90 protein-coding genes and 1 tRNA gene (2 of these 91 cut by a window edge) are annotated in these 115,343 nt (G+C 65.5%); 46 read left to right on the forward strand and 45 right to left on the reverse strand.

Features of this window, described 5'->3' with window-relative positions; all coding sequences use genetic code 11:
- Positions 1–985 carry the 5' portion of an amidohydrolase gene (locus tag C4K40_RS18675; RefSeq protein WP_053130978.1) on the reverse strand. It extends 761 nt beyond the left edge of the window, so 985 of the gene's 1,746 nt are visible here — the first part of the coding sequence; its start codon is at positions 983–985; its stop codon lies off the left edge, out of view.
- A gap of 105 nt (positions 986–1,090) precedes the next feature.
- Between C4K40_RS18675 and C4K40_RS18680 the strand changes: the two genes are divergently transcribed.
- Positions 1,091–2,005, forward strand: a complete 915-nt coding sequence (locus C4K40_RS18680; protein WP_053130980.1) for a LysR family transcriptional regulator — start codon at positions 1,091–1,093, stop codon at positions 2,003–2,005.
- 12 nt (positions 2,006–2,017) lie between these two features.
- Here the strand turns inward: C4K40_RS18680 and C4K40_RS18685 are convergent, their stop codons facing one another.
- A complete protein-coding gene (locus C4K40_RS18685; protein ID WP_053130982.1) occupies positions 2,018–2,497 on the reverse strand; it encodes an Lrp/AsnC family transcriptional regulator in 480 nt (159 codons plus the stop codon).
- Positions 2,498–2,620: 123 nt separating this feature from the next.
- Here C4K40_RS18685 and C4K40_RS18690 point away from each other — a divergent pair, with 123 nt between their 5' ends.
- Complete coding sequence (locus tag C4K40_RS18690) at positions 2,621–3,859, forward strand: methionine gamma-lyase (RefSeq protein WP_022639307.1); 1,239 nt, start codon at positions 2,621–2,623, stop codon at positions 3,857–3,859.
- Positions 3,860–3,962: 103 nt separating this feature from the next.
- Positions 3,963–5,096, forward strand: coding sequence for a branched-chain amino acid ABC transporter substrate-binding protein (locus C4K40_RS18695; protein ID WP_022639308.1), 1,134 nt, complete (start codon positions 3,963–3,965; stop codon positions 5,094–5,096).
- Positions 5,097–5,356: 260 nt separating this feature from the next.
- Here the strand turns inward: C4K40_RS18695 and C4K40_RS18700 are convergent, their stop codons facing one another.
- The 7 genes from C4K40_RS18700 to C4K40_RS18730 form a co-directional block, all read right to left on the reverse strand.
- On the reverse strand, positions 5,357–6,757 hold the full coding sequence (locus C4K40_RS18700; protein ID WP_053130984.1) for an aspartate aminotransferase family protein: 1,401 nt from the start codon (positions 6,755–6,757) through the stop codon (positions 5,357–5,359).
- Complete coding sequence (locus C4K40_RS18705) at positions 6,754–8,199, reverse strand: APC family permease (RefSeq protein WP_022639309.1); 1,446 nt, start codon at positions 8,197–8,199, stop codon at positions 6,754–6,756. Before C4K40_RS18705 ends, C4K40_RS18700 begins: the two co-directional genes overlap by 4 nt.
- A 91-nt stretch (positions 8,200–8,290) precedes the next feature.
- Positions 8,291–9,781, reverse strand: a complete 1,491-nt coding sequence (locus C4K40_RS18710; protein WP_053130986.1) for an aldehyde dehydrogenase — start codon at positions 9,779–9,781, stop codon at positions 8,291–8,293.
- A 220-nt stretch (positions 9,782–10,001) separates the two neighbouring features.
- Positions 10,002–11,165, reverse strand: coding sequence for an acetylornithine deacetylase (argE, locus tag C4K40_RS18715; RefSeq protein WP_053130988.1), 1,164 nt, complete (start codon positions 11,163–11,165; stop codon positions 10,002–10,004).
- Positions 11,158–11,835 carry a DUF1028 domain-containing protein gene (locus C4K40_RS18720; RefSeq protein ID WP_022639312.1) on the reverse strand — a complete coding sequence of 226 codons (678 nt, stop codon included), beginning with the start codon at positions 11,833–11,835 and terminating at the stop codon, positions 11,158–11,160. Before C4K40_RS18720 ends, argE begins: the two co-directional genes overlap by 8 nt.
- 58 nt (positions 11,836–11,893) lie before the next feature.
- Positions 11,894–12,304, reverse strand: a complete 411-nt coding sequence (locus C4K40_RS18725; protein WP_053130991.1) for a RidA family protein — start codon at positions 12,302–12,304, stop codon at positions 11,894–11,896.
- Positions 12,304–13,602, reverse strand: coding sequence for an NAD(P)/FAD-dependent oxidoreductase (locus tag C4K40_RS18730; RefSeq protein ID WP_053130994.1), 1,299 nt, complete (start codon positions 13,600–13,602; stop codon positions 12,304–12,306). The genes C4K40_RS18725 and C4K40_RS18730 overlap by 1 nt, the downstream gene beginning before the upstream one ends.
- Positions 13,603–14,016: 414 nt before the next feature.
- Here C4K40_RS18730 and nspC point away from each other — a divergent pair, with 414 nt between their 5' ends.
- The 3 genes from nspC to C4K40_RS18745 all read left to right on the forward strand — a co-directional run bounded on the left by nspC (position 14,017) and on the right by C4K40_RS18745 (position 18,340).
- Positions 14,017–15,114, forward strand: coding sequence for a carboxynorspermidine decarboxylase (gene nspC, locus C4K40_RS18735; RefSeq protein ID WP_053130996.1), 1,098 nt, complete (start codon positions 14,017–14,019; stop codon positions 15,112–15,114).
- Between the two features lie 31 nt (positions 15,115–15,145).
- Entirely contained in the window at positions 15,146–16,390 is a 1,245-nt protein-coding gene (locus tag C4K40_RS18740; protein WP_031320027.1) for a saccharopine dehydrogenase family protein, read from the forward strand.
- A gap of 210 nt (positions 16,391–16,600) precedes the next feature.
- Complete coding sequence (locus tag C4K40_RS18745; protein ID WP_053130998.1) at positions 16,601–18,340, forward strand: dipeptidase; 1,740 nt, start codon at positions 16,601–16,603, stop codon at positions 18,338–18,340.
- Positions 18,341–18,381: 41 nt separating this feature from the next.
- Here C4K40_RS18745 and C4K40_RS18750 read toward each other — a convergent pair whose 3' ends face one another.
- From C4K40_RS18750 to C4K40_RS18780, 7 genes are all read right to left on the reverse strand, one after another.
- Complete coding sequence (locus tag C4K40_RS18750) at positions 18,382–19,347, reverse strand: fatty acid desaturase family protein (RefSeq protein ID WP_053130999.1); 966 nt, start codon at positions 19,345–19,347, stop codon at positions 18,382–18,384.
- Positions 19,334–19,954, reverse strand: coding sequence for a phosphatase PAP2 family protein (locus C4K40_RS18755; protein ID WP_022639318.1), 621 nt, complete (start codon positions 19,952–19,954; stop codon positions 19,334–19,336). The genes C4K40_RS18750 and C4K40_RS18755 overlap by 14 nt, the downstream gene beginning before the upstream one ends.
- A 51-nt stretch (positions 19,955–20,005) precedes the next feature.
- A complete protein-coding gene (locus C4K40_RS18760) occupies positions 20,006–21,097 on the reverse strand; it encodes a hypothetical protein (RefSeq protein WP_053131001.1) in 1,092 nt (363 codons plus the stop codon).
- Positions 21,094–21,828 carry a hypothetical protein gene (locus tag C4K40_RS18765; protein ID WP_053131003.1) on the reverse strand — a complete coding sequence of 245 codons (735 nt, stop codon included), beginning with the start codon at positions 21,826–21,828 and terminating at the stop codon, positions 21,094–21,096. Before C4K40_RS18765 ends, C4K40_RS18760 begins: the two co-directional genes overlap by 4 nt.
- Positions 21,825–22,856: a hypothetical protein gene (locus C4K40_RS18770; RefSeq protein ID WP_053131006.1), complete on the reverse strand. Its 1,032-nt coding sequence runs from the start codon at positions 22,854–22,856 to the stop codon at positions 21,825–21,827. Before C4K40_RS18770 ends, C4K40_RS18765 begins: the two co-directional genes overlap by 4 nt.
- Positions 22,857–22,894: 38 nt before the next feature.
- Entirely contained in the window at positions 22,895–23,950 is a 1,056-nt protein-coding gene (locus C4K40_RS18775; protein WP_022639322.1) for a glycosyltransferase family 2 protein, read from the reverse strand.
- A 96-nt stretch (positions 23,951–24,046) separates the two neighbouring features.
- Positions 24,047–24,943, reverse strand: coding sequence for a LysR family transcriptional regulator (locus tag C4K40_RS18780; RefSeq protein ID WP_053131008.1), 897 nt, complete (start codon positions 24,941–24,943; stop codon positions 24,047–24,049).
- A 164-nt stretch (positions 24,944–25,107) separates the two neighbouring features.
- On the opposite strand from C4K40_RS18780, the gene C4K40_RS18785 reads away from it, so the two are divergent.
- A complete protein-coding gene (locus C4K40_RS18785; protein WP_053131433.1) occupies positions 25,108–26,094 on the forward strand; it encodes an NAD(P)H-quinone oxidoreductase in 987 nt (328 codons plus the stop codon).
- Between the two features lie 62 nt (positions 26,095–26,156).
- On the opposite strand, the gene C4K40_RS18790 is transcribed toward C4K40_RS18785, so the two are convergent.
- The 8 genes from C4K40_RS18790 to C4K40_RS18825 form a co-directional block, all read right to left on the reverse strand.
- On the reverse strand, positions 26,157–26,885 hold the full coding sequence (locus C4K40_RS18790) for a PA1136 family autoinducer-binding transcriptional regulator (protein WP_053131011.1): 729 nt from the start codon (positions 26,883–26,885) through the stop codon (positions 26,157–26,159).
- Entirely contained in the window at positions 26,882–27,760 is an 879-nt protein-coding gene (hchA, locus tag C4K40_RS18795; RefSeq protein WP_053131014.1) for a glyoxalase III HchA, read from the reverse strand. The genes C4K40_RS18790 and hchA overlap by 4 nt, the downstream gene beginning before the upstream one ends.
- 181 nt (positions 27,761–27,941) lie before the next feature.
- Positions 27,942–28,391 carry a hypothetical protein gene (locus tag C4K40_RS18800; protein WP_053131017.1) on the reverse strand — a complete coding sequence of 150 codons (450 nt, stop codon included), beginning with the start codon at positions 28,389–28,391 and terminating at the stop codon, positions 27,942–27,944.
- A 513-nt stretch (positions 28,392–28,904) separates the two neighbouring features.
- A tRNA-Gly gene (locus C4K40_RS18805) sits at positions 28,905–28,980 on the reverse strand.
- Positions 28,981–29,045: 65 nt separating this feature from the next.
- A complete protein-coding gene (gene pgsA, locus C4K40_RS18810; RefSeq protein WP_031320034.1) occupies positions 29,046–29,606 on the reverse strand; it encodes a CDP-diacylglycerol--glycerol-3-phosphate 3-phosphatidyltransferase in 561 nt (186 codons plus the stop codon).
- 32 nt (positions 29,607–29,638) lie between these two features.
- Positions 29,639–31,462: an excinuclease ABC subunit UvrC gene (gene uvrC, locus C4K40_RS18815; RefSeq protein ID WP_031320035.1), complete on the reverse strand. Its 1,824-nt coding sequence runs from the start codon at positions 31,460–31,462 to the stop codon at positions 29,639–29,641.
- 3 nt (positions 31,463–31,465) lie between these two features.
- The gene (uvrY, locus tag C4K40_RS18820) at positions 31,466–32,107 is read right to left on the reverse strand and encodes a UvrY/SirA/GacA family response regulator transcription factor (protein ID WP_031320037.1); all 642 of its coding nucleotides are present in this window, start codon (positions 32,105–32,107) and stop codon (positions 31,466–31,468) included.
- A gap of 145 nt (positions 32,108–32,252) precedes the next feature.
- Positions 32,253–32,618: a helix-turn-helix domain-containing protein gene (locus C4K40_RS18825; RefSeq protein WP_053131436.1), complete on the reverse strand. Its 366-nt coding sequence runs from the start codon at positions 32,616–32,618 to the stop codon at positions 32,253–32,255.
- Positions 32,619–32,700: 82 nt separating this feature from the next.
- On the opposite strand from C4K40_RS18825, the gene C4K40_RS18830 reads away from it, so the two are divergent.
- Positions 32,701–32,931 carry a DNA-binding protein gene (locus C4K40_RS18830; protein ID WP_022639332.1) on the forward strand — a complete coding sequence of 77 codons (231 nt, stop codon included), beginning with the start codon at positions 32,701–32,703 and terminating at the stop codon, positions 32,929–32,931.
- A gap of 13 nt (positions 32,932–32,944) precedes the next feature.
- On the opposite strand, the gene C4K40_RS18835 is transcribed toward C4K40_RS18830, so the two are convergent.
- Both C4K40_RS18835 and C4K40_RS18840 read right to left on the reverse strand, forming a co-directional pair.
- On the reverse strand, positions 32,945–33,409 hold the full coding sequence (locus C4K40_RS18835; RefSeq protein WP_053131439.1) for a GNAT family N-acetyltransferase: 465 nt from the start codon (positions 33,407–33,409) through the stop codon (positions 32,945–32,947).
- On the reverse strand, positions 33,406–34,161 hold the full coding sequence (locus tag C4K40_RS18840; protein WP_053131020.1) for a carbon-nitrogen hydrolase family protein: 756 nt from the start codon (positions 34,159–34,161) through the stop codon (positions 33,406–33,408). Before C4K40_RS18840 ends, C4K40_RS18835 begins: the two co-directional genes overlap by 4 nt.
- Before the next feature lie 170 nt (positions 34,162–34,331).
- Between C4K40_RS18840 and C4K40_RS31965 the strand changes: the two genes are divergently transcribed.
- The 13 genes from C4K40_RS31965 (at position 34,332) to C4K40_RS18900 (ending at position 51,090) form a co-directional block, all read left to right on the forward strand.
- Positions 34,332–34,463, forward strand: a complete 132-nt coding sequence (locus C4K40_RS31965) for a hypothetical protein (RefSeq protein WP_256223916.1) — start codon at positions 34,332–34,334, stop codon at positions 34,461–34,463.
- A gap of 344 nt (positions 34,464–34,807) precedes the next feature.
- Positions 34,808–35,887: a 3-deoxy-7-phosphoheptulonate synthase gene (locus tag C4K40_RS18845; protein ID WP_053131023.1), complete on the forward strand. Its 1,080-nt coding sequence runs from the start codon at positions 34,808–34,810 to the stop codon at positions 35,885–35,887.
- 117 nt (positions 35,888–36,004) lie between these two features.
- On the forward strand, positions 36,005–36,286 hold the full coding sequence (locus C4K40_RS18850; RefSeq protein ID WP_022639338.1) for a peptidylprolyl isomerase: 282 nt from the start codon (positions 36,005–36,007) through the stop codon (positions 36,284–36,286).
- 153 nt (positions 36,287–36,439) lie between these two features.
- Complete coding sequence (locus C4K40_RS18855; RefSeq protein WP_053131026.1) at positions 36,440–38,302, forward strand: extracellular solute-binding protein; 1,863 nt, start codon at positions 36,440–36,442, stop codon at positions 38,300–38,302.
- Positions 38,302–39,363, forward strand: coding sequence for a microcin C ABC transporter permease YejB (locus tag C4K40_RS18860; RefSeq protein ID WP_022639340.1), 1,062 nt, complete (start codon positions 38,302–38,304; stop codon positions 39,361–39,363). Before C4K40_RS18855 ends, C4K40_RS18860 begins: the two co-directional genes overlap by 1 nt.
- Complete coding sequence (locus C4K40_RS18865; RefSeq protein ID WP_053131029.1) at positions 39,363–40,385, forward strand: ABC transporter permease; 1,023 nt, start codon at positions 39,363–39,365, stop codon at positions 40,383–40,385. The genes C4K40_RS18860 and C4K40_RS18865 overlap by 1 nt, the downstream gene beginning before the upstream one ends.
- A gap of 14 nt (positions 40,386–40,399) precedes the next feature.
- Positions 40,400–41,974 carry an ABC transporter ATP-binding protein gene (locus C4K40_RS18870; protein WP_053131032.1) on the forward strand — a complete coding sequence of 525 codons (1,575 nt, stop codon included), beginning with the start codon at positions 40,400–40,402 and terminating at the stop codon, positions 41,972–41,974.
- Positions 41,975–42,140: 166 nt separating this feature from the next.
- Complete coding sequence (locus C4K40_RS18875) at positions 42,141–43,559, forward strand: sigma-54-dependent Fis family transcriptional regulator (protein ID WP_053131036.1); 1,419 nt, start codon at positions 42,141–42,143, stop codon at positions 43,557–43,559.
- 284 nt (positions 43,560–43,843) lie between these two features.
- The gene (locus C4K40_RS18880) at positions 43,844–45,235 is read left to right on the forward strand and encodes a GntP family permease (RefSeq protein ID WP_022639344.1); all 1,392 of its coding nucleotides are present in this window, start codon (positions 43,844–43,846) and stop codon (positions 45,233–45,235) included.
- A gap of 7 nt (positions 45,236–45,242) precedes the next feature.
- Complete coding sequence (gene hbdH, locus C4K40_RS18885; RefSeq protein WP_022639345.1) at positions 45,243–46,016, forward strand: 3-hydroxybutyrate dehydrogenase; 774 nt, start codon at positions 45,243–45,245, stop codon at positions 46,014–46,016.
- 71 nt (positions 46,017–46,087) lie between these two features.
- Positions 46,088–48,043: an acetoacetate--CoA ligase gene (locus C4K40_RS18890; RefSeq protein WP_053131038.1), complete on the forward strand. Its 1,956-nt coding sequence runs from the start codon at positions 46,088–46,090 to the stop codon at positions 48,041–48,043.
- Between the two features lie 179 nt (positions 48,044–48,222).
- Positions 48,223–50,775 carry a PAS domain-containing sensor histidine kinase gene (locus C4K40_RS18895; RefSeq protein WP_053131040.1) on the forward strand — a complete coding sequence of 851 codons (2,553 nt, stop codon included), beginning with the start codon at positions 48,223–48,225 and terminating at the stop codon, positions 50,773–50,775.
- A 39-nt stretch (positions 50,776–50,814) separates the two neighbouring features.
- Positions 50,815–51,090: a peptidylprolyl isomerase gene (locus tag C4K40_RS18900; protein ID WP_053131042.1), complete on the forward strand. Its 276-nt coding sequence runs from the start codon at positions 50,815–50,817 to the stop codon at positions 51,088–51,090.
- A 62-nt stretch (positions 51,091–51,152) separates the two neighbouring features.
- On the opposite strand, the gene C4K40_RS18905 is transcribed toward C4K40_RS18900, so the two are convergent.
- From C4K40_RS18905 to C4K40_RS18930, 6 genes are all read right to left on the reverse strand, one after another.
- Positions 51,153–52,070 carry a sugar kinase gene (locus C4K40_RS18905; RefSeq protein WP_053131044.1) on the reverse strand — a complete coding sequence of 306 codons (918 nt, stop codon included), beginning with the start codon at positions 52,068–52,070 and terminating at the stop codon, positions 51,153–51,155.
- Positions 52,071–52,141: 71 nt separating this feature from the next.
- Positions 52,142–53,359, reverse strand: a complete 1,218-nt coding sequence (locus tag C4K40_RS18910; protein ID WP_053131046.1) for an amino acid deaminase — start codon at positions 53,357–53,359, stop codon at positions 52,142–52,144.
- Between the two features lie 47 nt (positions 53,360–53,406).
- Complete coding sequence (locus C4K40_RS18915) at positions 53,407–54,171, reverse strand: IclR family transcriptional regulator (RefSeq protein ID WP_022639350.1); 765 nt, start codon at positions 54,169–54,171, stop codon at positions 53,407–53,409.
- 76 nt (positions 54,172–54,247) lie between these two features.
- Positions 54,248–54,634, reverse strand: a complete 387-nt coding sequence (locus C4K40_RS18920) for a RidA family protein (protein WP_022639351.1) — start codon at positions 54,632–54,634, stop codon at positions 54,248–54,250.
- Positions 54,635–55,429: 795 nt separating this feature from the next.
- On the reverse strand, positions 55,430–56,863 hold the full coding sequence (locus C4K40_RS18925) for an RtcB family protein (RefSeq protein ID WP_053131051.1): 1,434 nt from the start codon (positions 56,861–56,863) through the stop codon (positions 55,430–55,432).
- 159 nt (positions 56,864–57,022) lie between these two features.
- Entirely contained in the window at positions 57,023–57,991 is a 969-nt protein-coding gene (locus C4K40_RS18930) for a hypothetical protein (protein ID WP_053131053.1), read from the reverse strand.
- Between the two features lie 231 nt (positions 57,992–58,222).
- Here C4K40_RS18930 and C4K40_RS18935 point away from each other — a divergent pair, with 231 nt between their 5' ends.
- Positions 58,223–58,795 (forward strand): type 1 glutamine amidotransferase family protein, encoded by a 573-nt coding sequence (locus tag C4K40_RS18935; RefSeq protein ID WP_022639354.1) that lies wholly within the window; start codon positions 58,223–58,225, stop codon positions 58,793–58,795.
- On the opposite strand, the gene C4K40_RS18940 is transcribed toward C4K40_RS18935, so the two are convergent.
- The 3 genes from C4K40_RS18940 to C4K40_RS18950 form a co-directional block, all read right to left on the reverse strand.
- Positions 58,792–59,187 carry a hypothetical protein gene (locus tag C4K40_RS18940; protein ID WP_022639355.1) on the reverse strand — a complete coding sequence of 132 codons (396 nt, stop codon included), beginning with the start codon at positions 59,185–59,187 and terminating at the stop codon, positions 58,792–58,794. The genes C4K40_RS18935 and C4K40_RS18940 overlap by 4 nt on opposite strands.
- Positions 59,188–59,256: 69 nt before the next feature.
- A complete protein-coding gene (locus C4K40_RS18945) occupies positions 59,257–60,090 on the reverse strand; it encodes a hypothetical protein (protein WP_124421338.1) in 834 nt (277 codons plus the stop codon).
- A gap of 89 nt (positions 60,091–60,179) precedes the next feature.
- A complete protein-coding gene (locus C4K40_RS18950) occupies positions 60,180–60,572 on the reverse strand; it encodes a hypothetical protein (protein ID WP_053131057.1) in 393 nt (130 codons plus the stop codon).
- Positions 60,573–60,749: 177 nt separating this feature from the next.
- Here C4K40_RS18950 and C4K40_RS18955 point away from each other — a divergent pair, with 177 nt between their 5' ends.
- The 8 genes from C4K40_RS18955 to C4K40_RS18990 all read left to right on the forward strand — a co-directional run bounded on the left by C4K40_RS18955 (position 60,750) and on the right by C4K40_RS18990 (position 72,289).
- The gene (locus C4K40_RS18955; RefSeq protein ID WP_053131059.1) at positions 60,750–61,298 is read left to right on the forward strand and encodes an adenylate kinase; all 549 of its coding nucleotides are present in this window, start codon (positions 60,750–60,752) and stop codon (positions 61,296–61,298) included.
- A 578-nt stretch (positions 61,299–61,876) separates the two neighbouring features.
- Positions 61,877–63,028 carry a non-hydrolyzing UDP-N-acetylglucosamine 2-epimerase gene (gene wecB, locus C4K40_RS18960; protein ID WP_053131062.1) on the forward strand — a complete coding sequence of 384 codons (1,152 nt, stop codon included), beginning with the start codon at positions 61,877–61,879 and terminating at the stop codon, positions 63,026–63,028.
- Complete coding sequence (nrfB, locus tag C4K40_RS18965; RefSeq protein WP_053131065.1) at positions 63,025–65,202, forward strand: cyclic di-3',5'-guanylate-activated glycosyltransferase NrfB; 2,178 nt, start codon at positions 63,025–63,027, stop codon at positions 65,200–65,202. The genes wecB and nrfB overlap by 4 nt, the downstream gene beginning before the upstream one ends.
- A complete protein-coding gene (locus tag C4K40_RS18970) occupies positions 65,199–68,357 on the forward strand; it encodes a hypothetical protein (protein WP_053131068.1) in 3,159 nt (1,052 codons plus the stop codon). The genes nrfB and C4K40_RS18970 overlap by 4 nt, the downstream gene beginning before the upstream one ends.
- The gene (locus tag C4K40_RS18975; RefSeq protein WP_022644412.1) at positions 68,357–69,202 is read left to right on the forward strand and encodes a DUF4434 family protein; all 846 of its coding nucleotides are present in this window, start codon (positions 68,357–68,359) and stop codon (positions 69,200–69,202) included. The genes C4K40_RS18970 and C4K40_RS18975 overlap by 1 nt, the downstream gene beginning before the upstream one ends.
- Positions 69,203–69,220: 18 nt before the next feature.
- Positions 69,221–70,297, forward strand: coding sequence for a GGDEF domain-containing protein (locus C4K40_RS18980; protein ID WP_053131071.1), 1,077 nt, complete (start codon positions 69,221–69,223; stop codon positions 70,295–70,297).
- 79 nt (positions 70,298–70,376) lie between these two features.
- Positions 70,377–71,351, forward strand: a complete 975-nt coding sequence (locus C4K40_RS18985; protein WP_053131074.1) for a response regulator transcription factor — start codon at positions 70,377–70,379, stop codon at positions 71,349–71,351.
- A gap of 20 nt (positions 71,352–71,371) precedes the next feature.
- The gene (locus C4K40_RS18990) at positions 71,372–72,289 is read left to right on the forward strand and encodes a LysR family transcriptional regulator (protein ID WP_022644409.1); all 918 of its coding nucleotides are present in this window, start codon (positions 71,372–71,374) and stop codon (positions 72,287–72,289) included.
- Here the strand turns inward: C4K40_RS18990 and C4K40_RS18995 are convergent.
- From C4K40_RS18995 to C4K40_RS19030, 8 genes are all read right to left on the reverse strand, one after another.
- The gene (locus C4K40_RS18995) at positions 72,286–75,876 is read right to left on the reverse strand and encodes a PAS domain-containing protein (RefSeq protein WP_053131076.1); all 3,591 of its coding nucleotides are present in this window, start codon (positions 75,874–75,876) and stop codon (positions 72,286–72,288) included. The genes C4K40_RS18990 and C4K40_RS18995 overlap by 4 nt on opposite strands.
- A gap of 91 nt (positions 75,877–75,967) precedes the next feature.
- The gene (locus C4K40_RS19000) at positions 75,968–77,395 is read right to left on the reverse strand and encodes a TolC family outer membrane protein (protein WP_053131441.1); all 1,428 of its coding nucleotides are present in this window, start codon (positions 77,393–77,395) and stop codon (positions 75,968–75,970) included.
- A 111-nt stretch (positions 77,396–77,506) separates the two neighbouring features.
- Positions 77,507–86,497: a TcdA/TcdB pore-forming domain-containing protein gene (locus tag C4K40_RS19005; protein WP_053131078.1), complete on the reverse strand. Its 8,991-nt coding sequence runs from the start codon at positions 86,495–86,497 to the stop codon at positions 77,507–77,509.
- 114 nt (positions 86,498–86,611) lie between these two features.
- Positions 86,612–88,753, reverse strand: coding sequence for a type I secretion system permease/ATPase (locus C4K40_RS19010; protein WP_053131081.1), 2,142 nt, complete (start codon positions 88,751–88,753; stop codon positions 86,612–86,614).
- A 2-nt stretch (positions 88,754–88,755) separates the two neighbouring features.
- Positions 88,756–90,141: an HlyD family type I secretion periplasmic adaptor subunit gene (locus C4K40_RS19015; protein ID WP_053131084.1), complete on the reverse strand. Its 1,386-nt coding sequence runs from the start codon at positions 90,139–90,141 to the stop codon at positions 88,756–88,758.
- The gene (locus C4K40_RS19020) at positions 90,138–92,249 is read right to left on the reverse strand and encodes a peptidase domain-containing ABC transporter (RefSeq protein WP_053131087.1); all 2,112 of its coding nucleotides are present in this window, start codon (positions 92,247–92,249) and stop codon (positions 90,138–90,140) included. Before C4K40_RS19020 ends, C4K40_RS19015 begins: the two co-directional genes overlap by 4 nt.
- 290 nt (positions 92,250–92,539) lie before the next feature.
- Positions 92,540–94,108, reverse strand: coding sequence for a TerC family protein (locus C4K40_RS19025; protein ID WP_022644398.1), 1,569 nt, complete (start codon positions 94,106–94,108; stop codon positions 92,540–92,542).
- Positions 94,109–94,603: 495 nt separating this feature from the next.
- Positions 94,604–95,479, reverse strand: coding sequence for a LysR family transcriptional regulator (locus C4K40_RS19030; RefSeq protein ID WP_022644397.1), 876 nt, complete (start codon positions 95,477–95,479; stop codon positions 94,604–94,606).
- Positions 95,480–95,582: 103 nt separating this feature from the next.
- Between C4K40_RS19030 and C4K40_RS19035 the strand changes: the two genes are divergently transcribed.
- The 4 genes from C4K40_RS19035 (at position 95,583) to C4K40_RS19050 (ending at position 99,032) form a co-directional block, all read left to right on the forward strand.
- Entirely contained in the window at positions 95,583–96,080 is a 498-nt protein-coding gene (locus C4K40_RS19035) for a heme-binding protein (RefSeq protein ID WP_022644396.1), read from the forward strand.
- Entirely contained in the window at positions 96,077–97,618 is a 1,542-nt protein-coding gene (locus C4K40_RS19040) for an MFS transporter (RefSeq protein ID WP_053131089.1), read from the forward strand. The genes C4K40_RS19035 and C4K40_RS19040 overlap by 4 nt, the downstream gene beginning before the upstream one ends.
- Before the next feature lie 147 nt (positions 97,619–97,765).
- Positions 97,766–97,963: a hypothetical protein gene (locus tag C4K40_RS19045; RefSeq protein WP_053131092.1), complete on the forward strand. Its 198-nt coding sequence runs from the start codon at positions 97,766–97,768 to the stop codon at positions 97,961–97,963.
- Between the two features lie 19 nt (positions 97,964–97,982).
- On the forward strand, positions 97,983–99,032 hold the full coding sequence (locus C4K40_RS19050) for an FAD-binding oxidoreductase (RefSeq protein ID WP_053131095.1): 1,050 nt from the start codon (positions 97,983–97,985) through the stop codon (positions 99,030–99,032).
- 30 nt (positions 99,033–99,062) lie between these two features.
- Here C4K40_RS19050 and C4K40_RS19055 read toward each other — a convergent pair whose 3' ends face one another.
- Together C4K40_RS19055 and C4K40_RS19060 are read right to left on the reverse strand one after the other, a co-directional pair.
- The gene (locus tag C4K40_RS19055; RefSeq protein ID WP_053131098.1) at positions 99,063–101,270 is read right to left on the reverse strand and encodes a TonB-dependent siderophore receptor; all 2,208 of its coding nucleotides are present in this window, start codon (positions 101,268–101,270) and stop codon (positions 99,063–99,065) included.
- Positions 101,271–101,411: 141 nt separating this feature from the next.
- Positions 101,412–102,362 (reverse strand): helix-turn-helix transcriptional regulator, encoded by a 951-nt coding sequence (locus tag C4K40_RS19060; RefSeq protein WP_053131101.1) that lies wholly within the window; start codon positions 102,360–102,362, stop codon positions 101,412–101,414.
- Positions 102,363–102,500: 138 nt separating this feature from the next.
- Between C4K40_RS19060 and poxB the strand changes: the two genes are divergently transcribed.
- The 12 genes from poxB to C4K40_RS19115 all read left to right on the forward strand — a co-directional run.
- Positions 102,501–104,246 (forward strand): ubiquinone-dependent pyruvate dehydrogenase, encoded by a 1,746-nt coding sequence (gene poxB / locus C4K40_RS19065; protein WP_022639368.1) that lies wholly within the window; start codon positions 102,501–102,503, stop codon positions 104,244–104,246.
- Positions 104,247–104,266: 20 nt separating this feature from the next.
- Entirely contained in the window at positions 104,267–104,416 is a 150-nt protein-coding gene (locus tag C4K40_RS31590) for a hypothetical protein (protein ID WP_022639369.1), read from the forward strand.
- Positions 104,417–104,935: 519 nt separating this feature from the next.
- A complete protein-coding gene (locus C4K40_RS19070; RefSeq protein ID WP_053131104.1) occupies positions 104,936–106,552 on the forward strand; it encodes a tryptophan halogenase family protein in 1,617 nt (538 codons plus the stop codon).
- Complete coding sequence (locus C4K40_RS19075; protein WP_053131106.1) at positions 106,552–107,637, forward strand: monodechloroaminopyrrolnitrin synthase PrnB family protein; 1,086 nt, start codon at positions 106,552–106,554, stop codon at positions 107,635–107,637. Before C4K40_RS19070 ends, C4K40_RS19075 begins: the two co-directional genes overlap by 1 nt.
- Before the next feature lie 42 nt (positions 107,638–107,679).
- Positions 107,680–109,383: an NAD(P)/FAD-dependent oxidoreductase gene (locus C4K40_RS19080; RefSeq protein ID WP_053131109.1), complete on the forward strand. Its 1,704-nt coding sequence runs from the start codon at positions 107,680–107,682 to the stop codon at positions 109,381–109,383.
- 23 nt (positions 109,384–109,406) lie between these two features.
- Positions 109,407–110,498 (forward strand): Rieske 2Fe-2S domain-containing protein, encoded by a 1,092-nt coding sequence (locus C4K40_RS19085; protein ID WP_053131112.1) that lies wholly within the window; start codon positions 109,407–109,409, stop codon positions 110,496–110,498.
- Complete coding sequence (locus C4K40_RS19090) at positions 110,498–110,629, forward strand: flavin reductase (RefSeq protein WP_124421339.1); 132 nt, start codon at positions 110,498–110,500, stop codon at positions 110,627–110,629. Before C4K40_RS19085 ends, C4K40_RS19090 begins: the two co-directional genes overlap by 1 nt.
- Positions 110,626–111,861, forward strand: a complete 1,236-nt coding sequence (locus C4K40_RS19095) for a cation:proton antiporter (RefSeq protein ID WP_053131115.1) — start codon at positions 110,626–110,628, stop codon at positions 111,859–111,861. The genes C4K40_RS19090 and C4K40_RS19095 overlap by 4 nt, the downstream gene beginning before the upstream one ends.
- 24 nt (positions 111,862–111,885) lie before the next feature.
- Complete coding sequence (locus tag C4K40_RS19100) at positions 111,886–112,431, forward strand: flavin reductase family protein (protein ID WP_022639375.1); 546 nt, start codon at positions 111,886–111,888, stop codon at positions 112,429–112,431.
- 342 nt (positions 112,432–112,773) lie between these two features.
- Positions 112,774–113,292 (forward strand): sigma-70 family RNA polymerase sigma factor, encoded by a 519-nt coding sequence (locus tag C4K40_RS19105; protein WP_022639376.1) that lies wholly within the window; start codon positions 112,774–112,776, stop codon positions 113,290–113,292.
- Entirely contained in the window at positions 113,285–114,289 is a 1,005-nt protein-coding gene (locus C4K40_RS19110) for a FecR domain-containing protein (protein WP_256223922.1), read from the forward strand. Before C4K40_RS19105 ends, C4K40_RS19110 begins: the two co-directional genes overlap by 8 nt.
- A gap of 197 nt (positions 114,290–114,486) precedes the next feature.
- Positions 114,487–115,343, forward strand: partial view of a TonB-dependent receptor gene (locus tag C4K40_RS19115; RefSeq protein ID WP_172681621.1) — the 5' portion only. Its footprint extends 1,861 nt past the window's final position; the window shows 857 of its 2,718 coding nt (coding positions 1–857); its start codon is at positions 114,487–114,489; its stop codon lies off the right edge, out of view.

Genomic DNA, 115,343 nt, shown 5'->3' on the forward strand with positions numbered 1-115,343 from the left:
TCCCCGGCAAGCTCAGGTTGGGCACATCGAGAAACTGCCGGCGCACCTGGTCCAGCACCGCAAGATCCGCTGGCCGGCTCTTGGGATTGGCCACCATCAGCGCAGCGACCCGCAGGTCCAGTTCGCCTTTCTCGGCCAGCGCCTTGTACACCGGCAAGACGCCCACGGTCTGGGCCGTGGGATGCATCGCGAACAGCGCGTCACTGGGTACCGCGTTGGCCGCCGGATCCATCAGCGCGGTGATGCCCAGGCTGTGGTTCAGGTCCCTGGCGGCACGCCCGGCCTCGAGCATCTGTTCGAAACTCGGCGCCGGTACCTGGGAGGTCAGGGCCGAGAGCCCGGCATCGGCGACGAAACCATTGGGCGTGCCATCGGGATAGTGACCGATGGTCGCCACCGCCTCGCCCGTCAGCGCCTTGACCCGCTGGGCGTCGATGCCGGCGCGCTTGAGCATGGCGCGGTTGGCCCAGCCGGTGTGGTAGTCCCAGCCGACGAACAGGATCGGTGTGTCCGCCCACTCGCCCTGGTTGAAGCGTTGCTCCAGCGCATCCACCTGGCTCCAGTAGGTGGAAGGAAAACCGCTGACGCTCAGGGTATCGCCATGACGCGCCTTGCCGTCGTCGCGCCAGCCGCGCAGGCGCCGCTCCAGTTCATCCAGCGGCAACTGCTGGCTTTCCAGGTCCGCGGCCTTGAGCTTGAGACCGCCGAAGATCGCGTGGCTGTGACTGTCTATGAAGCCGGGCATCAGCACCTTGCCCTGCAAGTCGACCACCTGGGTGCCGGCCGCCTTGAGCGCCAGCACCTGGGCGTCGCTGCCGACCTTGACGATCCGCCCCTGCTCCACCGCCACCGCCTGCTGCAGGGGCTGGCCCTGCTCGGCGGTAAACACCTTGCCGTTGTAAAGCAGCAGGTCCACCGCCGCCAGGCTCGACAGCGATGTGCCAGCCAGCGCCGAGGTCAGCATGATCTTCAGAGCGTTTTTCATTGTCGTTGGCACCCCTTGGTCAGAATGGCCACGAGACTAGCCAAGCCCGGGGGGATTTAAGAATACTGCGCCGAGCAACTCATTCTTTCCAAAGAGGCAAGACCCATGGACCAACTGGGCGCCATCAGCATGTTCGTCGCCACCGCCGACCAGGGCAGCTTCACCCGCGCCGCCGCCTGCCTGGGCAAGACCACCTCGGCCCTGACCAAGGCGGTGACGCACTTGGAGACCCAACTGGGCACGCGGCTGTTCGAACGCTCCACGCGCCGCATCGCCCTGACCGAGGCCGGGCATCTCTACCTGGCCAGTGCTCGCCAGGTGCTGTTCCAACTGCAACAGGCCCAGGAACACATCGACCAACTGCAACAGGAAATGTGCGGCACCTTGCGCCTGGTGGCACCGCCCTCCTTTGCCCCGGCCTTTCTCAACGCGGTGTGCTACCGCTTTCTCGAGCTCTACCCGCAGATGCGCCTGGAGGTGGAGCTGACCGACGAGTTCGTCGACCTGCTCGCTGGCGGCTACGACCTGGCGGTGCGCGACGGCCCGGTGGACCTGCCGGACCTGATCGCCCGGCCACTGACCGCCAATCGCATCCTGCTCTGTGCCAGCCCGCGCTACCTGCAACGCAAGCCGCTGGCGGTGACCCCGCAGACTTTCCACGAACACGACTGGCTGATCTTCCGCCACCCGGCGCTGAACCCGCACTTCTGGCGCTTCAGCTTCGGGGGCCAGCAGCATCGAGTGGCCCAGCCCGTGCCACGGCTGGCCAGCGACAACTACGATTTCCTGTTCGGCGCGCTGCTGGCCGGCCTGGGCCTGCAACTGTGCCCGCAGTGGAGCGCGGCGCCCTACCTGCAACGCGGCGAACTGGTGCAACTGCTACCGGAGGCAGTGCTCGATCCGGAGCAGTTCGGCCCGCGGATCCACGCGATCTATCCGGTGCACCGGCGGCAAACGCGCAAGCACCAGGCGTTCATCGAATGCCTGAAAGAGCACCTGGACCAGCAGCACTTGCACTGATCCGCGCTGCCGTCAGCCGCCTTGCTGCAGCACCGGGATCAACCGCGCCGGCTTGACCGACTTGAACGAGAAACTGGAGTAGATCTCCTTGACCGCCGGCAAGGTCTGCAGCACCTCACGGGCGAACTCGCCGAAGGACTCCAGGTCCCTGGCCAGCACTTCGAGGAGAAAGTCATAACGCCCGGAGACGTTGTGGCAGGCGATGATCTCGGGAATCTCCAGCAACCGTTGCTCGAAGGCCCGGGCGGTCTCGCGGGAGTGGGATTCCATCATCACGCTGACGAACGCGGTGACGCCATAACCCAGGGCCTTGGGCGAGAGGATCGCCTGGTAGCCGGTGATCACCCCGCTCTCTTCCAAGAGCTTGACCCGGCGCCAGCAGGGAGAGGTGGTGAGCGCGACACTGTCGGCCAGTTCGGCGGTGGTCAGCCGTGCGTTGTCTTGCAGCGCGACCAGCAGGGCTTTGTCGGTACGATCCAGGCCAGCGGGCATATTTTGCCTCTTAATCTTGTTTTTATGGTTTTTTATTCCAATCGAGCGCTTTTACAGGGGCCAGATTAGAAAATATTGCGCCGGATTTGAGCATAGCATTAGAGCAAATCAGGAGCGTCCACCATGAACAATAAAAACAGTGACCTTGGTTTTTCCACCCGCGCCATCCATCACGGCTACGACCCCCAGCAGCACCAGGGTGCGTTGATCCCGCCGATCTACCTGACGTCCACCTTCACCTTCGCCACCGCCGAATACGGCGCCGGCTGCTTTGCCGGCGAAGAGCCCGGCTATTTCTACACCCGTATCGGCAACCCGACCCTGGCCCTACTGGAGTCACGCATGGCCGACCTGGAACACGGCGAGGCCGCGGTGGCCTTCGGCTCCGGCATGGGGGCCATCGCCGCCACTCTCTGGACCTTGCTGCGTCCGGGGGACGAGATCCTGGTCAACCGTACCCTCTACGGCTGCACCTTCGCCCTGCTGCACCACGGCCTCGGTGAATTCGGGGTCAAGGTGCGCCATGTGGACATGGCCGAGCCAGGCCAGTTGCAGGCCGCCATCAGCCCCGATACGCGGGTGATCTACTTCGAATCGCCAGCCAACCCCAATATGCAATTGGTCGACATCGCCGCCGTGGCCGCGATCGCCCACCAGTACCGCGACCTCACCCTGGTGGTAGACAACACCTACTGCACGCCCTACCTGCAGCGCCCCCTGGAGCTGGGTGCCGACCTGGTGCTGCATTCGGCCACCAAGTACCTGAGCGGCCACGGCGACATCACCGCCGGCGTAGTCGTCACCCGCCAGGAACTGGCGCAGAAGATCCGCCTGCAAGGCCTGAAGGACCTGACCGGCGCCGTGCTGTCGCCCCAGGATGCCTTCCTGCTGATGCGTGGACTCAAGACCCTGGCCCTGCGTATGGACCGCCACTGCGCCAACGCCCTGGCCGTGGCTCGCTACCTGGAGGCGCATCCGCTGGTGCAATGGGTGGCTTACCCCGGCCTGCCGTCCTTCGCCCAGTACGCCCTGGCCCGGCAACAGATGAAATTGCCCGGCGGCATGATCGCCTTCGAACTCAAGGGTGGCCTGGCCACCGGCACCCGTTTCATGAATGCCCTGCAACTGTTCAGCCGGGCGGTGAGCCTGGGGGATGCCGAGTCCCTGGCCCAGCACCCGGCGAGCATGACCCATTCCACCTACAGCCCCGAGGAGCGCGCCGAGCACGGCATCGCCGAAGGCCTGGTACGCCTGTCGGTGGGCCTCGAGGACATCGACGACCTGCTGGCCGACCTCGACCAGGCCCTGCAAGCCTGCGCCGCCACCGCACCGCTGCTGGCCTTCGGCAAGGCGCTGCCCTGAACCGGACCAGTTGCAAACTACCATCTGGATGGCCGCCGAGCCGGCCATCCATGCAGCACCCGCAACACCCTTAGAACCGTTACCCACAGGAGTGGAACCAACAATGAGTCGTATCAATAACAAAGCCACCCAACTGCTCAGCGCCATGATCCTCGCCGGTCTCGCCTGCCATTCCCTGGCCGCCGACACCATCCGGATCGGTATCGCCGGGGCCAAGACCGGCCCGGTAGCGCAATACGGCGACATGCAGTTCAGCGGCGCGCGCATGGCCATCGAGCAGATCAACGCCAAGGGCGGCGTCGACGGCAAGAAGCTCGAAGCCGTTGAATACGACGACGCCTGCGACCCCAAGCAAGCGGTGGCCGTGGCCAACAAGGTGGTCAATGACGGCGTCAAGTACGTGGTCGGCCACCTGTGCTCCAGTTCCACCCAGCCAGCGTCGGACATCTATGAAGACGAAGGCATCGTGATGATCACCCCGGCCGCCACCAGCCCGGAGCTGACCTCCCGTGGCTACAAAATGGTATTCCGCACCATCGGCCTGGACAATGCCCAGGGTCCGGCGGCAGCGCGCTACATCGCCAAGCTCAAGCCCACCAACGTCGCCGTGCTCCACGACAAGCAGCAGTACGGCGAAGGCATCGCCAGCTCGGTCAAGGACATCCTTGGCAAGGAAGGCATCAAGGTGGCGATGTTCGAAGGCATCAACGTTGGCGAGCGCGACTACTCCTCGATCCTGGCCAAGATCAAGCAGGCCAATGTCGACTTCGTGTACTTCGGCGGCTACCACCCGGAAATGGGCCTGCTGCTGCGCCAGGCCAAGGAAAAGGGCCTGACCGCACGCTTCATGGGGCCTGAGGGCGTGGGCAACGACTCCATCTCGCAGATCGCCAAGGATGCCTCCGAAGGCATGTTGGTGACCCTGCCCAAGTCCTTCGACCAGGACCCGGCGAACAAGGAGCTGGTGGCAGCCTTCGAAGCCAAGAAGGAAAACCCCAGCGGCCCATTCGTGCTGCCCTCCTACTCGGCAGTAGAGGTGATTGCCGGCGCCATCGCCGCAGCCAAGAGTGAAGACCCGGAGAAGGTCGCCGAGGCGATCCACGCCGGTACCTTCAAGACCCCGACCGGGGACCTGAGCTTCGATGAAAAAGGCGACCTCAAGGACTTCAAGTTCGTGGTCTACGAGTGGCACTACGGCAAGCCGAAGACCGTTACCGGGGAGAGCGCCGGCCTCTGACCGGCACTGCGAGGTGCCCCGTGCACCTCGCTGCAACCAATGGTGCCGGCCGCACAGGCCGGCACCGTCCATGGGCCTGTCCTAGGGCCTGTTGCCGTTTCGGCGCAAACCGCGTTGCCGCGCAACCCGAAGGGACGGGCCGGTTTTAGCACGGCGCGGTGTTACTCGACGGCTCATTTGGACGGCCAAACTTCGCGTCTCGTGCCTAGCCCCGCGCTAAAACTGGCTCCGGCGCGGTCGCGGCGAAATGGCAACAGACCCTAGGCCCCGGGCAACTGCCCCGTCGCCAGTTCCTGCGCAGTGCGCTCCACCGCGCGACGGGTCTTGTCCACCAGCTCGTCGATATCCGCCCGGGTCGCCACCAAGGCTGGCGCCATGATCATCCGGCCCAGGGTCGAACGAATGATCACCCCCTCCTCGAAACCCAGGGTGCGACAGCGCCAGGCGATGTCGTTCTCGTTGGCGAAGCGCTGGCGGCTGGCCTTGTCCTTGGCCAATTGCAAGGCGGCCACCAGGCCGGTGCCCTGGATCTCGCCAATCAGCGGATGGTTGCCGAACACCTCCCGCAGGCACTGCTGCAAGTACGGGCCGGTATCGTCGCGGACCCGGTCCACCACGCCCTCGTCGCGCAGGGCCTTGAGGTTGGCGATGGCCACGGCCGCCGCCACCGGATGCCCGGAATAGGTCAGGCCGTGGGCGAACACGCCACCCTCCTCCACCAGCACCTGGGCGATGCGCTTGCCCAGCACCAGGCCACCCATGGGCACGTAGCCACTGGTCAGGCCCTTGGCGATGGACAGGGTGTCGGGCTCGAAACCGAAATGCTGGTGGGCGAACCACTGGCCGGTGCGCCCGAACCCGCCGATCACCTCGTCGGCGCACAGCAGCACGTCGTACTGGCGGCAGATGCGCTGGATCTCTGGCCAGTAGCTTTGCGGCGGGAAGATCATGCCCCCTGCGCCCTGGAAGGGTTCGGCGATGAACCCGGCGACGTTCTCGGCCCCCAGTTCGAGAATCTTTTCCTCCAACTGCCGGGCGCAACGCAGGCCGAACTCGGCCGGGCTCAAGTTGCCCTCATGGGCGAACCAGTAGGGTTCGTCGATATGCGCGACATCCGGAATCAGCCCGCCCATTTCATGCATGAACTTCATGCCGCCCAGGGCCGTGGCCGCGAGCGTCGAGCCGTGATAGCCGTTCCAGCGGCCGATCATCACCTTCTTCTGCGGCTGGCCGAGGATCTGCCAGTAGCGGCGCACAGTGCGGATCAGCACCTCATTGGCCTCGGAACCGGAATTGGTGTAGATGGCATGGCTGTAGTGCGCCGGCAACAGGCTGAACAACAGCTCGGACAACTCCACCACCGCCGGGTGGGTGGTGTGGAAGAACATGTTGTAGTACGGCAGCTGTTCGAGCTGGGCCGTGGCCGCGGCCGCCAGGTCCTTGCGGCCATAACCGAGGTTGGTGCACCACAGGCCGGACATGCCATCCAGGTAGCGCTTGCCGTCGTTGTCCCAGAGCTGCAGGCCCTGGCCACGCACGATCACTCGTGGGCCCTCGGCGTTGAGGGCCTTCTGGTCGAGGAAGGCGTGGATGTGGTGCGCCGCGTCCAGATCCTGGTAGTCCCGGGTGCTGCGCTGCGGCTGGGGATTGGAAGCACTCATGGTCGTTCTCCTGCACTGTAGGTGGATTGCTCGGAAGGGGTTGTCGGGGCGGCCGGCACCAGGGGTTCGGGGACGAACAGCGGCTTGTGCATCACCAGCTTGACCCAGAGCACGGCGATCAACGAGATGATCCCCAGCACCACCCCGGCGCTGCCGAAGATCCGCGCAGTCATCTCCGGCGCCGGCGAAGCGTGGTAGATCGCGAACAGCATGCCGCCGATACCCACCACCTGGGGCCAGGGATAGAACGGCGAGCGGAACGGCCGGGGCGCGTCCGGATAGCGCCGGCGCAGGGCGATCACGTCGATGTGCACGATGATGTAGGCCAAGAGCCAGGCCAGGGCAGCGGCCAGCAACAGCAGGCTGACCGAATCCGGGTCCTGGCCCAGCAACAGGATCGGCAGGCCGGTGATGGCGGCGATGAACAGCACCGCTACCCAGGGCGTGCGGGTGCCCGTGCTCAGGCGTTTGAACTGGGGAAAGGCCTGGCCGTTCTGGGCCATGCCGTAGAGCATGCGGGGCAGCGCCGCCAGTGACGAGTTGACCGTGCTGCAGGTGGCGGTGAGCACCGCGCCCACCAGGAACGCCTTGCCGGTCTCGCCGAACACCGTGGTGGCGAACAGGAAATGCGGCAGCGGATCGCTCGCCAGCTGGTCCCGGGGGATGCACAGCAAGGCGCCCAGGCAATACAGGGTGATCACCAGGAAAATCAGGCTCAGGCCGATGATCATCGAGCGCGGGATATTGCGCTCCGGACGCTTGGTCTCCTCCACCAGCGGGCAGACGAACTCGGCGCCGACGAAGCCCCAGATGGCCATTGCCGCCAGAGCCAGGGCCCCGAAGTGCAGCGGGTTCCAGCCCTGGTCCAGGGGCAGTTGCAGGTCGGCCTGGGGACTGCCGATGGCCCCCAGGCCCAGGGTCAGCAAGATCACCACCATCACCACCGCCAACACCGTCTGCAGCTTGGCGAACACGTCGATGCCCAGCAGGTTGAGCACGGTGAAGGTGCCCAGCACGCCATAGGCCACCACCATGGGCGGCAGCGCGCCGGGGTAGACCTTGCCGATGATCAGGTCCAGGAGCAGCAGCTCGGCGGACAGGGCGAACATCGCCACCACCATGTAGCCGGAGAAGGTCGCGAGGATCGCCGGGAAGTGCCCGATGGCCACCTCGGTGTAGCTGCTCAGGCTACCGGCCCGGGGCACCAGCAGCGCCAGTTCGGAAAACGACAAGGCATAGGTCAGGGCCAGCAGGTAGCCCAGCAGCAGCGGGATGAAGAACCCCATGCCGGCCATGCCTGCGCCTTGCAGCATCATCACCATCACTCCCTGGGAAACCACCAGGCCCACGGCCACCGAGATCAGCGAGCCCAGGCCCAGGACCCGGCGCAAACCACCCTTGGCGGCGGAACCCGTGGCCCCGTCCAAGACATTCGTCGTCATGCCACATACTCCGTTCTTATTGTTGTGAGCCTGCCGCCAGGGCGGCAGGCGCGACGGCACCCGCACGGCGCCGCAAGGCATCGAGCAGCATTCAGCGCAGCTGGAACCAGGTGGTCTTGAGCTGGGTGTATTTATCGAAGGCATGCAGCGACAGGTCGCGGCCGAAACCCGACTGCCGGGCACCGCCAAAGGGCACGGTGACGTCCAGGGCATCCACGGTGTTCACCGACACGGTGCCGACCCGCAGCTGCCGGGCCACGCGATGGGCCCGGTTGAGGTCGTCGGTCCACAGCGAGGCCGCCAGGCCGTAGACGCTGTCGTTGGCCAGGGCGATGGCCTGTTCCTCGCTGTCGAATGCGCTCACCGCCAGCACTGGGCCGAACACCTCTTCGCGGGCGATGCTCATCTGTGGCTGGACACCGGTGAAGATGGTCGGCTCGATGTAGTTGTCGCTGTCATCGATCCGCAGGCGCCGGCCACCACAGGCCAACTGCGCGCCTTGTTCCCGGGCCCGCTCGATATGGGCCATGACACTGGCAGCCTGGCGTGCATCGACCATGGCCCCGGCGCGGCTGGCCGGGTCCAGGGGATTGCCGGGGCGCCAGTCCCGGGCCTTGGCCAGCAGGCGCTCGACGAATTCATCGTGGATGCTGCGCTGCACCAGCAACCGCGAGTTGGCCGAGCACACCTCGCCCTGGTTGTAGAAGATGCCGAATGCGGCCTTCTCGGCGGCCAGGTCCAGGTCCTGGCAATCGGCGAACACCAGGTTCGGGCTCTTGCCGCCACACTCCAGCCAGACCTGCTTGAGGTTGGACTGCGCCGAATACTGCATGAAGTACTTGCCCACCTCGGTGGACCCGGTGAATACCAGACAGTCCACATCCGGGTGCAAGCCCAGGGCGCGCCCGGCCTCGGGCCCCAGGCCCGGCACCACGTTGAGCACGCCTTCGGGCAGACCGGCCTCCAGGGCCAGCTCGGCCAGGCGCAGGGCCGAGAACGGCGATTGCTCGGCGGGCTTGAGCACCACCGAGTTGCCGGCCACCAGGGCCGGTGCCAACTTCCAGGCGGCCATGTCCAGGGGATAGTTCCAGGGCACCACCGCAGCGACCACCCCCAGTGGCTCGCGGCGGATGCTGACATGGCTGTCGGCCGTGCCGGGGGCTACCTGGTCGTAGAGTTTGTCGATGCTCTCGGCGTACCAGGCGAAGACGTTGGCGGCGCCAGGCACATCGACATTCCAAGCTTCCATCACCGGCTTGCCCATGTTCAGCGAATCCAGCAAGGCCAGCTCCTCGCGGTGCTCGAGCAGCAACTGGGCCAGGCGCAGCAGTACCCGCTTGCGCTGTACGGGGGCCATGCGCGCCCAGGGCCCCTGTTCATAGGCTTGGCGGGCGTTGGCCACTGCCAGCTCGACATCGTCGGCATTGCAGGCACTGACCTGGGCCAGCACCTGGCCGGTGGCGGGGTTGATGGCGTCGAAGGTCGCGCCTGACCGCGCCGGCTGGCGGCGTCCGCCGATCAGCGCCTGGTCTATGAATGTCTGTTGGGCAGCCCGTTGCTGCCAGTAACGAAGATCGAACACGCTGCATGCCCTCGTCGGCCGTTGCGACGGCCTGGTTGTTATAGGAGTTCAAGGCGATGGTGCGTCACTGGGGAGCGGAGGAAAAATACTAAAAATATGCTCCAGTCCCATGAAAAAGCTCTGTAGCAAGATAAGCCTCGACAGCCCGTCGCAGAGCCCTAGCGAGCCGCAGCCCGGGCTGGCGCGCGGGGCTGTGCCAGGGTCGGCGGACGAGATCGATTCAGGCCGGTTGCGCCAGCCAGTCCGCCAGGCGCAGCAGCAGCGCATCGCAGGCCGCGAGCTGCTCCAGGCTGATGAACTCATCCGGCTTGTGCCCCTGGTCCATGCTGCCCGGCCCACACACCACCGTGGGGATGCCGGCCTCATGGAACAAGCCGCCCTCGGTGCCGAAGGCCACGGTGCCAAACTCCCGGGAACCACTGAGCAGCGCCAGCAGTTCGGCAGCCTCGCTGTCGGGCGCGGTGGCCAGCCCCGGATAGGCGCTCAAGGGCTGCAGGTCGATGGCGGTATCGGCGTGCACGGCGCGCATCCCGGGCAGCAACTGCTGCTGGGCATAGGCTTGCAACTCGTCCACCACCTGCCGGGGGTCGAAGCCCGGCAGGGTGCGCACCTCGAAATCGAACTGGCAATCCTGCGGCACGATGTTCAATGCCCGGCCGCCACGGATGATGCCGGTCTGCAGCGTGGTGAAAGGCGGATCGAACCGTCGGTCATGGTGCTGCGGCTGCGCCAGGCGGGTGCCGATGTCCCCGAGCTTGCCGATCAACCGCGCCGCGTACTCGATGGCGTTGACCCCCTGGGGCGCATAGGCCGAATGACAAGCGGCGCCCCGCACCTGGCAGCGCATGGCCAGCTTGCCCTTGTGCCCCAGCACTGGCCGCAGCTCGGTGGGCTCGCCGATCAGGCACAGCAACGGCCGGTGCGTTCGGGCCTGCAAGCGGGCGAGCATCGGCCTTACGCCGAGGCAACCCACCTCCTCGTCATAAGAGAACGCCAGGTGCACGGGTAGCCGCAACGGCCGCCGGAGCAAGGCCGGTACCGCCGCCAGCACCGCGGCGATGAACCCCTTCATGTCTGCCGTGCCACGCCCGTACAGGCGCCCTTCATGCTCGCTCAGCACGAAAGGCTCCACCGTCCAGGCCTGGCCATCCACTGGGACCACATCGGTGTGGCCGGAGAGCACGATGCCGCCACGGTCGTCGGGACCGATGCTGGCGAACAGGTTGGCCTTGGTGCGTTCGGGGTTGTAGATCAGCTCGCTGTCGACCCCAAGGCCCGCCAGGTAATCGCGGATGAAGGCGATCAGCTCCAGGTTGGAATCACGACTGACCGTGGCGAAGCCCACCAACCTTGCCAGCAGTTCACGGCTCGACGGCTCATTCATTACCCGGCACTCCATAGCTGGGGGCCGCCGTGGGGTCCAGGGCCCGGGTCAGGTAGTCCTGCATCTGCGGGCGATAGGCTTGCCACAGGTCATTGAGCTGGCCGATGGGGTTCTCTTCGGCCCAGTCCACCCGCAGGTCGACCACGGGCCAGGTCAGGTCATCCACCACCATCAGCGCCGCCGAATGCACCGGCCCGGCCTCGCCGCCGGCGCGCATCGCGGCGTGCATGGCCGCCAGCAAGCGTTCGGCGAGCATCCCCGGGGTGCCCTCGAAGGCTTGGACCATGGCCTCGATAACCTCGGTCCCGGCCAGCAGGTTGCCGGCCGCTACGCACTGCTCGCCAGCCACGGCGTTGTGAGTGCCCAGGGCCTGCTGGCCGCTGAACAGCGCGGTGCGCCCCTGGTCGTCGATTACCGTGACCTGGCGGTACTGGCTCCAGCCATTGCGCCCCAGGGCCTGTTGCAGCGCCTGCTGCGGTTCCAGCTTGTGGCTCTCCAGCAGGTCGAGGATCTGCGGCCCCAGGGCCGGCAGGGTGACGTTCTGGGTGGCTACCGCCCCGACCCCGGCCCGGACCCAGGGACAGCGCGCGCCCACGGCGATGCTCGAGGAACTGATGGCAATGCCCAGCTGGCCGGTTTCGGCGCAGCGCCCAACGATGGAAAAAGTCATGGCAACGATAGCTCCTGGGGCGGGCCAAGCGGCGCCGCCGAACTCCACAGTACGGCACTCACTCGGGAATCACCGCGATCACGTCGATCTCCATCAGCCACTGGGGCTGGCCCAGGGCCGCGACCACCAGGCCGGTGGAGATCGGGAACACGCCCTTGAGCCACTTGCCCACCTCCTGGTAGACCGGCTCGCGGTAGCGCGGATCGGTGAGATAGGTGGTGGTCTTGACGATATGGGCCAGCTCGCTGCCGGCCTCTTCCAACAGTTGCTTGACGTTCTTCATCGCCTGTTCGGCCTGGGCTCGTGGATCGCCGAGCCCCACCAGGTTGCCGGCGAAATCGGTGCCCACCTGGCCCCGGACATACACCGTGTTGCCGGCGCGCACCGCCTGGCAGAGGTCGTTGTCCAGGCTCTGGTTGGGATAGGTGTCCTTGGTGTTGAACATGCGGATACGGGTATGGACTGGCATCAACGGGCTCCCACGGAACTGAAGGTATGGACGCTGGACTCGGCCGGCTCGCTGCCATAGGCCTGGTACTTGCGCTGGGTGGCGATGTGATCGGCGATGTGCTTGGCGTCGTGCCAGACACCCCAGATGAACGACGAGCCGCGCCGTGACAGCCACGGCAGGCCGAGGAAGTAGATCCCCGGCTCGCGGGACACGCCGCGCTGGTGCAAGGGCTTGCCCTGTTCGCTGAAGGTGTCGACCTGCAACCAGGAAAAATCCACGGCATAACCGGTGGCCCAGATGATCGAGGTGATGCCCGCGGCCCGCAGGTCCAGCTCGAGGATCGGTCGCGTCACGCACTCTGGGTCCGGCAGGCGTCGCCGGGCTTCGGGTTCGGCCGGCAGGTCGAGGCCGTTGCGGACGATGTAGGCGTCGGCGGCATCCAGCAGGGCCAGGTAGTTCTCGTCGCCCCGGGCGAGGTTGTCCACCAGGTCGGCCTGGAAGCTCACCCGGTCGCCGTCGAAGGCCTTGGTCAACCCCACCAGGGTGATTCCCTGGTGGGCCAGGGCACGGAAATCGATGGTCCGGCCGCCACGGGCACCACTGACGGCGATAGTCACGTGCTCGCGGCCGGGCTTGGCGATCTCGGCGTCCCACTCCCCCAGGACCCCGAGCCACCAACAGAAATCACGGCCGCGGTAGGCGCGTGGCGGCCGGTCGTGGGCGCCCACCGACAGGTACACCTGGCGGCCGGCACGTTGCAGCTCATCGGCGATCTGCACCCCGGACGATCCGGCGCCCACCACCAGCACCGCGCCTGCCGGGAGTTGTTGCGGGTTACGGTAGTCGGCGGAGTGGATCTGCAGGAGCCGGGTATCGACAGGAGCGATGGGCGGGATCACCGGGCGCTGGAACGGCCCGGTGGCCGCTACCACCCGATTGGCCTGGATTGGCCCCATGGACGTCTCGACCGTGAAGCCGGGACGGCCGACGTTGCGCTGCACCTGGCGCACTTCGACACCGGTACGGATCGGCGCGTCGACCTGGCGGGCATAGGCTTCGAAGTAGTCCGCCACCTGGTCCTTGGTGGCGAAGGCGTCGGGGCCCAGGTCGAATTCCAGCCCCGGGAAACGGTCGTGCCAGGCCGGGCCGTTGGCCACCAGCGAATCCCAGCGGCCACTGCGCCAGGCCTCGGCGATGCGCTTGCGCTCCAGCACCAGGTGCGGCACGCCCAGCTTGCCCAGGTGCTCGCTCATGGCCACGCCGGCCTGGCCCGCACCCACCACCAGGGTATCCACGTGTATTTGTTCAACGCTCATGTCTGTGTCCTTCTGCGAGACGGCAGGCACCGGCGGAAGGCTCGGCGCCTTGTTTCAGAACCCGGGTTGTCAAGTCGGATGCGCAGATGGTGCGACAGGCGTTGGCGCAGGAAAATTACTAAATATGTGCTCGCTGGAGAGCAAAAAACGAGGCAGCTTGCGTGGGACATTCAGTGCTTGACCGGCGGCCGCTGCGCGCCCGTGCGCAGCCTGCGGCAGTGGCTACAGGGCCTGCCTCGATGATCGGGTCCACGCCTGTGGTCGCTGCCGCGCCAGGGCCCGCAAGGCCTTCGACCACCGCCCTGCCCCGTGCAAGCGAGGCCGTCCGGCGAAAATCCATTTCCGTGCTTTCGATCTGTGGGCACTGAAGGCACAATGCGTACCTTTTTGGCTGGCCCTGCCGGAGATCGCCCAATGATCAAGACGCCTTACTACCTCATCGACAAACAGAAGCTGCTGGTCAACATGCAGAAGATCGCCTATGTGCGCGAGCAATCCGGCGCCAAGGCCCTGCTGGCCCTCAAATGCTTCGCTACCTGGTCGGTGTTCGACCTGATGCAGCAGTACATGGACGGCACCACTTCCTCGTCGCTGTACGAGCTCAAGCTGGGCCGGCAGAAGTTCGCGGGCGAGACCCATGCCTACAGCGTGGCCTGGGCCGACGATGAGATCGAGGAAATGCTCGATAACTGCGACAAGATCATCTTCAACTCCATCGGCCAGCTGCAGCGCTTCGCCGAACAGTCCGCCGGCAAGGTCCGCGGCCTGCGGGTTAACCCCCAGGTAAGCAGCTCCGACTACCTGCTGGCCGACCCGGCTCGTCCATTCAGCCGCCTGGGCGAATGGGACCCGGCGAAGATCGAGCAAGTGATCGAGCAGATCAGCGGCTTCATGTTCCACAATAATTGCGAGAACGGCGACTTCGGCCTGTTCGACCAGATGCTGAACCACATCGAGGAGCGCTTCGGCCACCTGCTGCACAAGGTCGAATGGGTCAGCCTGGGCGGCGGCATCCACTTCACCGGCGAAGACTATGCCCTGGATGCGTTCTGCGCCCGGCTCAAGGCCTTCTCCGAAAAGTACGGCGTGCAGGTGTACCTGGAGCCCGGCGAAGCGGCGATCACCCAGAGCGCCTCGCTGGAAACCACCGTGCTCGACACCCTGTACAACGGCAAGCACCTGGCGGTGGTGGACAGCTCCATCGAAGCGCACATGCTCGACCTGCTGATCTATCGCCTCAATGCCAAGATGGCCCCCAACGACGGCGAGCACACCTACATGGTCTGCGGCAAGTCGTGCCTGGCCGGCGACATCTTCGGCGAGTACCAATTCGAGCGTCCGCTGGCCATCGGCGATCGACTGTCGTTCGTTGACGCGGCGGGTTACACCATGGTCAAGAAAAACTGGTTCAACGGTCTGAAAATGCCGTCCATCGTCGTGAAACAACTCGACGGTAGTGTCGAAGTGGTTCGCGAGTTTGGTTTCGAAGACTACCTGTCCAGCCTTTCCTGAACGGGCAGGTAATTAAGGAGAAGTAAGTAAATTGAAGAAGAATGTTCTTATCATTGGTGCAGGAGGTGTCGCCAAGGTGGTGGCCCACAAGTGCGCGCAGCACAACGACGAACTCGGTCGTATTGCTATCGCGTCGCGCAACATCTCCAAATGCCAGGCCATCATCGAAAGCGTAAAGGCCAAGGGCAGCCTCAAGGTGCCCGCCGATATCCAGGCCTTCTCGCTTGACGCTCTGGATGTCGAGGCGACCAAGGCGCTGATCCGCGAGACCGAATCGCAGATCGTCATCAACGTCGGTTCCGCCTTCCTCAACATGTCGGTGCTGCGTGCCTGCATCGATACCGGCGTGGCCTACCTGGACACCGCGATCCACGAAGAGCCGGGCAAGATCTGCGAGACCCCACCGTGGTACGGCAACTACGAGTGGAAACATCTCGAGGAGTGCCAGCAGAAGAACGTCACCGCCATCCTCGGCGTGGGCTTCGATCCGGGCGTGGTCAACGCCTACGCTGCCCTGGCCAAGCAACAGCATTTCGACCGCATCGACTCGATCGACATTCTCGACGTCAATGCCGGTTCCCATGGCAAGTATTTCGCCACCAATTTCGACCCGGAAATCAACTTCCGCGAATTCACCGGACAGGTGTGGAGCTGGCAGGACAGCCAGTGGACCAGCAACACCATGTTCGAAGTCAAGCGTACCGACGACCTGCCAGTGGTGGGCTCGCAAAATCTGTACCTGACCGGCCACGATGAAGTGCACTCGCTGTCCAAGAACCTGCAAGTGCCCAACGTGCGCTTCTGGATGAGCTTCGGCGAGCATTACATCAACGTGTTCACCGTGTTGAAGAACCTGGGCCTGCTCTCCGAGCAGCCGGTCAAGACCGCTGAAGGCCTGGAAGTGGTGCCGCTCAAAGTGGTCAAGGCCGTACTGCCCGACCCGGCCTCCCTGGCCCCGGGCTACACCGGCAAGACCTGCATCGGCGACCTGGTCAAGGGCACCAAGGACGGCCAGCCGCGCGAGGTGTTCATCTACAACGTGGCCGACCACGAGGAAGCCTACGCCGAGACCGACAGCCAGGGCATTTCCTACACCGCAGGCGTGCCGCCAGTCGCCGCCGCCCTGCTGGTGGCCCGTGGCGAGTGGGATGTGCAGCGCATGGTCAACGTCGAGGAGCTGGCGGCCGAGCCGTTCCTCAAGGCGCTGGACGTGATGGGCCTGCCGACCCGCATCAAGGACGAGCATGGCGACCGTCCGTGGGACGCCGCCATCTAAGGTAGTCCCGAACGCAGGGGGCGCCCGCCGCGGCGCCCCCTGCCCCGCCGGCGACACATCTTTCGTTTGTGCGCCGCTTTTGCATTTCTGTGCGACAGTTCCCCTTTCCGGGGCTCCCGCAGCCCTCCTGCGCAGTGTTAGCTTGGCAAGGTTTCTGTCTGGCCTATCAGACATTCCCTACCCACCTCCTGCAAAGGAATGCCCTGCGTAATGGACTTTTCCCTCAAGCACCTGGCCACCGCCACCCTGATGCTCGCCAGCCTGTCGGCGTTCGCCAACGTCGCCCAGGCCAACATCACGCCGCAACAGAGCGCGGCCATCCTCAAGAACTTCAACGACGCCTCGGTCAAGGACTTCCGCCAGTTCATCGGAGAGGTCGCCAAGAGCCAGCCGGGCAAGAGCGCCCACCTGACCCCGGCCATCGATGGCTTCCTGGCCGGCAAGACGCTCTCGGCCGAGCAGCAGAACGAGATCCACCGTCTGCTTGGGCTCTATGCCCGGGTCAAGTACGGCAAGGCCGCCACTGAAACCCTGCGCGAACTGGTGGCCATCCCCACCTTCCGCGTGGACGGCGTGCCCCAGCACGAGAACCCGGAATTCCTCAAGATCGCCGACAAGATCAAGGGCCTGGCCCAGGACTTCGGCCTGGCGTTTCGCAATGTCGACAACCGCGTCTACGAGATCTCCCTGCCCGGCAGTGGCGACGAAGTAGTGGGCATCCACGCCCACGCCGACGTGGTGCCGGTCACCCCGGAGAACTGGGTGCTGCAGGACGGTACCCGGCTCGACCCGTTCAAGGTCACGCTGATCGGCGACCGGATGTACGGGCGCGGCACCGAGGATGACAAGAACGGCATCGTGGTGGCGCTCTACGCCATGAAGATCGTCAAGGAAGAGCAGTTGCCCCTGGCCCGCAACTTCAAGCTGCTGGTGGACACCACCGAGGAAACCAGCGGCGATGCCATCCCCTACTACTTCGAACACAACCCGGTGCCCAACTACAACCTGGCGCTCGATGGCGGCTACCCGGTGGTGATCGCCGAGAAAGGCTACGGCACCGTGATGGCGACCTTCCCCCAGCGCGCCGCCGAGGGCAAGGGCGCGCAGATCACCCACTTGACCGGCGGCCTGGCCACCAACCAGATCCCCTCCACCTCGGTGGCGACCCTGGTGACCGAGCAGCCAGCCGAACTGGTGGCCAGCCTGCAGAAGGCCGGGGCCGAGTACGTCAAGCGCCACGGCGGCAACTTCAAGATCGACGCCCGGGTGCAAGGCAAGGACGTGCTGCTGACCGTCACCGGCGTGTCCGCCCACTCCTCCGAGCCCGAATCCGGGATCAACCCGGTGGCGCGGATGCTGGACTTCGTCCACGGCCTGGAGGGCAAGGTGGCGCTCAAGCACAACTCGTTCACCGACGCAGCGCACTACCTCGCCGACAACTGGGGCCTGGACTACGAAGGCAAGAAGCTGGGCGTGGGCTTCTCGGACGCCTTCATGGGCCCGCTGACCACCTCGCCGACCCTGGTCAGCGTGGATGACAAGGCGCTGAAGGTCGCGGTGAACCTGCGCGTGCCCAAGGGCAAGGCGCCAGAGGCGCTGAAGGCGCAGATCAGCGACAAGCTGGAGGCCTGGAGCAAGCAGAACCAGGTGGCGGTGCAGTTCAATACCTCGGTCGCCGCGCCGATGTACCGCAATCCCGAGGGCGAATGGGTCAAGGCGCTGCTGGACGTGGCCAGCGAGAACCTGGGCATGGCCCACAAGTTCGGCACCTCCGCCGGGGCGACCTCGGTACATGAACTGCCCAACGGCGTGCAATTCGGCCTGGCGCGTCCGGAGGTGAAATACACCGGCCACACCGACAACGAGTTCAAGACCGTGGAGCAGTTCCTGCTGGACCTGCAGATCGTCACCGAGATGGTCGGCCGGGTCGGACAGCTGCCCAAGCTCTAGCCATCCCCTTGGCACTGGCCCCTGCGGCCAGTGCACCTGCCTCAGTCGCCCGCAGCGTCCTGCGCCGGGCGGCTGACATCCCGCAGCACCGCGATATAGCCCCGGTAAAGGTTCTCCACCGGCAGCAGCCCTCGGGCCGCCAGCTGGCGATGGGCGCTGCGCAGGTGATAGAAGGGTATGCGCACGTAGAGATGGTGTTCGATGTGGTAGTGGATCCCGTGGGGGCCGAAGACGAAGGTCTGCCAGTTGGGCGCCACGATGCTGCGGGCGTTCTGGCTCTGGTCGGCGTTGGCGGGCAAACCCGCATGCTCGAGGATCGCCCGCACGCGCCCCATCAGCGGCAGCAAGGTAATGGCCGGCAGCAACCACAACCCCAGGTAGAGCCATGGGTGTCCGGACCAGGCCAGCAGTCCCAGCAGCAAGCCATTGCCCACCAGCATCGACAGGACTTCGCCGAACACTTGGCGCGGCGACTTGTCGACCCTGGGCAGGCAGTGGCGGTAGTCGCCGCGAACCAACTTGAAGGCGCTGATGAAGTACCCCACCCCACACAGGTCCGCCGCCAGGCGCAAGGCCAGGCGCCGCCGAGGCAGTGGATAGTCCCCGATGCCGAACACCGCCACCACCGGATCGTCATGCAGCATGGGCTGGCGATGGTGCTTGAGGTGCCCGGCCCGATAGGTGCGCAGGGAAAGGAACAACGGACCGGCGGCCAGCCATTGGCCGACCAGGTCATTGGCCGACTGACGACGCAACAGCACGCCATGGGCGCTCTCGTGCATGATCACCGCCAGCGCCAGCTGGCTGCGGGCGATGACCAGCGCCGCCAGCAGGTATGTCAGGGGGTGCGGCCAATATGCGGCACAGGCGAATGCCACACCGATCAGGCCCCAGTCGGCCAGCAACGCCAACAGGCCGATCCACGGCTTGAGGACGAACCACTCGGCGGCAGGGGTAAAGGTGCGCAATGCCAGGTTGGCCCCGGCACGCGATTCAAGCTGGGACACGGCGAATGCTCCCTTGTCGGTGAGTGGCCAAGGCGCAGGCCAGGGCCAGTAGCAGGCCGCCAGCGACGTCGACCAGGGTGTGCTGCTTGAGGGTCAGGGTCGACAGGCAGATCAACAGGCCGCTGCCGGCGACCAGCCATTTGCCACGCCGGCCCCACAGTGCTCGGCAGGCCAGGCAAGTCACGGTTACATGCAGGCTGGGAAAACCGTTGCAGGCCAGGTCCAGTTGCCACATCCGGCTCAGTCGCTGCTGCAGGAAGCCGCTGCCGAGCACGCCGAGATCCGGCCGGGGCACCTGCTCGGGAAACAGCCAGAAGCACAACAGGCCCACGACGAAGGCGATGCCGGTAGCGTTGCGCAAGGCCTTGAAGCCCTGTTGGCTGGCGTAGGCCGCCGCCAACAGGACAAAGGGAAAGAACAGCACGTAGAGAAACCAGGACTGGGCCATGAAAGGAATCAGCTCATCCAGCGGCGTGACCCAGTGATAGTGCGGCGTGACCAGGCGCTGTAGGCCGATGAACGCGCCCAGCCCCAGCAGCAAGCCGAACGCCGCCGCCAGGGCCTGCCGAGGATTGGCAGCCCTGATACGCGGCCAGGAGCCGGTCATGGCTGTCGGCTCGACGCAGGCATGGGGACATGGCGACTCAAGGCGGCGCCCTCACAAGCCAAGCAGATGGTTGGCCCAGGCATCGATCCGTGCCTGGGCCCGCTGGTTGCCCGACATCACGTCAGGCGCTGGGGCGAGCGCGCTCAATTGCTGCGCCGCCGCACTCACCTGGCGCCGAAAGTCGGCAATGTCGCCGCGCCAGGTCACCACCCGGTGCAGCAGTTGCAACTGGCTGGCCCGGGCGGCATTGCTGGCCTGCTCCGGCTGGTCGCTCACCACCAGGATGATCGGCCGCTGGTAGACCCGGGCGATGGACAGCGCCGCCATGCCCGGTGCCGATACCAGCAGTTGCGCCCGGGCCGCGCGGCTGGCCCAGTGCGGGTCGACCCCGAGCCAGCCGTTGCGCCCGGCATAACCCTCGCCCACCAGGTGCCGATCCAGGCCGGCATCGCCCAGGCCGGCCTCCAGGGCATCGGCCAGCCCGGGTTCGCGAAAGTGCGGATTGAGGTACACCGCCGCACCCACCGCGGCCGGTTCCTGCACCACCTCGGCCAGCGCCACCGGGGTCGGCAGGCGATACAGCGCTCGGGCCACGGTATCGTCGATCTCGCAGGCAAAATCGTGCTCGATGCGCGCCCGCGCAGCGTTGATCTGGCGCCCGACGATCCAGGCGAACAACCGCCCGAACTGCCGTGGCCACATGCCGTCGAAGTTGTTCAGCAACGCCACCTTCAGGCTCGCGCCGTACACATGCACCACCTTGCGCCGCCAGCCCGGCAGCATGCCCATGTACAGCAACGCCGGGTGGAAGGAGTCGTTGACCACCAGCTCCACGCCGCGCAAACGGCGCCGCAGCTGGAGGATATCGCGCAGCATCCGCCCGGGACGGAACAGGTACTGGGCGACATTGCGATTGGTGGCCCGGCGCAGCATGTTCTGCTGGCTGTCGAATTGCACCGCATAGTGGCGGGAAAGGACCTCGGCCTGGACCCCGAAACTGTGCAGGAAGCGCTGGCCCTGGTCCGACGTGGTCAGCACCTCGACCTGGGCGCCGGCCGCGCGCAGCGCATGCACCAACAACTGCGCGCGCATCAGGTGGCCACGGGCATCAGCGGTGGCGAGATAGAGAATGCGTGGAGTCATCGAATGGCGCCGCGCCCACCGCCCAGCACCCAGCCAGCCAGGTACATCGCCAGGGCACCGGTCACGCCAAAGCTCGCATCGACCCGGCGGATATCCTTGAGCAGGCGCGCCAGGTGCACGGTTTCATGGGGGGCGACAATGCGTTGCAAGGTGCCCTGGCACAGGCGCACATGGGCTTTTTCATCGGCCAGGACCTGCGACAGCAACGGATACAGCCCATGCTCGGCGCCGATGACCGCGCAGTGGCGGCTCAGCACCCGTTGCGCCATCTGTTCGGCACACAGGCCGGTGGCATAGGCCGGCACCAGCAGGCCATGCTCGAAATGCCCCGCATAGCGACGGGCCAGGCGCTGCCAGCGCAGAATCTTGCGCCGGCTGAGCCAATCCGGTTCCAGGCGTGCCGTACCTTCGCCGCCACGTTCGCCCAGGGCCGCGGCGAACAGCGTCACGTGCCGTTGCTCATCGGCCAGGTGCCGCTCGACCTGGTGCTCGAGCCAGGGTGGCGACTGCGGCAGCAACTCATCCAGCAGCGCACGTTCGGTGGCATCCTCCCCAGCCAGGTAGATACGCAGCAGCAAGCGCTCCCCACGCACGCTGCGATGCAGGCGCTGCAGGGCGACGCGCTTGATGCGATCCACCAGGCGCGCCTGTACGGCTCCCAACCCACGGGGCCGGGGCATGTCCAGGCAACTGAAATCCGCTTGGCTTGCAAGCGCTTCGCCGGCACTCATGGCACGGACTGCGCGGTGTCCACGCCCTGGGTCGCAGTCGTGGCCGCCTGGGCGCTGCGATGCCAGGCCAGGATCAGGCCGATGAAGCTGTCACGCATGAAGGCCGTACCGCTGGCAGTGGCCCCGGGGAAACTCTGCTCCTGGCCGTTGTAACGCAGGTAGCCCTTGCCATTGACCGCGCCCAGTTCCAGGCGGTCGTGCTTGTGCAAGCCACGCTGGCGCACGTCCTCGAGCAAGGGGCTGTCCTCCAGGCCGAAGACGAACAGCTGGCGCTGGACCACCCACTGCGGAATCTGGCCACTCAAGGCTTGCAGGTCGAGGTTCCAGGTGCCCTGCTCCAGCACCTGGTCCAGCGGCAGGCTGCCTGGTTGCCTCGAGCTGAAGCGGGCACGCATCAGCGACTTCGAGACCCGCCCTACCCCCAGGCCGATGGTGATGTCATCGGCCGTCGGATTTTTCTCGTCGCTGGGACGCACCACCACCAAATAGCTGGCGACCCGGGCGGCGATCGATGGCTGCGCCAAGACCTTGCGCGCCAGCTCGGGATTGAGCAGCACGTGCTCGTCACGCCCCTGGTGGACGCTGATCTGGTAAGGGTCCAAGGCGATATCCTGGAAGGTGCCACGCACCGGCGCATGTACATAGGTGTCGGCCTTCCAGGTCTTGCCCGAGCGCCACACCAGTACCTGCAAGCTCAAGGGCACGCGCTGGCCGTCGCTGGCGATGCCGCTGCCATGCAGCAGCACGTCGCCGATCACGCCCTTGCCGGCATGCCGGGCCTCGACGCTGAACACTATGGTGCGCGCCTGCGGGTCAACGCTGGCCCGTGCGTCCGCCACGTCCAGGGCCAGGCGGTTGCAGTTTTGCGCGGCGCCGCCCTGGACCGTCGCACAGCCGCTGCCGGAGACGAAGTGCAGCACGCTGCGGCCGTTGATTTCGCTGGGGGCGGCGCTGGCCGGGGTGGCGCACGCCAACCATGCCAGGCACGCCAGGGAGGAGCCGAATGCGGCCAGGGGTTTCATGCTCATGGGAACTTCCTGTAGGAGCGCCAAGGGGGCGGCGCGAATCAATCCAGCTGGCGGTGATAGGACAGGGCTTGCCCCTGGCGCGCGCTGGCACGGCCGATGTTCAACCCCAGCCCGCGGACCAGCGCGCCGGCGCTATCGAGGGACGAGATACCGAGTATCGCCAGGATCGCACCCAGGCGCCGCCGCCCATGCACGGCGGGCAGGTCCTGGTGGTTGAGTGCGCGCAGGCTGTAGCCCAGGCGCCCGAGCATCACGCACAAGGGGCCGATAGGGCCACTGCGTCCGAGCCATTGCAACCAGCCCGGCATATAGGCACGCACCAGGTAGGGGGTCAGGTCGACACTGTCGCCACCACGCAACCAGCGCAGCTTGAACACTTCGCCACGGCTGTCGGGCAACCGGTGCTCGGTATGGGCCGCCGGAACGTAGCGTACCGCCACCCCCGCCGCCTGCAGGCGCAGGCCCATGACCTGGCAGTGGGCACGGTAGACGCCGTCCAGCGGCTGGTAGCGATACTGCTCGAAGGTGGCACAACGAAAGGCCACGTTGTTCGCGTAGAAATTGCGGGTCGCCCGGGCTCCGAGCGGGCTGGGGAAGTACATGAAGTCGATGGTGGTCAACGCGCTGCCGACCACGCTCGGGGCGTAGCTGGTGCGCCCGGCGACGGCCAGGGGCGCATCCGCCTCGGTGAAGGGCAAGAGCAACTGTTCCAGCCAGTGTCCGGCGGGAAGGCAGTCGGCATCGGCGAACACCACGTACTGGCAGCGCGCCTGGTCGACCGCCTCGAAACCGATATTCTTGGCCTCGTAGTAACCGGTGCGGGGATCGATCTCGACGAACTCCAGCACTCGCCCGGCCAGTGCGCACAGCGCCTCCCGGGCCTCTTGCCCGAGGCCATCGTGGGTGATGACCCATTGGCCGAGCGATTGCGGGCAGAGGCTCTGGCGAGCCAGGCGGGCTACCAGGTGCTTGAGGCTGTCCAGGGCCTGCGCCGCGTCCTTGCCGCCGCGCAGGTTGTTGGTTTCCAGCACCAGCGCGGTACTGCCGGCGATCGCTGCCAGGGGCCCGGTATCACAGGCGGGCTGTTGCGACATCCGGGTCGTCGATTGTTGGCTATCCATGGCGCGGTATCTCAGGAAAAGGCAGGGCTGCCGGGCTTCAGGGGCGCAATCACAGCATTATTCCGGGGATTATTCAAACGGCGGATTCGCCGGCCCGCCAGTATTGGCGAAGGACCGCGCCAGCTGCTCCATCACCAGGCGCATGCGCGTGGTATGCCGCAGGTCCTGGTGGGTGACCATCCACACCTCATATGGCTTGCCGGCCGTGCGCCCGGGCCAGATCCGCTCCAGGCCGTCACGCCGGCCCATCTCGATGGGGATCTCGCTGATGCCCAGGCCTTGGGCGATGGAGCGTCGCAGCAACATGTTGGAGTTCACCGCCATCACCACCCGGGCCTGGTCGATGGGCTCGTCGAGCAAGGTCGGCTGCGCACGATCCCGCCAGTACGGCTCGTACATCACCAGGTCATGGCCCTTGAAGCTAGTGCCTGGCTCGGGCTGGCCATGGCGCTCCAGGTATTCGCGCGCTGCGAACAGGCCCATCGGCCACTCGGCCAGCTTGCGCAGGATCAGGTCGGGATTGTCCGGACGTAGGTTCCTGATGGCGATGTCGGTTTCGCGCCGTGACAGGTTGACCACCTCGGAGGTGCTGTTGAGCACGATGCGGATATCCGGATGCGCAAGGTGCAGCGCCTTGAGTGCCGGCATCACGAAATCACAGGCCAGGGAGTCGGTGGTGGAAATCCGTACTTCGCCGGCCAGTTCGTTATCCATCCCCCCGGTACGCCGGATCAGCTCCAGGGCCATCTGCTCCATCTTCCCGGCCATCGCGAAGGCCATTTCGCCAACGCTGGTCAGCTGGTAGCCGGCCGGAGTGCGCAGGAACAGGGTCGATCCCAGGTCCGCCTCCATGGCCGCGATACGCCGCCCCACCGTGGCCTGGTCCACGTGCAGGACCCGCGCCGCACGGCGCAAGGTCAGCTCGCGCCCGAGGGCCAGCAGGACCCGTGCATCATCCCAGTTCATTCAAGATTTCCCCATGAAGAATCATTGCAACACAGCCTCGCAAAATCGCCGCGCGCCGGCACCGGCCCGCTTGCGTAACCTTTGCCCACCCCAGCCCGAACGGCCGGCATCCACCTTACCAGGACCCATTTATGAACCATTCCCATAGTGCGCCAGAGGCGCAGATGACCGTTATCGAGATCACCCGGCCGGGTGATCCACAGGTATTGAAACCTGCCCGCCGGGCGGTGCCTACCCCTGGCCCACGGGAGATCCTGATCCGGGTCCACGCCGCTGGCGTCAACGGCCCCGACCTGCTGCAGCGCAAGGGCCTCTACGATCCGCCAGCCGGCGCCTCGGACATCCCGGGCCTGGAGATCGCCGGGGAAGTCGCGGCCCTGGGCAGCGAGGTGACGCGCTTCAGCGTGGGTGACCCGGTGATCGCCCTGGTCACTGGCGGCGGCTACGCCCAGTACACGGTCGCCGACGAGCGCACCACCATGCACCTGCCCGGTGGCCTGTCGATGATCGAAGCTGCGGCGCTGCCCGAGACCTTCATGACCGTGTGGGTCAACCTGTTCCAGCGCGGCCAGTTCAAGGCCGGCGAATCGCTGCTGGTGCATGGCGGCGCCTCCGGCATCGGCACCACGGCGACCATGCTGGCCAAGGCCCTGGGCGCGTCGAAGATCTTCACCACGGTCGCCAATGCACAACAACAGGCGGCCAGCCTGGCCCTGGGTGCCGACGTGGCCATCGACTACAACCGCGAGGACTTCGTCGAGCAAGTGCTGCTCGGGACCGAGCAGCTTGGGGTCGACGTCATCGTCGATATCATTGCCGGCGACTATGTGGCGCGTAACTTCCAGGCCGCAGCGATGAACGCGCGGATCGTGCAGATCGGCGTGGTCAAGGGCCCGGCGACCCAGGTCGACCTGTTCCCGATGCTGGTCAAGCGCCTGACCCACCTGGGCTCGACCCTGCGCTCGCGCAGCCCAGAGGACAAGGCCGGGATCATCGCCGAGCTGGAATCCAAGGTCTGGCCCCACGTCCAGAGCGGCGCGGTCAAGCCATTGATCTTCAAGACCTTCGCCTTGACGGATGCCGACCAGGCCCACGCCCTGATGGAGTCCGGCCAGCACATCGGCAAGGTGGTGCTGACCGTCGCCCACTAGCCCCGGAGCCCAGGCCGAGGTTGTCCATGACGACCTCGGCCGTGCCCTGCCCGGCAACCCGGCTACGGCTCCTGGCGGCCAGGCACGGCGTCCAATTCGCCGTTGCGCACCGCCACCTTGATGGCTTGTGCGGTGGTACTGGCGCCCAGGCGTCGACGCGCCGCTCGCAGGTGGTTTTCCACGGTGCGCCCGGACAACCCCAGCGTCACGGCGATATCGGCCTGGCGCTTGCCGGCGGCGGTCCAGGCCAGGACTTCACGCTCCCGATCCGACAACTGCCTGGACGGGTCGCTGACGGCCACCTCCAGCAACCGCCGTGCGGCACAGAACGCCGCACTGGCGACGTTGCCCAACATCAGCCGAACCCTGGGGCTGCTGTCGATCCGCTCACCGCCCAAGCTCATGGCGCCCTCCAGGCCCAAGGGACCGAACACCGGTACCTGCAGGCCATGCAGGCCGGCGCCCTGGGGGCGGCGGACCACCTGGTAGCGGTCACCACGCTTGCTCCAGAAGAACGGCTCGCGTGCCTCCAGGATATGCCGGGTGACCGGACAGCGGCGCACGTAGGTCGCGGCGTCGACCACCTGGCCGTCGCCGAACCAGTCCCCCTCGACCCAGTAGATGCGCTCGAGCACTTCGTCCCTGGCCGATGAGGCGGAAAACAGCACGAAACGGTCATAACCGAAAGGGCCCGCCAGGCCCCGCACCAGCGCCTGGATCGCAGGCAGCGCCGTGGCGCGCTCCAATTCCAGGACGCTGTGCAGGGCCGCTTCAGCGCTGGTCGCAGTCACCCGGCCGCCACTGCTTGCAGCAACGCGGTGGCCGCCAGCTTGCCCAGGGCGTTGCCCGCCAGCGGGCTGTCGCCGGTGAGCAGCTTGCGGTCCTGGTGCACTGCCCCGGAAATGTCCTGGTTGAGGATCTCGACCCCCAGGGCGGACAGCTGCTCGCCGAACTTCCAGGTCAGGTGGCCGGGCATGTAGCCGATGTCCGGGGTCTGGGCGTCCAGGGCGTCGGGGAAGGCGCAGATGCGGTAACCGTTGAACAGGCAGGAGTCCCTGGTCTCGCCCAGCCCGGCAGCCAGCAATGCCGCGGGGCCGTGGCACAAGGAAATGACGAACTTGTCGTTGGCCATGGCCCATTGCAGGAGTTTTTTCACCTCGGCACTTTCGGGCAGGCCGATCAGCGCGCCATGGCCGCCGGGGATGAACACCCCGATGTAGTCGGAATCGGCGCCCAGGGCGTTGTCCAGGACCTCGGCCAGCTTCAAGGGTTGCTTGAACTGGTCGCGGTACTTGGCATACAGGCCTTTGACCTCGACATCTTCGGAGGGCATGGCCCAGAACTCGAACTTGACCGGGTTGCCCGACAAGGTGGCGATATCAAAACCGAACCCGGCCTTGTCCAGGTGGTACATGGGCAACAGGGTTTCCACCGGATGATTGCCGGTGGAGAACATCGTGCCGTTGTCGGTCAGCAGATAGCGCTCGTCCGCACCGATCACCAGCACCTTCCAGCGCCCACCGGTATAGGGCCGCTGGTAGTCGGCACCACTGAGATCGGAATGGGCGGAAGTGAATTGGCTTAGCGAGTACGGCGAGGGAAAAAACGCATTGTCCTCGGCCGGATCCGGAGTCGGGCGTTTGTCGTCGGTGGGGGTATGACTCATGGCTTGCTCCATTGTGCAGGGCGAATTCCATCATCATTGTAGGAAAGCGCGCAGGCAGCAATGAGGGTTTTCCCTCAAGTCGAGCATGGCCAGAAGAGGTTGCCGCTATCAGGAGGCTGTTCAATCACGCCGTCACAGCATCGGCACCTGAAACACGGGCCGGACGACTCCAGCACCTCAACTAGAGCCCAGCGGCCTTGAACTCATCAGCAAAGAAGTCATAAACCTCGACTACATCCTCGTTGCGGCTTTCCTTGCATTTGCTCACGAAAACAGCTTTCAGATCGAAGTAATCCAACTCCAGCAACAGTTCAGCGACCCTCATGTACACATAATAATCTTCGGCTTCGAGATACCCGCTCAAACTGGACGCGAGTTTTTCCTTGACCAGACCATTCTTCCTGAACTTATGCAGCACACTTCTGGCGAGAGGCACATTACCTATATCACCTTCTATCGCTGCATCAATAATTCCCGGAAGCAAATCATCAAGCTCATTATCCGCAAACACATCATCCCGGATAAACCTGAGAGCGGTTCCCTGCTCCAAACGGTCCGCGAGGGCCAACGACAACTCGCTGATAAAGCCCGCAGAATGCCTTAACTCATGGCACGCTGAAAACAGCTCCATCTCTGCTCCTGACAGGCGAAGCCATTCTTTTGAATATGTCCCTTCACTCGCCATTCTTCACTTCCACACCACTCCATTGAACATCACTAGATGAGCGCACCATGCCCGGTGAACGCTAAGTGCGTTCATGGGGCCATCCTCAAACCAAGACCATTGAATGATTGCACCCCCTGGCTTTATTTGAGGCCCTTGTTCAGGCGCCAAGGCCGGAACAGCATTCTATTGGATACTTGAGCTAGCTTGATTGGCGATATGGTCATGCCAGACCATCAGCATCGCCAACGACATATGCCTTGGCCTGCGGGAGTCCGGTGCATGTTGGGTATGGATGAATGGATGGCATCATCATGCCGGGAAATCCCGTAACCATGGCCGGTAGATGCTTTGCCGACAGGGATGATCATCGCCCGGCAGACCCACTGAGCGAGCGGCCTGGGAATGCCACGCTGCGGCAGAGCGGGCCTGTATTTCAGGCGAAAAAAAAGCCACTCGATTGAGTGGCTTTTTTGAATTTGGAGCGGGAAACGAGACTCGAACTCGCGACCCCGACCTTGGCAAGGTCGTGCTCTACCAACTGAGCTATTCCCGCAACGTCTTGGTGTTGCGCATTCTATAGAAATCAGAATGAACGTCAACCCCTTGATTCAAAAAAACTTATTTTTTCTCGCCGTCGATTTTCAGGTGTGGCCATGCGGCCCGCAGGTATTGCTGCATCGACCACAAGGTCAGGCCCGCCGCCACCAGCAGCAAGGCGTAGCCCAGCAACACCCAGAAGCTGAAGACCGAAGGATTGGCCAGCAGGATCACCAGCGCCAGCATCTGCGCCGCGGTTTTCCACTTGCCCATGTTGGACACCGCCACCTGCGCCCGGGCGCCGAGTTCGGCCATCCATTCGCGCAGGGCCGAGACCACGATCTCGCGCCCGATGATCACGGCCGCCGGCAGGGTCAGCCACAGGTTGGCGTGCTCCTGCACCAGCAGCACCAATGCCACCGCCACCATCAGCTTGTCGGCCACGGGGTCGAGGAACGCGCCGAAAGGCGTGCTCTGCTCCAGGCGTCGCGCCAGGTAGCCGTCCAGCCAATCGGTGGCGGCCGCGAAGGCAAAGACTGAACTGGCTGCCATATAGCTCCAGCTATAAGGCATATAGAACAGCAATATGAAGATCGGGATAAGCAGGACGCGTAGAACGGTGATCAGATTAGGGATATTCATCGGCACAACTGGCTACGAGGTGATTGGGCATTCTACTCGCTGTGCAGGTTTGCATAAATCAACTCTGCGAGCTTTTTACTGATTCCCGGTGCCTTGGCGATCTCATCGATGCTGGCCCGGGACAATTCCTGTAATCCACCAAAATGCTTGAGCAGGTCGCGCCGGCGTGTCGGGCCGACCCCCGCCACCCCTTCCAGGGTCGAGGTACGTCGAGCCTTGCCACGCCGGGCGCGGTGGCCGGTGATCGCGAAGCGGTGGGCCTCGTCGCGAATCTGCTGGATCAGGTGCAGCGCCGGCGAATCCCCCTTGAGGGTGAACTCGTGGGCCGCGTCGTTCAGGTATAGCGTTTCGAAACCGGCCTTGCGAGTCGTACCCTTGGCCACGCCGAGGAGGATCAGGTCCGGTACCGCCAGTTCGTTGAGCACATCGCGGGCCATGGCCATCTGGCCCTTGCCGCCGTCCACCAGGAGGATGTCCGGCAGCTTGCCCTCGCCGTCCTTGAGCTTGCTGAAGCGTCGGGTCAGGGCCTGGTGCATGGCCGCATAGTCGTCGCCGGCGGTGACGCCCTCGATGTTGTAACGACGATAGTCGGACTTCAGCGGCCCCTCAGGTCCAAACACCACGCAGGAAGCCACGGTGGCCTCGCCGCTGGAATGGCTGATGTCATAGCACTCCAGGCGCTGCGGTGGCTCGTCCAGGTTCAGCACCTCGGCCAGGGCTTCGAAACGCGCGGCCACGTGCTGACGGTTGGCCAGGCGCGCGCCCAGGGCCTGCTCGGCATTGGTCACCGCCAGCTGCTGCCAACGTGCCCGGGTGCCACGCACCCTGTGGCTGATGGTCAATTCGCGACCGCGCAACTCATCGATGGCGGCGATCAGTATCGGAAAGTCTTCATGGGTCACATTGACGATCAACTCGGCCGGCAGGTCGCGCTCAGGACTGCTGACGAAATACTGTCCCAGGAACGCCAGCATGACTTGCGCCACGTCTTCCTCGATGCCCACCTGGGGGAAGAAGTTCTTGCTCCCCAGCACTCGCCCGCCACGCACGCTGATCAGGTGCACACAAGCGCCGCCGGGGTTGACGAAAGCCGCCAGCACGTCGACATCGCCGGTACCGCCTTCCATGCTCTGCTGATCCTGGACCCGACGCAGCAGGCCGATCTGGTCGCGCAGCTCGGCGGCCTTCTCGAAGTCCAGGGTACTGGCGGCGGCTTCCATGGCACCGGACAACTCGTCGGTCAGGGCATTGCTGCGCCCCTCGAGGAACATCACCGAATGGCGCACGTCCTCGGCATAGACCTCGGGCTCCACCAGGCCGACGCACGGCCCCTTGCAACGCTTGATCTGGTACTGCAGGCAAGGCCGCGTACGGTTCTTGTAGTAGCTGTCCTCGCACTGGCGGACCAGGAAGGTCTTCTGCAACAGGCTCAGGCTCTCACGGATGGCGCCGGCACTGGGATAAGGCCCGAAATACTTGCCCTTCTGCTTCTTCGCCCCGCGATGGATGCTGAAGCGCGGAAAGGCGCCATCGGAGAGGAAGACGTAGGGATAGGACTTGTCGTCGCGCAGGAGGATGTTGTACGGCGGCCGCCACTCCTTGATCAGGGTCTGCTCCAGCAACAACGCCTCGGTCTCGTTGGCGGTGATGGTGGTCTCGATCTGGGCGATACGCGCCACCAGGGCGGCGGTCTTCGGTGCCTGGCCGGTCTTGCGGAAGTAGCTCGACAGGCGGTTCTTCAGGTTCTTGGCTTTACCGACGTAGAGCAGGCGCGCATCGCTGTCGAACATGCGATACACACCGGGGCGGCCACTGCAGGTAGAAAGAAAGGCGCTGGGATCAAACAGGTCGGTCATTTTTCAGAGGCTGGCATCGACCATGCCGTGGCGAACCGCAAGCAGCGTCAATTCCACATCGCTGCTGATCGAGAGTTTCTCGAAAATCCGATAACGGTAGGTGTTTACGGTTTTCGGCGACAGGCACAGCTTGTCGGAGATGATCTGCACCTTTTGGCAACCGACGATCATCAGGGCAATCTGGATTTCCCGCTCCGACAACGCATCGAACGGCGATTCACTGGAAGGCTGGAACGACTTGAAGACCAACTGCTGGGCGATTTGCGGGCTGATGTAGCGCTGGCCGGCGAAGACCAGGCGGATGGCCTGGACCATTTCATTGAGCCCCGCGCCCTTGGTCAGGTAACCCGCCGCACCCGCTTGCAGCAATCGGGTAGGGAATGGATCTTCCTCGCAGACCGTCACGGCCACGACCTTGATATCCGGATGACTGCGCAACAACTTGCGCGTGGCTTCAAGCCCACCGATCCCTGGCATCTTGACGTCCATCAGGACTACGTCGGGTTTCAACTCCCGCGCCTTGAGCAGGGATTCCTCTCCCGACTCCGCCTGCCCGACTACTTGCAGGCCATCGATGTCAGCCAGCATTCGTGTAATGCCCGTACGAACGAGATCGTGGTCATCGACTACTAGCACCCTAATCAAGCAGACACCTCGCGAAATGGTCTTTACAGGTTGCCCGACACCTTAGCAAAAAAGCACCGTACAAACCTAATCACATGCGCTATTAAAAACACATCAGCCGCGATAACAACGCACACCCGGCCCGCCTCCCCGGCAGGCCCTGGCTTCAGGGCTCGGCGGGCTGGGGCTTTTTCCTGGAGCCCTGGCCCTGCGACAGCTCGGCCAGGGTGGCAGTCAGACGGCAGATTGCATCCTGATCGCCCTTGAACAGCGCCCGATAGCAGTCAAGCACCTTTTCCTCGGTCCGGCTCAACCTGCCGGCCTGGACCGGCGTCCGGCTGCCGGTCAGCACATACAGCACATCCACTCCCCTGGCCGCCACCCGCGACAGATAATCTGCCTTGGGTGCTCGATCCCCACTCTCGTATTTACCCTGGGCGTTGGCTTCCACCCCGCCGATTTCACCAAAAACTTTTTGCGACAGTCCAAGGCGTTCCCGCTCCTGCCTCAACCGCGAACCGATTCCACTCATTTGGATGTATGATCCCATCAGATACACCCCAAGGGGGTGTCATACTCTTCAAGCTTTGAACAAAATTGAACGGTTTTGAACTATGCCCGGTATACGCACTGCCGCACAAGCCAAGGCCTGGCTGGAACACCAGGGAAAGTCGGTTCAACAGTTCGCGCGCGAACATGGGGTTGATCCGGCCACTACCTATCAGGTATTGGCCGGCCGCAAGAAGGGCAAGCGAGGGGAAGCACACAAGGTCGCGGTGCTGCTGGGCATGAAGGACGGCATTATCCTCGACGAAGTGCCGGTAGTGGATCCGGCACTGGGCTGAGTCCCCCCTACTATTATTCTTTTCTGCCTGGCGCAGCGCCAACCGCAGTAGTAGAGCACTCCATGCGCCAGAAGCAATCATCGGCTCCCACTACCTTAAGGCCCGTTCGCTCGTACAGGCGTTGTGCCGGGTTGTCCTTGAATACCGTCAAGCGCAACAAGCCCCGGCGCTCCTTTCGCGCCATCTCGAGAACCTGCTGCAAGGTCCAGCTCCCTGCGCCCTGCCCGCGCCAGGCCGGCAGCACATGCAGCTCGCGGATGTAGAGCGCCCGCGAGTCGCGGCTCAGGCTGACGAAACCCAGCACTTCAGTCCCCTGGCAGATCAGCAGGTTCTCCCGACCGGCCCAGGCCACGTCGAAGGCGTCGTCGAGCCACAGCAGGTCATGACGGATGTAGTAGCGCAGCATGCCGGAACAGGTCAGCTCCCGGGCGAAGGCCAGGTCGGCCTCCCGGGCCGGGCGCAGTTCGAAGTCGTTCACCGAGCCACCCACAGCACTTGGGCCTGCCACTGCCCGGCACCGCCTCGAACCAACAGCAACGCCTCACCGACCCCGCCCACCGCTGCCAACAGTTCTCCCTCGGGGCCCCAGGCCGCACTGCGCCCGGCGCAGGTCCAACCGCCACTGGGTCCGCCATGATTGGCCATCAGCACCAGCAATCCATGCTCCCGGGCATACCCTTGCAACAGCGTGCCGTCGACGGCATACCCGCCTTCGCTGATCAGCACACCGGCGGCATAGACATCGGCCCCGGCCTGTGCAGCCGCCTGCACATGGCTGGCATGGCTGAAGTCCGCACAAACCGCCAAGGCAACCTGGTGCTCGGCAAATGCCAAGGGCGCGCCGCCACTGCCCGCGGCAAAAGCGCGCTCCTCTCCGGGATGCAGATGCTGCTTGCTATAGACCGCCAGCGAACCATCGCCCCCCAGCACCAGCGCACCGATCAGTACCGGTCCGTCATCGACCAGGCGAATCGGCAGCCCCACCACCGTAGTCATCTGCAGCTCCCGCGCCAGGTCGCGCAGGGGTTGCAATACCGGCGAATCCGGAGCCAAGGCCAACTCGGCCGCCAGTTGTGGCTCGTAGCCGGTCAGCGACAGCTCGGGGAATACCAGCAACTGCACGCCCTGCTGCGCCGCCAGTCGCATCAAGCGCTGGTGTCCGGCGAGGTTGGTCGGCAGGTCTCCGGCAATGGACACCGATTGGGCAGCGGCAAGGGTCAACAAGGTCACGGGCAGTCCTTTTTGGGGCAACGATGGAAGTAAACAGGCAGGCGCCGCGAGTGTCGCACAACCCCCATTGGATTGATCCATAGTCGCGCCCCCGCCTGCGCCATAAAAATTACTGATTGAATCGCCGGCCCGCCCTCTAGTAAGCTCGCTGCACTTCACGGAGAAACCCCATGCTGTCCCAGACCCTTTCCCTGCATCGCCACACCACCAGCGCACTGCGCTCGGTTGCGGCTGCCTGGGTCAATGGCAGCGCGGCGGCGAGCTTTTATTTTGGGTATTGGTTTAGCCACTGGCGCGCCTGATACCCAACCGGCGCCCATAAAAACGGGTCGCCCACCAGAGAAATCTCAACCCCCGGTCGGCCTCCCGACCGGGGGTTTTGTTTTTCCGGGCCTGGATTTTCAACCACGATTTTTGCGACACACCGAACTTACCGAGGATTGCACCATGAACTACGCCACCTATTACCGTTACGACATGTTTTCCACCTGGCGATTTAGCAGCCTCCGCTCGGGACAGCCTGCCGCCTCCGATCGGTCACCTACCGGTGGCAATTGCACACTCATGGCCAGTACGGCCAATTGTCGAACACCCCAGTAGGGCCGCGCGCGGGACATCACCCGCCGCCCGCCCAGGAAGACCGCACATGAACTCGTCCGTATCCGCTCTGTCCCTGTCCGCTCAAGCCAGCGCCAACGAACCCCTGAGCCAGCGCCTGCCCAGCTCCCTGGAACTCAAGCAGCACCTGCCGCTATCCACGGCCCTGAGCCAGCAAGTCGCCACCCATCGCCAAGCCATCCGCGCCATCCTCCAAGGCCAGGACCCTCGCCTCTTGGTAGTGGTCGGCCCCTGCTCCATCCACGATCCGCAATCGGCCCTGGAATATGCCGCCAACCTGGCCCGGCTGTCCGCGCAAGTGAGCGACCAGATGCTCCTGGTGATGCGCGCCTACGTGGAAAAACCCCGTACCACCGTCGGCTGGAAAGGCTTGGCCTACGACCCGCACCTGGACGGCAGCGATGACATGGCCGGTGGCCTGGCCCTGTCCCGGGAACTGATGCGCGAGATGCTGCGCCTGGGCCTGCCGATCGCCACCGAATTGCTGCAACCCATGGCCGCCGGCTACTTCGACGACCTCTTGAGCTGGGTCGCCATCGGCGCGCGCACCACCGAATCGCAGATCCACCGGGAAATGGCCAGTGGCCTGGAGATCCCCGTGGGCTTCAAGAACGGTACCGACGGCGGCGTCGCCATCGCCTGCGACGCCATGCGCTCGGCGGCCCATCCGCACCGCCACTTCGGCGTCGACAGCCAGGGCCATCCGGCGATCATCCAGACCGCGGGCAATCCCGACACCCACCTGGTGCTGCGCGGCGGCCACCGAGGGCCGAACTACGACCGCCAGAGCGTGGCCCAGGTCCAGCGCGACCTGCACAAGCTGAAGATCCCGGCACGGATCATGGTCGATTGCAGCCACGCCAACAGCGGCAAGGACCCGGCGCGCCAGCCGGCAGTGTTCAACGAGGTGCTGGAGCAGCGCCTGCAAGGCGACGCCTCGCTGATGGGGGTGATGCTCGAAAGCCACCTGTTCGAAGGCTGCCAACCGCTGAACGGCAACCTGCGCTACGGCGTCTCGATCACCGACGGCTGCCTGGGCTGGGACACCACCGAGCACCTGCTGGGCAACGCCGCCCAGCGACTGCGGGCACTGGCGGCCAGCGCCTGAGCATCAGCCGTTACCGCCACGCCGGCAGTCGTGGCGGTAACGGCTTGAAGGAACTTTGACAAGAAATGGCCACCTGAATCCGGTAGGCTCTCCACTTTCTTGAAAGGAGCAACTCCCATGGCCAAAGCCACTGCCCGTCACATCCTGGTTGCCAGCGAAGCCAAGTGCAACGAACTCAAAGCCGAAATCGAAGCCGGCGCCGATTTCGCCGACGTAGCGAAGAAGAACTCCACCTGCCCCTCCAGCCGTGACGGCGGCAACCTGGGTTCCTTCGGCCCGGGCCAGATGGTCAAGGAGTTCGATACCGTGGTGTTCAGCGCCCCGATCAATGTGGTCCAGGGCCCGGTGAAGACCCAGTTCGGCTACCACCTGCTGGAAGTCACCAGCCGCCAGGACTGATCGCCCGGCGATCACGCCTGCCCCAACGGCCCGCCACTCGGTGGGCCGTTGCCTTTATGCCCCCAAGATGCGCGACAACGGATGCGGCTGGCCAGTCACGCGCGGCTAGCGTACAAATCGTGGTCATCGATCACCCGGCTTGCAAGGCTGACAATGCGACTGCTTTTCCCCTCCGTACTGCTCACCACCCTGTTGTTGGGCGCCACCAGTGCCCAGGCCGCTCCCGGACACGCCATGACCGTCTATGGCGAACCGGCCAAGTACTCCCAGGGTTTCAGCCACTTCGACTACGTCGACCCTCTGGCCCCCAAAGGCGGGACCCTGCGCCGCTCGGCCATCGAGATCGGCCGCTTCGACCATGTGCTGCCCTACATCGACAAGGGCATCGGCGTGTCCCAGCTGGATGGCCTGGTGTATGCCCCCCTGGCCCAGCGCTCCCTGGACGAACCCTATACCGTCTACGGCCTGGTGGCCGAGAAGATGGAGCGCGCCGAAGACGGCCTGTGGCTGCGTTTCTACCTCAACCCCAAGGCGCGCTTTGCCGACGACACCCCCATCACCGCCGAAGACGTGCGCTACAGCTACGACCTGCTGATGACCCAGGGCAGCATGCGTTATCGCACCCAGTTCGCCGATGTCAGCGGCGTCACCGTGGAGTCGCCACGGGTGATCCGCTTCGATTTCAAGAACAGCGAGAACCGCACCCTGCCCCTGGATATCGCGACCCTGCCGGTGTTCCCCGAACACTGGTGGAAGAGTCGCGACTTCGCCGGCGGTGGCGGCTATGAAGCGCCCCTGGGCAGCGGCCCCTACCGCGTGGGCAAGGTGGACTCGGGCAACAGTATCACCTTCATCCGCAACCCCGACTGGTGGGGCAAGGACCTGCCGGTCAGCCGTGGCCTGTACAACTTCGATCATTTCAGCGTCGAGTACTTCGGCGACATCGACGTTGCCCGCCAAGTGCTGCGCGGTGGGGCCTACGACTACAACCGCGAGTTCTCCGCCACCGGCTACTCCATCGGCTACGACAGCCCGGCCCTGAACGACGGGCGCCTGCAGAAGGCCCACCTGGCCCAGGCCGCACCGCAACCGGCCCAGGGCTATGTGTTCAACTTCGACCGCCCGGTGTTCCAGGACCGTCGCACCCGCCAGGCCCTGGCCATGCTCTGGGACTTCGAGTGGAGCAATCGGCAGATGATGCGCAACCTGTACATCCGCCAGCAGAGCTTCTTCTCCAACACCCCGCTGGCGGCCCGCAGCCTGCCGGACGCCGAGGAGTTGAAGATCCTGGAGCCATTGCGCGGGCAGATTCCCGACGAGGTCTTCACCCAGGTGTTCGAAGCGCCGAAGACCGACGGCAGCGGTGTGCTGCGCGATAAGCAATTGCAGGCCCTGGCCCTGCTGGAACAGGCAGGCTGGAAGCCTGAGGGCGACAAACTGGTCAATGCCCAAGGCGAGCCCCTGGCGTTCACCTTCCTGATCACCCAGGGCTCCATCGAGCGCCTGTTGCTGCCCTACAAGCGCAACCTGGCCCAGATCGGCATCACCCTGAACATCCGCCGCATCGATTCCGCGCAGTACGTCAATCGGCTGATGGCCCGCGACTACGACATGATCGTCACCGGCTACCCGGTGACCACCTCGCCCGGGCTGGAGCTGTACAACTACTTCGGTTCGGCCGCGGCCAACGACCCGGGTTCGAACAACCTCATGGTGCTCAAGAACCCGGCGGTGGACACCCTGGTCAACGGCCTGGTCAAGGCCACCAGCCAGCCGCAAATGCTGCGCTACGCCCATGCCCTGGACCGGGTGCTGCAATGGAACTACTACTGGATCGCCAACTACTACCCACCCGGCACCTCCACCGTCTGGTGGAACCGCTTTGGCAGGCCCAAGGTGCCGGCCAGCAACGACGAAGCCATCGAAACCTGGTGGGAAGTCAGCCCCACCCCACTGACCAATGACCAGATGGCCGCCGAACTCGCGCGCCGTGGCAAACCCGGAGGACGCCCCTGATGCCGGCCTACATCCTGCGGCGCTTGCTGCTGATCATCCCGACCCTGCTGATCATCCTTCTGGTGAACTTCGTCATCGTCCAGGCCGCTCCCGGCGGCCCGGTTGAGCAGGCCATCGCCCGCTTGCAGGGCATTGGCGGCGGTGGCGTCGGTGGCTCCGCCGACGCCATGACCAGTGGCGGTTCGCGCGCCAGCCGCGGCCTGGACCCCAAGCTGATCCAGGACATCGAGAAACAGTACGGTTTCGACAAGCCGGCCCATGAACGCCTGTGGCTGATGCTCAAGAACTACGCCCAACTGGACTTCGGCAAGAGTTTCTTTCGTGGCGCCACGGTCACCGACCTGATCCTGGAAAAGATGCCCGTGACCATTTCCCTGGGGCTGTGGGCGACCCTGATCACCTATCTGGTGTCGATCCCCTTGGGGATTCGCAAGGCGGTGCGCCATGGCAGCCACTTCGATGTCTGGAGCAGCACCGCGATCATCATCGGCTACGCCATGCCGGCCTTCCTGTTCGCCATGTTCCTGATCGTGCTGTTCGCCGGTGGCACCTCGCTGAACTGGTTCCCGGTACGCGGCCTGGTCTCGGACGACTTCGACCAGCTGAGCACCCTGGGCAAGATCGCCGACTACTTCTGGCACCTGGTGCTGCCGGTCAGCTCCCTGGTGATCGGCGGCTTCGCTACCCTGACCATCCTCACCAAGAACAGCTTCCTCAACGAAATCACCCGCCAGTACGTGGTCACCGCCCGGGCCAAGGGCCTGAGCGAACGCCGGGTGCTGTACGGCCATGTGTTTCGCAACGCCATGCTGCTGGTGGTCTCGGGCATTCCCCAGGCCTTCATCAGCGTGTTCTTCGCCGGCTCGTTGCTGATCGAGGTGATCTTCTCCCTCGATGGCCTGGGGCGCATGAGCTACGAGGCCGCGGTCTCCCGGGACTATCCGGTGGTGTTCGGCTCGCTGTTCATCTTCACCCTGTTCGGGCTCTTGATAAAACTCATCGGAGACCTGTGCTACACCCTGGTCGACCCGCGCATCGACTTCGCCGCGAGGAACGCCTGATGTTCAAGCTCTCCCCCCTGGCGCGCCGGCGCCTGGACCGTTTCAAGCAGAACCGCCGCGGCTGGTGGTCGCTGTGGCTGTTCATCGGCCTGTTCGTCCTGACCCTGGGCGGCGAGCTGATCGCCAACGACAAGCCGCTGGTGCTGAGCTACCAGGGCTCGCTGTACTTCCCGGTGTTCAAGCGCTACACCGAGCAGGAGTTCGGCGGCCAGCTGCCGTTCCAGGCCGACTACCGCAGCGACTACGTGCAGCAGCTGATCCGCAAGGACGGCGGCTGGCTGCTGTTCCCGCCCATCCCCTTCAGCGAAGACACGCCCAACTACGACCTGACCCGACCGGCCCCCAGCCCGCCCACGGCGACCAACTGGCTGGGCACCGACGACCAGGCCCGGGACGTCCTCGCGCGGGTGATCTACGGCGCCCGGGTGTCGATCCTGTTCGCCCTGGCCCTGACCGCCATCAGTGCCCTGGTCGGCATCGCTGCCGGCGCACTGCAGGGCTACTACGGCGGCTGGGTCGATCTCCTGGGCCAGCGCCTGCTGGAAGTCTGGTCGGGGCTGCCGGTGCTGTATCTCTTGATCATCCTGTCCGGTTTCGTCGAACCGAACTTCTGGTGGCTGCTGGGGATCATGGCGCTGTTCTCCTGGCTGGCCCTGGTGGACGTGGTGCGCGCCGAATTCCTGCGCGGGCGCAACCTGGAATACGTCAAGGCCGCCAGGGCCCTGGGCCTGAGCGATCGCAAGGTGATTCTGCGGCACATCCTGCCCAACGCCATGAACGCCACCCTGAGCTACCTGCCGTTCATCCTCACCGGCGCCATCTCGACCCTCACCGCCCTGGACTTCCTCGGTTTCGGCATGCCCGCCGGCAGCGCCTCCCTGGGCGAGTTGATCGGCCAGGGCAAGCAGAACCTGCAGGCGCCATGGCTGGGGCTGACGGCGTTCTTCGCCCTGGCGCTGATTCTCTCGCTGCTGGTGTTCATCGGCGAGGCGCTGCGCGATGCCTTTGATCCCCGATCTTGAAGCGGACTGTAGAAATGACTGAAAACCTGATCGAAATCCGCCAGCTCAGTGTGGCCTTCGGCGGCCGCCCGGCGGTCCGCGACCTGTGCCTGGACATCCGTCCCGGCGAGTGCCTGGCGCTGGTGGGCGAGTCCGGCTCGGGCAAATCGGTGACGGCCCACTCGATCCTGCAACTGCTGCCCCAGACCGGCTGCAGCAGTAGCGGCAGCGTGCGCTACCGCGGCCAGGAGCTGATCGGCGCCGACAGCACTACCCTGCAAAAGCTGCGGGGCAACCGCATCGCCATGATCTTCCAGGAACCCATGACCTCGCTGAACCCGCTGCACAGCATCGAGAAGCAGATCGGCGAAACCCTGCTGCTGCACCGCGGCCTGGGCGGCAAGGCGGCCCAGGCGCGCATCCTCGAACTGCTGGAGCTGGTGGGTATCCAGAAACCCCGTGAACGACTCAAGGCCTACCCGCACCAGTTGTCCGGCGGCCAGCGCCAACGGGTGATGATCGCCATGGCCCTGGCCTGTGAACCTGAGCTGCTGATCGCCGACGAACCCACCACCGCCCTGGACGTCACCGTGCAGCGCAAGATCCTGTTGTTGCTCAAATCCCTGCAGCAACGCTTGGGCATGTCGCTGCTGCTGATCAGCCACGACCTCAACCTGGTGCGGCGCATCGCCCAGCGCGTGTGCGTGATGAAGGCCGGGGAAATCGTCGAGCAGGCCGACTGCGACACCCTGTTCAACGCTCCGCAGCACCCCTATAGCTGCGAGCTGCTGCACGCCGAGCCCGAGGGCCTGCCACTGTGCCGCGACGCCCGCGACACCGTGCTCGAGGTGGACAACCTCTGCGTCGAGTTCCAGGTCGGCGGCGGCCTGCTGAGGCGCAAGCAGTACCTGCGGGCCGTGGACGGTATCAGCCTGCGCGTGCAGCAGGGCAAGACCCTGGGCATCGTCGGTGAATCCGGCTCGGGCAAGTCGACCCTGGGCCAGGCGATCCTGCGGCTGCTGGACTCCCAGGGCGGCATCCGCTTCCAGGGCCAGGCCCTGGACGGTCTCAACCAGAAACAACTGCGGCCCTGGCGCAAGCAGATGCAGGTGGTGTTCCAGGACCCCTTCGGCAGCCTCAGCCCACGCATGTCGGTGGCGCAGATCATCAGCGAAGGCCTGGAGGTGCATAGCCAGTACGATGCCCGCCAATGCGAGGAACAGGTGATCCGCGCCCTGGAGGAAGTAGGCCTCGACCCGGACAGCCGTCACCGCTACCCCCACGAGTTCTCCGGCGGCCAGCGCCAGCGCATCGCCATCGCCCGGGCCCTGGTGCTCAAGCCGGCGCTGATCCTGCTGGACGAACCCACTTCGGCCCTGGATCGCACCGTGCAGAAACAAGTGGTGACCCTGTTGCGCCAGCTCCAGGAGAAGTACGGCCTGACCTACTTGTTCATCAGCCACGACCTGGCGGTGGTCCGCGCCCTGGCCCACGACATGATCGTGATCAAGGACGGTCAGGTAGTGGAAAGCGGCGCCAGCCACCAGGTATTCGCAGCCCCGCAGCACCCCTACACCCGGGAACTGCTGGCCGCCGCCCAACCCGGCTGAACCTCCGGCGACCTGCGGCCCGCCCCGTTCGTGGCCGCTGCCGAGCCCGGGAGGCTGAGCCAAGGTCCGCAGGACCTTCCGGCAATCTCCAGCCACCCCTTCCCTGGTCGCGCCCGGGAGGGGATTGTCGGCATAATCGGCGCCGCCAGCCCCAGGACCCCAGCCCATGAACGACAGCGAAAACCTCAAGGACTACCAGCGTGTGCGCCAACTGGCGATCCGCTCGCTGTTCGAGATCATCGAGCAATCCAGCGAAGGCACGGTGATCGTCGACCGCGACGCCAATATCGTCTGGATGAACGAGCGCTATGCCCGGCGCTTCGGCCTGGAGTCGGCGGCGTTCGCCATCGGCAAGCCCTGCGAGAGCGTGATCCCCGGTAGCCTGCTGCGTGAAGTGGTGCGCACCGGCCGGCCTATCCTGCTGGACATGCAGGACACCCCCAAGGAACCGCTGGTGGTCATGCGCCTGCCGATCCACGACGCCGCGGGCCTGGTGATCGGCGCCATCGGTTTTGCCCTGTACGACGAGTTGCGCAGCCTCTCGCCGATGCTCAAGCGCTACCTGAGCATGCAGGAAGAACTGGCCTCCACCCGCTCGCTGCTGCGGGCCCGGCAGACCAAGTACAACTTCGCCCATTTCATCGGCACCAGCAGCGCCAGCCTGGAGGTCAAGCGTCGGGCCCGGCGCGGCGCCAGCACCGAATCGCCGGTGCTGCTGCAAGGCGAGACCGGCACCGGCAAGGAGTTGCTGGCCCAGGCCATCCACGCCGCCTCGCCACGGGCGCACAAACCCTTCGTCAGCATCAACAGCGCGGCGATTCCCGAAGCCCTGCTGGAAGCGGAGTTCTTCGGCACCGCCCCCGGCGCCTTCACCGGCGCCGACCGCAAGGGGCGCGCCGGCAAGCTACAGATCGCCCAGGGCGGCAGCCTGTTCCTCGACGAAATCGGCGACATGCCGTTGCCCCTGCAGAGCAAGCTGCTGCGGGTGCTGCAGGAAAAAGAGTTCGAGCCGGTGGGCTCCAACGAGGTGATCCACAGCGACGTGCGGATCATTGCCGCCACCTCCACCGACCTGGAGGCGGCGATCAAGCGCGGCGAGTTCCGCGCCGACCTGTATTACCGCCTCAATGTGTTGCCGATCCAGGTGCCGGCCCTGCGCGAGCGCCTGGACGACCTGCCGGCGCTGAGCGAAGGCATCCTGGAAGAACTGCGCAGCCAGCACGAGCTGACACCCGAGGCCCTGGCGCTGCTGGGCCAGCACGCCTGGCCGGGGAACATCCGCGAACTGCGCAACGTGTTGGAGCGGGCGGCCTTGCTCAGCGACGACTTGCTGCTCGGAGCCGGGGATATCCGCGCGGCCATCGGCAACTTCAGTGCGTTGCCGCGCGCGGTCCTCGCCGCGTCCACCGAGGCGTTGCCCCATGAAACCTTTGCCACGGCGCGCGAGCGTTTCGACCGTCAGTTGATCGAGGCGACCCTGGCGCAATGCGCCGGTAAAGTGGACCAGGCGGCCCGGCGCCTCGGCCTGGGCCGCTCGACGCTGTACAAGAAAATGGCAGCCCTGGGCATCGCCGAGTCCCAATAAAGAGACAAACATCTCAATATTGAGAAAAATCCATCATCTGCACCGATTACCGGCAATCGAGCCGCGACTATCTGCTACTGCATGCTTCTGCTGGAGCGAGACTTGCCCGCGATAACGCCCCGATGATCGAAAAAGTCTCAAAACAGAGACAAAATTCCTTATCGCCACTTAATAAATATAAAAACTCCTTATATTTCAATAGCTTGCAAAAATGGCACAAAACTCGCTATAGCCCCTCTCCACACGCAGTACCCACAACAAGAACAATCCTGGAGAGACACACCATGAGTGTGATCATTGCCCTGGCAGCCCTAGCGCTGCTGATGCTGGCCGCCTACCGAGGCTACAGCGTCATCCTCTTTGCCCCCATCGCCGCCCTCGGCGCCGTCCTGCTCACCGACCCATCCGCCGTAGCGCCTGCCTTCACCGGGGTGTTCATGGAAAAGATGGTGGGTTTCATCAAGCTGTATTTCCCGGTGTTCCTGCTGGGCGCGGTGTTTGGCAAGCTGATCGAGCTGTCGGGGTTCTCCCGCTCCATCGTCGCCGCCGCCATCCGCCTGCTGGGCACCCGCCAGGCGATGCTGGTGATCGTGCTGGTCTGCGCCCTGCTGACCTACGGCGGCGTGTCGTTGTTCGTGGTGGTGTTCGCGGTCTACCCGTTCGCCGCCGAGATGTTCCGCCAGAGCGACATCCCCAAGCGCCTGATCCCGGCGACCATCGCCCTGGGGGCGTTCTCCTTCACCATGGACGCCCTGCCCGGCACCCCGCAGATCCAGAACATCATCCCCAGCACCTTCTTCAACACCACCGCCTGGGCCGCGCCCTGGCTGGGGCTGATCGGCACCCTGTTCGTGTTCTGCGCCGGCATGCTGTTCCTCCAGCGCCAGCGCAGCAAGGCGCAAAAGGCCGGTGAAGGCTACGGCAGCGACCTGCGCAACGAACCGGAGACCGCCGCCGACCTCAAGCTGCCCAACCCCTGGGTGGCCCTGTCGCCGCTGTTGCTGGTAGGGGTCATGAACCTGCTGTTCACCCACTGGATCCCGCAGTGGTATGGCAAGACCCACAGCCTGGCCCTGCCGGGCATGGCGGCGCCGGTGACCACCGAGATCGCCAAGCTTACCGCCATCTGGGCGGTGCAGGCCGCCTTGCTGGTGGGCATCCTGATGGTGCTGGCATGTGGCTTCGGCGCCATTCGCAGCAAGCTCGCCGAAGGCAGCAAGAGCGCAGTCAGCGGCGCCTTGCTGGCGGCCATGAACACGGCCTCGGAGTATGGCTTCGGCGCAGTGATAGCTTCCCTGCCGGGGTTCCTGGTACTGGCCGACTGGCTCAAGAGCATCCCCAACCCGCTGGTCAACGAGGCCATCACCGTGACCCTGCTAGCCGGTATCACCGGCTCCGCCTCGGGCGGCATGAGCATCGCCCTGGCGGCCATGTCCGAGACCTTCATCAGCGCCGCCCACGCCGCCAACATTCCCCTGGAAGTGCTGCACCGGGTGGCCGCCATGGCCAGCGGCGGCATGGATACCCTGCCCCACAACGGCGCGGTGATCACCCTGCTGGCGGTCACCGGGCTGACCCACCGCGAGGCCTACAAGGACATTTTCTGCATTACCCTGATCAAGACCCTGGCGGTCTTCGTCGTCATCGCCACTTTCTACGCCACTGGCATCGTGTGAGGTATTCATGACCACTCTTTCTGGCAAGACCGCCCTGGTCACCGGCTCCACCAGCGGTATCGGCCTGGGCATCGCCCAGGTCCTGGCCCGGGCCGGGGCCAACCTGATTCTCAATGGCTTCGGCGACGCCTCCCAGGCTATCGCCGAGGTCCGGCAGCACGGCGTCAAGGTTGGCCACCACCCGGCGGACGTCAGCGATCCGGCGCAGATCGCCGAGATGTTCGCCTATGCCGAACGCGAATTCGGTGGCATCGACATCCTGGTGAACAACGCCGGCATCCAGCACGTGGCCACCGTCGAGGAGTTCCCGGTGGAGCGCTGGGACGCGATCATCGCCATCAACCTGTCGGCGGTGTTCCACAGCACCCGCCTGGGGCTGGCGGGTATGCGCGCCAAGGGCTGGGGGCGGATCGTCAACGTCGCCTCGGTGCACGGCCAGGTGGGGTCGGTGGGCAAGGCCGCCTATGTCGCGGCCAAGCACGGGGTGATCGGCCTGACCAAGGTGGTGGGCCTGGAGACCGCCACCAGCAACGTCACCTGCAACGCCATCTGCCCGGGCTGGGTGCTGACCCCGCTGGTGCAGAAGCAGATCGACGACCGCGCGGCCAGCGGCATCGACCCGCAACAGGCGCGCCACGACCTGCTGGCGGAAAAACAACCCTCCCTGGAGTTCGTCACCCCGGCGCAGCTGGGCGAGCTGGTGCTATTTTTGTGCAGTGATGCCGCAGCCCAGGTCCGCGGCGCGGCCTGGAACATCGATGGCGGCTGGCTGGCGCAATAACGGCAGCGGCAAGCTGTAAGCGGTGAGCCGCAAGCAACAGCAGATCAGAAGAACAACAAGAGAGCCCTTGCATGTCCGACATACTCTGGCAACCCAGCGCCGAGCGCATTGGCAAGACGCGCATCGACGCCTTCCGCCGCTTCGTGAACCAGCGCCACGGCCTGGACATCGGCGACTACCCCGGCCTGCATCAGTGGAGCATCGACCAGCGCGAAGCCTTCTGGCAGGCCATCGTCGACTTCTTCGAGGTCAGCTTCCACCAAGACGCTGAATGTGTGCTGCGCGAAGGGTCGCAAATGCCCAGCGCCCATTGGTTTCCCGGGGCCACCCTGAACTTCGCCGAACACCTGCTCAAGCGCCGCGACGACAGTGTGGCGGTGGTAGCGATCGCCGAAGACGGCCAGCGCCAGCAACTGACCTACACCGAGCTGGCGGCCCAGGTCGCCGGCCTGCAAGCCAGCCTGCGGGCCATCGGGGTCGGCCTGGGCGACCGGGTGGCGGCCTGCATGCCCAATACCTGGCAGACCCTGGTGGGCATGCTCGCCACCACCAGCCTGGGTGCGGTGTGGTCCAGTTGCTCGCCGGACTTCGGCACCCAGGGCGTGATCGACCGTTTCGGCCAGATCGAGCCCAAGGTGCTGATCACCTGTGCCGGCTACCGCTACGCCGGCAAGGATGTGGACCAGGGTGAAAAGATCGACCAGATCCTCCAGCGCCTGCCCTCCCTGGAACAACTGCTGATCGTGCCCGGCACCCGCCCCCAGGCCCGCGCCGAGGACTACCGGACCCAGGCCCGGGTCAGCCTCTGGCAGGACTTCTACCGGAGCGGCGGTGACCCCGTGTTCGTCGCGGTGCCCTTCGCCCACCCGCTGTATATCCTCTACTCCAGCGGCACCACCGGGGTGCCCAAGTGCATTGTCCATGGCACCGGCGGAGTGCTGTTGCAGCACCTCAAGGAACACGGTCTGCACGCCGACCTCGGCCCCGACCAGCGGCTGTTCTACTACACCACCTGCGGCTGGATGATGTGGAACTGGCTGGTCTCGACCCTGGCCACCGGCGCCAGCCTGGTGCTCTACGACGGCTCGCCGTTCCACCCCCATAACGAGCGCCTGGTCGACCTCATCGACAGCGAGGCGATCAACGCCTTCGGCACCAGCCCCAAGTACCTGGCCGCACTGGAGAAAGCCGGTAGCCGGCCACGCCTGAGCCACCGCCTCGACAGCCTCAAGACCCTGCTGTGCACTGGCTCGCCACTGTCGCCCCAGAGCTACGACTACGTGTATCGGCAGATCAAGGCCGACCTGTGCCTGGCCTCGATGTCCGGCGGCACCGATATCGTCGCCTGCTTCGTCGCCGGCAACCCGGTGCAAGCGGTGCGCCGTGGCGAGATGCAGGGCAAGGGCCTGGGCATGGCCATCGAAGTCTGGAACGACCAGGGCCAGCCGGTGCTCGGCGAGAAAGGCGAGCTGGTCTGCACCCGGCACTTTCCGAGCATTCCGGTGGGGTTGTGGAACGACCCGGACCAAAGCCGGCTGCGCGACTCCTACTTCAAGCTGTTTCCCGGGGTCTGGGCCCAGGGCGACTACGCCGAACAACTGGCCGATGGCGGCTGGCTGATCCACGGTCGTTCGGATGCGGTGCTCAACCCCGGCGGCGTGCGCATCGGCACTGCGGAGATCTACCGCCAGGTGGAGAAGCTCGAGCAAGTGCTGGAGAGCCTGGCCATCGGCCAAAGCTGGGAACAGGACGTGCGGGTGGTGCTGTTCGTGCGCCTGCAAGAGAGCGTGGTCCTGGACGACGTCCTGCGCGAGCGCATACGCCAGGTGATTCGCAGCAACACCACGCCACGTCATGTACCCGCCAGGATCCTTGCGGTGACCGACATCCCCCGGACCATCAGCGGCAAGATCGTCGAGCTCGCGGTGCGCAACGTGGTCCACGGCCTGCCGGTGAAGAATACCGACGCCCTGGCCAACCCCGAGGCCCTGGAACAGTTCCGCGACCGCGAGGAACTGCGCAGCTGATACACCCCGCCGGCCGCTCCTGCGGGCGCTGCGCGATACCCGGCGCTGGTCATCCAGCGCCAAAGCGGGTGAAAATGACCATGCCAGAACCGCCTACACTCCATCCGTTTGCATAGGCAGCACGACTTCACAGGCTGTCGGTCATTGCGCAATACCGCTGCACCCAGGACTCCCCCGATATGAATGGTTCCCACCACGGCAGCGAAGCCGCCACCCTGATTGCCCGCCTGGACTGGACGACCACGGCCCTGGGCGACTCCCGGCAATGGCCGCAGAGCCTGCGTACCGCGGTGGACATCGTGATCCATTCCCCCATGCCGATGCTGCTGCTCTGGGGCGACGAGCTGACGCAGATCTACAACGACGGTTTCGCCCTGCTGGCCGGCAACAAGCATCCCAAGGCCTTCGGCTTGCCAGCGCACCTGACCTGGCCAGAGCTGAAGGACTTCACCGACCCGATCTACCGCGCCGTGCTCAACGGCCAGGTACGCAGCTTCAGCGAGCAGCGCTTCAACCTGCAGCGCACCAACGGCACGGCCCATGACGTCTGGCTGGACCTGACCTACAGCCCGATCCGCAACGAACACGGGGCCGTGGCCGGGATCCTGGTCACCGCCATCGAGACCAACGAGCGCCGGCGCATCGCCCTGGAGCTCAAGCAGCGCTCCGACGACAGCCTGCGCGCCCAGCACGAGACCGAGGAACGCCTGCAACTGGCCCTGGCCGCCACCGACGCGGTGGGCACCTGGGACTGGGATATCGGCGAGGATCGCTTCATCGCCGATGCGCATTTCGCCCAACTGCACAGCGTCGATCCGCAACGCTCACGGCAACTGCCCATCAGCGAGTACCTCAAGGGCGTGCATCCCGAGGACCGGGGCATGGTGGCCCGCAGCATCAAGCACTGCATCACCCACGGCAGCGAATACGCCGAGGAATACCGCCTGCAACTGGCCGACGGCCAGGTACGCTGGGTCTTCGCCCGGGGCCGCTGCTACAAGGATCACCACGGTCGGCCGACGCGTTTTCTCGGCGCCGCCCTGGACCTCACCGAACGCAAGCAGATGGAACAGGCGCTGCGCCAGGGCCAGACCGAGCTGCAGTTGATCATCAACGCCATGCCGGCGCTGATCGGCTACGTCGACCACGAGGAACGCTTTCGCCTGAACAATAGCGCCTACCTGGACTGGTACGGCTTCACGCCCCAGGAGCTGTACGGCAAGACCATCCGCGAAGTGGTGGGCGAAGAGATCTACGCCACCCGCGCCGAGCAGATCGCCGCCGCCCTGGCGGGCAAACCGTGCAGCTTCGAGGCCGACTCGCCCCATCGCGACGGCCGAGCGCGCCACGCCTTGACCCGCTTCCTGCCCCGCCACGGCGCCGATGGGGCAGTCAACGGTTTCTATATCTTCGTCTACGACGAGACCGAGCGCCGGCAGACCGAGGAAGCCCTGCGCAACCTCAACGAAACCCTGGAAGAACGGGTCAATCGCCGTACCGAGGCCCTGGCCACGGCCAACCAGCGCCTGCAAAACGAGATGTTCGAGCGTGAGCGCGCCGAAGACGCCCTGCGCCACGCACAGAAGATGGAGGCCGTGGGCCAGCTCACCGGCGGCATCGCCCACGACTTCAACAACATGCTCACCGGCATCATCGGCAGCCTGGACCTGATGCAGCGCTACATCGACAACGGCCGCAGCAACGAGATCGGCCGCTTCACCGAGGCCGCCATGTCCTCGGCCAAGCGCGCCGCGTCCCTGACCCATCGCCTGCTGGCCTTCTCCCGTCGCCAGTCCCTGGATCGCCGGCCCCTGGACCCCAACCAGCTGGTGCGTTCGCTGCAGGACCTGTTCAACCACACCAAGGGCGAGCACATCGAGTTGCAGCTGCAACTGGCCGACGGCATCTGGCCGGTGAGCACCGACGCCAGCCAGCTGGAAAACGCCCTGCTCAACCTGGTGATCAACGCCCGCGACGCCATGCCCGGTGGCGGCCGGCTGCTGATCGAGACCGCCAACAGCTACCTGGACGGCAGCGACATCAGCACCCTGGAACCGGTCAAGGCCGGCGACTACGTCATGCTCGGCGTCAGTGACAACGGCGCGGGCATGAGCCCGCGGATCCTGGCCAAGGCCTTCGATCCGTTCTTCACCACCAAGCCCATAGGCCAGGGCACGGGCCTGGGCCTGTCGATGATCTATGGTTTCGCCCAGCAGTCCGGCGGCCACGTGACCATCAACAGCGAACCGGACCACGGCACCTGCGTGCGCCTGTACCTGCCGCGCCTGTATGCCGCGCCCCTGGAGCACGCCGAATCCGGGACCCTGGGCGAGCCGCCCCAGGCCATCGCCGGGGAATGCGTGGTGGTGGTCGAGGATGATCCGGCGGTGCGCATGCTGGTGCTCGATGTGCTGAGCGAACTGGGCTACCGCGCCTTCGAGGCCGAGGACGCCCGCAGTGCCCTGCCCTTCCTGGAGTCGCCCATGCGGGTCGACCTCTTGGTGACCGATGTCGGCCTGCCGGGGATGAACGGCCGGCAACTGGCGGAGATCGCCCGCCAGCATCGCCCGGGGCTCAAGGTGCTGTTCATGACCGGCTACGCGGAAAAGGCCGCCGAGCGCCAGGGTTTCCTGGAGCCGGGCATGGACTTGATGGCCAAGCCGTTTTCCATCGAGGAACTGGCGCAGAAGATTCGTCAGATGATCGGTCGCGAAGATGGAATTCAGGCATAATCCGCGGCCGCCGTATTCCCGCTACAAGGTCACCCGCCCATGAAAGCCCAAGCCCGCCATATCCTGGTGAAAACCGCCGAAGAAGCCGAACAGCTCAAGCAGCGCATCGCCAAGGGCGAAGCCTTCGACGTGCTGGCCAAGAAATACTCCATCTGCCCCTCCGGCAAGCGCGGCGGCGACCTGGGCGAAGTGCGCCCGGGACAGATGGTCGGCGCCATCGACCAGGTGATTTTCAAGAAACCCCTGCGCACCGTGCACGGCCCGATCAAGAGCAAGTTCGGCTACCACCTGGTGCAAGTGTTCTTCCGCGACTGACCGGTAGCCGCTGCCGAACCCGCGAGACTGGGCCAAGGCCCGTACGCCGCCTGCAGCAGCGGCTACACCGAGTGGCGAGGGATCAGGGCACCTGGATGCTGGATCACCCGTGACGCCAGGCGATGCCCGGCTTCGGCTGCTGACACCGGCTCCTGGCCCGACAAACGCGCGGCCAGGTAGGCGGCGCTGAACGAATCCCCCGCCGCCGTGGTATCCACCACCTTTTCCACCCGCTGCGCCGCTAGCTGGTACAGACCCTCGCCACAACGCACCCAGCACGGCTGGGCGCCGCACTTGACCACCACTTCGGCCTGCCCCGGATAGGCCGCCAGCACCGCTTCAGCATCGGCATGGCCGAACAGCGCCTGTTCGTCATCCAGGGTCAGCAGCGCCAGGTCGACCTGCTCCAGCACCTGCTGGTAGGTCTTCCGCGTCTGTTCCACGGATGCCCAGAGCCTGGGCCGGTAGTTGTTGTCGAACACCACCCGGGCCCCGCGCCGGCGGGCCTCGGGCAACAGCTCCAGCAGCCGGGCACGACCTGCCTCGCCCAGCACCGCCAGGGTGATGCCGCTGAAATACAGCACGTCGTAATCGCGCAACTGCTCCAGGATCGCCCCGGCCGCCGGAGTGGTGAAGCAATCACGCACCGCCGCCTCGTTGCGCCAGTACAAAAAGCGCCGCTCGCCACGCTCATCGGTCTGGATGCAATACAACCCCGGCAAGCGCCCGGGCAGGCGCTGGACCTTGTCCAGGCCGATCCCCTCGGCGGCCCAGGCCTGGCACATGGCTTCGCTGAAACTGTCGTCGCCCAGGGCGGTGACGTAATCGACCCGGGCGCCTTCGCCCAGCTCGCGGGCCAGGTACACCGCAGTGTTCAAGGTGTCGCCGCCGAAGCTCTGTTGCAGGCTGCCGTCGGCGCGGTGTTGCAGTTCGATCATGCATTCGCCGATCAAGGCGATGCGCGGGTTGGCGGTGTTCATGATGAAGGCATCTCTGGCGAGTACTTGTGTTGTCGGGGAGGACATCATCACCTGCGCAGCAGGTGCCAGAATCAGAAACAGGTCTCGAGGTTTTCCAAGACCCGCAACTGCTCGTCCACCAACAACCCGGTGCGCCACTTGTCGAACGTCAGGCATGGGTGGGACGTGCCGAAGGAGAGGATGTCCCCCACCCGCAGCTGTACCCCAGGGGCGACGGTGAGGAACGCATGCTGGTCCATGACCGCGGTGACCTTGCAGCCACTGACGTCATCCCCGGCGCCCGCCTCGGCCCCGGCCCGGTAGCGTCGCAACGGCAGCGGCAGGCCGGCGTCATAGGCCACGTCGCGCTTGCCCAGGGCCACCACCGCGAAGCCCGGCTCCGGCAGCGACTGCACATGGGCCCAGACCTCCATCGCCGGGCGCAGGCCTTCGTCCAGGTCGCTGCGCCGGTCCAGCACGCAGCACTGGGCCTCTTTGTAGATCCCATGGTCATGGGCCACATAGCTGCCAGGGCGCAGCACGCTGAGGAACCGGCCCTTGGCGTTATGGGTCTCGAAAGACTCGGCGATCAGGTCGTACCAGGCCGAACCCGAAGCGGTGATGATCGGCTGCTCGATGGCGAACAGGCCGTCGTCTTGCAGGTCCACTGCCAGGCGCACCAGGGAGTCGGCGAACCGGCGAATGCCCGCCACCGCCTGGTCGCCATGGATCACCCCCTCGTAGCCTTCGATCCCGCACAGGGCCAGCGCCGGCTGGGCCTTGATCGCCCGAGCCAGTTCCACGACCTCCTGCTCGCTGCGGCAGCCGCAGCGCCCGCCCACCACGCCGTACTCGATCATCACCTTGAGGGTGACGCCGCGCTGGACGAAAAACGCCCCCAGGTCGGCCACGTTGTCCGGGTGATCGACCATACAGTAGAAGTCGAAATCCCCAGCGGCCAGCAACTCGGCCACCAGCGCCATGTTCGGCGCACCCACCAGTTGGTTGGCCATCAACACCCGGCGCACGCCATGGGCATAGGCCGCCCGCGCCTGCACGGCGGTGGCCAGGGTGATGCCCCAGGCGCCGGCGTCCAGCTGTCGCTGGAACAGCCCCGGCATCATGCTGGTCTTGCCATGGGGGGCCAGCTCGGCGCCGCTGGCGCTGACGAATGCCTGCATCCAGCGGATGTTGTGTTCCAGGGCCTCACGATGCAGGACCAGGGCCGGCAGGCTGACGTCCTTGAGCAAGCTGGCGCCAGTGGCGGCCGTGCCCTTTTGCACCAGCGGCAGATTCGAAACAGAAGACATGTGGCTACTCCTTGGCAAAGCGGCCAGCGACGGCCGCGGGGTACACGTTAGTCGTTGATCCGCCGGGCCAGGCGATCGGCGCTGTCGAGCAGCACCTGGCGATAGTGGCGATAGTTGGCCTGTGCATCGGCCCGGGGCGCGACGATGCACAGGGTACAGACACACACCCCGTGTTCGTCGCGCACCGGCGCGGCAAAACAATGGGTGAAGGTGTCGGCGACGCTGTCGAAAGAGAAGAAACCTTCCTCGCTGGCCTGGCGGATTTCCCCAAGGAAGCGCGCCAGCGGCAGGCGTTCGCCGCCAGGCAGGATGAAATCGCCCTCGTCGATCAACTCGACGATCTGCTCATCGCTCAAGTGCCCCAGCAGCAAGCGCCCGGACGCGGTCCAGGGAATGGGCGCGTTCTCGCCGATGTCCGAGGAAATGCGAAAGTGCCGCTCGCCCTCCTTCATCAGCGCCACCGTGTACTTGCGCCCATTGAGCAGGCACATCTGCGCGGTTTCGCCGGTCTGGGCGACGATGTCCTGCAGGGCCTGGTCGGCTTCGCGGCTCAGGTCGAAATGCCGCAAGTGCGCCTGGCCGAGAAAGTACAGCTGGCGCCCCAGGTACACATGCCCGTCGCGCCCCACCGGCTCCAGGATGCGCCGCTCCAGCAGGGATTCCACCAGCTCGTAGACCGTGGACTTGGGGCTGCCCACGCCCTTGGCGATATCGTTGGGGCGCAGCGGCTGGCCGACCTCCTTGAGGAAATCGAGGATATCGAACGCCCGGTCCAGGCCCCTGGCCCGGCGCTTGATGTTGTCTTCGCTCATCTTCGTACCATTCCCCAAAGCACTCCCATTCACGCCTCGACTTGCCGCTTGCAGCTAGCCGCTTACCGCTTACCGCTTACCGCTGCTTGTAAGCCACGCAATCGATCTCGACCTTGCAGTCCACCATCATGCTAGCCTGCACACAGGCCCGGGCCGGCGCATGCTCGGGCTTGAAGTACTCGCCGAAGACCTTGTTGAAACTCCAGAAATCCCGCGGGTCCTCCAGCCACACGCCAACCCGCACCACATCCTCCAGGCCATAACCGGCCTCCTCGAGAATCGCCACCAGGTTGCGCATGGTTTGATGGGTCTGCTCGACGATCCCGCCATGGATGATCTCGCCATCCAGCGCCGGCACTTGGCCGGACACATGCAACCAGCCATCGGCCTCCACGGCGCGGGCGAAAGGACGCGGCTGGCCACCGCCTGCGGTGCTACCGGTGCCGTAACGGGTAATGCTCATGGGGTTTCTCCTGGTTGAAGGTGGCCATCCACGACCACGCCTGAGAGCTCCGAAGCCCATCGCAGCAGCGACGGGCTTCGAACAGTATTTCCGCTATAACGGAATTTAAATCGTAATAACGGAATATTTCCGAAGTCTGCCACACAAACTAACGGCGACAACAGAGAAAAATCGAACGCGCCCTCTCAGCCCCTGTAGCCGCTGTCGAGCCCGAGCGAGGCTGCGACAAGGGCCGCAGGACCTGCGGCGGATTGACGATCCCAGCGACCGCTGCGCACCCGTGCGCAGCCTGCGGCAGCGGCTACACAAGGCGATGCCAGGGCTTTCGCTCTGCTTAGATTTGCTTTGGCTGCTGATCCTGAAGACCCCGTTGACCACGATGGCCGAACGCAGGCATTGAACCGTGGCTGACCCGGCAGGACGCCGGGTCAGCCGCATTGGGCCATGGATCGATGCCGGAGAGAGAGCATGTCGAGCCTAGGCGAGGCACCGAGTGGAGGGGCAAGCACGGCAAGCAGTTCGGCAAGGGGCTGCTTGTCGACGACGAACTCGCTGGCACCTGTCAAAGGCGCTCCCGCCTCGTGCTTCAGGTTCTGATCTTGGCTCATGCTGGATACCCGACTTTCAACGCAAACAGGCAATCGCCCTGGCGGCTAACGCGTCTCGGGCGTTGGCGGCCGCCGATGACTGCAAGGGCAACGCTCAGAACGAACAGGCCAGAGGGGGCGACAATGTAGCGGCCGCCTAGCTGAACGGTAAATCCGCAAACCATCGCGCCCCAAGCGCCCATCGCTTTTACGCCTTGAAGGTCAACACCGGCGAAAACCGCGCAATCACCGAGACCGTCTCCTCCTCCACCTGGGAACGAATCACCTGCCCGATCTCCTTGTACGCCCCCGGCGCCTCCTCGATCATTCGCTCCTCCTTGGTGGTGATGCACTCCACCCCCTGTAACCCCAGGAACGCCTTGTCCCGCTTGGCCCGCACTATCACGTCGCCGCGCGACATCGAACGCCCGGCGCCGTGGCTGGCCGAACGTACCCAGCGTTCGTTGCCCAGGCCGGTCAACAGGTAGGAATCGTGGCCCATGCTCCCGGGAATCAGCAACGGCTGCCCGGCATAGGCCGGGGTCGCGCCCTTGCGGTGCACGTTGCCCACCTCCTCACGCAACACGATGTTGTGCGGCACATCGACGATCAGCGGCGCCTCGATCCCCGCGCCGAACACCTGCCGGGTGCGCTGGCGCACCATCTCGGCGATCAGCGCGCGGTTGGCATCGGCATAGTGCGCGGCGCTGTGCATCGCCAGCAGGTACTCGTCGGCCATCGCGCCGAACAGGGCGAAGATCTTCGATTGCGGATGCTTCAGCCCCGCCGGCCACAAGGCCTTGGCCTTGTCCATCCAGCGCCGGCCGACATAGAACCCGACATCCCGCGAGCCGGTGTGGATCATCATCACCACCTGCCCCACCGCCAGGCCGTGGGTAAAGCAGGCCTGGCGATCCACCAGCTCGGTAACCACCTGGATCTCGACGAAGTGATTGCCGCCGCCCAGGGAGCCCAGGCCCGGATCACGAAGAACCTGCCGCGACCGGTCCTGCAAGGCTTCCGGGCCATAGGCGGCGCGACCTCGGGCAAAGGACGAGCCATGCAGGCCGGCCAGCTCACGCTGCAACTGGGCGAAATCCGCTCCGGCGAACAAGCCCACCGGAGCCTGCTGCCGGACCTGGGCCCAGAAATCTCCCAGGCCCGCCTCGAACAACGCGCTCATGGCTTGCGGGCTGGTGGGAATGTTGCGCGTGCCTTCCAGCAGGTCGCCACGCACCAGGGCGGTCCACTTGGCCTTCTGCGCCATGAACTGCTCATAGTCCAGGCCCAGCTTGTGCAGGCGCATGCCGCAATTGATATCGGTGCCGATGGCCTGGGGCACCACCAGGTCGTGGCTGGTGACGATCACGCTGCCCACCGGAATCGAGCTGCCGGTGTGGAAGTCCGGCGTGGCGCAAGCGCACTTCACCTCGCCGCCATGGGGGTGGGCGACGCGAGCGAAATCCATGAGCTGGGTGATGGCCTTCTCTTCGATGGCAAAACCTTCGGGCAGCAGCAAATCAGCCTTGAGCCCGGCGTCATTGATCGAGGAGATGGAAAGGGAATTGGAATTCAGGCGTTCGATGGCCACCCCGGAACGGGCGAGCTTGTGCTGAATTCTCTTGAACGGTACTTGGGTCATATTCGACTGCTTTTCTTGGACGCAACAAAACAACCACCCTTTTGGTGGCTGGAATTGTCTGGTCAGCAGCGAAACTTAGACGGCGCATATAGTGATGAGCCCGAGGCTTCATGTAAATACCCGCCGGCGATTTTTTTGTCGCCCAGCCCCGAACTGGTCCTACCAACGCTTGGCCTGGAAAGCACTCAGCCCCGGCGTCGCGGGCTCCATGGCCAGTTTGCTGCAGTCGTCGGTCACGTCCCGGGTCACCTTGGCTTCCTCCAGCGAACAGGCCTTGCCGACCGCGTCGGTGGTCTCTTTCTGCCAGGTGGCGAATACATCGACCGCACTGGAGGTTTCCTTGAAGATCGCCTCGTCGAGCTTCTTGAAGACCACGTCGGAGCAGTAGGTGTAGATATTCTTGAGGGCCGTGGTGTTGTATTTTTCCTGGCGGAAACGGTACTGCTTCAAGGTATTGCCGACCTTGCAATCACGCTCCCGTTTCAAGCGGTACAGGCTCAACTGCGGGTCCTGCCGCAACCTATCGGGCCAGATAGCCTGGTCCCAATCATTTCTCACCGAATAGGCGGCCGTCAGCGCAAGGTCGTGGACCACCGTGACATCCCGGAGCTTCTCGATGGTGTTGCGGAAGGTTTCCTTGCTATCCAGGCCGGCCGGCACCACCACCCGCCCCAGATAGTCCCGGGCGTCGGGGAAGATCTCATTGGTCTTCAGGAACACCGCGTCGTAACTGCGCTTGCGCTCATTGACCATTTCAGTGGTGAAGCCCCAACTCAACGCGGACCCCAGCATGCTGCCCTGCAGCAGGCGCGCTCGATGGGCCTGCTTGTACTTGAGATAGACGCCGATGTTCTCGGCATGGCGCAACTCGCGCTTTTGCTGGTCATCCTGGATCCGGGAGACCGTGAAGGATGCGAAGAAGGAAAAGGCCCCGGCAATCAGCGTACCCACCGCGACCGGCCCCAGCAGGTACTTGAACAACTGGTCCCGGTATCGCTCCTTCCTGACTGGAAAAGAGCGCAGCGCAGCCTCCTTTATGGAGTCCAGGGCAATCTGTTCGACGGCGCGATTGACATAGCGCTCGAGTTTTTCGTCGCCGACCGGCTCATTTGCAGACCCCTCGCCCATTGAACACCTTCCTTGGCAGGAGCAACCCCGCCAGCGACCATCCTGATCGGCTTGCAGCCTCTGGCCATGGGTTCACAAGCGCCTGGCCAGGGATCGATGGCGATGCGCCACCTCATGTTCTGAAGCCTAGACCAAGCACCGGGACATGCAGGCACCTCGCAGCCGCGATGTAACATGCAGCGAGCTGCGCTGATGCACCTCAACCTCCATTTATTCCAGCAAGGATTGCCCATGCCCCGCGCCATCACCCTGCTTACCGAAGACTTCGCCGACTGGGAAACCTCCCTGATCAACGCCACTGCCCGGGCCTACTACGGTTTCGACTGCCGCTACGCCAGCCCCGGCGGCACGCTCGTCACATCCATGGGCGGCTTGCGAGTGACGCCCGACCTGGCACTGGAGGACATCGACCTGGAGCAACTCGACCTCTTGATGATCTGCGGCGCAACCTTCTGGCAGAGCGGCCAGCCCCTGGAGATCGGTGCCCTGCTGCGTGACGCCCAGGCACGCGGCATCGTGCTCGCAGGAATCTGCGACGGCACCCGGGTCCTGGCCCAGGCCGGGGTTCTCGATCGCCTGCAGCACACCTCGAATTCGGCGGCCAACCTGCTCTCGGTGAACTACGGCGGCGCCGCGCATTACCAGGATGTAGCCCACGCCGTGGCCGACCAGCGCGTGATCACCGCGCCGGGCAGCGCCCCGGTGAGCTTCATGGAACAGATCCTGCGTACCTTGGGTATCGACGATCAGAACCTGCAGGACTACATCGCCCTGCACGCTGCGCAACACCGCCGGCAAGGCTAGTCGGCCAGCGGGTTATCCACCGCCAGCACCGCTTCGTAGTGCCCGCTGTCAGGCGCGAAGGAGACAAAGTCCTCGAGGCCGGGCTTTTGCAACCACAACCGCCCGCAGCGGCTGCACTCGTAGGCCGTGGAGGTGCAGGCCAGGTAGACGCTGGACAAGCGATCCTCGAAATACTCGGTGGGCTGGGGCCGCCAAGGGCCCTTGGCGTACTCCCGGTCCAGCAGTTCGTCGACCTTGCCGGCGCTGGCGGCGACCAGCAGGTCGTTGGCCAACTGCGCCGCCCCGGTGAAGAACTCCTGCTCCTGCCCATCGGGCAAGATCGCCGCCTTGTAAGGCAGGTCGTCAGTTTGGTCGACGATGACATGTCCGCAGCGGCAGGCCAGTTTGCTCACAGGGGTTAACCTCGATGTGGGTTGCACAAAAGATCGAGGGCATCGCTGCTGCGCTACCCTCCCGAGCGGTTACGGCAGCGGCGCCGCTCCGGAGTCTTGCCCCTGGCCTGGTCGATACGAGTCGACCTTCCATGGGGAGTATTCCAACTCCACCCGAAACTGCTCCTGCGTGGGCCGCAATACAAGGAAAACCGACATTCGCTGCGGGTCCAGGGTCATGCAGCGCGCCTCCAGGCGTTGTCGCAGGCCAGGGTCCTGCCTGAAATCTTCCTCTCGCCCATCAATGGCCACCAGCTCGACCTGGCAATCGACCACTTGCCCCTGCTCATTGGCTCGGGCGCGAATACGGGCGGTACCGATGCTGTCCAGGGACTCCTGGGCGAACAGCCGATGCCAGAGGTACTGCTCTTGCAGCGCGTACCCGCGGACCGTTGCGCGAATCTTCTGTTCCTCCATCGGCCGCGACTTCGGCTGCGGGAAGACCACCGGCAGCACTACTTGCAGATCGTCCCCGGGAGCACTGGCGAACAGCTGCGCCCCGGCCCTGGGAAATACCATGTTCCAGCAGATGCTCTCCAGCAACGGTGCAAGCCTGCGGTTGTCCGGGAAACGCTGCAGGGGATAGTCGGGCAATGCCTCGGCGGAACAACCGACTACCGCGTTGCGACGATCGATCACCGCATGCAGGGTCAGGCCGCCGACCCAGTCATCGACGTTGTAGCGGTTCACGCCCTGGTTCAACACCCGCTCGAAGCTCGAAACAAAGCCGGCCATCTGTTTAGCGGCCTGCTGCTCGGGAGTGGGCGCCGAGGTACCTTGGCAACCGGCGCCGAGCAGCAGGCCAGCCAGCAGCAAGCCCCCTGCGACAAGCCGCGGCAGGCATTCAAAAGATCGGTAGTGCACGGTTCGCTCCATGGGCCTGCCCAGGGGCCGGGAGCATATAGGCTGGCGCGAAGACACACAAAAGCTTGTTGCGCCCCGGCGACTCCGCCTCAGGGACGGCTGCCCTTGACCCCCAGCACCTGCTCCAGGTGCCGGGCCTCGGCGTCCGACAGCGGCGGTGCGGGAAGCGCTGCGCCCTGCTGCTCGGATGCCCGTCGCGCCGACACCGCAGGCTTGATCCTGGTCACCCGACTACGATTCGAGCTGCTCGCAGGATACAGCGCCTCATCCAGGCACTTATCGCGCATGCCCTGGCTGGACAAGCCCTGGCAGCCCTTGCCATTGGACAATGCACGAGCACCGCAGGTGGCCTTGCTGTCCGGGTCTTGCAGGTCGATGCAGCTCAAGGAACCGAAGCCATGCCCCAATACAGAGGCCGCATCCTCCCCATGGGCAATACCGGCGCACAGCAGCAATGGAGCTAAAAACAGTAAGACGCGCATATGACAGGAGCCTCCCTGGCGGCCGGACGCTCCAATGGAGCCTGCGGCCTGGCTGAGTAAAAGCCCCGTTCTAGCAGGCGAAGATGAACATTTTCCGTTCCCTGGACACAAATAGCGGCCCAACGGCCTGCGCGATGGCATGCTGTCGCCCCTTGCCTGGCTCTGGAGGAGCAGCCCTTGAATCAACGCATCTACCTGATCGGCGCCTCGGGAGCCGGCGTCAGCACCCTGGGTACTGCCCTGGCCCGGCACCTGGGCTTGCCCCATGTCGATGTCGACGATCACTACTGGCAACCCAGCGACCCGCCTTTCGTGCAAGCCTGGCCCCCGGAGCGACGTGTGCAGAACCTTAGCCGCGCACTGGGGCGCGAGCCCTGGGTGGTGTCCGGGTCCATGGATGGCTGGGGCGATACCCTCATCGCCCAGGCGGACTGGGTGCTGTACATCGATACGCCGACGCCGCTGCGCCTGGAACGCATCCGTGCCCGGGAACGCCAACGCTTCGGCCCGCGTATCTTGCCCGGCGGCGACATGTATGCCCGGCACCTGGCCTTCCTCGAATGGGCGGCAGCCTACGACAGCGGCACCCGGGAAGGGCGCAACCGCCCACGACACCAGGCGTGGCTGGCACGGCTCAAGCGGCCCCAGGGGCATATCGACGGTTCGGTATCGGTACCACAGATGCTGGAGCAAGCCCTGGCGATCATGGCCAGGAGCACTTGCTGATTGCCGTCACGGACCAGGGCATCGGCCCTGGATGACTGAAGCGCCCACCGATCGGCGAGCGCCAGAATTGGATGCGCCACAAGGGCGTCTCAATGGAACAGGGAAGACGCCGCCCAAGCGAAGCACGTCAAGACCAACGCCATTCCCATTACATACACCGCCAACGCACGACCCACGGAACCACCCCACGCAACAGACTCTTGACTTGCAGCCGCTCGACGAACGACCAATAGCGCGCATTCTAGCAGCCAGCGCCGTCATATTGACACGCAACCCATCGCCGTTTTCAGTCATCCCGATAAATGGCAATAAGCGTCATTTTTATGACGAAAATGTAATGAAAGATTGACTCTCAGCCCTGGAACCGGGGACTTGCCGACACATCCTTTTGCATTTTCCGAACGATTTATCCCAGGCCAGCGGAACTTCGATTTCGCCCCACTGCCAGACACCCTCTTTTCTTCTGCAACCTCGCCCTTGAGCGCTCCCCAAGGTTCCGCCCCCTGGTTGGACAAGAGTGGTTCCCACTGCTTTCATTCAGGGTCAGGCCCGGTTGCATTACTACCCAGGAGGGGTCAATGCCTTTCAAAGTCATGATGGTTTTCGGAACACGCCCAGAGGCAATCAAGATGGCGCCCCTGGCGCGAGTCCTGCGTCAATGGCCAGGAATCGAACTGCACATCTGCTCCACCGGACAGCACCGGGAGATGCTCAAGCAGGTGCTCGATTCGTTCGAGCTGGAAGTCGACGAAGACCTGCAGGTCATGACCCAGGGCCAGTCCCTGAATGGCCTCTCGCAGCAATTGCTGATCAACCTCGACGCCACTTATCAACGCCTGCGCCCGGACATGGTGCTGGTGCATGGCGACACCACCACCAGTTTCATCGCCGCCCTGGCCGCGTTCAACCGCCAGCTCCCCATCGGCCACGTCGAGGCCGGCCTGCGTACCGGCAACCTCAGGGCCCCCTGGCCCGAAGAGGCCAACCGCCGCCTGACCGGGGTGATCGCCGACCTGCATTTCGCCCCCACCGCCAAGTGCGAGGCCAACCTGCTGCGCGAAGGCGTGCCGGAAGCCAACATCGAGATCACCGGTAACACCGTGATCGACGCCCTGCTGTGGATGCGCAGCCACCAGGAAGAACTGCACTGGCGGCCGAGCGCCCATTCACCGCTGGCGATCCTCGATGACAGCCGGCGCATGGTATTGATCACCGGCCACCGCCGGGAAAACTTCGGCGATGGGTTCCAGCAGATCTGCGAAGCTTTGGCCGAATTGGGACAGCGCTACCCGGATGTCCAGTTCGTGTACCCGGTCCATCTCAATCCCCAGGTGCAGAACGCGGTATACGGCCTGCTGTCGGGCAGGCCCAACATCTACCTGATCCCGCCCCAGGACTATCAGCATTTTGTCTGGCTGATGGGACGTTCGTACTTCATTCTCAGCGACTCCGGCGGTATCCAGGAGGAGGCCCCGGCCATCGGCAAGCCGTTGCTGGTGCTGCGCGAGGTCACCGAACGCCCCGCGGTGCTCGAAGGCGGCACCGTGCTTTTGGTGGGCACCGACCGTGAGCGCATCGTGCGCCACGCCAGCGAACTGCTGGACGATCAACAGGTGTATGCACGCATGAGCCGGGTCCACAGCCCCTATGGCGATGGCCACGCCAGCGAACACATCGCCCGCCGCTTGAGCGCCTGGCTGGAGGCTCAAGCCGCGGGTGGCCCTGCATGAACCTGGAGCTGATCGATTTTTTCATCTACATCCTCTATGGCCTGAAGTACCTGGCCATCACCCTGGCCCTGCTGATGTTCCTGCTGGGCCTGGATGACCTGTTCATCGACCTGGTGTATTGGACCCGCAAGCTGATCCGGCGCTGGCGCATCTACGAGAAGTTCCAGCCGGCAGACGAGCAACGGCTGTTCGAGGCAGCGGAAAAACCCCTGGCGATCATGGTCCCGGCCTGGAACGAGGTCGGCGTGGTGGGCGAGATGGCGCGCCTGGCCGCCTCCACCATCGACTACCAGAACTACCAGATCTTCGTCGGCACCTACCCCAACGACGCCGAGACCCAGGCCGACGTCGACGCGGTGTGCCAGCACTACCCCAATGTGCACAAGGTGGTCTGCGCGCGCCCCGGCCCCACCAGCAAGGCCGACTGCCTGAACAACATCATCGACGCCATCCTGCGCTTCGAGAGCGAAGCGAAGATCGAGTTCGCCGGGTTCATCCTGCATGACGCCGAAGACGTGATCTCGCCGATGGAGTTGCGCCTGTACAACTACCTGCTGCCCAACAAGGACCTGATCCAGATCCCGGTCTATCCCTACGCGCCGGAATGGCAGGGCTTCACCGCCGGCCACTACGTCGACGAGTTCGCCGAGAACCACGGCAAGGACGTGATCGTGCGCGAGGCCCTGACCGGCCAGGTGCCCAGCGCCGGGGTCGGCACCTGCTTCAGCCGCCGGGCCATCAGCGCCCTGCTGGAAGACGGCGACGGCATCGCCTTCGACGTGCAGAGCCTGACCGAGGACTACGACATCGGCTTTCGCCTGAAGCAAAAAGGCATGAAGTGCATCTTCGCCCGCTACTCGGTGAACGATCCGAAGCTGGCCCTGGATTATGAGTGGGCCCCGGGGATGAACCGCCAGTTCGCCCAGGTGATCTGCGTGCGCGAGCATTTCCCCCGGGACTGGCAGCACGCCGTCCGGCAGAAGTCGCGCTGGATCGTCGGCATCGTGTTCCAGGGCACCACCAACCTGGGCTGGAGCCGCAAGAACCTGCTCAACTACTTCCTCTGGCGCGATCGCCGCGGGCTGATCGCCTACCTGCTGAGTTTCCTGGTGAACCTGCTGCTCCTGGTCCTGCTGGGCATGTGGCTGATCACCGTGCTGTCCCCGGACGCCTGGCACTTCCAGTCGATCCTCACCGACAGCCCGCTACTGGCGGCGCTGCTCTGGCTCAACGGCCTGATGCTGGCCAACCGCCTATTCCAGCGGGCCTGGTTCGTTACCCGTTTCTATGGCCTGGGCCAGGGCCTGCTCTCGGCTCCACGCATGATGTGGAGCAACTTCGTCAATTTCTTCGCCAACCTGCGGGCACTGCGCCAGGTCTTGCAGATGGGCGACTCGCGACGGGTCGCCTGGGACAAGACCACCCATGAATTCCCGGCCCTGACCAAGGCCCAGCGCACACCCCTGGGCCATCGCCTGGTGGAAAAGGGCCTGCTCAGCGAAGCACAGCTCGAAGCCGTCCTCACCAGCCCGCTGCACCGGCGGCTGGGGCGCGAACTGCTGGTGCGCGGCTACATCGACAGCATCCAGCTGGTACAGGAGCTGGCCGCGCAGTTCGAGCTGGAGTGGGCACCGCTCAACCCGTTCAAGCTCGATCCCCAACTGATCGCCAGCGTGCCCCGGCGCATCGCCGTGCAGTACGGCGTGCTGCCGGTCATGGACGAGAATGGCACGCTGGTCCTGGCCTCCGAGGATCCGGTCAGCCAAGTCTCGCTGGGGGCCATCAGCCGCCAGCTCAAGCGCCCGGTCAAATGCCGCCTGGCGCCCCAGGGCCGAGTGACCCTGGGTATCCGCCACTGGTACCCGGGCAAGCACCAGGGCGAGGAAACCCGGCGTATGCTCGCCACCCTGGAACGGCACCAGGATGACGAGGAGCTGCTCGAACGGGTCAGCCATCACCAGGTGCAGATCGGCCGCCTGCTGCAGGCACACGGCCTGGTCCCGGCGAGCTTGTTCAACCAGGCCATGATCGACTACGACGCCGACCGCGGCTCCCTGGGCGAGCACCTGGTCGAACGCGGCATGATCACCGCCGAGGTGCTGCAACAGGCCCTGGCCGACCAGGCCGAGGAACAACAGGCGGCCTACAGCATCGTGGCGCAGGTGACCCCATGAACAAGCACACTCCATGGCTGCTGGGCAGTCTGCTGCTGGGCCTGTCCGGCACGGTCCTGGCCCAGGAACTGACCGAGTTCGAGCGTTTTCGCAGCTATCCCTACCTCGACCGTGGCTACCGCGAAGCACAGAAGGGCAACTGGAAGGAAGTCGAGCGCCTGACCCGGCACCTGCTGCAGCGCGTGCCCAGGAACCAGGAAGCCCAGGGCCTGCTGGCCCAGTCCCTGGCCAAGCAGCGGCGCTACAAGGATGCGGTGCAAGCCATGGCCAACGCCCCCCAGGACAGCGAGGCGCTACTGGACCTGCACCTGACCTGGATCGACCAGGATCCGCCCGCCCCGGAGGAAGTGCAGCGCTGGCTCGACAGCGCTCCCCCGGCCCAGCGCACCCAGTTGTGGCAGGCCTATAGCCTGAGCCTGGCCACCTCCGGCGGTCCCCGGCGCGCCTACGACTGGCTGGCGCAGTTGCCGGCCAAGGGCGACGACACCGAACTGCGCCAGGCTCGGGCCAACTGGTCCGAGCAGTTGAGCAACACCGGCGACACCATCGCCCAGCTCGAACCGCTCGCCGCTGGCAGGCAACTGGACGCCGAAGGCTGGCAACGCCTGGCCAACGCCTACATGCAGCACCTGGACGAAGCCAAGCTGGAACAACTGCTCGAACAGGCGCCCAGCCCCCAAGCGGCGCATCAGGTGCACCGGGCGATGATCCAGCGGGCCATCGCCCTGGGCCGCAACAACCAGGCCCAACGCTGGATCCTGCGCCTGTCGCCGGCCGAGCAGGCCGACCCGGCGATCCGCCTGCAGCACTGGGAACTGGCCCGCGAGGAGAACGACAGCGACACCGTGCGCCGCCTCAGCGACGAACTGCGCCGCCCCTGCCTCGAGACCGTCGAATGGCTCTCGCGGCACGACCCGGACGCGGCCCTCAAGCAGCTGCGCCAGTGCTCGCCCCAGGATGATCCCCAAGCCTGGCTGGTGCTGGCCCAGCGCCTGCAGGCCAGCGACCTGCTGCAAAACCAGAGCCTGCCCGAACCCTGGGATACGGCCCGGCGCGAGCGGCTGATCGAGGTCTGGCAGGAACAGGGCCAGGGCGCCCGGGCGTTGCAATGGCTGGGCCAGCAACCGCAGACGCTGCCGGTGCTGAAAAAGCGCGCCGAACTGCTCCAGGCCCAGGGCCGCAACCGCGAGGCCGCCGAGTTATGGGAGCGCCAGTACCGCCAGGGCGGCAACCTCACGGCCCTGGACCAGGCCACCTACCTGGCCCTGGCCGCCGGACGCGAGCCCCATGCCCAGGCCCTGCTGGAGCAAGCGTACGACCGCCACGCGGGCGCCCTGCCCGCCCCGCTGCTGCAGCGCCTGGCCGGGCTCTATGCCGCCACGCCGCAGTTGAACCCGCTGCAATTGCAGCGCATGACAGGGCTGATCAAGCGGACCGACCCCGCCACCCGCAGCCAGCTATTGGCCCAACTGGCCGAAAACGGGCGCTGCGATGTGGTACGGCAGAGCATTGGCCAGCACCCCCGGGATGCGAGCGAATATCGCGCACTGGGGCGCTGCGCCATGCCCGGGCAACCCGGCGCCGCCGTGGCCTGGTACCAGGCCGCCGAACGCCTGGGCGACCGTGGCAGCCGCCTGCCCCTGGCCTATGCCCTGGAGGCCGCTGGCGACTCCGTCGCGGCCCTGGCCGCCTGGCGCAGCATCCCGGATGCGCAATTGAGCGATAACGCCCGGCTCACCGCCAGCCGCAGCGCCCTCAACGTCGGCGACAACCCCAGCGCCGAACGCTACTGGCAGCAAAGCAGCAGCCGTGGTGCCAATGAATGGGCACTGGGCGCGGCGATCGCCGAGCAACGCGGCGACTACCCGACAGCCCTGCAACGCCAGCGCCAGGCACTGGCCCAGTCACCCGGCGCCGGGCACTACTACGCGGCCTCGGTCACCGCGCAAAAGGCCGGCGAGCCGGAACAAAGCACCCAGTGGCTGGCCGAGGCCGTGCGCCGGCAACCGGACAACCCGCGCTTTGCTGCCGACTACGGCATGCGCCTGGCCGCCACCGACACCCCGGAGCAACGGCGCCTGGCCATTCCCCACCTGCAACGGGCCACCGGTGATTTCCCCGAGGATTATCGCCTGGGCGAAACCCTGGCCTGGCGTTACGCCGAAGCCGAAGACAGCGCCGCCGCCCGTAAGGAGCTGCGCCGGGTGATCGACCTGGAGCAGAACCCGGTGGCCGGCGACGACGAGAACGGCAGCCTGGAAGCGCGCCGCTATCGCCAGCGCCGCGCCCACGAGGCCCTGTCCCGGCGCGATAGCGTGACCATCGCCAGTACCTGGTCGCCGGGTGGGGTCTCCACCAACAACAACCTGTTGCCCGATAGCGGGGTCAAGGGCGCTCGGCGCAGCCCGCAGTCGCAGAACGTACAGGTCGCTATGTGGGACCACGCCCTGGGCGAGGAGCCGAGCCGCAACGGCAGCAGCCTGTCGGTCTATGGCCGTACTCTGCTGGGTGGCCTGGGACGCTCCTCCTACGCCGAGTCGGCCGCAGCCGGGGTCGGCTTGCGCTACAAGCCCTGGGGCAACGCCAACGTCAACTTCTACGGCGAGATCTACAAGCAGAGCCAGTTCGACGACCGCGACAACCACGGCCTGAGCCTGGGCCAGATGCTCGATCCCGGGCGGCTGCTGGACCAGCTCAACGACCATCGCAAGCGTGGCCATACCAGTACCGACTACCTGCTGCGGGCCACTGCCTCGGTCCTCGACCAGGGCCGCTACCGCAACGACTGGCGCATCGACGAAAGCGACTGGGACGAACGCTTCCTCTATCTGGACGCGGCCTGGTGGACCAAGGCCGGCGACCACCAGTGGCTGTCGCGCTACCAGCAGGGCCATGCCTGGAAACTGCCGGTAAGCACCGCGCAGACCATCATGCCCTACGGCTTTCTCGAATTCGCCGCCCAAGACCCGAGCAACGACTGGCGCCAGGACCTGCGCACCGGGCTCGGCCTGCGCTGGCAATACTGGTTCGACGACGACAAATACAACGCCTACCGCTCGCGCCTGACCGTGCGCACCGAGTACCAGCAATCCCTCGGCGGCAATCTGTATGAAGGCGGCAATGGCATCCTGGTGGGCGTGGAGCTGAATTTCTGATGAAACGACTGATGTACATCACCCTGCTGTGGCTGGGCCTGGGCCTGCACGCCCAGGCCGAGGAACGGCTGTTCTACCAGCCCTTGAACAGCGATGCGGCCCTGGGCCGCGAACAATGGCGCAAGATCTGGCAGGACAGCGCCCGCAACGGCGTAAAGACCCTGATCGTGCAGTGGACCGCCTACGGCGACTCGCACTTCGGCGACGCCCATGGCTGGCTCGCCGACAGCCTGCGCCAGGCCCGCGAGCAGGGCCTGCAACTGGTGCTGGGACTGTACATGGACCCAGCCTACTACCAGCGCATCCAGCAACTGGACAGCGCCGGCCTGGAAGCCTACTGGCAGGCCCAACTGGGCACTTCCCTGGCGCGCCAGCGCAAGCTGCGCGAGGACTGGCAACTGCCGGTCAGCGGCTGGTACCTGCCCATGGAACTGGATGACCTGCATTTTCTCGATGCCCAGCGCCGGATCACCCTGCAACGCCAGCTCAAGGACTTCGCCCGCCAGCTCGACGCGCCACTGCACCTGAGCGCCTTCAGCGCCGGACACCTGGCACCACAGGTGAATGGCGCCTGGCTCGGCGAACTGGCCAGCGCCGGCCTGCAGGTCTGGTGGCAAGATGGCGCCGGCACCGCACGCCTGGCCCCCATGGTGCGCGACAGCTATGCCAGCGCCCTGCCCTGTGGGGTCGGCATCGTCCGCGAGGCCTTCCGCCAGACCAGCGGCGAAGGCCAGCCGTTTCGCGCGGAACCTGCGACTCCCGATGCGCGACCGGCCGGCTGCCATGCCAGCGCGGTGTTCTCCCTGCGCTACCGCCCCTGGGGCCAGGCCTTGCGCACTCCTTAGCTCACTCAAGGGCCGGCGATGTTCAGGACCATTGAAGAACAGGTACTCAGCCAGGCCGCCCCGGCGGCCTTGAAGAACGAATTCGCCCAGTACGACTTCGAACGCCTGCACAGCTTCTGCATCCTGACCTACATCGCCAGCCTGAGCATCTGGCTGATCTTCGACCTGATCGTCAGCTTTCCCGGCCAGCAGGGCTTCACCTTCCTTTCGCTGGTATTCCTGACATTGCTGGTGATCAACACCATCATCCTGGGCTTCACCCACAAAGCCCGGCACTTCCAATGGGTCAACCTGCTGTTCGTGCTGGTCATCGCCCTGGCGGTGCGCCTGGTGATCGAGGGCCTGCCCATGGAGCTGCACCCGGTCTGGCTGATCCTCGGCGCCTCGAGCATTCTCTACAGCGCCTCGGTGATGCCGTTGCGGCGCTGGTCGTTCTTCGTCGCGGTGCTGATCACCTGGAGCGTGCTCAACCCTTACTGGATGACCCGCACCTCGATCACCGAACTCAAGGGCCTGATCGTCCTGGCCTACTCGCTGTTCCTCACCGCACTGACCCTGTACAGCTTCATCACCTTGCGCCAGGCCCGGTTGTACAACTACATCATGGCCAAGCGCTTGCTGGAGCAGGCCTATGTCGACGCCCTGACCGAGATTCCCAACCGCCGCGCGTTCATGGCTCGCGCCGACCAGCGCCTCAAGGTCCGGCCCCGGGAACCCGAGCATTACCTGGCGATGATCGACATCGACAATTTCAAGAAGATCAACGACCGCTACGGGCATGACGGCGGCGACGAGGCACTCAAGCGTGTCGCCGCCGATATCCAGTCGGTGATGTTGGATTTCGACTATGCGCGCCTGGGCGGCGAGGAGTTCGCCGTCTACCTGCCGGGGGTACGGCGCGAAGCCGTGGAACTGCTGGCCGCACGCTTGTGCCAGCAGGTGCGCGAGCAGTCGGCCGGGCCGCCAGTGACCATCAGCATCGGCCTGGCCCGGGTCGAGGACGACGACAGCCTGAACCAGGTGCTGGTCAAGGCCGACCAGGCCCTGTACCAGTCCAAGCACAGCGGCAAGGACCGCTATACCTTCCACCCCTGAAACCTGCGGCAATGGAGCGCCGCGACCGACCGGTCAAATAAGATAGACTGCCGCCCTATCTTGTCCAGGCGCCCCCTTGATGCCCGCAGAGCACGCCCCCAAGCCCTACACCCTCCTGGCGATCGACGACGATCCACAGTCCTTGATCGTGCTCTCCAAGACCCTGACGGCCGAATACGAAGTGCTGCTGGCCAAGGACAGCGAGCAAGGCCTGGCCCTGGCCCGCGATGCCGCCCCCGACCTGATCATCCTCGATATCCTGATGCCCGGGATGGACGGCTTCCAGGTGCTCAGCGAGCTCAAGAGCCACCCGCCGACCGCCGCCATCCCGGTGATCTTCCTGACCTCGCGCAGCAGTGTCGAAGACGAGCGCCTGGGCCTGCTGCTGGGCGCCGCCGACTACATCGCCAAGCCGATCTCACCACCGGTGGTACTGGCCCGGGTGGCGGCGCAACTGAGTTACCGCGACAAACCCCTGCACCGCCCGCAACCGGTGGCCGAGCCTTCGGCCGGCAGCGACATGCGCGACGGCTTCATCGCCGCCCTGGCCTTGCAACTGGCGGGCAACCCGAGGATCCGCCTCGACGCGCTGCTCGACGGCCTGTCGATCCTGCTCGACAACAGCGCCTGCCAAGTCGAGCCCGCGATGCTGCGCAGCGCCGCGTGCCTGGCGCTGATGGGGCTCGGCCAAGCGACAGCCATCGGCCCGACCCTGGCCCACGGCCAAACGCTGATCGAAGAGATCCTCGCCCACGCCAACCCGGAGGACCCGGTCCTCAACCTCGCCTGGAACCTCACCCAGGCCCAGGCGCTGTTCCCGGAAGGCTCGGCCCAGCCCCTGGCGGCCTCCCTGCCGCTCCCGGCCCGGCTGTTCGCCCTGGCCCTGGACTATCACCAGGGGCTTTTGCAACCAGGCACCGACCTTGCCGGCCGGCATGCCCGGGCCATGGCGCGGATGCAGGCACAACCGGGGTTCGAGCAATGCATCGAGCGTGACCCGGAATCACTCTCGGCGGCCCTGTTGAGTTCGTCACAGACCTTTTTCGGCCTTTGAACGGACAGTGAACCTCGCCCATGCCTAACCTCGCTGACCTGGAACTGTTCGTGCTGATTGCCGAACTGCAAGGCCTGTCACCGGCCGCGCGCATCATGTCGATCACTCCGGCCGCCGCCAGCCTGGCGCTCAAGCGTCTGGAGAACCGCCTCGGCGTGCGCCTGTTCACCCGCTCCACGCGCACCCTGAAGCTCACCCCCGAGGGCATGCGCTACCTGGAAAGCGCACAGCACGCACTGAAGATCCTGGCCAATGGCAAACGCTCGTTGACTCACGACGACGGCATGCTGGAACTTACGGTGTCTTCCGACCTGGGCCGCAACCTGCTGCTGGACCTGCTCGCCCAGCTCAAGCAGGAACGGCCGCGCCTGTACATCAAGCTGGCCTTGAGCGACAAGGAAGAAGACCTGCTCAAGGGCCGCTTCGACGCCGCGCTGCGCTATGGCAAGAGCCTGGCCCTGGACCTGGTGGAACTGCCGGTGCTCAAGCAGCATCACTTCATCGCCTGTGCCGCGCCCGACTACCTGGCCGCACACGGCACGCCCGAGGCGCCGGAACAGCTGAGCCAGCACGAGTGCATCATCTGCCACAGCATCGGCCGGCCGGAAAGCCGTTGGCGCTTCCATGCGCCGGGCCAGGTCGAGGACGTACGGGTACAAGGCCACTTCTGCTGCGACGACGGCGATGCCGCGCGGCGCTGGGCGGTGGCCGGCCACGGTGTGGTCTATCTACCGTTGTTGAACGTGGTCGAGGACCTGTTGGCCGGGCGCCTGCTGCCCCTGCTTCCCGGATGGCAGGCCGACGCCGCGCCCCTGAGCCTGGTGGTGTCCCATCGCTCGCAGATCACCGAGTCGCTGCGAGCCCTGCACCAGTGCCTGGCGCAACACTGCGCGCAACGCATGGCGCGTTATCAGGAACTGATCCGGGCCGCCAGCTAGCCCTGGGCCATGCCCAGCTCGACCAGCAGCTCATGGGCCTGCCGGAACTCCAGCCGGTAGATCCGCTCCTGCAGCGCGCGCAAGGCAGTGCAGCGGCTCTGCTCGCAGAGTTCATCGATCAGCCCCAGGGCCTGTGCATTGTGATCGCGCAGCAACTCGGCCAGGCGTCGCAGCTTGAGCCGCTGCTGATGATCCAGCCGCTGGTGCGCCGCTGCCTCGACAGCCACCCCGGGCAAGCTCGCCAGCTCCGCCAGCAGCGGCTCCAGGCACCGTGCCAACTGCTGGATCGACGATGCCAGGTCGCCCCCTGCGGTGCACTGCGCCTCCAGGTGCCTGGCGGCCTGGGCCAGGGCCGTGGCGCCGATGTTGCCGGCGGCGCCCTGCAGGCCATGGGCGATGAAGCCGATGCACTGCAAGTCGCCGGCGGCGTGGGCCGACCACAAGCGCTGGAGGGTTGGCCGCTGGTCATCGCGAAAATCCGCCAGCAGCTTGTGATACAGCGCCAGATCCTGGTTCACCACCGCCATGCCCAGCGCCGAATCGATGCCCGCATGATCCGGCGCGGGAACAGCCCTGGGCAACTCGCGCGCAAGCGCCTGCAGCGGCAGCTCCCGGCGCTTGATCCAGCGCACCAGGGTCCGGTAGAACGCCATGACCTCCAGGGGCTTGCTCACCAGGTCATCCATGCCGGCAGCCATGACCCGGCCCTGGACATCGGCCTGGCTGCTGGCGGTCACCGCAATGATCGGCAGTGAACGCAGGTGGGCGTAACCGCGGATCTTGCGCGTGGTGCCATATCCGTCCATGACCGGCATCTGGCAGTCCATCAGCACCGCGTCGAAATGCGCATCCTCCAGCAGTAGCCCCAAGGCCTCGGCGCCGTTGGCAGCCAGCACCACCCGGGCTCCGGCACGCTGCAACAGGCCCTGCAACACATCCTGGTTCAGGCGATTGTCCTCGACCACCAGCACCCGCGATCCCGCCAGCAGTTGTTCGTGCTCGTTGTCCCTGAACAGCGCCGCCGCGGGGCTCGCCGAGGGCGCTGGCAATCGCGCCTGCGCCGCTCGGGGCAGGATCAACTGCACGTTGAACTTGAATACCGCGCCCTGCCCCGGCGTGCTGCGTACCCAGATATCGCCCTGCATCATCTGCACGAGCTTCTTCGCGATGGTCAGCCCCAGGCCACTGCCGCCGTAGCGTCGGCTGATGGAGCGGTCCGCCTGGACGAAGGCATCGAACAAGCGCAGCTGTTGCTCCTGGCTGATGCCCACGCCGCTGTCGGTGACGCTGAAGCACAACAGCACCTTGTCGTCCCATTGGCGCACCAGGCATACACCGATACAGACATCGCCGGCCTCGGTGAACTTGATCGAGTTGTCCACCAGGTTGGTCAGCACCTGGGCCAGGCGCGCGGGGTCGCCCAGGTAACAACGCGGCAGCGCGGCCGGAATGTCCAGGCGCAGTTGCAGCGCCTTCTCTTGCGCACGCTGGCGCACCAGCAGCAAGACATCGTCCACCAACTCCCGCAGGTCGAAGCAGACCTGCTCCAGGCCAAGCTTGCCGGCCTCGATCTTCGACAGATCGAGCACGCTGTTGATGGTGCCCACCAAGTGTCTGGCGGCGCGGTCGATCTTCTCGATGCAGTCGCGCTGCGCCCGCTCCAGGGGCATGTCCTGCACCAGGTGGGCCATGCCGATGATGGCGTTCAGCGGGGTGCGGATCTCATGGGACATGCTGTCGAGGAATTCCGACTTGGCCTGGGTGGCCAGCTCGGCATCGCGCCGTGCGCGCTGGACCAGGGCTTCGGCCGCCTTGCGTTCGCTGATGTCGAAGATCACCCCGTCCAGGTACTGCGGCACACCGTCCACGACGATGGTCTGGCCCTTGTCATAGACCCAGCGCACCTCCTGGCTGGCGGTGATGATCCGGTACTCCAGCATGTAGCTGGCATGGCCCAGGCAACGGTCGAATGCCTCCAGGTCATCGGGGTGGACCCGCTCGCGATAACTGTGCCCGGCCAGGAAATGCGCCGCCGTGAAACCACAGAGGCCGTCGATGGCATCACTGACGAACACCATGGTTCGCGCGGCATCCGGCAGGCTGCGAAACACCACCCCGGGAATGTTGGCGATCATCGATTGCAGCTTGCCCTGGCTGTCGACGATCGACTGCTGCACTTGCACTGCCTCGGTGATGTCCTGCAACACCCCGGTGACCCGGGTCGGTGCGCCAGCGGCATCGCGCTGCATGACCCTGCCGATGTCCAGCACCCACAACCAGCGCCCGCTCTTGCTGCGCATGCGGTACTCGGCGCGGTATTCGGGCGCTTCACCGTCCAGGTGCGCCTGGAGCCGGGCCAGCACCGGCCCATGGTCCTGGGGATGGACCAGGCAGGCCCAGCGGTCCAGGCCATGGCCGAAGGCCTGGTCCAGTTCTTCCTTGCTGTAGCCGAGGATCCGCAACCAGACATCGTTGTTGATGACGATGCCCTGGCTGACATTCCAATCCCACAGCCCCAGCGCCCCGCTTTGCAGGGCCAGGTCCAGGCGCCGTTCGCTCTGCTCGATCCGCGCTAGGTCGGCCTTGTGCCGCCTGGCATCGCCCAGGCGCCGCACGCCGCCCCACAGCAACAGCAGGAACACTGCGGCGCTCAAGCCCTCGCTCAACAGCACTTGCCCCACCGGCAGCACCCCGTCCAGATCCCCCAGGGTGACCAGGGTCCAGGGACCGCCGGGGTCGTTCCAATCGAACTCGACCCGGGACAGGCTGTAGCGCCGCCCTTCCAGTTTGACCAGGGGCTGGTGGACATCGAATGGCAGGCGTTGGGGCACGCCGTGGACGAACGGGTAGTCGCCGAACTGGCCAGCGGACCGGGCACTGAATTCGGGCAACGACCAGGCGCGGTCGGCCTTGAGCAGGAACTCTGGAACGCTGGCGGCCACTACCACCCCGCTGGGCGACAGCAGCATCTTCAGGTCGTCGCCATACTGCTTGCCCAGGCGGGCATCGAGCTGCTCGCCGTCGAAACGCGCCACCAGCGCCCCGATCACCCGGTCCTGGCGGGTGCGCGACTCATAGACCGGCACCGCCATGTAGAACATCCGCGTACCGGTGCTGCGGCTGATCGCGCCATAGACGCTGCTGCCCCCCGCCAGCGCCACCTTGAAGTAGGGCCGGAAGGCCACGTTCAACCCCAGCGGCGCCCGGCCCTGGTGGTCATGGGCGGCCACCACCACGCCGTCCCGGTCGAGGACGAAGGCGTGGTTGGCGCCCAGCACCATGGCCAGCGCCTTGAGCGGGATAGCCGCGCGCTCCAGCAGCTCGGCGCTGGGCTCGCGCTCCAGGATCACCTGCTTCAGCGAGGGGGTGTGGCGCCCGAGAATGGACAAGGCGCCAATGGCAAAGCCGTCGGACTTCCATTGCTGCAGGTCCGCCGCGTACTCCCGTGCCTGCATCTGGCTGCCGGCCCGGTAGACGTCCTCGACCTGCAGGCGATAACCGTTGCCCAGGACCACCGCGGCAGCGACCGCGAGCGCCACGCCCAGTGCATAACAACAGCCCCGGTGGCTGTCGAAGAAGTTGGTCAACCTGTGCAACACCTCGCCCCTCTACCCCATGAACCCGTATCTGCCGGACCTGTGCCTGGCGAACCTGTACCTGGCGCCCGGCCCCGTGGCCTCAGCGCGCCGCCAGCCGGCGTGGAAACTCCGGCGGCAAGAAATCGCGGTCCGGATCGTAGTCGGCCTTGAGGTAATCACAAAGCGCCTTGAGGTCCTCGGGCGACAAGGTCCCCACCGCTTGCTTGAGCCGCAGGGTGTCGAGAATGTAGTCGTAGCGGCTGTCGTTGTACTGGCGCACGGCGTTGTACAACTGGCGCTGGGCCTCCAGCACATCGACGATATTGCGCGTGCCGACCTGCAAGCCCAGCTGCGAAGCCAGCACCGCGCCCTGGTTGGAAATGATCGATTGGCGCCGGGCACGGACCTGGTCGGCCCCGCTGTTGAGGCCACGATGCAGGTTGCGGGTCTGCTCCACCACCTGGCGCCGCAGGTTGTCGTTGAGGTACTCGCGCTGGCTCATCCGCTGGTAGGCCTCGCGCACCTGGGAAGACGTCTGGCCGCCACTGAACAACGGAATGTTCAATTGCAGGCCGACGGAACGCTGCTGGACATTGCCACCGTAGCCACTGCCACGGATATCGCTGTTGCCATAACCCAGGTTGTCGTTGTCGCCCACCTGGTAACGCAGCACCGCGTCCAGGGTCGGTGCGTGCCCGGCCTTGCGCGCCTTGAGGGTCTGCTGCGTCGCCTCCAGGGCATGCTGGCTGGCCTGCAAAGTGAGGTTCTGGCGTACCGCGCGATCGACCCAGCGCCGCGCGTCGTTGGGCTCGGGCAGCAGCACCGGCATGTCGTGCCGCAGGCCCTGGAGGGCCGAGTACTGCTGGTGCGTCAAGGTGTCCAGGGCCTCGAAGGCGTCGTCGGTACGCTTGCGCGCGACAATCCGGTTGGCCTGCGCGGTGTCGTGCCCGGCCTCGGCCTGGAGCACATCGGTGCGGTCCGACAGGCCCAGTTGCAAGCCCCTCTGGGCCAGCGCCAGCTGGCGCTTGAGCGCTGCCTCTTCGGCGGTGGCTGCGGCCAGGGCGTCCTGGGCCTTGAGCAGGCCGAAATAGGCCTGGGCGCTGTCGAGCATCAGCTTCTGCTCGGCCGCCGCCAGCTCCAGCCGGGCCTGCTGGTCCTCGGCCTCGGCGGCCTTGAAGCCGAACCAGCGCTCGGCACGGAACACCGGCTGGTTCAGCACTGCCTGGTAGCTGGTGCCACTGCGCCGGGTGTCTTGCCGCGGCTGTTGCAGCGAGGTGCTGGTGCCGTTGTGCTCGGCGCTGGCCGACAGCGTAGGCAACAGCCCGGCGCGGGCCTGGGGCACCGCCTCGGCACGGGCGGCCTGGTCGGCACGGGCCGCAGCCAGTTCGCTGTTGTTGTGCCGGGCATCCTGGTACACCCGCCACAGATCGCTGGGCATGGCCTGGGGCTCTGTCGCCCGGGCCAGGCCGGCGAACGGCGACAACAGGATGAGCAAGCAGCCGGCCAGGGCTCGCGGCGATAAAAGCATGGATTCGGTCATGGTCTGTTCTACGTAGGGAAAATCATTCGGCCGTAGCCGGGAAATGCAGCCACGGGACAGGAGAGGCATTGCGCCCCTCCTGTGGTCATTGCCGTGTCGTCAGGTCAGTGGTGGTGCCAGCAACGCCTCGGTGGCCTGGCGGTTCTGCGGCAGGTGTTCACGAACGCCACCGGTGTCGGCGAAGGCCGCCATGGCCCCGCTGAGCTTGGCCAGGCTCGGGCCTTCGGCATCGGCCAGGGCCACCAGGTCATTGCTCTCTGGCGACGCCGGGCGCTCACGCGACGCCAGCTCGAACAACCCGCCCTTGCTCGATCCGATCTGGGCGAAGCCCTGCAACAGCTGCTCGACGCTGATCACCGCCGAATCGCCCTGCAGCTCGATCTGCAAGTGGCCATGCGCCGCGGCCTGGCTGCCCAGCACCTGGCGCAGCACCAGGGCCGAGCCGGTGCCGGCATCGGTCAGCAACACATCGTCACCCTGGCGGCTGACCAGGATGTCCTTGGCATCGGCCACCGGCATGATCAGGCGATCCAGGGCCTGGCCAGGGTCATCGTTGTCGATCACCACGGTACGGTAGTGCGCCCAGGTCTGCGCACTCAGGCGATAGGTATCGTCAGCGCTGCCGCCATGCAGCACGACACTGTCGACCCCGGCGATCAACGGCGGCGCCAGTTCATCCTGGCGGCCGTCCACACCGCCGCCTTGCAGCAGCAGCGAAGAGCCCACTCGCTGGACGTTGCCGTAGTGGCCAAGCTTCTGCGCGCCCTGCGGCTGGACCTGGTACAGCGCCTGTTCCGCCGGGCTGTAGACGTAGGCCGAGTTCGGCGATCCGGCCGCCACGCCGATAAAGCGCAGGTCGCTGGCCGCGGCGATACCGTTGCTGGCGAACATCTGCGCGCTGGCGACATCGAACCAACCCTGGGTGCCATCACCTTGCAAGGTCAACACGCCCTGGGCCCGCCAATGCCCTGCCACCTCGGCCAGCGCCTGGGGCAAATTGCCCAGCCGCTCGCGCTGCCAGCCCTTGTCCAGCGCCACCAACTGCACCTCGCCCGCATTATTGCGCAGCAGCACCTCGCCCTTGGCTGTGGTCAGCCGCAACCCGGCATCCACCTGCACCGCAGAACGCAGCGGCACTTCGGACAGCAGCGCCGTGGCCGCCGGTACCTGCGCCGAAGCCGCGAGCATCTGGTCTGCGGCGAATGCCGTCGCCAGCGCCTCGGCGGACATCGGTGCCTGCAGGTAAAGCTTGCCGCTCTCGGGCTCGAACAACCGGGCGCTGGCACTGGCGTCGTCGAAACCGAGGAACTGCAGGGATTTGCCGTGCAACGCAGGTGACGCCACCACTACCTGGCCATTGTGATACCAGACCGGCAACGCTCCCTTGCCATCGGTGGTCTTGGCCCCGAACACCGCCAAGGTCGCACTGCTGCCGTTGACGCTGGCCAGGTCTTGCCACCAGGTCGCCCGCCCCTTGAGCCAATGCTCGTTGACCGCCTCATAGGCCAGCTGGCCCGAGGCCTCGATGCGCGCCACGCGCCCATCTTCGGTCACGGCCACCAGATGCCCGTTGAGCTCCAGCACGTTGGCCAGGGCCGGCAGGGCCAGGCGCAAGGCGCTCGGCTGGCTGCCGTCGAGGACCTTCTGCCCCGCGCCCTCCTGGCGGAACACCACCTTCTGCTGCTGGCTGTAGAAGAAAAACACCTCCGGGCCTGCGGGCTGCAGCATGCTGCCGGCGAACACCAGGTCCGGCGGAATCGGCCAGGCGCTGCGGGGCTGGCCCTGGGCTTCCGGTGCGGGTTGCTCACCCTCGGGCGGGGCCAGGTTGGGCTTGATCAGGGTGCCGTCGCTGGTGCGTACCCAGTAGCGGTGCGCCACCTTCGCGTCGTCCAGGCCAAACACCGTCACCAGGGCCGCGGCGCTGGGCTCCAACATTGGCGCACCGAGGCTGTAGACCGGCGTGGCACGCTCGGTGGCCTGCTCCTGATAGCCCTGGAGCAAGGTCTTGAGCGTATCGCCATGCTGCTGGCTACGGGCCGACAGTTGCAGCAAGGCGTCATCGCCTACCACGCCCACCAGTTCCATGCGATCGCCGAGGATGCGGAAGTTCAGCTCGGCCTCGCGCTCCTTGAGCTGGTAGCGCCGTGCCAGGTAGACCGCGTCGCCCTCTTGCCAGAATCGGCTGATGCGTCCGGCGCTCTGGTTGAACGAGGGCGCGAACTGCGCGTCCACCTTGCCGGTGGCGATCTCGACACGCCAGGCCGCGGCGTTCTCGGCATCGACGAAGTAGGCATGGTCGCCGACCACCGCCCCCAACTGGGCGTTGCGAGCCTGCTCCACCTGGGTGTCGGTGAACAGCATGCGCTCCTTGGCGACGTCGTAGAACGCTCGGCCGACATTGCGCCCGCCGTGGTTGTAGTTTTCCACGGTCACATACTGGCCGTGCAACTGGTGAGCCTTGGCCAACTCGCTCAGGTGCTGTTCGATACGCTGGCCCGGCACCTGCCATTTGCTCGCGTCTTCTTCCACCACCTGGGTGTCCAGGCTCGTGAAATCGACTTCACGCACCTCGCCCTTGGCGTTGACCAGCAGCACCTGGCCGTTGTGCGCCGGATCGAGCTTGACCACCACGCCGCCGACTTTCAGCTGGTCCTTCGCCACGCTGATGGACTGGTCCGCCAGTTGGCTGGTGTCGATGATCCAGCGCGACGCAACCGTGCCGGCCTCGCTGGCGAGTTCGACCTGGGCGCCTTCGTTGAGCCCCACCAGATAGCGCCCGCCGGAGCCCTTGACCTGGTAGTTCAGGTAGCCATGCAACTCCTTGGGCAACTCGGGGACGATCAACTGCCGGTCGCTTGAGTCCAGCAGCACCTCGACCGGGGTCCAGACGTACTCCTGGCGAATCCGCCGGATGGTCTCCTCGCTGGGGAAAATGTAGAAGTCGTAGTCGAAGCGCCGGTCCTCCTCGAGCCTTCGGATCACGTCGAAACCGGTGTCATGCCGGGTGGTGGCCCCGGGCAGGATCATGTACTCGTAGCTGATGTAGGACTTGGGCGTGCCCGGCAGGATCAGCGCCTTGCTGTCGCCATGCTCCAGGGCCTTGGTGTCCTGGCCGTAGCCGATGCCGCTGCGCACCTCGATCGCCTGGTCGCGGTCGTGGATCATCCGCGGGAAGTCCCCGGCCCAGAAAAAGTAGTTGATCGCCCCGGAACCGGTGGAGCCGTGGTGGGTGCGGTAGATGTACTGGCTGTCGAAACCGATCTGGTTGTTGCGCAGGTCCAGGCGCTTGACCACAGCTCCAGCCAGCGGCACCAGCACCTGCTTGTCCACGTCGTAGCGATAGCCGTTGCCCTTGTAGGCCTGGTCCAGCGCGTCGAAGTAGCGCCCGACCGCCTTGGCGTCCTCGGCCACCGCGCCGAAGGCCTGGGCCAGCGCCGTGAAGCCTACCGCCAGGCCGCCGAGGATCACCCCCGCGCCGCCCAGGGCCGCGGCCGCCGTCGAGGCGCCCAGCAGCCCGGCGCCGACCCCGGCCGCGCCGGTGACGAAACTGGCCGAATCGAACGCCAGCTGGGTGCCGAATACCGCCTTCTGCACATCGTTTTCAGCATGGGCCAGCTCGTAGGCATCGAGGCCGACCATGGCCCCGCCGAACAGCAGGCCCGCCCCTTCGTTGACCGTATGGCCCAGGGTCGAGGCGAAGTCTCTGAGCGAGGTCTGGGCAGCCATGGCTTCGCCACGCAGCGCGGTGCGCACCAGCTCGGTGACCTTGGCCACATCCTGCAAGGTGCCATGGCCGATCTGCGCCAGGCCCAGGTAGCTGTGGATCCTCAGCGCAGTGGCCAGGTCCGGCGCGAGCGTTCCCTGGGCGGCCTCCTGGCGGTTCTTGTCGGCGAACCACTGGATCAGCGTCTGCACCGCGAACCCGGCGTTCAGGCCATCCACCGCCGTTGCTTCGCCGACGCCGGCACGGGGGCGGATCTGCCCGTGTTCCAGGGTGAAGTGTTCGTTGAACACGCGCATGTGCTCATCGACGAACCGGCGGAATTCGACGAAGGTGCCGTCCTCGGTGGCCAGCCAGCGGGGCTCCAGTTGCGGTTGGTCGCGGTTGATGAACTGCACCCGATAGCCGCCTTCCTTCGGCTCCTCGAGGGTGCTGATGATCGGTATCCAGTGACCGTCCAGCTGGTGCTCGGCGGCCAGGCGGATGCTGGCGGCCTCGAAGCGCGCGCCCCACTGTTCGGCGTCGAAGGTGGTCAATGCCGCGCCCAGGCGCAGGTCCTCGCTGACCCGCTGCTGGGCGCCCACCGCCTGCTCGACCTGGCGGCGCTGGCCAATGACTCCGGCCAGTTCCTGGGGACGGGACAGGTCGGCGACATCCAGGCCGTTGCCCACCGGCACCTGGGCCATCTTGGCGGTGTCGATCTGTACCAGGTTGAAGGCCGGCTGCGACTGGCTGCCGAACGATCCGTAGTGGGCGGCCAGCTTGCGCGTCACCAGGTGCTGCTGCATGGCACTGGCCAGCGCCTGGGTGGAATCGAAGGCAAAGATGCCCACGTTCGGGTCGTAGAAGTAATAGCGCTGGCCTTCGGCCCCCTGCGTGCTGCCCACCATCATCGAGTGGTTCTGGGTATTGAGGGCGAACATCGCCGTGCCCTTGCTGGCGGCCAGCCGCGCCACCACCTCGGACAACTTGAGTTGCCCCACCTCGGTCGAAGCCTGCACCGCGTCGACATTGGAGTGCAGGCGGATCAGGCTGTTCTTGAGCAACGTCGAGCTGCCCGCCTCAGGATCGGCGGAGGCCAGGAACAGCTTCTGCACCAGGCTGTTGACGCCGGCCTCGCCGCCATTGGCCAGGGCCACGGCCATCGCCCGCACCAGCGGGTAGCAGCGGCCACCGGAGCGGTCGCCGACCAGCGACAGGTAGAAATCCTGGGGCGCCAGCTGGCCGAAGACGCTGCCGGCCTTGTGGAAGTCTTCACTGAACACTGCGGTCTGGCGCAGCACCTTGTCGATGTATTCGGCCTGTGCGGTCTCGCTGATGCGTGCGCTCAGGGCACCGCGCTGCTGGGGCGTGAGCGAACCGTCGAGGAACAATCGCTTCATTTCCAGGGACGACATCTTGTCGTCCACCCCGGGAATCTTGACCTGGTGAAAATCCCGCAGGCCGTCGTTGAACGCCGTGCCCCGCGCACCACGCTGGTAGGCCTCGGCAATGGCATACCGCTCACCGATGCTGCTGGTGCGCTCCTCGCCCCCGCCCTGGATCGCACTATCGTCGGTGCGCACCACCGCGGCGCTGCCCTGGCTGGCCTTGATCTGCTGCCAGAGCCAGGTCTTCTCCACCGAACCGGCTTCACGCAGGACCGGGTCGTACTGTGCCCGGTAGTAATCCTGGGTGAGATTGAGCTGCTTGATCTGCTGGTCGATCAGGCCCTTGTCGCTGGCCGTGCGCCGCCGATCCTGGAGCTCGAAGCGCTGGTCGACCACCTGCTGGATATCGGCGTTGACCTTGGCCTGGACCTCCTCGCGCAGCCGGTTCCAGGCAGCGATCGCCGGATGATCGGGAGCGAAGTCCCCGCCACTGTAGACGCCGTCGGCCACTCCATCGCTCGCCACCCCGAACTGGGCCGCGACCTTCTTCAGGTTCTGGTGCACCTGCTCGCGGTAGGCGGCGAACTCGCTGTGGTTGCGCGCCTGCACCTGGGCATCGACGGTCTGGATCGCCAGGGGCTCGGCGCCCGCACGCAACTTCGGCCAGACCGTGTGGCCCTCGCGCTGGTACTCCTGGCGCTGGAACACCAACTGCCACTGGCCATCGAGGTACTGCATGTAGGCCGCGGCCAGGCCTTCGGCGGTGCCGGCGACCTGATAGTCCTTGTAGTCGACCGCCATCACCACGTTGTCGTACAGCAGCGAGCTGTTGACCCGGCCATCGTGGTAGACCCTGAAGGTATCGGCATCCAGGCTGGTCACCACCAGCGAGCAGCCGGACAAGGTGCCGGTGAACAAGAAGCTGCCTGCTGCCGCGTGCTTGGGAATGTCCACATAGGCCGGCGCGGCATTGGCCTGGTTCGGCCCGTTGTAGCCGAGGAAGTACGCCGGCACGCTGTCGCCGCCAGCGGCGATCTCGTTACTGCCATGCTCGGTGTATTCGAGCTCGTACAGGTTCGCCGCGACCTTGACCAGTTGCACGTCGCCCTGGGCCGGCAAGCGCCCGGCCTTGACCAGCGCCTCGGCACTGAGGGCGTGGGTCTTGGCGAACTGCACGGGGTCGGCGGCGAACTGCTGGATGTCGGCGCTGCCCTGGCGCGGTTCGAAACCGCTGCCCAGCGATTCCAGTCCGGCCTTGAGCTGCAAGTCCTTGGCAGCCTGCCCCAGCAACGAGGGCATCGGGCCGATGCTGGTGAAGCGCGGCGGGTGGAACTGCTCGCTAGCGGGCAGGCCCTCGTTGACGATGGGCAGCACGCGGGCCATGACCCCATCGTACAACTCGCCCTGCAATGCCTGCTGGCGGCCCTCGGCGCGATAGCGGTCGAACATCTGCAACATGTCCTGGCCGATGCTGCCCGCGCCCTGGGGCTCGTAGCGGGCGGCGACATACAGGGTCTCGAAGAACGAGTGATAGCCGTTGCGGATCATGAAGGCCGCATTGGCCATCTGGAACTGCCAGTACTGCTTGACGCTCAACGCGCCACCGAACAGCTCCGGCAAGGCATTGCTGACGGTCTGGGTGGTCCCGGAAATCCCGCCCACGAATGGCGTGTCCAGGTCGTTCATGTAGCGAGTGGCGACATTTTCCGGGTCAGGACGGAACTGGTTGTAGCTGCGGTACTTGTCGTCCTCCACCAGCCAGGTGGCAGCGGCCTGGGCCTGCTCCGGGTGGGTATTGAGGATCAGGTAGGGATCGGGCTGGTTCAGCCGGTTGTTGATCACCACCTTGTCGGCGCCACCGGGCGGGGCCAGCTGGGCATGGGCATTGATCGGTGCCGCAGCCTTGCCCAGGCTGTCGGCCAGCGGGCGCAGGGCATGGAACAACGCCTGCTTGCGCAGGCTGCGGCCCTGCTCGCTGGCCAGCAACTGCTCGACCGCCGGGCGTAGCGACGCATCGATGGGCTCCAGAACCGCCGGGCCGCGCAACAGCAGGTCCAGCACCTTGCCGTCCAGGGCACGCTGCACCGCCACGGCATCGAACAACTGTATTCGCGGATTGCCCGGATGCTGAGCCGCGTTGGCCGCGGCCACCCGCTGGTTCTCGGTATCGACCGCACGCGCCTGCCAGGGCTCGTACAGCGGCGCCAGCAGCAACCTGGCCTGGGCGATGTCGCTCTGCACATAACCACCGTCCAGGGCCTTGGCCAGTGCCGGATCGTCCGCCAGGCGGGCTGCCAGGTCGAACAGCAGTGCATCGCCGTCGGCGCTGTGCCAGGCCGACGCGGCGAACGCCTGCTCCCAGAGCACCTTGTTCAGGTTGTTGCCCTTGATATCGCGCAGGCTGGCGCGGCTGTGTTCCGGCCTCAACACCCCGGCCGGGGTGATGTGGTTGCGTTCGAGCAAGCGGCCCAGTTGCTGGACGAAACTCGCGCGTTCGCTGCTGCCCTCGAACAGGCGGCTGGCCTTGATGCCACCGTTGCGCAGTTGCTCCAGCTTGTCGAAGAACGCCGCGTTGTATTGATACAGGGCATCGGTCTGCGCCTGGCTCAGGTGGCTGCTGCTGACCTTGTCGCCCTCGACGGTGATCAGGGCAAACGGCGTTGCCGCGCGGTAGCCACCGTCCTGGGGCATTTCCAGCAGGTACTGACGCTCGGTGAAACCCACCGAGCGCTCCAGCTCATGGATGTTGACGAAAACGCCGTCACGATCGGGGTGGTAGCCGTGCTGGCGATAGTCTTCGAGTCCGATGGTCTGGAAGCTGGCGATATCCGCGTTCTGGTTGATCAGCTCGCTCAAGGCGCTCCCCAGCGGCACTTCGCGGCTGACGCTGGTGCCAGGCGACTGGCCGGAAACCTGGATACCGATCTGGTTCGGCACCTTGCGATCGACCCCGGTCAGCAACAGTTTGCGGCCGTTACCCAGCACCTGGGCCTTGAAGCCTTCACGCAGGGAGCTCTCCGACACCAGGTGGTTGGCGAAGTACTGCTCGACGAAGGCGGTCTTGACCAGCACCGAGCGAATCGGCGCGTAGGTCGGCGAACGCCGGGACGGCGGCTCGCTCTTCAGGCGGTACTGCTGCTGCCAGGCCAGGGAGCGGGCCGCAGTGCCGAAGGAGAAGTTCAGCACGCCGTCGGTGGGCACCACCAGCTTGCCGTGGTCGAGGAAGAAATCCTTGAAACGCCCATCGGTGCTGGGATTGACCAGCGCCACGTTCATGCGGATGTAGCCGGGACGTTCCTCCATCAGCAGCAGCGAGAGGTTCACCGGTAGCTCGTCGGAGCTGCGCGGCGGCTTGGCCAACGCCGCCAGGCCCGCGGCCTGTTGCGCGGGCGCGGCGTCGAGCAGGCTCGCGTAGCGGGCACTGACGTCCTTGTAGGCCTGCAACTCGGAAAACACAGTGACGTAGGACTGGCTGAAGGTGGAGTCGGCCACCTGAATGGCCAGTTGCTGTTCCAGGCGCTCGATCCGTCCCTTGAGCTTGTCTTGCTTGGCCTGGGCGCTGGCCACCAGGCTCTTGTGCTCCAGGCGCTTGGCGCCCTCGGGGCTGAGCACGCCCAGGGCCTTGAGCCAGGTCCGCTCATAGTGGCTGGTGGCCGTCTGCTGGCGGCTGTAGAGCAGGATGTCGCGGTCCAGTTGCTGCTTGTAGGCGCTGGTCGCCGGGGTGTCGGCAATGGCGTTCATCTGCTCGCGTCGTTGCTGCAGGGTCTTGAGCTGGTCACCGGTCGAGACCGGGTTGTCCTGCATCTGGTAGTGCTGGGCGGCCAGCACGCTGAGGGTGCTCTGCTGCATGTCCAGCAGGCGCTCGCCGACCTCGGCGATGTAGCTGGCGCGCTCGTCGGCGCTCATGTTGAACCATTCGGTCTGCCTGCCGGACGCCTTGATCTGCTGGTCGACCAGGCTGTTGAGCAGGCGCGTGAAGTCCTTGGACATAAAAGCCATTGCGGTGATCCTCTGTCTGTTTTACGGCGGCCCTTGGTGTCGCCAAGGGCCCTCTAGGGAGATGCGGGGTGGGGAGACATGGCTGGTTGGTGAGCCCTCCTGCCGTCGGTGGAATCAATCGTTCATCTGCAAGGCCCATTGCCGGGCGTACAGGCCATCCAGGGCGAGCAGTTGTTCATGGGTGCCCTGTTCGAGTACCCGCCCCTGGTCGATGACCAGGATGCGGTCGGCGTGGCGCAGGGTATTGAGGCGATGGGCCACGCTGATCACCGTGCGGCCGCGGGCGATGTCTCGCAGGTTGGCTATCACCGCGGCTTCCGACTCGTAGTCCAGGGCGCTGGTGGCCTCGTCCAGCAACAAGATCCCGGGGTTGCCCAACAAGGCCCGGGCCAGGGCGATGCGCTGGCGCTGGCCGCCGGACAACTGGCCGCCCCGCTCGCCGACCTGGGTCTCGTAGCCCTGGGCCAGGGCCTCGATGAAATCGGCCGCGCCCGCCAGGCTGGCCGCGTGCCGGACCTCGGCATCGCTGGCCTGGGGCCGGCACAGGCGGATGTTCTCGGCCACGCTGCCGGCGAACAGCACGCTCTCCTGGAGCACCACGCTCATGTTGCGACGCAGGGCCACCGGGTCGGCGATGGCCAGGTCGATGCCGTCCACCAGCACCTGGCCGTGCTGTGGCACGTAGAGCCGCTGCAACAGACGGGTCAGGGTCGACTTGCCGGAACCGGAAGGCCCGGTGACGCCGACGAACTCCCCCGGGCGGATCTCCAGGTCGAGGTTGCGCAGGATCTCCTGGCCGTCGTCCTCATAGCGAAAGCGCACGCCCTGGAACTTCACCGCGCCCTGCAACGCCGGCACCGAGGCCAGGCCGCCGCTGCCGCTCTCGCATTCGGTGTCGAGGATGTCGCCCAGGCGCCGCAGGGAAATCAGCGTGTGCTGGAAGTCCTGCCAGACCTGGGCCAGGCGCAGGATCGGCTCCACCACATGCCCGGCCAGCATGTTGAAGGCCACCAGTTGCCCCGGGCTCAACCGCCCGTCCAGCACCAGCATCACCCCCCACCACAACAGCAGCGCGGAACACAGCTTCTGGATCAGGCCAATGCCCTGCCCGGCCCAGATACCGACGATGCGGGTGTGGAACGCCGCGCGCACATAGGCCGCCAGTTGCCGTTGCCACTGCTGCTGGAAGCCGCTCTCGATAGCCCCGGTCTTGATGGTCTCGATGCCGGTCACGGCCTCGGTGAGAAATGCCGTGTTGGCCGCGTTCAGCTCGTACTCCCGCAGGGCCCGGCTGCGCAACAAGGGCCCCACGCACAACCAGAACAGGAAATACAGGGCCAGGGAGCCCACCACCACCCAGGTCAGCAGCGGCGCATAGGCGTACATCACGGCGATGAACAGCCCGCAGAAAGCCAGGTCCAGCACCAGGGTCAGGGACGAGCCGGTGAGGAACTGGCGGACCTGCTGCATTTCGCCGACCCGGGCGATGATCTCGCCGGTCTGCCGGCCCTGGAAGTATCCCAGTGGCAGCTGGACCAGGTGCTGGTACAGGCGCGCGGACAACTCGGCGTTGATCTTGCTCGCCACGTTGCTGAACAGCCAGGAACGCAGCAGGCCGAACAGCGGCTCGAACAGCGCCAGGGCCAGCATGGCGATGCCCAGCACTTGCAGGCTGGACATACCGCGGCTGACCAGGACCCGGTCGATGATGTTCTCGAACAGCAACGGCGTGACCAGCGCCACCAGTTGCAGCATCAGCGAGACCAGCAACACGCTGCGAAACTGCCGTGCGTGCTTGAGGATCGACGGCAGGAACCAGCCGACTCCGAAACCCTGGGTCCGGGGCTCGACATGCCGCTCGGCCAGCAGCAGTACCCGGCCATGCCAGAGCCCGGCAAGCTCCTCGCCGGACAGGCTCTGGCACTGCCCCTGCAACGGCCAGAACAGCCGCAGCCGGTCACCGTCCACCGCGTCCAGCACCGCCCAGCCCCGGGTGGTCTCCAGCAATGCCGGCAACGGCAGGTTGTGCAGGCGCCCCAGGTGGCTGTGCACCGCCCGTGCCCGCAGGCCGATCCAACCGGCGCAACGTCGCAGGTCGAGGCTGTCGGCCAGACCCTCGACCCGGCCCAGGCGGTGCTGCAACTGCGCCACGCTGATGCTCAGGTCGAATCGCCTGGCGGCCCAAGCCAACGCATGCAGGCCAGTATCGAGCATCGTCGGCGCCTGTTCGGCGGCGGGATCGAAGGCTGTGCTCATGCTCAACGCTCCCGCAACGCTTCGGACTGGTACTCGCGGATCGGCCCCAGCAGGTAGTTGATCACCCGCCGTTCGCCGGTGCGGATCTCACCCGTGACGCTCATCCCGGCTTGCAGGGGCATGGGCTGTTGTCCCTTGGCCAGCGTCTCGCGCGCCAGGCGGATACGAGTCGGGAACACCAGGCCCTGCTGTTCATCCTTGATGGCGTCGCCGGAAACATGCTCCACCGTGCCGCGCAGGGTGCCGTAGCGGGTGTAGGGGAAGGCGTCGACCTTGAGCTCCACCGGCTGGCCGGCCCTGACGAAACCGACGTCCTTGTTCAGCACCATGACCTCGGCGTCCAGCTCGGCGCCTTCGGGCACTATCACCAAGAGTTGCTGCGCCGGCTGCACCGCGCCGCCCAGGGTGTGTACCGCCAGCTGCTGGACCACACCGTCCACCGGCGCCAGCAGGGTCTGCAGGCGCTGCCGGTCGCGGCCACGGATCAACTGCTGCTCGAGCACGGCGACATCCTGGCGGCTGCGGTTGAGCAACTCGTGCTGTTCGCGCTGGGTCCGGGCCAGGAAACTGTCGCGCTGTTCCCGGCGGTTCTGCGCCTGGGCCTTGAGCACCTGCAGCTCGGCATGCTGCTGGGCCAGGGAGCGCTCGACCTCCAGCTGTTCCTTTTCCTGTTCGAGCAACTCGACCCGGGGCATCAACTGTTCGGCGGCCATCGCCCGACGCGCATCGAGGCGCCGGCGCACGTTGCCGGCCAGCTTGCCCAGAGCGGCGATCTCGCTGTTGCGGGCCCGTTGGCTGGCCTGGTTGATGGCGATCTCGGCATTGAGGCTGTCGAGGTTGGCGCGGATCTCCTTCCAGCTGCTGGCCAACTGTTGTCGCGCCGCCGCGACCTGCTCGGCGTCCAGGCCCGCAGGTGGCTGGTAGCTAGCCAGCGGGTCCTCGCTCAGCAAGGCGCGGGCCCGGGCCAGCTCCAGGCGCTTGAAGGCCAATTGCGCACGCAACTCGCCGAGCTCGGCATCGATGCCGATGGGGTTGAGCGCCACCAGCACGTCGCCGGCCTTGACCCGTTGCCCATCGCGTACGTGGATCGCGCGGACTTCGCCGGCTTCGTGGGCCTGGATCACCTTGGTGTAGCTGGAGACCATCAGGCGCCCGGCGGCACTGGCGTGGATGTCGAGGAAACCGAGGATGGCCCAGCCCAGGGCCAGGGCGATGCTCAGGATCAGCAGCAGGGCCGTGCCTCGCGCCCAGGGTGCGGGTGGGCGTTCGACGATCTCCAGGTAACCGGGCTGGAATTCGTATTCGTCGCGGCTGCGTTGCACCAGGGCCGGGGCCGCGCGCAACAGTTGCCAGGCGCGCCGCCAGGCAGTCAGCAGGCCTTGCATCATTCGCCCTCCTTGCGCAGCGCCTGTTGCAGCGCCCACAAGCGCGCATAGCAACCACCGTTGGCGAGCAATTGCTGATGGTTGCCCGATTCGCTAATGCGCCCGTGCTCCAGGGCGATGATCCGCTGGCAATGGCGTACCGCGGACAGGCGGTGGGCAATGATGATCACCGTGCGCCCCTTTGCGATGCGCGCCATGTTGTCCTGGATCAGCGCCTGGGATTCGTCGTCCAGGGCGCTGGTGGCCTCGTCGAAGATCAGCAGCCGCGGGTCGCCCATCAGTGCCCGGGCGATGGCGATGCGTTGCCGCTGGCCGCCGGACAGCGAGCTGCCGGCTTCGGCCAGTACCGTGTCGTAGCCCAGGGGCAGGCGCAGGATGAACTCGTGGGCACCGGCCAGGCGCGCCGCCTCGATCACGCTCTCCAGGGACGCGGTTGGCTGGCGCAGGGCGATGTTGTGCCGCACGCTGCGGTTGAACAGGTAGTTTTCCTGCAGCACCACGCCGATCTGGCTGCGCAACCAGGCCGGCTGCAACTGCTGCAGCGGTACACCATCGATCAGGATGCGCCCGGCGTCCGGGGTGTAGAGTTTTTGCAGCAGGCGGGTGAGCGTGCTCTTGCCAGAACCGGACGGCCCGACGATGCCCAGGGTCTGGCCGGCGGCGATGTGCAAGTCCAGGCCCCGCAGCACCAGCTCCAGTTCCGGGCGATAGCGGAACGCGAGGCGCTCGATCCGTACCTCGCCGCGCAGGGCCTGTGCCGGGCGTCGATCGCCCTCGGCCTGCTCCACCGGCAGGTTGAGCATGTCGCCCAGCTTGTCCACCGATACCCGGACGCGGACGAACTGCTGCCAGACCTCGATCAGCTTGGCCACCGGCTGGCTGACGTGGGACAGCATCATGTTGAAGGCGATCAATTGGCCGATGGTCATCTGCAGGTCGATGACCTTGCTCGCTCCCCAGCAGATCACCGCCACCGCCGTGACCTTCTGCAACAACGTCACCACCTGGCTGATGGCGCTACCCAGGGTCTGGCTGGCAAACCCGGCCTCGACCATCTGCGCCGTCTGCGCCTCCCAGCGCCTTTGCATGCGCGGCTCCACCGCCAGGCTCTTGATGGTTTCGCTGCTGCTCACGCTCTCGTTGAGAAAGGCGCTATTGCGCGCCGCGCTGTAGAACTGCTGCTCGATGCGCTTCTCCAGCGCGCCGGTGCTGGCCCAGGCCAGGAGTGCGTAGAGTGGCAGGGTCAGCAGCACCAGCAGGGTCAGCGGCCAGGAGATCCAGGCCATCACCGCGAAGAACACCAAGGTGAAGGCCACGTCCACGCACAGGGTCAGCAGGGAGCCGGTGAGGAATTCGCGGATGCTGTCCAGCTCCTGCACCCGCGTGATGATCGCGCCTACCTGGCGCTGCTTGAAGTACAGCAGCGGCAGCCCCAGCAGATGGCGGAACAGCTTGACCCCGAGGCCAATGTCGATGCGGTTGGCGGTGTGCGCCGAGAGGTATTCGCGCAACCCCTTGAGCAGCACCTCGAACAGGCCGACCGCCACCAGGGTCATCACCAGCACATCGAGGGTCGACAGCGCCCGGTGCACCATGACCTTGTCCATGACCGCCTGGAAGAACAACGGAGTCGCCAGGGCCAGCACTTGCAAGACCAGGGAACACAGCAACACTTCGCCGAGTATCCGCCGGTGGCGCAGCAGTTCCGGCACGAACCAGGATAGGTCGAAACGCAGGCTCCCCTGGCGCAGGCGAATCACCTCGCCGCTCCAGGCCTCGGCCAACTCTGCGCGCTCGAGCACTTGCGGGGTCGGGACAGTCGGGCGTTGTACCAGGGCCTGGGCTTCGCTAAGCCGGGCCAGCAGGACGAAGGCGCCGCTGCGGTCGCGCCAGACCAGGGGCAGCATCTTCGGGGTCAGGCGCTTGAGTGCCAGGCGCTCCAGGCGCAGGTCGACGCCAGCCTCCCGAGCGTAGCCCTTGAGCGCCTGGCGCAGGTTGTGCCCGCCTGCCGCGGCACTGGCTCGTGGCGCGCGCTCCTGGGTCAGTTGCAGCAGCAATTGGCAACAGGCCAGGGCGCACTGGACGGTATCCGTGGCGTCGGCCTGCGCCATCGCGGGACGTTCGCCAAGAAGTGGCGATGCAGGGGTTTGGGGATTGACTGGCATAGACCGCTCGTTTCAAGACCCCGGGCTGCAAGAACACGGGGACAGGGAGATTCGAGGCCAGTCTGCGGCAGCTATCCGGGAATGATAATCAGCCGCATGATTGAAAGCTTTCAAGCAAAACTTAAGCAATCAAAGCCTGCTTTCGAGGGTCGAACAGGCGCGCGCAGCGGGGGTCAGGCATATGCCAGGCATGGGCCGGGCAAAAAAAAGCCGGACTCGCGTCCGGCTCTGTCACCTCATGGCTCTGGCGGGTCCTGCCGATGCATCCGCACCCGGGTCACCCGCCGCTCCTCGACCGTCATCACCTGGAGGCTCCAGCCTTGCCACTCCAGGCAATCGCCCTTGACCGGCAAGCGGTCCAGCAGGCTCATGACCAGCCCCGCCAGGGTCTGGTAGTCCTCGGTCGGCTCGGCGGCGAAGCCGGTGCGCTGGCGGATCTGCGCCAGGTTCAAGGCACCGCTGACCAGGAACCCGCCCTGCTCCTCGACGATGTCCGGACCTTCGATTTCGCTGGCGTCAGGCAACTCGCCAGCGATGGACTCGAGGATGTCGGTCATGCTCAGGACGCCGACGAAATCGCCGAATTCGTTGATCACGAAGGCGATGTGGGTCGAGGCCTTGCGCATCTGCTCCAGGGCATTGAGGATCGTGAAGCTGTCCAGCAGGTTGATCGTGGTCCGCGCCAGGTGCGCAAGGTTCGGCTGGTTGCCGGCCAGGTACTCCTTGAGCAGTTCCTTCTTGTGCACGAAGCCTAGCGGCTCCTCCACCGCGCCGTCGCGAATCAGCGGCAGGCGTGAGTAGGACGAATGCATCAGTTTCTCGCGGATGCTTTCGGCGTCGTCGGCCAGGTCGATGTAGTCGACGTCGGCACGTACCGTCATCAGGCTGCGGATCGGGCGTTCGGCCAGCTGCAGCACGCCGCTGATCATCACCCGCTCGCGGCGGTCGAACAGCTCGTTGGGCGCCGTCTCGTCGCCTTCCACCAGGTCGGCGATATCCTCGCCCACCTCCTCCGCTGCCAGCTTGCGCCCGCCCAGCAGGCGCATCACCGCGTGGGCCGTACGCTCGCGCATCGGCCGCAGGCCCTGCATGGACTTCTTGCGCCGGGCCCGGGCGATCTGGTTGAACAGTTCGATCAGGATCGAGAAACCGATGGCCGCGTACAGGTAGCCCTTGGGAATGTGGAAGCCCAGGCCTTCGGCGGTCAGGCTGAAGCCGATCATCATCAAGAAGCCCAGGCACAGCATGATCACCGTCGGGTGGCTGTTGACGAAGCGGGTCAGCGGCTTGCTGGCCACGATCATCACGCCGATGGACACCACCACCGCGATCATCATCACCGCCAGCTCATCGACCATGCCCACGGCGGTGATCACCGCGTCCAGGGAGAACACCGCATCGAGCACCACGATCTGCGCCACGATGGGCCAGAACAGCGCATAACCGGCGCTGCTGGCCCGCTGGCTGACATGGCCCTCAAGGCGCTCGTGCAACTCCATGGTGGCCTTGAACAACAGGAACACACCACCGAACAGCAGGATCAAGTCACGGCCCGAGAAGCTCTTGCCCCATACCTCGAACAACGGCTGGGTCAGGGTCACCATCCAGGAGATGCTCGCCAACAGGCCCAGGCGCATCAGCAACGCCAGGGACAGGCCGATGATCCGCGCACGATCGCGCTGATGGGGTGGCAGCTTGTCGGCGAGGATGGCGATGAACACCAGGTTGTCTATGCCCAGCACCAGCTCCAGGACGATCAGGGTCAAGAGGCCGAGCCAGGCCGTGGGGTCTGCGATCCATTCCATAACGTAGGTCTCCGGAAAACTCAGGCGGCCAGGCGCGACAAGACGCCAAGGCGCAGGGCCTTGGGGACGGGCTGGCAAAGATGGGGAACGGCGGATGCCGGATAAGCACGGCCACTGCTGTGGCGGCCTGAACGCCTGCGCCTCAGGAGGGCGGGATGACGTGGGAAGTCAGGGGGGAAAGCGAAATGAGAGCGCCGATTGGGAGGCTCCGAGAGCGTGTTCATGCATATCCTGAGTGAAAAAACGGATTTGGAGATTACAAGGCATGGGCCTCGCAGCCCCAGCGGCAAATCATTACAAGATTTTATCCGCCTCCCAGCGCGCTTGGTGTAGCCACTGCCCCAGGCTGCGCACGGCTCGGTACGAGCCGCCCGAATGGGGTCCGCAATTAGCTTGATACAACGCTGCGGCCGCTACGCGCCCGTGTAGAGCCTCGCAAGCTCGGCAGCGGCTACACGAGGATTTACCGGGACAGAGCGATTGCCGAAGTGGCGGTCAGCGGCGGTATTCGCGGCGCACTTGCTCGATGTAGCGAGTCACCGCCGGGGCCTGCTCGAAACGCCGATGGACCAGCGACAGCCAGGAAGAAGCCGAGCTACCCAGGATAGGTCGGTACAGGACATGGGGCAGGCTCAGGTGGCCCACCACCGACTCCGGCACCACGGCGACACCCTGCCCCAGGGATACCAGGGCCAGCACTGCCACCAGGCCACCGGGCTGTACACCGAGCTTGGGGGCGTAGCCGCCCTCAGCCGCCACCTGCAAGGTGCCGTTGATCTGTTCCGGCAGGATGAAGGTTTCATTGAGCAGGTGCTCGCAGGCGATCTGCGGCAGGCGGCACAGCCAGGACTGCGCCGGCAACGCCAGGACGAAACCCTCGGCCTCCAGGCGGATCGCCTCCACCCCTTCCGGCAAGGTCATGGGCGAACGGATGTAGCCGATGTCCAGGCGACCGTCGGCGATCCGCGCCGGCAAGGTGGGCATGGGACACTCGCGCACATTGAGGCTGACATCCGGGCAGTCGCGGACGAACTCCTGCACCTGTTTTTGCAGCACCCCCGAGTACACCGCCGAGGCCACGTAGCCCAGCTCGATATGGCCGATCTCGCCGCGGCCGGCGCGCTGGGCGTTGCGCTGCGCCAGCTCGAACTGGCGTACCGTGGCCTCGGCCTCCAGCAGCAAGGTGGCGCCGGCCTCGGTAAGGCTGACCTCGCGCTGCTGGCGCAGGAACAGCCGCGTGCCCAGGGCCTGCTCCATGTCCTGGATTTGCCGGCTCAGGGTCGGTGGCGCGATGCCCAGTTGCTCGGCGGCCCGGGTGAAGTTGCGCTGGCGCGCCACCGCCAGGAAATAGCGAAAGTGTCGGATGTCCATGGATGCGTTAGCCAAAAGGTAATGAACTTGCCGCCAGAGGCTAACGAACTGCGCCAATGGCCGGGATAAGCTCCCAGGACCTCCACACTAGAGAGCCCATGCCATGCGCGTCAAACCCCTGCTTCTGGCCATGATCACCTGCTGCAGCCTGCAAGGGGCGGTAGCGGCAGAAACCCAAGCGTCCGTTGCCCACAAGGCAATCCTTACCCTGGACCGAGCCCAGGACCTGCTCAAGGCCGCCCAGGAAACCGCCCGGGCCAAGGGTTGGCCCTGTGCCGTGGTGATAGTCGACGACGGCGGCTGGCCGGTTCTGGGCGCACGCATGGATGGCGCGCCGGTGGTCGCCGGGATCGAACTGGCCCAGGGCAAGGCGCGCACCTCGGCGTTGTTTCGCCGCCCCTCGGGCGATCTGGAAAACGCCATCAACGGCGGGCGCCCGGCGGCCCTCAGTGCCGGCCTGCTGATGATGAAAGGCGCCCAGCCGATCGTGCTCGAGGGCCAGGTGGTGGGCGCCATCGGGGTCAGCGCCGACACCCCGGCCCACGATGATGAAATCGCCCTCGCGGCCCTGGCCAGCCTTGGCCGGCAGAGTGCGCCATGAGCACCTCCGGCAACCCGCGCCTGACCCTGCTGACCGCCTCCGGTGTCTGCTCGCTGATCATCCTGGACACCAACATCGTCGCCGTGGCGCTGCCCAGCATCGCCCGGGACCTGGGCGCCGACTTCGCCGATATCGAATGGGTGGTCAGCGCCTACATGCTGGCCTTCGCCGCCCTGCTGCTCCCGGCCGGCAGCCTGGCCGACCGCTTTGGCCGCAAGCGCACCCTGCTCTGCGGCCTGGGTTTGTTCATCCTCGCCTCCGTGGGCTGCGGCGCCGCGCCCACGGCCCTGCTGCTGGACCTGGCGCGGGCACTCAAGGGAATAGGCGCGGCGCTGCTGCTGACCTCGGCCCTGGCGACCATCGGCCATGTCTTTCACGACGAAACGGAACGCGCCAGGGCCTGGGCCTTCTGGGGCGGCTGCATGGGCTTGGCGATGACCACCGCGCCGACGATCGGCGGCCTGATCACCCAGTACCTGGGCTGGCGCTGGATCTTCTACTTCAACTTGCCGGTGGGCGCCCTGCTGCTCTGGTGCGTCATGCGCCAGGTGCCGGAATCCCGCGATACCCGGGCGGCGCGCCTGGATCCCTGGGGCAGCCTGGTGTTCAGCGCCAGCCTGCTGTGCCTGATCTGGGGCCTGATCGAGGCCAACCGCATCGGCTGGGGCCATCCGGCTACTGTCCTGCGCCTGCTGGCCGGGTTGGCGCTGCTGGGCCTGTTCGTGCTGGTCGAGCGCCTGCAACAAAGGCCCATGGTGGACTTGCAGCTGTTGCGCCATCCACGCTTCATCGGCGCCTTGCTGGGCATGTTCGCCTACGCCGGCTGCGCCCAGGTGATGATGACCCTGCTGCCGTTCTACCTGCAGAACGGCCTGGGCTTCTCGGCCATCGCCTCGGGGCTGGGCATGCTGCCCTTCGCCTTGACCATGCTGGTCTGCCCGCGGATCGGCGCACGCCTGGCCGGGCGCTATCCGCCCGCCACGCTGATGGCCGCCGGGCTGGCCCTGGTGGGCAGCGGCAACCTGCTCAGCGCCTGGGCCGTGCAGGTCGGCGGCTACTCGGCCTTCGCCCTGGCGATCGCGGTGACCGGGGCCGGAGCCGGCCTGCTCAACGGCGATACGCAGAAGAACATCATGGCCTGCGTCCCCCGGGAACGTACCGGCATGGCCTCGGGGCTGAGCACCACCATGCGCTTCAGCGCCATCATGCTGGCCATCGGCGTGTTCGGCGCACTGTTGGGCAACCACACCCGGCAACTGCTGCAAGGCAATTTGCAACAGGTCCCCGGGCCCTGGTTGGCCCAGGCCCCGGAGATCGCCTCGCGGGTGGTGGCCGGCGACATGCAAGGTGCCCTGGCCGGGTTGCCCGAGAGTGCCCGTCCCCTGGTCGAGCCCCTGGCCCTGCAGGCCTTCACCGGTGGCTTCGGCCTGGTCCTGGCGGTGGCTGGCGGCCTGGCCCTGCTGGGGGCGCTGGTGGTGGGACGGCTGATGCGCAACCCCTTGCCGCAGGCCCGGGGCCTGGCCATGGAAAGCCGCTAGGCAGCGCCCTCCAGGAGCCTGGCCAGCACCTGGCCGGCACCCGGGAGGCGTTTGCAATTTCATAACATTGAGCCAATTGCCGGGGCTGCGAACCCACGGTTAAGGTGCGCCCTGCAATCGGCTTCACCGTCAGGAGACACCTTGGCCATGCACCGCGAATCACCTGCTGCTCCCTCTCCGGCCCCGCTCAAGGTCGAGCTGCTGCCCCATGACCCGCAACGGGCCGAACAGGCGCGGCAGATCGCCCAGGCCCTGCATCCGGACGACTCCCATGCCTACAGCGATTGCAAGGACGCCTGGATCCAGCATGCCCAGGCCCTGATCGAACGCCAGCGCCGCCACTGACCACATCTTCGAGGTAGCTATGCAGCATCCACGGGTAATAGTGCTGGGCGCCGGGATCGTCGGCGCCGCCATCGCCTACCACCTGGCCCGCCAGGGCGCCCAGGTGACCGTCCTGGAGCAGGACACCCCCGGCTCGGGCGTCACGCGCCACTCCTTCGCCTGGATCAACCCCCACGGGGAATACCCCAGCCCCGTGAAGCCCCTGCGCGAACAGGCGCTGACCGAATACCGGCGCCTGGAGCAGGAGCTGCCGGGCCTGCGGATCAACTGGTCCGGCGCGCTGTGCTATTACCAGGCGAACGCCATGCAACCCACCGCAATGCCCTGCGGGTCGACGCGCCAGTGGCTCGATCGCCAGCGGATCGCCCAACTCGAGCCCAACCTGCAGGCCGTACCGGAACGCGCGCAGTTCGCCCCCGGCGAAGGCAGCCTCGACCCGGTGGCCACCACCCTGTGCCTGCTCGAAGGCGCCCGCGCCCATGGCGCGCAAGTGCTGACCCAAGTCTCGGTGCTGGAGCTGCAAGTAGAAGGCCAGCAAGGGATCGGCGTGACCACCGCCGCCGGGGTCTATCAGGCCGACCACCTGGTACTGGCCACCGGCTGCGGCACCCCGGCCCTGCTGGAGTCGCTGGGCATCGAACTGCCCATGCACGCTTCGCCATCGATCCTGCTACGCCTGGACGCCCCCCGGGGGCTGGTCAAGACTCTGATATCCAACGACCAGCTGGAGGTGCGCGAAGCCCCTGACGGCAGCCTGCTGGCAGCCGAGGACCACCTCGATGACGCAACGCCCGAGGCCATCGCCCAGCAAGCACTGGCCAGCATCCGCCAGGCCCTGCGTGGTGCCGAGGCGGTGACCTTGCGCAGCGTCGAAGTAGGCCAGCGGCCGATGCCCGATGACCAGGTGCCGATCATCGGCCCGCTCGCCCAGTACCCCGGGTTGTACCTGGCGGTGATGCACGCCGGGGTGACCCTGGCACCGATCGTCGGGCGCCTGGTCAGCCAGGAGCTTTCGGGTCACAGCTGCGCGGAACTCGAACCCTGCCGCCCGAGCCGTTTCGGCCTCTGAGCCAGGCCACCAACGGCGCCGGAGCGCAGGTCAGAAGCTGGCCTTGGCACTCAGGCGCAGGCTGCGCGGCTCGCCCCACAAGCCCTGGCTGTAGAAACCCAGCTGCTCGTAGTAACGCTTGTCGAACAGGTTATCCAGGTTGGCGCTGACCGACAGGTTGTCGTTGACCTGGTAGCGCGCCATCAGGCTGGTCAAGGCGTAGGCGCCCTGGCCCACATCGGTCAGGCCCCGCGGGCTGGACACCCGGTTGCGCGAGGTGCGGCTGTTCCAGGTGGTGCCGCCGCCCAGGGTCAGACGCTCGAGGGGGCCCCAGAGGCGATAGGTGGTGAACAGCTTGAACTGGGTCCTGGGGAACTCGGTGTTGATCGCCCGGCCATCGCCATTGCGGGCGATGAAGTGGGTATAGCTGGCGGACAGGTTCCAGGCATCGCTGAGCTGGCCACTCAGGTCCAGGTCGAAACCATCGACCCGCGCCCCGGTACCGGCCTTGTAAGCCTGCTCGTTGGGCCGCCCTTGCACGTTCACCCCGGGGATGGCTTCGGCCAGCCCTTCCTGCTGGGTGCGGTAGACCGCCAGCGCGGCGTTGAGCCGCCCCTCCAGGTAGGCCGCCTTGAGCCCTACCTCGTAGCTGTCGCCAGTCACCGGATCGAGGATGCTGCCGTTGGCGCCACGGGCGTTCTGCTGGTTGAAGATGCTGGTGTAGCTGGCGTAGGCGCTGTAGGTGGAATCGATGTCGTAGATCAGCCCCGCATAGGGCGTGACTTCATTCTTGTAGCGGTACTGGCGCTGGGCGCCGTAGTAGTTCTGGTCGATCCGCCAGTCGCTGATCCGCGCCCCGAGGATCAAGTGCAACGGGTCGGCCAGGGACAGCCGGGTCACCAGGTAGCCACCGGTCTGCCGGGTATGGGTGGCATCGCCCGAGGATCGGGTGCGTGACCACGCCGGCTCGGGGATCCGGCCGTTGCGCCAGTCGGTGAAGCTGCCCAGGGCCGGGGTTCTGCCAGCGGGCTGGTACTGGTCGATGTTCAGGTCATCGTCGATGCTCATCCAGCCCAGGCCCAGCTCGTGCCCGCGCCCCAGCAACTGGAACGGCCCGCTGGCCGTCACATGCCAGGTATCGCGGCTGCGTTCGCCGTCGTAGTTGAGGAAATTGACCCGCATCCCCAGGCCGCTGGTGCGGTCCGGAAAACCACCGCGAAACAGCGAGTGCATGTCATAGCCACCCTCGTAACGGCTGTAGGCCGTACGCAGTTTCCAGTCGTTGTCCAGGGTGTGCTCCAGGTCGACGAAGGCCGTAGTGGACTCACTGCCGGTCCGGCTCCAGCGGGTGTTGTTGGCGGTCGAACGGCCGAAGTCGGTGCGCGAGCCATCGCTGTAGAACAAGGGGAAACCACTGCCCATGCCCCGCACCCGGTTGCGCTGGTATTCCAGGCTGGTGGTCAGCCGGGTGCTGGGGCTCAGCTCGGCGCTGATCACCCCATAGAGCGTGCGTGAGTCGTTTTCCAGATAGTTCACGTAGCTGTCTTTTTCCGAGTAGGCCGCCACCAGCCGCGCCGCCACCCTCCCATCCGCCGCCAGGGGCAGCGACAGATCGAAATCACCGCGCCGCTCCCCCCAGCGTCCGGCGCCGGCCGAGCCGCTGATGGCGAAATCCGCCAGCGGCTTTTTACGCACGAAATTCACCGCTGCCGAAGGGTTGCCGGCGCCGGTCAGCAGCCCCGTGGAACCGCGCACGATTTCCACCCGGTCGTAGATGGCCGAGTCCATGTCGGTGGCACCGAAGTTCCACAGGTTGTTGATGGGCGATGCCAGGCCGTCGAACTGGAAGTTGTCGATGGCGAAACCCCGAGCGGAAAACGCCAGGCGATTGCTGTCGCTGCGGGTATAGGAAATCCCCGGGGCGCTGGCCAGGATCTCGGCGGTGGTGGCCAGGCCCTGGTCCTCGATGCGCTGGCGGGTGACGACGCTGACCGATTGCGGGGTCTCGCGGATCGACAGCGGCAGGCCGATGGCCGTGGACATGGCGCCGGTGGTATAGCTACCGGAGTCCTCGGTAGTCTCGCCCAGTTCCTGCTCCCCCTGCACTTTCAGCGTGGGTAGCACCAATGAAGCGTTCGACCTGGAGCGGCGGTCAGGTTCTTCGGCCGAAGCCGAGAGGGACACCAGCAAGCCACCGAACACGGCGGCGGGCAGGCAATGGGCACGACGCGGGAAAGCGCGGGAGTCTGGGCAATACATAGGAATGGTTATCCGATGAATACTATTGTCGGATGCGCATTATTCACATCCATATCCCGTCCAGGTTTTGCCAGATGCCGAGGATGTTATGGGCGCTGCCGGGTTCGACACGGATAAGCGCCGCCAAGCCGTCGCGGGCCTTCAACCACAGCTGCCGGGGGCCACGCCGAAGCGCTGGCGAAACGCCGTGGCGAAATTGCTGGCATGGCGATAACCCACGAAATGCGCCGCCTGCTGCACCGACCAGCCTTGTTGCAACTGCGCATGGGCGACCTCCAGGCGCCGCTCGCGCAGGTAGCCGAAGACCGTCTGCCCATAGGCCTGGCGGAACTTGCTGCGCAGCGAACTGCTGCTCATGCAGGCCAACTGCGCCAGCTCACCGAGCGAGTGCTCCTCGCCCGGAGCCTGGTGCAGGCGCTCGCGAACCCGCTCCAGCAATTGCCGATCCCGCGGGCTCAAGCTGCCGGCCCGCTCAGCATCGGCTTCCAGCCCGGCCAGGGCATGGGCCAGCAGTTGCAAGGCCACGCCTTCGCACAACAGGGCCTGCAGGCTGCCATGCCAACGCCCGCCGAGCAGGTCGGCGATGGCCTGGCGCAGGTGCACCGGCAACGGCCCGCAGTGCATTCGTGAACCGTTCCCGCGCAGGGCGTTGTGCAGCAACTGCGCCAATTGCGCGTCGGGCAGATCCTCCGGGGCGTTGAGGGCCAGGTTCAGACCGCGCAACCGCGTCCCGGCGAAATGCACGGCCGACATGGGCCGGCCGTCGGCGCACAGGGTCGTGACGCAGTGACCGGCGAGCAACGCCTGGTCATGGGTGAAACTCAGCGCCGCATGTCCTTCGAGCACCAGCGCCAGGCTCAGGCACGGCATGCGCAACGAGTCGGCCCGGTAGCTGTGGAACGCCAGCACGTCGGAGCTCACCAGGACCAGGCCGCCAGGCAGGCGATGCTCGGTGATACGCCCCTGCATCAGGCAGGCAGCGTCATCCTCGTTCCCTGCTCCGGGCAGGCTGTAGCGCACGGCATAGCGTTCGCCAAGCTGACGGAAGTCCCGCAGGTAGTAGCGTTGGTCCAGTTGAGGGGTCGGATGCAAGGCCGGCGCTCGCAGAGAGTAAATCGGGCGACGATATTAGCATTAATTCTCATTCGCATATCTTCATGGAATCATCCGCCCTCGCCCGCTGTCCCCTGTTGATCGCGACGATTTCCCATCCCACGGCAGGAGAACTCCATGGCGAACATCAGCATTGCCCGACAACTGGCCCAGACCCTCGAACAAGCCGGGGTCAAACGCATCTGGGGCCTGACCGGTGACAGCCTCAACGGCCTCACCGACGCCCTGCAGAGCATGCAAAGCATCCAATGGATGCACGTGCGCCACGAGGAAGTGGCAGCCTTCGCCGCTGGCGCCGAAGCGGCGATCACCGGCCAGCTGGCGGTGTGCGCCGGCAGTTGTGGCCCGGGCAACCTGCACTTGATCAACGGCCTGTTCGACTGCCACCGCAGCCGGGTGCCGGTGCTGGCCATCGCCGCACAGATCCCGTCCTCGGAGATCGGCCTGGATTATTTCCAGGAAACCCACCCCCAGGAACTGTTCAAGGAGTGCAGCCACTTCGTCGAACTGGTGAGCCACCCGGCGCAGATGCCCGAGGTGCTGCACCGGGCCATGCGCAGTGCGATCCTCGAGCGCGGCGTGGCCGTGGTGGTGATCCCCGGGGACGTGGCCTTGCAGCAGGTGCCGACGGCCAGCAAGCCATGGCCACCGTTACACGCCCCACGCACCCTACCAGCGCCCCATGATCTGGACCGCCTGGTGGAATTGCTCAGCCATCGCCAGGCCGTGACCCTGCTCTGCGGCAGCGGTTGTGCCGGTGCCCACGACCAGGTCGTGGCCCTGGCCGATGCCTTGGGCGCGCCGGTGGTGCACGCTCTGCGCGGCAAGGAGCATGTGGAATGGGACAACCCCTTCGATGTCGGCATGACCGGGCTGATCGGCTTCAGCTCCGGTTATCACGCCATGCTCAACTGCGACACCCTGGTGATACTGGGCAGCGACTTCCCCTATCGCCAGTTCTATCCGACGGACGCCTGCGTGATCCAGATCGACCGCGACCCACAAGCCCTGGGCCGGCGAGTGCCGCTGGACCTGGGCGTGGTCGGCGACGTCAGCGAGACCCTCGCCGCCTTGCTGCCACGCCTGCCCTACCAGGGCGACCGGAGCTTCCTGGAAACCTCCCTGGAGCACTACGCCAAGGCCCGCCAGGGCCTGGACGAACTGGCCCGGCCCGCGGCAGCTGGACGGCCGGTACACCCGCAGTACCTCACCCAACTGGTCAGCGAACTGGCGGACGCCGATGCGATCTTCACCGCCGATGTCGGCACACCCACGGTATGGGCCGCGCGCTACCTGAAGATGAACGGCCAGCGGCGCCTGCTGGGCTCGTTCAACCACGGCTCCATGGCCAACGCCATGCCCCAGGCCATCGGCGCCCAGGCCGCCTGCCCCGCACGCCAAGTCATTGCCCTGGCCGGCGACGGTGGCTTCAGCATGCTCATGGGGGACTTCATTTCCCTGGTCCAGCTCAAGCTGCCGGTGAAGATCATCGTCTACGACAACGCGGCCCTGGGCTTCGTCGCCATGGAGATGAAGTCCGCCGGCTACCTGGACACCGGCACCGACCTGCACAACCCGGACTTCGCCGCCATGGCCAACGCCATGGGTATCCTCGGCCTGCGAGTGGAAGACTCCGCAGGCCTGGAAGGCGCCCTGCGCACCGCCCTGGAACATGACGGCCCGGTGCTGGTGGACGTGGTCACCGCGACCCAGGAACTGGTCATCCCACCGGCGATCAAGCTGGAACAGGCCAAGGGCATGAGCCTGTACATGCTCAAGGCGGTGATGAGCGGGCGCGGCGACGAGGTGGTGGAGCTGGCCCGGACCAACTGGCCCAAGGGCGGCTGGTTCAGGCTCCCCTAGCCAGGGCCTGGACCCGGGGAATGCCGCCGTCCAGTGTCATCGCAGCCTCTGGTGGACCCACCTTGGAGGTGGGCATCGGTGAAGATTGCGCCAATGGCATCCACCAGGATGATGTTGGAGAAATCACCACGGCCCCAGGCATCGGCGCGTTGGCGCCGATGCCGGCCTAGGGGCTCTTCTCATCGAGCAGAATCCGCTCCAGCCATCTCGCTTGCAGCCGCCCCGCATGGATCAAGCCCGGGGCGGGATCCACGACCTGCCGGCCTCATGCGTCACCGCTCCCCAGCGCAGCATTTCTGCAACGCCCATTGGCGATCTTTTCCTGATTCCATCCAACGACTTCAATAACCAGCTGACCGCAACGACCCGCAAGGGCGCGTTGCGCTGACGGCCTGTTCGACCAACCGTCTAAGAGCTTGCTCCTGTGCATCACATGGATGATCACGCCACGCACTTCGCGCAGGGGTACTGCGGCGGACTGATTGGGCGCATGCAAAGCACGCAAGACCTTTCTTTAGATCAAATGCTTTTGCTTTTTGGAAGGCTAATTCGGAAACGGAAGATGCATCGCTTTTCCTGCGGTCTAGAGTCTAATCCGACAAGCACATTGATGTGCCTCTTGCACGGATGCACGGAGACTGGCGGCCTTCCTCTCCCTACAGACCGTCTGCCTGGAAACAAGGAGCGTTATGAACAAGCCGATCAAGAATATCGTCATCGTGGGCGGCGGCACTGCGGGCTGGATGGCCGCCTCGTACCTCGTCCGGGCGCTCCAGCAGCAGGTAGACATTACGCTCATCGAGTCTGCGGCGATCCCCCGGATCGGCGTGGGCGAGGCGACTATCCCCAGTTTGCAGAAGGTGTTCTTCGACTTCCTCGGGATACCGGAGCGGGAGTGGATACCCCAGGTGAACGGCGCGTTCAAGGCCGCGATCAAGTTCGTGAACTGGAGAAAATCTCCCGACCCATCGCGTGACGATCACTTCTACCATTTGTTCGGCAATGTGCCGAACTGCGACGGCGTGCCACTTACCCACTACTGGCTGCGCAAGCGCGAACAGGGCTTCCAGCAACCGATGGAGTACGCGTGCTACCCGCAGCCCGGGGCGCTCGACGGCAAGCTGGCACCGTGCCTGCCCGACGGTACCCGCCAGATGTCCCACGCGTGGCACTTCGATGCGCACCTGGTGGCCGACTTCTTGAAGCGCTGGGCCGTCGAGCGCGGGGTCAACCGCGTGGTCGACGAGGTCGTGGAGGTTCAGTTGAACGACCGCGGCTACATCTCCACCTTGTTGACCAAGGGGGGGCGGAAGCTGGAGGCGGACCTGTTCATCGACTGCTCCGGCATGCGGGGGCTCCTGATCAATCAGACCCTGAAAGAGCCCTTCATCGACATGTCCGACTACCTGCTGTGCGACAGCGCGGTCGCCAGCGCCGTACCCAACGACGACGCGCGTGACGGGGTCGAGCCGTACACCTCGGCGATCGCCATGAACTCGGGGTGGACCTGGAAGATTCCGATGCTGGGCCGGTTCGGCAGCGGCTACGTCTTCTCGAGCAAGTTCACCTCACGCGACCAGGCTACCGCCGACTTCCTCAAACTCTGGGACCTCTCGGACAATCAGTCGCTCAACCAGATCAAGTTCCGGGTCGGACGCAACAAGCGGGCGTGGGTCAACAATTGTGTGTCGATCGGGCTGTCGTCGTGCTTTCTGGAGCCCCTGGAATCGACGGGCATCTACTTCATCTACGCCTCGCTTTACCAGCTTGTGAAGCACTTCCCCGACACCTCGTTCGACTCGCGGTTGCGCGATGCATTCAACGCCGAGATCGTCTACATGTTTGACGACTGCCGAGACTTCGTCCAGGCGCACTATTTCACCACGTCGCGCGAAGACACGCCGTTCTGGCTCGCGAACCGGCACGAACTGCGGCTCTCGGACGCCATCCAGGAGAAGGTGCAGCGCTACAAGGCGGGGCTGCCGCTGACCACCACGTCGTTCGACGATTCCACGTACTACGAGACCTTCGACTACGAATTCAAGAACTTCTGGTTGAACGGCAACTACTACTGCATCTTTGCCGGCTTGGGCATGCTGCCCGACCGGTCGCTACCGCTCTTGCAGCACCGACCCGAGTCGATCGAAAAGGCCGAGGCGATGTTCGCCAGCATCCGCCGCGAGGCCGAGCGCCTGCGGAGCAGCCTGCCGACGAACTACGACTACCTGCGGTCGCTGCGTGACGGCGACGCGCAGGTGTCTGGCAACCAGCGCGGGCCGACGCTCGCGACGCGGGAAGGCCGGTAGTGGAACGCACCTTGAACCGGGTATCCGCATTTGCCACCACCCACGCTGCCGTGGCCGCCTGTGATCCGCTACAGGCGCGCTCGCTGGTGCTGCAACTGCCGGGCCTGAACCGTAACAAGGACGTGCCCGGCATCATCGGCCTGCTGCGCGAGTTCCTCCCGACGCGCGGCGTGCCCTCCGGCTGGGGCTTCGTCGAAGCCGCCGCCGCGATGCGGGACATCGGCTTCTTCCTGGGGTCGCTCAAGCGGCACGGACACGAGCCTGCGGACGTGGTGCCCGGGCTTGAACAGGTGCTGCTGGACTTGGCTCGCGCGACCGATATGCCACCACGCGAGACGCTCCTGCATGTGACGGTCTGGAACCCTGCGGCGGCCGACGCGCAGCGCAGTTACACCGGGCTGCCCGACGAAGCGCATCTGCTCGAGAGCGTGCGCATCTCGATGGCGGCCCTGGAGGCGGCCATCGCGCTGACCGTCGAGCTGTTCGATGTGCCCCTGCGCTCGCCCGCGTTCGTGCAAGGGTGCGCCGAGCTGGAAGCCTATCTGCAGAAAATGGTCGAATCGATCGTCTACGCGTACCGCTTCATCTCACCGCAGGTCTTCTACGATGAACTGCGCCCCTTCTACGATCCGATCCAGGTCGGGGGCCAGAGCTACCTCGGCCCCGGTGCCGTGGAAATGCCCCTGTTCGTGCTGGAGCACGTCCTGTGGGGCTCGCAAACCGACGACCAGGCCTATCGAGAATTCAAGGAGACGTACCTGCCCTACGTGCTTCCCGCGTACCGGGCGGTCTACGCTCGGTTCGCCGAGGGGCCGGCGCTCATGGACCGCGCGCTCGACGAAGCACGAACCGCCGGTGCGCCAGACGAGCCCGCCCGGGCTGGGCTGGTAGCCCTGGAGCGGGTGCTCAAGGTCCTGCTGCGCTTCCGGGCGCCTCACCTCAAGTTGGCAGAACGGGCGTACGAGGCCGGGCGAAGCGGTCCCGCAACCGGCAGCGGGGGGTACGCGCCCAGCATGCTCGTTGATCTACTCACGCTCACGTGTGCCGCGCGCTCGCGCATCCGCGCCGCGCTCGACGAATCCTGACGCGCAAAGCCAGGTCTCATCTCGCAAGGAGAGTTTGCCCCCATGACTCAGAAGAGCCCCGAGAACGGGCGCGACAACAACCATTTCGACGTGATCATCCTCGGCTCGGGCATGTCCGGCACCCAGATGGGAGCCATCCTGGCCAAGAAACAGTTTCGCGTGCTGATCATCGAGGAGTCGTCGCACCCGCGGTTCACGATCGGCGAGTCGTCGATCCCCGAGACGTCTCTCATGAACCGCATCATCGCTGACCGCTACGGCATTCCGGAGCTCGACCACATCACGTCGTTCTACTCGACGCAGCGTTACGTCTCGTCGAGCACGGGCATCAAGCGCAACTTCGGATTCGTGTTCCACAAACCCGGCCAGGAGCACGACCCGAAGGAGTTCACGCAGTGCGTCATTCCCGAACTGCCATGGGGACCGGAGAGCCATTACTACCGGCAGGACGTCGACGCCTACTTGTTGCAAGCCGCCATCAAATACGGCTGCAAGGTCCGCCAGAGGACTAGCGTGACCGACTACCACGCCGATAAAGACGGCGTCGCGGTGACCACCGCCGAGGGCGAACGGTTCACCGGCCGGTACATGATCGACTGCGGAGGCCCTCGCGCACCGCTGGCGACCAAGTTCAAGCTTCGCGAAGAACCGTGTCGCTTCAAGACGCACTCGCGCAGCCTCTACACGCACATGCTCGGGGTCAAGCCGTTCGACGACATCTTCAAGGTCAAGGGGCAGCGCTGGCGCTGGCACGAGGGGACCTTGCACCACATGTTCACGGGCGGCTGGCTCTGGGTGATTCCGTTCAACAACCACGCGCGCTCGACCAATAACCTGGTGAGTGTCGGCCTGCAGCTCGACCCGCGTATCTACCCGAAAACGGACATCAGCGCGCAGCAAGAATTCGCCGAGTTCCTCGCGCGGTTCCCGAGCATCGCGGCTCAGTTCCAGGACGCCGTGCCGGTGCGCGACTGGGTCAGGACCGACCGCCTGCAGTTCTCGTCGACCGCCTGCATCGGCGACCGCTACTGCCTGATGCTGCACGCGAACGGGTTCATCGACCCGCTGTTCTCCCGGGGCCTGGAGAACACCGCGGTGACCATCCACGCGCTCGCGGCGCGCCTTATCAAGGCGCTACGCGACGATGACTTCGCCCCCGAGCGCTTCGAGTACATCGAGCGCCTGCAGCAAAAGCTGCTGGACCACAACGACGACTTCGTCAGCTGCTGCTACACGGCGTTCTCGGACTTCCGTCTATGGGATGCATTCCACAGGCTGTGGGCGGTCGGCACGATCCTCGGGCAGTTCCGGCTCGTGCAAGCCCACGCGCGGTTTCGCACCTCGCGCGATGAGGGCGACCTGGATCACCTCGACAACGACCCCCCGTACCTTGGGTACCTGTGCGCGGACATGGAGGAGTACTACCAGTTGTTCAACGACGCCAAGGCCGAGGTCGAGGCAGTGAGCGCCGGGAACCAGTCGGCTGCAGAGGCCGCGGTGCGGATCCACGCCCTCATCGACGAACGAGACTTCGCCAAGCCGATGTTCGGCTTCGGGTACTGCATCACCGGTGACAAGCCGCAGCTCAACAACTCCAAGTACAGCCTGATACCAGCGATGAAGCTGATGTACTGGACGCAGACCAGAGCCCCGGCAGAGGTGAAAAAGTACTTCGACTACAACCCGATGTTCGCGCTGCTCAAGGCGTACGTCACGACCCGCATCGGCCTGGTTCTGAAGAAGTAGCCGGCCGAGGACGACATAACGCGATGAACAACATTCAACTGGATCAGCCGAGCATCAAGACGCATCCCCCGGGGGCGCACGACGCGACCACGCGCGTGGCCGCAAGCTGGTACGTCGCGATGCGCTCCAACGACCTCAGGGACAAGCCCAAGGAATTGACGCTCTTTGGCCGTCCGTGCGTGGCATGGCGCGGAGCGACGGGACGGGCCGTGGTGATGGATCGCCACTGCCCGCACCTGGGCGCCAACCTGGCTGACGGGCAAGTCAAGGACGGGTGCATCCAATGCCCGTTTCACCACTGGCGATACGACGAGCAAGGCCAGTGCGTTCACATCCCCGGCCACAGCCAGGCGGTGCGCCAGCTGGAGCCCGTGCCGCGCGGGGCGCGCCAGCCGACGTTGGTGACCACCGAGCGCTACGGCTACGTGTGGGTCTGGTACGGCTCCGCGCAGCCGCTGCACCCGCTGCCCGAAATCGCCGCGGCCGATGTCGACAACGGCGACTTCATGCACCTGCACTTCGCGTTCGAGACGACGACGGCGGTCTTGCGCATCGTCGAGAACTTCTACGACGCGCAGCACGCAACCCCCGTGCACGCGCTCCCGATCTCGGCCTTCGAGCTCAAGCTCTTCGACGACTGGCGCCGGTGGCCGGAGGTCGAGTCGCTGGCCCGGGCGGGCGCGTGGTTCGGTGCCGGGATCGATTTCACCGTGAACCGCTACTTCGGTCCGCTGGGTATGTTGTCGCGCGCGCTCGGCCTGAACATGTCGCAGATGAACCTGCACTTCGATGGCTACCCCGGCGGGTGCGTCATGACCGTAGCCTTGGACGCAGACGTCAAATACAAGCTGCTCCAGTGTGTGACGCCAGTGAGTGACGGCAAGAACGTCATGCACATGCTCATCTCGATCAAGAAGGTGGGTGGTGCCCTGCGTCGCGCCACTGACTTCGTGCTGTTCGGGCTGCAGACCAGGCAGGCAGCCGGGTACGACGTCAAGATCTGGAACGGGATGAAGCCCGACGGCGGCGGCGCGTACAGCAAGTACGACAAGCTCGTGCTCAGGTACCGGGCGTTCTACCGGGGCTGGGTCGACCGCGTCGAGAGCGAGCGGTAATGCGTGAGGCCGAGCCGGTATCGGCCGTGTCGCTGTACCGGGCGCTCGCGAACCTGGCCAGTGGCGTCACGGCCATCACGGGGCTCGGCGCCCGCTTCGTGCCGGTGTCGCTCCTTGCGAGGTATCCATGACCATCTGGCTGCTGCAACTCATGCTGGTGATCGCGCTCTGCAATGTCTGCGGGCGCATTGCCGAACGGCTCGGCCAGTGCGCGGTCGTCGGCGAGATTGCGGCCGGCCTGCTGTTGGGACCTTCGCTGTTCGGCCTGGTCGCACCGAGTTTCTACGACCTGTTGTTCGCCCCACACACGCTGTCGGCAATGGCGCAAGTTGGCGAAGTCGGCCTGATACTGCTGATGTTCCAGATCGGTCTGCGCATGGACTTGGGCCAGACGCTGCACGGCAAGCGCTGGCGCATACCTGCGGCGATCGCAGCCGGCGGGCTCATCGCACCGGCGGCGGCCGGCATGCTCGTCGCCGTCGCCTCCAAAGACACGCTCGCCAGCGACGCACCGACGCTGCCCTATGTGCTCTTCTGCGGTGTCGCACTGGCGGTATCGGCGGTGCCGGTGATGGCGCGCATCATCGACGACCTGGCGCTGAGCGCCATGGTCGGCGCACGGCACGCAATGTCCGCCGCGATGCTGACAGATGCACTCGGATGGATGCTGCTGGCCACCATTGCCTCGCTATCGAGCGGGCCTGGCTGGGCATTTGTGCGCATGCTCGTCAGCCTGCTCGTGTACCTGCTGCTGAGCGGGCTGCTGGTGCGCTTCGTGGTTCGACCGGCGCTTGCACGGCTCGCATCGACTGCCCATGCGGCGCGCGACCGCTTGGCCGTGTTGCTCTGCTTCGTCATCGCGTCGGCACTGGCGACGTCGCTGATCGGATTCCATAGCGCATTTGGCGCACTGGCGGCGGCGCTGTTCGTGCGGCGCGTGCCCGGCGTCGCGAAGGAGTGGAGCGAGAACGTCGAAGGTTTCGTCAAGCTTGTGCTGATGCCGGTGTTCTTCGCGTGTGCGGGACTGCGTGCATCGATCGGCACGATCGACGACCAGGCATCATGGATGTGGTGCGGTGTATTCCTGCTGGGCGGATTCATCGGCAAGTTCGGCGGCAGCTATCTGGGCGCACGCACCACCGGGCTTGCGCCACACGATGCGATGCTGGTGAGTTCGTTGATGAACACACGCGGTTTGATGGAGCTGATCGTCCTGTCGATCGGCCTGCAGATGCAGATCCTTCCGCCAGAGGTCTACACGATCCTCGTGGTGTTCGCGCTGGTGACGACGGCGCTGAGCGCGCCGCTGGTTCGATTCACGCTGCGCCTGCAATCGCGCGCAATGAACCAGCAGGCCGCCTGAGCCCGCTTGAGGGGAGAGATCAGCATGAACGCTGCCACCGAAACCAAAGCTCTCGATTTGCTCGATGCCCAGGACTGCGATGTCCACGATGCACGCGAACTGCGCAACTTGCTGGGGCAGTTCGCGACCGGTGTCACCGTGATCACCACCCGCACCGCTGACGGCCGCAACGTCGGTGTGACCGCCAACTCGTTCTCCTCACTGTCGCTGTCGCCGGCGCTGGTGCTCTGGAGCCTGGCTCGCAAGGCACCGAGCCTGAAGGTTTTTTGCTCGGCGAGCCATTTCGCCATCAACATACTGGGCGCGCACCAGCATCACCTGTCGGAGCAGTTCGCCCGGGCAGCACCTGACAAGTTCGCCGGTGTAGCTCATTCCTATGGCAAGGCGGGAGCCCCGGTGCTGGACGATGTGGTGGCAGTGCTGGTGTGCCGCAACGTCACCCAGTACGAGGGCGGTGATCACCTGATCTTCATTGGCGAGATCGAACAGTACCGATACAGCGGCGCAGAACCGCTGGTCTTCCATGCAGGCCAGTACCGGGGCTTAGGGAGCAATGGAACAGACCCGTAAGCGCCAGCAACCCGGCTCATGTGATCGTTGAATGGGAGGATCGCTGGGTTTCGTCTGGATGACGGCCGCCGTTCACCGCGGGCGATTTCCTGCGGTACAGCAAAGAAGTAGCGCCACGCATATTGAGTTGCTCGAGGATCAGCGGCGACAACCTGGGCAGCTTCCTGGAGTTTGCCGGGAGTGCTCGCCATCTGCTCACTATCGGATCAATACAGCCATTTGCAGTTCCCCCCTCCTCCTCTCGGATCGATCCGACATCCACTCAAGGGCCGGATAAACGCTGTTGATAAGCATTTGCAATTAAAGATAAGATTCCGTCCCCCTAGCCTGATCCCACCTTGAATGATCGCCGCCGTGTCTTATCCCAGCGATAAACTCGAGCTCTACCTTTCCCACCGTGCCGCGCTGGTCGACTACTCGGCGCCGATTGTCGGCTGTCGGGCCCAAGCCGAAGAGGTGGTCCAGGAAGCCTGGCTGCGCTTCTGCGGCCAGGCCGATAGCGTTGCCCAGCCGAGCAACCCGGTGGGCTACCTGTACCGCATCGTGCGCAACCTGTCCTTTGACCTGCTGCGGCGCTCGACCCTGGAAAACCGCCACCCCGATGGCGACGATCTGCTCAGCGAACTGCCCTCGAGCACGCCTTCACCGGAGCACCAGGCGCTGCACAGCGACCAGTTGCGCCTCCTGCAGGACGCCCTGACCCGACTGCCGGAACGAACGCGCCGGGCCTTCTACATGCATCGCCTGCAACACCAGACCTTCCAGGAAATTGCCGCTGAGTTGAAGATCTCCACCAGCTTGGCGCACCAACTGGTGCGTGACGCACTGACCCACTGTGCGGAGCATCTGGCCGATGACTGATACCCCCTCCTCCCAACCTGTATCCGGCTCACTGAAGGACGACCTGGTGTGGCAGGCGGCCATGGACTGGCTGCTGCAATGCCGCGCCGCGCCGGATGACCTGGCACTGCAACAGGCCCATGGACGCTGGCTGGCCGCTGATGAGCGTCACGCTGCCGCCTGGCGCAAGGCCGAGAAAGTCTGGTTGCTCAGTGGTTACCTGGAGCCGCCGGAGATACCCGTGCCTCGGCCGCTGCCAGCCTCGGCCCCGCCCCAGGGCCGACGTCGCTGGGCGGGCCGAGCGCTGGCAACGCTGGCACTGGCGGCCTGTGTGCTGTTGCTGGTAGGACCCACGCCGCCGACCGACCATGCCAGCCCACTCGGCGAGCATCTGAAGATCAGCCTGAGCGACGGCAGCCATGTCGAACTGGGCAGCGACAGTGCCATCCGGGTGGCCTTCGAGCCAGGTACGCGGGGCGTGACGCTGCTCAGGGGGCAGGCGTTCTTCGAAGTCAGCCACGATGCTTCACGCCCGTTCACGGTCCAGGCAGCGGACGTGAAGGTCAGGGTCATAGGTACGGCGTTCGATGTGGACCTGGGTCGCAACGCCGTCGTGGTGGCAGTGCAAAGCGGAGCGGTCCAGGTTCGCGATGGCCGGGGCGAACTCGCGGTGCCTGCCCTGGGCCCCGGCGATAGCCTGCACCTTGGCCTGGATCACAGCCCACCGCAGCGCAACCGGCTACCGCCGGACCAGGTTGCGCTATGGCGCCAGTGGCAGTTGGTGGTCAACGACCGGCCCCTGCGCGAGGTGATCGAACAACTGAGGGACTACTACCCCGGCGCCTTGCTGTTGGCCGACCGGACTCTGGGCGAGCGGCACGTCACCGCCTCGCTGAACCTGCGTTCGCCAGTCAGCGCGCTGCAACTGGCCATCGCTCCGCTTCGTGGGCATCTCACGCATTGGGGGCCCTACATCACCCTTATCCAAGAAACCCCTGGAGCGCCGGTAGAAAAATAAATTTCAAAAAATTCTGGAAGTTCTCGATCGCCGTTCGTTTATTGCCCCGTCCAGTTAATAGTAAATATTCTCATTAACAGGTGCGGATCATTCGCACCAAGCGGGGAGTTCACCAGAGCATGTCCATTCGCCACCTAGAAGGTCTTCACGGTTGCCGACGCAGCGCGCGCCTATTATTGCTGTCGGTAGGACTGGCGATGTCCTTGCCGGTCCTGGCCGGTGACCAGCGGGCCCGGCATAGCATCGACATCGCCCGCCAGCCGCTAGGCACGGCACTGACGGCGCTGGCACAGCAGACCGGCCTGCAGATCAGCGTCGAAAGCCAACTACTGCTCAACCTGACCGCGCCGGCGGTGCAGGGCGAGCTGAGCACCGATCAGGCGCTGGCAAAACTGCTCAAGGGCAGTCATCTGGAGTGGATTTACCTCAGTGACGACGCGCTGATGGTGCAGCGTGCGACCCACCGGCGCGCAGATCCGGTGCGCCTGGGCAACACCAAGGTCCCCGGCGAGTGGACGCCGCCCCAGGGGGAAACCCGTATAGACCGCGCGACGATCGAAGCGATGCCGGCCGGCAATGGCGACATCACCAGCCTGTTGCGCAGCCATCCCAACGTGCAGTTCGACGACGCCCAGCTCAGCAGCAAGACCCCTGGCGAAATCAGCCCGGCCAACATCAGCATCAACGGCGCGCAGTTCTACCAGAATGCCTTCCTGATCGATGGCATCAACATGAACAACGACATCGATCCGGCAGAAGACCGGGTGCAATTGCTGGACGCGGTGCCGGGGCGCAGCCAGGGCCTGGCCCTGGACACCGACCTGCTGGAGAACATCACGGTCCTGGACAGCAACGTCCCGGCAGCCTATGGCGGCTTCAACGGCGGCGTCATCGATGCACAAACCCGTGCGCCGTCCCAGGCGCTGCACGGCAAGTTCTCGGTGCAGACCACCCGCTCCGCCTGGACCAAATATCACATCGACGAAAGCGAAGAACAGCGCATGGAGAACTCCGGCTCCCCCGACGAGCAGCCCAAGTTCGACAAAGTCACCAT

It is taken from the genome of Pseudomonas sp. CMR5c, from assembly GCF_003850545.1.
Classification (GTDB): Bacteria; Pseudomonadota; Gammaproteobacteria; order Pseudomonadales; family Pseudomonadaceae; genus Aquipseudomonas; species Aquipseudomonas piscis.

What these genes read in the sequence shown, in the direction of transcription:
- C4K40_RS18680 (WP_053130980.1), top strand. Translation starts at nt 1,091, where the DNA reads ATGGACCAACTGGGCGCCATCAGCATGTTCGTCGCCACCGCCGACCAG.
- C4K40_RS18685 (WP_053130982.1), bottom strand. Translation starts at nt 2,497, where the DNA reads ATGCCCGCTGGCCTGGATCGTACCGACAAAGCCCTGCTGGTCGCGCTG.
- C4K40_RS18690 (WP_022639307.1), top strand. Translation starts at nt 2,621, where the DNA reads ATGAACAATAAAAACAGTGACCTTGGTTTTTCCACCCGCGCCATCCAT.
- C4K40_RS18695 (WP_022639308.1), top strand. Translation starts at nt 3,963, where the DNA reads ATGAGTCGTATCAATAACAAAGCCACCCAACTGCTCAGCGCCATGATC.
- C4K40_RS18700 (WP_053130984.1), bottom strand. Translation starts at nt 6,757, where the DNA reads ATGAGTGCTTCCAATCCCCAGCCGCAGCGCAGCACCCGGGACTACCAG.
- C4K40_RS18705 (WP_022639309.1), bottom strand. Translation starts at nt 8,199, where the DNA reads ATGACGACGAATGTCTTGGACGGGGCCACGGGTTCCGCCGCCAAGGGT.
- argE (WP_053130988.1), bottom strand. Translation starts at nt 11,165, where the DNA reads ATGAATGAGCCGTCGAGCCGTGAACTGCTGGCAAGGTTGGTGGGCTTC.
- C4K40_RS18720 (WP_022639312.1), bottom strand. Translation starts at nt 11,835, where the DNA reads ATGACTTTTTCCATCGTTGGGCGCTGCGCCGAAACCGGCCAGCTGGGC.
- C4K40_RS18725 (WP_053130991.1), bottom strand. Translation starts at nt 12,304, where the DNA reads ATGCCAGTCCATACCCGTATCCGCATGTTCAACACCAAGGACACCTAT.
- C4K40_RS18730 (WP_053130994.1), bottom strand. Translation starts at nt 13,602, where the DNA reads ATGAGCGTTGAACAAATACACGTGGATACCCTGGTGGTGGGTGCGGGC.
- nspC (WP_053130996.1), top strand. Translation starts at nt 14,017, where the DNA reads ATGATCAAGACGCCTTACTACCTCATCGACAAACAGAAGCTGCTGGTC.
- C4K40_RS18745 (WP_053130998.1), top strand. Translation starts at nt 16,601, where the DNA reads ATGGACTTTTCCCTCAAGCACCTGGCCACCGCCACCCTGATGCTCGCC.
- C4K40_RS18755 (WP_022639318.1), bottom strand. Translation starts at nt 19,954, where the DNA reads ATGACCGGCTCCTGGCCGCGTATCAGGGCTGCCAATCCTCGGCAGGCC.
- C4K40_RS18760 (WP_053131001.1), bottom strand. Translation starts at nt 21,097, where the DNA reads ATGACTCCACGCATTCTCTATCTCGCCACCGCTGATGCCCGTGGCCAC.
- C4K40_RS18765 (WP_053131003.1), bottom strand. Translation starts at nt 21,828, where the DNA reads ATGAGTGCCGGCGAAGCGCTTGCAAGCCAAGCGGATTTCAGTTGCCTG.
- C4K40_RS18770 (WP_053131006.1), bottom strand. Translation starts at nt 22,856, where the DNA reads ATGAGCATGAAACCCCTGGCCGCATTCGGCTCCTCCCTGGCGTGCCTG.
- C4K40_RS18775 (WP_022639322.1), bottom strand. Translation starts at nt 23,950, where the DNA reads ATGTCGCAACAGCCCGCCTGTGATACCGGGCCCCTGGCAGCGATCGCC.
- C4K40_RS18780 (WP_053131008.1), bottom strand. Translation starts at nt 24,943, where the DNA reads ATGAACTGGGATGATGCACGGGTCCTGCTGGCCCTCGGGCGCGAGCTG.
- C4K40_RS18785 (WP_053131433.1), top strand. Translation starts at nt 25,108, where the DNA reads ATGACCGTTATCGAGATCACCCGGCCGGGTGATCCACAGGTATTGAAA.
- hchA (WP_053131014.1), bottom strand. Translation starts at nt 27,760, where the DNA reads ATGAGTCATACCCCCACCGACGACAAACGCCCGACTCCGGATCCGGCC.
- C4K40_RS18800 (WP_053131017.1), bottom strand. Translation starts at nt 28,391, where the DNA reads ATGGAGCTGTTTTCAGCGTGCCATGAGTTAAGGCATTCTGCGGGCTTT.
- pgsA (WP_031320034.1), bottom strand. Translation starts at nt 29,606, where the DNA reads ATGAATATCCCTAATCTGATCACCGTTCTACGCGTCCTGCTTATCCCG.
- uvrC (WP_031320035.1), bottom strand. Translation starts at nt 31,462, where the DNA reads ATGACCGACCTGTTTGATCCCAGCGCCTTTCTTTCTACCTGCAGTGGC.
- C4K40_RS18825 (WP_053131436.1), bottom strand. Translation starts at nt 32,618, where the DNA reads ATGAGTGGAATCGGTTCGCGGTTGAGGCAGGAGCGGGAACGCCTTGGA.
- C4K40_RS18830 (WP_022639332.1), top strand. Translation starts at nt 32,701, where the DNA reads ATGCCCGGTATACGCACTGCCGCACAAGCCAAGGCCTGGCTGGAACAC.
- C4K40_RS31965 (WP_256223916.1), top strand. Translation starts at nt 34,332, where the DNA reads ATGCTGTCCCAGACCCTTTCCCTGCATCGCCACACCACCAGCGCACTG.
- C4K40_RS18845 (WP_053131023.1), top strand. Translation starts at nt 34,808, where the DNA reads ATGAACTCGTCCGTATCCGCTCTGTCCCTGTCCGCTCAAGCCAGCGCC.
- C4K40_RS18850 (WP_022639338.1), top strand. Translation starts at nt 36,005, where the DNA reads ATGGCCAAAGCCACTGCCCGTCACATCCTGGTTGCCAGCGAAGCCAAG.
- C4K40_RS18855 (WP_053131026.1), top strand. Translation starts at nt 36,440, where the DNA reads ATGCGACTGCTTTTCCCCTCCGTACTGCTCACCACCCTGTTGTTGGGC.
- C4K40_RS18860 (WP_022639340.1), top strand. Translation starts at nt 38,302, where the DNA reads ATGCCGGCCTACATCCTGCGGCGCTTGCTGCTGATCATCCCGACCCTG.
- C4K40_RS18865 (WP_053131029.1), top strand. Translation starts at nt 39,363, where the DNA reads ATGTTCAAGCTCTCCCCCCTGGCGCGCCGGCGCCTGGACCGTTTCAAG.
- C4K40_RS18870 (WP_053131032.1), top strand. Translation starts at nt 40,400, where the DNA reads ATGACTGAAAACCTGATCGAAATCCGCCAGCTCAGTGTGGCCTTCGGC.
- C4K40_RS18875 (WP_053131036.1), top strand. Translation starts at nt 42,141, where the DNA reads ATGAACGACAGCGAAAACCTCAAGGACTACCAGCGTGTGCGCCAACTG.
- C4K40_RS18880 (WP_022639344.1), top strand. Translation starts at nt 43,844, where the DNA reads ATGAGTGTGATCATTGCCCTGGCAGCCCTAGCGCTGCTGATGCTGGCC.
- hbdH (WP_022639345.1), top strand. Translation starts at nt 45,243, where the DNA reads ATGACCACTCTTTCTGGCAAGACCGCCCTGGTCACCGGCTCCACCAGC.
- C4K40_RS18890 (WP_053131038.1), top strand. Translation starts at nt 46,088, where the DNA reads ATGTCCGACATACTCTGGCAACCCAGCGCCGAGCGCATTGGCAAGACG.
- C4K40_RS18895 (WP_053131040.1), top strand. Translation starts at nt 48,223, where the DNA reads ATGAATGGTTCCCACCACGGCAGCGAAGCCGCCACCCTGATTGCCCGC.
- C4K40_RS18900 (WP_053131042.1), top strand. Translation starts at nt 50,815, where the DNA reads ATGAAAGCCCAAGCCCGCCATATCCTGGTGAAAACCGCCGAAGAAGCC.
- C4K40_RS18905 (WP_053131044.1), bottom strand. Translation starts at nt 52,070, where the DNA reads ATGAACACCGCCAACCCGCGCATCGCCTTGATCGGCGAATGCATGATC.
- C4K40_RS18910 (WP_053131046.1), bottom strand. Translation starts at nt 53,359, where the DNA reads ATGTCTTCTGTTTCGAATCTGCCGCTGGTGCAAAAGGGCACGGCCGCC.
- C4K40_RS18915 (WP_022639350.1), bottom strand. Translation starts at nt 54,171, where the DNA reads ATGAGCGAAGACAACATCAAGCGCCGGGCCAGGGGCCTGGACCGGGCG.
- C4K40_RS18920 (WP_022639351.1), bottom strand. Translation starts at nt 54,634, where the DNA reads ATGAGCATTACCCGTTACGGCACCGGTAGCACCGCAGGCGGTGGCCAG.
- C4K40_RS18925 (WP_053131051.1), bottom strand. Translation starts at nt 56,863, where the DNA reads ATGACCCAAGTACCGTTCAAGAGAATTCAGCACAAGCTCGCCCGTTCC.
- C4K40_RS18930 (WP_053131053.1), bottom strand. Translation starts at nt 57,991, where the DNA reads ATGGGCGAGGGGTCTGCAAATGAGCCGGTCGGCGACGAAAAACTCGAG.
- C4K40_RS18935 (WP_022639354.1), top strand. Translation starts at nt 58,223, where the DNA reads ATGCCCCGCGCCATCACCCTGCTTACCGAAGACTTCGCCGACTGGGAA.
- C4K40_RS18950 (WP_053131057.1), bottom strand. Translation starts at nt 60,572, where the DNA reads ATGCGCGTCTTACTGTTTTTAGCTCCATTGCTGCTGTGCGCCGGTATT.
- wecB (WP_053131062.1), top strand. Translation starts at nt 61,877, where the DNA reads ATGCCTTTCAAAGTCATGATGGTTTTCGGAACACGCCCAGAGGCAATC.
- nrfB (WP_053131065.1), top strand. Translation starts at nt 63,025, where the DNA reads ATGAACCTGGAGCTGATCGATTTTTTCATCTACATCCTCTATGGCCTG.
- C4K40_RS18970 (WP_053131068.1), top strand. Translation starts at nt 65,199, where the DNA reads ATGAACAAGCACACTCCATGGCTGCTGGGCAGTCTGCTGCTGGGCCTG.
- C4K40_RS18975 (WP_022644412.1), top strand. Translation starts at nt 68,357, where the DNA reads ATGAAACGACTGATGTACATCACCCTGCTGTGGCTGGGCCTGGGCCTG.
- C4K40_RS18980 (WP_053131071.1), top strand. Translation starts at nt 69,221, where the DNA reads ATGTTCAGGACCATTGAAGAACAGGTACTCAGCCAGGCCGCCCCGGCG.
- C4K40_RS18985 (WP_053131074.1), top strand. Translation starts at nt 70,377, where the DNA reads ATGCCCGCAGAGCACGCCCCCAAGCCCTACACCCTCCTGGCGATCGAC.
- C4K40_RS18990 (WP_022644409.1), top strand. Translation starts at nt 71,372, where the DNA reads ATGCCTAACCTCGCTGACCTGGAACTGTTCGTGCTGATTGCCGAACTG.
- C4K40_RS19000 (WP_053131441.1), bottom strand. Translation starts at nt 77,395, where the DNA reads ATGCTTTTATCGCCGCGAGCCCTGGCCGGCTGCTTGCTCATCCTGTTG.
- C4K40_RS19005 (WP_053131078.1), bottom strand. Translation starts at nt 86,497, where the DNA reads ATGGCTTTTATGTCCAAGGACTTCACGCGCCTGCTCAACAGCCTGGTC.
- C4K40_RS19010 (WP_053131081.1), bottom strand. Translation starts at nt 88,753, where the DNA reads ATGAGCACAGCCTTCGATCCCGCCGCCGAACAGGCGCCGACGATGCTC.
- C4K40_RS19015 (WP_053131084.1), bottom strand. Translation starts at nt 90,141, where the DNA reads ATGATGCAAGGCCTGCTGACTGCCTGGCGGCGCGCCTGGCAACTGTTG.
- C4K40_RS19020 (WP_053131087.1), bottom strand. Translation starts at nt 92,249, where the DNA reads ATGGCGCAGGCCGACGCCACGGATACCGTCCAGTGCGCCCTGGCCTGT.
- C4K40_RS19025 (WP_022644398.1), bottom strand. Translation starts at nt 94,108, where the DNA reads ATGGAATGGATCGCAGACCCCACGGCCTGGCTCGGCCTCTTGACCCTG.
- C4K40_RS19030 (WP_022644397.1), bottom strand. Translation starts at nt 95,479, where the DNA reads ATGGACATCCGACACTTTCGCTATTTCCTGGCGGTGGCGCGCCAGCGC.
- C4K40_RS19035 (WP_022644396.1), top strand. Translation starts at nt 95,583, where the DNA reads ATGCGCGTCAAACCCCTGCTTCTGGCCATGATCACCTGCTGCAGCCTG.
- C4K40_RS19040 (WP_053131089.1), top strand. Translation starts at nt 96,077, where the DNA reads ATGAGCACCTCCGGCAACCCGCGCCTGACCCTGCTGACCGCCTCCGGT.
- C4K40_RS19045 (WP_053131092.1), top strand. Translation starts at nt 97,766, where the DNA reads ATGCACCGCGAATCACCTGCTGCTCCCTCTCCGGCCCCGCTCAAGGTC.
- C4K40_RS19050 (WP_053131095.1), top strand. Translation starts at nt 97,983, where the DNA reads ATGCAGCATCCACGGGTAATAGTGCTGGGCGCCGGGATCGTCGGCGCC.
- C4K40_RS19055 (WP_053131098.1), bottom strand. Translation starts at nt 101,270, where the DNA reads ATGTATTGCCCAGACTCCCGCGCTTTCCCGCGTCGTGCCCATTGCCTG.
- poxB (WP_022639368.1), top strand. Translation starts at nt 102,501, where the DNA reads ATGGCGAACATCAGCATTGCCCGACAACTGGCCCAGACCCTCGAACAA.
- C4K40_RS31590 (WP_022639369.1), top strand. Translation starts at nt 104,267, where the DNA reads ATGCCGCCGTCCAGTGTCATCGCAGCCTCTGGTGGACCCACCTTGGAG.
- C4K40_RS19070 (WP_053131104.1), top strand. Translation starts at nt 104,936, where the DNA reads ATGAACAAGCCGATCAAGAATATCGTCATCGTGGGCGGCGGCACTGCG.
- C4K40_RS19080 (WP_053131109.1), top strand. Translation starts at nt 107,680, where the DNA reads ATGACTCAGAAGAGCCCCGAGAACGGGCGCGACAACAACCATTTCGAC.
- C4K40_RS19085 (WP_053131112.1), top strand. Translation starts at nt 109,407, where the DNA reads ATGAACAACATTCAACTGGATCAGCCGAGCATCAAGACGCATCCCCCG.
- C4K40_RS19090 (WP_124421339.1), top strand. Translation starts at nt 110,498, where the DNA reads ATGCGTGAGGCCGAGCCGGTATCGGCCGTGTCGCTGTACCGGGCGCTC.
- C4K40_RS19095 (WP_053131115.1), top strand. Translation starts at nt 110,626, where the DNA reads ATGACCATCTGGCTGCTGCAACTCATGCTGGTGATCGCGCTCTGCAAT.
- C4K40_RS19100 (WP_022639375.1), top strand. Translation starts at nt 111,886, where the DNA reads ATGAACGCTGCCACCGAAACCAAAGCTCTCGATTTGCTCGATGCCCAG.
- C4K40_RS19105 (WP_022639376.1), top strand. Translation starts at nt 112,774, where the DNA reads ATGATCGCCGCCGTGTCTTATCCCAGCGATAAACTCGAGCTCTACCTT.
- C4K40_RS19110 (WP_256223922.1), top strand. Translation starts at nt 113,285, where the DNA reads ATGACTGATACCCCCTCCTCCCAACCTGTATCCGGCTCACTGAAGGAC.